This is a genomic window from Massilia orientalis (assembly GCF_030411975.2).
In the GTDB taxonomy this organism is placed as follows: Bacteria; Pseudomonadota; Gammaproteobacteria; order Burkholderiales; family Burkholderiaceae_D; genus Telluria; species Telluria orientalis.
Genome location: NZ_JASNRB020000006.1, coordinates 1 through 115,343, shown reverse-complemented (window position 1 = coordinate 115,343; position 115,343 = coordinate 1). Strand labels below are relative to the sequence as shown.

Below are 115,343 nucleotides of genomic sequence, written 5' to 3'. Positions count from 1 at the left end.
CATATGCCGACGTCGGGCTCGATGGTCAGCCGGACGTTCGGGTCATAGACGATCAGGCTGCGGCCACGCTGGCGCTCGACCAGCGCGCGCAAGGTGGACGCCACCGGCTCGACGACCATGCAGTACGAGCCCACGTGGATTGCCGCCGCGTCGGCGGGCACGCCGGCCAGGTCGGCCTGGGTGACCATGCGGTCGGCCGTGCCGCTGCCGTAGAACGTGTAGAGGGGCACGCCGCGGTCGTCGACGCTGACCATCACGAGCGCGGTGGGTGCGTCCGGACGCGGCGCGGCGGACAGGTCGACGCCCTCGGCCGCCAGCGCCGCGTGCAGCTTGCGGCCGAACAGGTCGCGCGACAGGCCGCCGAAGAACGACGCGGTGCCGCCCAGCCGCGCCACGCCGGTCGCCAGGTTGAACGGCGAACCGCCCTGGCAGGCCGACAGGCCGATGGCGGCCGCCCGCTGCTCTACCCCCTCCCCCGTCGCGAACACATCGAACAACGCTTCACCACACACTACGATCATGCTTCCTCCTGCTGGTTAAAATTGTTATCGATACGCTTGCCGTCCGGTCCGAACACGTGCAGCGCGCCGGCCGCGGGCGCGACGGACCAGGCGCTGCCGGGCAGCGGCGGCGCGTCCCTGATGGCCGCCACGAGGGGCCGGGACAGGCCCGCCACGTCCAGGTGCACGTGCGATTCCGCGCCGAGCCGCTCGACGAGCGCGACGACGCCGCGGATCGGCCCCGCGGCATCCGGCACGAGGTGTTCGGGCCGCACGCCGACCGTCACCAGGGTGCCGCTTGCGGCCGGGCCGCGCCAGTCCAGCGGCACGCCGCCCAGCGCGAGCCGGCCCTGCGCGTCGACGACGCCGTCGACGAGGTTCATTTTCGGCATGCCGATGAAGCCGGCGACGAACACGTTCGCGGGCCGCTCGTACAACGCCATCGGCGCCCCGACCTGCTGCACGCCCGCGGGCCCCAGCACGACGATGCGGTCGGCCAGGGTCATCGCCTCGACCTGGTCGTGCGTCACGTAGACCATCGTCGCGCCCAGCTGCTTGTGCAGCCGCGCGATCTCGACGCGCATGTCGGCGCGCAGGGCGGCGTCCAGGTTCGACAGCGGCTCGTCGAACAGGAAGGCGCGCGGCTTGCGCACGATGGCGCGGCCGATGGCCACGCGCTGGCGCTGCCCGCCCGACAGCTGCGGCGGCTTGCGGTCCAGCAGGTGCTCGAGCTGCAGCATGCACGCGACCGTACGCACGGATGCCTCGACCTCCTTCTTCGGCACGCGTGCGAGGCGCAGGCCGAAGGCGATGTTCTCGAACACGGTCATGTGCGCGTACAGCGCATAGCCCTGGAACACCATCGCCAGGCCGCGCCGGGCGGGCGGCGTCTCGTTGACGCGCGCGCCGTCGATGCGGATCTCGCCGCCGCTCGCCTCTTCCAGGCCCGCGATCATGCGCAGGACGGTCGATTTGCCGCAGCCCGAGGGACCGACCAGCACGACGAACTCGCCGTCCGCGATCGAGAACGAGATGTTCTCGAGGACGCGGTTGGCGCGCTTGCCGGCGTAGGTCTTGCCCACGCCGGTCAACGTGATGGATGCCATGCCGAGGCCTCCGCATCCAGCCCGCCCATGCGCCATACTTTCAGCCTGACGACGCGGTCGCCGGGCGCCGCGACCAGACCGAGCCCGGTCGCATCGGATCGCGACGGATACATCCGGCTCGTGATGCTCTTGCGTTCGTTGACATAGGCTTCCACCATCGACCGGTCCAGGAACACGCGCAGGCGCACGTGCTCGCCGCGCAGGTCGAACGCGCCGCCCTGCACGCCGCGCGAGCGGGCGCCAGCGTCCAGCGTCGTGTGCGTGCGGTCGATCTCGAAGCGCTTGCGCGCGGTATCCACGACGAGGTCCGTGTGCTCGGCATCGTCGGGCGTCCTGCGGACGACGAGCCCGCGCCGCGCGTGGCCGTCCGCCGCGAGTTCCAGTTCCACCTCCAGCGCGTCGCCCTTGATCGTTGCCAGCCGGGCCGCCGCCGCGGCGGGTGTGACGTCGGCCAGGTCCAGCAACAGGTCCTGGCGCAGGCTCCGGAGTTCGTCGATGGGGGCCAGGCGCAGGTCGTCGTCCGGGCCGATCGCGAGCGTGATGGGCAGGCCCGCGTTGTGGGCCCAGCCGCTCGCCCATTCGTCGCGCAGGCTGCGTTCGCCCTGGGCGATCGAAAACACGATGGTCCGTCCCGTCCTTGGATCGACGAAGCCGCTGGGACCGGAAAAATGGTGGTCGCCCAGGTCGAACACGCGCGGGGCCTCGCTGTCCGGCACGAAGCGCGCGGCGGCGGGGTCGAACACGCCGATCCAGTAGTACGCCTGCGCCCCCACGTCCGTGAGGAACACGTGACGGGGGCGGCCGTCCGTCCCCATCCCGATCGGCAGCAGCACGGGCAGCTCGAACGTCTTGTCGAAGCCGGGATAGCGTTTCGCATCGAGCGTGAACAGCGGCCCCCGATAACGCCAGTGGACCAGGTCGGACGATTCGTGGACGAACGCCGTGCCGCTGCCGCCCGCGATCCGCGAGCCCACGAGCTGGAACCAGCGGTCGCCGGCATCGTCGCGGAACACGAACGGGTCGCGGAAATCGCCCGTGTGCCCGGGGCCCGGCTGCTGCTCGGTCACCGGCACGGGATATTTCATCCACCGCACCAGGTCCGCATCCGCAGGCCGCGCGAGCCCGGTGCGCTCGTGGATGGGCGCCTTGTCGTTCCCCGCCGTGAAGAACAGCACCGGCGTGCCGTCGCGCGCATGCGTGGCGCTGCCGGACCAGATGCCGTCCGGCGCGAGCGTGTCGTCTTCCGGCGCCAGCGCGATGGGCAGCTCGCGCCAGTGCACCATGTCCGGGCTGGCCCAGTGCCCCCAATGGATCTGGTGCCAGAACGGGCCGAACGGGTTCTTCTGGAAAAACAGGTGATAGCGGCCGTCCTGGTAGAACGGCGCATGCGGTTCGTTCATCCAGCCGGAATCCGGCATCGCGTGGTACTGCGGACGATGACGGTCGCCGGCGAACGTGACCGGTGCGATGGTGACATCGGCCTGCGCCAGCGCGGGCGCCTTGCCGCCGTGGGCCGCCAGGTCGGCATGCACGCGGCGGGCGATGTCCGCTCCCGGCGCGGCGCCCGCCGCGATCCGGACCTCGTCCATCAGGCCGAGGAAGGTATTCAGCTGGAACACGCCCTCCACGGTGCGCGGCTGCGAATAGCGGCCGATCGTCAGCGCCCGCGCGGGCAACGCGAAGCTGCCCTGCGCCGGCGCCGAGCCGGCGGCCACCTGTTCGCCGTCGAGGAACAGCCGGACCACGCGGCCGCGCGGATCGTAGCTCGCCGCCACGTGCGACCACGCGTCCCTGGGCAGCTTGCGGTCGCTCACGCGCAGGTCGAATTCCGCGCTGCCGAATCCCAGCTTGATGCCCCATGTGCCGAAGCGATACATCCCGAACGCGAAGCCGGTCTTGCTGCCCTCGTCGAACTGGCTCAGGAACGCCGAGTACTGGCCGCCGTCGCCCCATTCGAACGCATGCGGCGCGACCCACGCACTGATCGTCCAGCCGGCGCCCAGCTGCGCCGCCGTGAGGCCGGGTGCCGTGATATCCGTCGAGTAGCCGTCGAACAGCAGGCAGCCGCCCCTGATGCATGCGCCGGCCGGGCGCCACAGCGGGTCGGAATCCGGCTTGAAGCGGGCATGGTTGAAGACGTACTCGACGGGGTCGTAGCGGCCCGAGACCGCTTCCATCGTCCTGCTGCCGCGCTGCTCGTCGAGCGGCCAGGCGGCGATGTCGGTGGCCGCCCCGGCACGGGCCGGCGCGAGCAGCGCCAGCAGCATTGCCGCCACGCCGCGCCGCCACGGCCGCCTTTCATGGTTGAAGGGAATCACGGTGTCTCCTCCATGATGGTTGTCCATCGTTGTCATTCCGGTGCCAAAATATCGTCCAGCCGGTAGCGGCCATGCTCGAAGCGCAGCGGGATCGGGTCGCTGATCTGGCCAACGAACCGGCCGTCCGGCCCCGCATCGAGAAAGGCCATCAGGCAGTCCTCGCCCGTCACCGGGTCGCGCAGGATCTTGCCCGCGTAGCGCCGGCACGGTACGTCGCCATCCAGGAAGCCTTCGGCCGGTTGCCACGGGCCGAGCGGATTCTCGGCCACGAGGTAGTGCGTGCCCGAGACGCCGCCGCCCTGCTGCGCGCGCTGCGCCTCGGCCCAGTGGTCGCGCACGTTGCAGAAGGTGCAGAACCACCGCCCGTCGCGCGCGAACACCTGCGGCACTTCCAGCTGGCCGTAATGGCCGCCCTCGTACACGGGGGCCGTCGCTTCCCAGTGCACGAGGTCGGGCGAGACGGCATGGCCGATGACGCCGCGCTCGAACCTGGGGCCGTCGTTGCGGCGCGCCGTGAAGAACATGTGGTACATGCCGTCGATCCGGTCCGGCAGCACCCACGGGTCGCGCAGGGCGCGGTCGTGCCAGCGGCCCTCCGCATGTTCTTCGTAAAAGCGTGCGTCGAGATCCAGCGCGAGGCCGTCGCCCACGCGCATCCACGGGCCGTCGATGCTGCTTGAGGTCGCGTGGCCGATGCGCTGGCGCAGGCCGTTCTCGGCGCGGCACGTGCCCGTGTAGAACAGGTGGTAGCGGCCTTCCGCATGGATCACGGAACCGGTCCACGTCGTGAAGTCGTCCCATGCGGGTCCGGCGGACGGCCCGAACACGGTGCCGCGGTAATCCCACTGTCTCAGGTCGCGCGACACGGCGTGGCCGATCGAGACGTTCCAGTGGCGCAGGTCCGGATCGCCGATGGCGCGGTCGGCCTGCAGCATGAACAGGTGCTGGGCGCCGCCTTCCGCGTAGTGCCAGAAATCCCAGATGTATTTGTCGTCGAGTTTGAGTGTCATGATGATTGAATCGATTCAGCCCTTGATGCCGGAACCCGCCACCGAGGCGACGAACTGGCGCTGGAACGCGAGGAATACGGCGAGCACGGGCAGCGTGACCACGGACGCATAGGCCATGATCTGGCCCCAGGAATTGGAACGCCCGAAGAATTGCTGGATGCCCGGCTGCACGGGGCGCGCCGCTTCGCCCTGCACGACCATGATCGGCCACAGGTACTGGTTCCACGCCGCGATGAAGAGCACGATCGCGGCCGTCGCGATCACCGGACGGCTGTTGGGCAGGATGATGCGGAAGAACAGGGTCCACGGTCCGGCGCCGTCCATCCTGGCGGCTTCGTCCAGCTCGCGCGGGATGTCGCGGAAAAACTGGTAGAACAGGAAGACGCAGAAGGCGTTGGCGAGGAACGGGATGATCTGCACGTGCAGGCTGTTGAACCAGCCGATGTGCCACGTCAGCGCGCCTTGTTCGATGCCGGGCCAGGGCAGGCGCGCGACCAGCGACAGCAAGGGAATCGCGATGACTTCGAACGGGACGATCATCAGCGCGACCACCACGGCGAGCACCGCGCGGCGGCCGCGCCAGCGCATGCGGCTCAGGGAAAACGCGAGCATGCTGTTGACCAGGACGCCGCCCACGACGACGCACGCGGCGATGATCGTGGAATTCAGCAGGAACAGCGGGAGGTTGCTGCGCTCGAAGATGGCCGCGTAGTTGGCCAGCGACCATCCCGCATCGGGGACGAAGGCGGACCAGCTGGCGAGGTTGGCGAAGATGGCGTCGTCGCGCTTGAACGACGACGCGAACATGAACAGCAGCGGCGCCGCGAACACGATCCCGAGCACGCCCATGACGGCGGCCAGCAAGGCGGTGCGGAGGAACGGCTTCATGCGTTCTCTCCCCGCGCGACGAGGACGCGCTGCAGCACCGCGACCAGCAGCACGATGCCGAAGAAGACCATGGCGATGGTCGAGCCGTAACCGATGTCCTGCTGGCGGAAGCCGGTGCGCACCGCGTGGTACACGACGGTCGTGGTCGAATCGAGCGGTCCGCCCTGCGTCATCACATCCACTTGCGTGAACAGGCCGAACGCCAGCAGCAGGGTCGACACGACGACGAAGACGATCGTGTTGCGCAGCCCCGGCAAGGTAACGTGCACGAAGCGCTGCCACGCGTTCGCGCCCATCAGGGTCGCGGCCTCGTACAGCTCCGGCGAGATCGACTGCAGGCCCGCGAGGAACACGAGCATCTGGAATCCCGCGCCCTGCCAGGCCGACATGATGGCGATGGCGGGCAGCGCATAGCGGGGCTCGCCCAGCCAGTCCGGCCCGACGTTCGGATCGCCCGTCACGGCGCGCAGCAGCTCGTTGATCATGCCGCGGTCGGTGTTCAGCATGAACGACCAGACGATAGCCGCGACCACCATCGACGTCACGACGGGCGCGAAATACACGGTGCGGAAAAAGACGCGCCCGGCGATGCGCTGGTTCACCAGCAGCGCCAGCCCCAGCGCCGTGCCGCATTGCAGCGGCAGCACCAGCAGCGCGAACAGGAAGGTGTTGATGAGGGAGCGGTAGAACAGCGGGTCCGTCGCGGCCAGCACGAACCGGCGCTCGCCGAACCGGACCTGCCACGCGGGGCGGTATTGCGCCAGGCCAGGGTGCGCGCGGCGCGTCTGGCGCCACGTCGGAAAGCGGATCCCCTCCTCGTCGCGCAACGCCGCGCCGGCCGCGTCGCGCAGCGGCTCCACCTCGACCACCTGCAGCGCCAGCAGGCGCCGGTAGTTCTCCAGGCCGACGTAGCGGGTCGGCTCCGGCGACACCAGCCGGTGATCGGTGAACGTGGCGCCGGCCGCGAACAGCAGCGGCAACAGCAGGAAGAGGCCGAGCAGCAGCAGCGCCGGACCGGTGAAGCCGGCGATCGCCAACGGATGGTCGCGGCCGGGCAATGTCTTCATTGGCGCGCCACCGCTTCGCGTCGGATGAATCCGTAGCCGCCGTTGCGGGCGATGTCGTGTTCGATCGTCTCGACCGCCTCGTCCATCGCCTCGGCCGCATCCTTCCCGGCACGGACATCCGCCATGGCTTTCTCGAACGCCGCCGAGATCGCGGGATAGCCCGGCGTCGCGGGCCGCGGCCGCGCATAGCGGGCGGCGAAGTCGAAATAGATGCGCCAGGCGCCGCCCGGGCGGTAGTGCGTCGTGAGCGCCGCGGCATCCGCCGTGACGGGGACCAGTCCGGTCATGTGCGAGAACTCGGCCATCTCCGGCGCGGACAGCACGTGCTCGAGAAACGCCGCGGCGCCCGCCGGATAAGGACAGCTGCTCGACACCGCCCATTGCCAGGACGCCGCGCCGATCCGGGGGCCATGGCCGAAATCGGGCGGCGGCATCACGACGAGATCGTCGCCGAAGCGTTCGCTGTAGTCGCGCGCCTTCCACGACCCGGTGTACTGGAGCAGCGAGCGGCCCTGTTCGAAGCTCTTGTCGTCGGCAGGATTGCGTTCGGCGAGACGGTCCCTGAACAGGCGGCCGTAGTAGCGGGCGACGCCCACGGCGGCGTCGCCGTTGAGCACACCGTCGACGCGCAGGTAGTTGCCGCGGTCGATCAGGTCCGCCCCGGCGCTCTCGAGCCAGGGAGAGAAGGCATAGCTGAACCACTCGCCTGTCGACTTGCCGTTCAGGTCGAGCGGATAGCGGTAATGACCGGCGCGCTTGACCTTCAGGAGGATGTCGTAGAGCTCGCGCGCCGAGTACGGCTGTTCGATGGTCGCCACGCGGATGCCCTCGGCGGCGAGGCGCGACCGGCGCGCGAACAGCGCCAGCACGACGTCGAACTGGCCCACGCTGTAGAGCCGTCCCCGGTACGTGCCGCGCCCGCCCGGCAGCAACGGTTGCACTACCGACGCCGGCAGCAGCCGGTCGAGCGGACGGATCGTGCCGGCCCACGCGAAGTTCGGCACGGCCGGCTGGTCGATCGCCATCACGCACGGCAGGTGCCCGACGAGGGACGCCGCCGTGATCGATTCCGTGTACGTGCCTTGCGGGATCGTCTCGACGACGACCTTCCACTTGTCCTGGGCGCGGTTGAACCGGTCGACCATGTTCCGGCTCGCGACCATTTCGGCGTCGCCGGTATCGTGGCGCCACACGGTAATGTCGATGGGCGCCGCCAGGGCGGGCGACGCCACCATGGCGAGTACCGGAAGCAGCGCCCGTTTCATCATTGTCCCGCCTTCCCGCCCGACGGCGCCGCCACGGTACCGCGCAGCACGGCGCGGCATGGCACGCGGACGATGCCCGGCTCCAGGTCCTTGGCGAGCGCCCGGCGCGCGGCGAGTGCACCGATCTCGCGATACGGCAGGGTGACGGTCGTCAGGCCGGGATCGGACGCCTCCGACAGAAGCCGGAAGTCGTCGAAGCCGACGACGGACACGTCTTCCGGCACCCGGAGGCCGCGCCGCTGCAGCAGGAAGATCACGCGGATCGCCATCTTGTCGTTCCCGCACAGGATGGCCGTGGGACGTTCGGCGCCCGCGAACAGGCCGTCGATCGTCGTCCGCAACTGCGCGAACTCGTCCTCGACACCGGGCGTGGCGCCATGCAGCAGCCAGGCGTCGTTCGGCCGTACGCCGTGGTCCCGCATGGCGCGGCGAAACCCCTGCAGGCGCAGGCGCGTCGCCACCATGCCCTCGATCAGCTGCAGGAACGCGATCTTGCGGTGACCGGCGCGCAGCACGGTCTCGGCCGCCGCATAGCCGCCGCCCTCGTCGTCCGGGATGACCTCCGCGAACCGCGATGCCGCTTCGAAGCAGTTCGCGAGCACGGCCGGCGTCTGGCCCAGCGTGTCGGTGACCGTCACGGGACGGTGGAACGTGGTGGCGAAGATGATCGCCTCGACGCGGCGGGTGCGCATGTCGGCCACCAGGCGGCTGGCGACGTGCGCCTGTCCGCCCGTCTCGCCGATGATGAGCATCTTGCCCAGGTCTTCGCACACGGACTGGATGCCCTTGATGATCTCGGACGAATCGGGGGTCGTGGTGAGCTGGTCCGCGATGACGGCCACGAGATCGGTCGGACGCCCGCGCAGCATGCGCGCGGCGGCGGACGGCGCGAAGTCGAGCGCCTGCATGGCGTGCTCGATCCGCTTGCGCGTCTTTTCCGACACGCTGCTCGCGTCGTTGAGCACGCGCGACACGGTCTTGATCGATACGCCGGCTTTTTCGGCGACATCGTGAATGGTCGACACCTCGTCTCCTCCGCCCCTTCGGGTCTTCGGGTCTTCGCACTGGGTCAGCGTCGGCGTCGCGGTCGTCTTTCGCCGCGATTTGTCCAACGTTGTCATTTGACCGAATGCTATCGGCTTTTCGGGCCGGGGTCAACAACTTCAGGTGGGGGAGCGGTGTGGAAGGAGAATGAAAGGCGAGGACGTGAGTCGAACACGTCTGAACGGCTTTGCAAGCCGTCGCATAACCGCTTTGCTACCTCGCCGTAAACAATGATAGGCGGGTATCCATGACGGGTATCTGTGCCATATCAAGCAAACGTACCGCCGTGGTGCGGCACTTACCTGCCGGATTCTGGTCAAACGTGTTTCCAGCCCTGCTTCGGAGGCATCGCATCATGAATATCCTGTCCGACATCCCGCCAAGCGAACAGCGGCGCGAGGCCAGCACGTGGCAGGGCGGCGCGCGGCCGCGCTATCCCGAGGCCAGCGTCGAACACGCGCACGTCGACCTCGCACTGAACGCCGCGCTGGGGCGCCTGACCGGCTACGTGTCGCCGGCGGCCCTGGCCGGCGCGTGGCACGACTGGGCCACCCACCTGCTCCTCTCGCCCGCCAAGCAGCTGGAGCTGGGCGTGCAGGCCATGAACAACATGCAGCGCTGGCTGCAGTACAGCACCAGCGCCATGTTCGGCACGCCGGCCGAGCCCGTGCAGCCGCTGGCCCAGGACAAGCGCTTCAACGATCCGCTCTGGCATGCGTGGCCGTGGAACCAGCTGAGCCAGGGCTTCCTGCTCACGCAGCAATGGTGGCACCGGGCCACGACCGACGTGCGGGGCGTGTCGTCGCACCATGGCGACGTGGTCACGTTCGTCGCGCGCCAGCTGCTCGACGGCGTCGCGCCGTCGAACTTCATCGCCACCAATCCGGTCGCGCAGCAGGTCACGCTCGCCAGCGGCGGGCAGAACCTCTTGCACGGCATGGCGCGCGCGGGCACGGATATGCGCCGCGCGCTGGCCGGCACGTCGGCGCCCGTCAGCCTCCGGCCCGGGCGCGACGTCGCCATCACGCCCGGCAAGGTCGTGATGGAAAACCACCTCGTCGAGCTGCTGCGCTACGATCCCGTCACGCCGCAGGTGCATACCGTGCCGCTGCTGATCGTGCCCGCGTGGATCATGAAGTACTACATCCTCGACCTCTCCCCGCACAACTCGCTCGTGCGCTACCTCGTCGAGCATGGCCACACCGTGTACATGATCTCGTGGAAGAATCCGCAGGCCGACGACCGCGACCTGTCGCTGGACGATTACCGGCGGCACGGCATCATGGAGTCGCTGGACATGGTCGTGCGCGAGAGCGGCGCCCCGCAGATCAATGCGTGCGGCTATTGCCTTGGCGGCACACTGCTCGCGATCGCGGCGGCGGCGATGGCGCGCGACGGCGACGAGCGCCTTGCCAGCATGACGCTGCTGGCGGCGCAGGTCGACTTCACGGAGCCGGGCGAGCTGTCGCTGTTCATCGACGAGAGCCAGGTCAGCTTCCTGGAAGCCGTGATGTGGCAGCAGGGCTACCTGGACACGCGCCAGATGGCGGGCGCCTTCCAGCTGCTGCGCTCGAACGACCTGATCTGGTCGCGCCGCCTGCGCCACTACCTGCTCGACATCCCCGACAAGGACAATGACCTCGCCTCGTGGAATGCGGACGCCACCCGCATGCCCTACCGCATGCATTCGCAATACCTGCGCAACCTGTTCCTGCAGAACAGCCTGGCCAGCTCACGCTACCTCGTGAACGGGCGGCCGGTGGCGCTGACCGACATCCACATCCCCATCCTCGCGGTCGGCACGATGACGGACCACGTGGCGCCGTGGCGCTCCGTCTATAAAATCATTCCGCTGAGCGATACGTCGGTGACATTCCTGCTGACGTCGGGCGGCCACAATGCGGGCGTCGTGTCGCCGCCGGGTACGCCGAACCGCAGCTACCAGATGAGCGCGCACGAGCACGACGCGCCGTACGTCGATCCCGATACCTGGCAGGCCGAGACGCGCGTGCGGGAAGGCAGTTGGTGGCCGGCGTGGGAACATTGGCTGGCCCGCCTGGCCGGTCCGTGGGTGGCGCCGCCTCCACAAGGACGCAGCGTGCGTGATGCGCCCGGCCACTACGTCCTGGAGCCGTGAGCCGTCAGCCCGGCAGCACGATGCCCGTGGTGCCGGGGCAGACAGGACGCGAGAATTCGCGCGAGACGTCGATGCAGCCGCCATCGGCATACACGCCGCGCGTGTCACGCAGGCGCGACATGCGCGCGACGACGGACGCCAGCGCGGCCGGGTTGGCGGCCGTCTCCGCCACGTGCGCAGCGACGATCGCCTCGTTCATCCGCAAGTCGCCGGCGGCGTCGACATACGTGCCGTGGCGCCAGTGGTAGATCTCCAGGCATTTCGCGACCAGGCTGTAGGGACGGTCGCGTTGCCAGAAATTGCTGAACAGGCCGTTGCCGAGATAGATGACCCACGACCCTTCGTAGCCGGACGCGTCCGACGAGCGCGCGTCCGGATTGCGGAACCACACGCGATCGCCCGGCACGTACCAGCGCGGCGGCAGCGGCGCGCCGAACGAGCCGTATTCGACGAGAAAGACGTCGTGGAAGGCGCCCGACTGGATCGCGGACGTCTCCCACTGGCGCTGCAAGGCTGCGAGCAACGGCGGGTTGGTCCGTTCGAGTTCGCGCGCGATCCCGAGCAGCATCACGTATTCGGTCGCGCGGTAGCAGGAGAACGCGTACATGCGCCCGTCGCCCGCGTCGGGCTGCGTCGCGAGCGTGAGGGCCTCGATCAGCGGCCGTCCGGGCAAGACCGTGAAGCCGCGGTCTTCGTCGTACGTCCAGTGGCTGGCCGGGCGGTCCGCTTCGGCCGTGCCGAACGCGAGCTGGGTGGCGCGCGCGGCCACGACAATGTTGCGCCGGATCGCGACCGCCGCCAGGAATTCGGCGGCACTCGCAAAGCGCAGCAGGCGCGGCGCGGCCAGCAGCGCCAGCACGATCTCGCGTTCGAGGTGGACCATGTTCGCGGCGGTGTCGAGGCCGAGATCGCGGCACAGGTTCAGCGTGTCGCCATCGTCCACGAGCCCATGCGCGGCGTCCGCCGACAGCGCGAAACCGCAGCCGTGTTCAAACGGCGCGAGATAGGGCCGCAAGCCGAGCTCGTCGAGCTTGTCGAGGACCTGGCGGTGCTGTACGGGATCGTCCCCGAGGATGGCCAGGCCGCCGGGTTGCGATGGCGCGAGTTCCTGCGGGGCGAGCTCTTGGTATGCGGCGAGTTTCACGGGCGACAGCCTTAAAAGGGACGAAGGACAGGGCAAGAAATGCTTCCGATATGCAATGAAAACGGTACGCCGCGAACCTGAAGCGAAAATTAAAAACAGGGTCGTCGAACATTACAGATTGGAAAGGCTGCCGTGTCTCGCGTGGCTGGCGTCAGGCTTGATGCGCCTCAAATGCGTCCAGGGCGTCGAGTACCGCGTGATCGGTATCCCGGTGTAACAGGCCACGCGCCTGCGTGGGCGTCACGAGGTGGACGGCCTGCGACTCCCACCCCATGTGCGCGGGATGGCCACCGATCCGGCGCGCGATGTAAAAGCGTGTAAAGGTCTGGGTGCGAGGGAAGTCGCCCAGCCAGGCCACCGGTTCCACGAGCAGCCCCGATTCTTCCCAGACCTCGCGGATGGCCGTCGCCTGCAGCGGCAGGCCCGGTTCGACGCGCCCTTTCGGAAAGGTCACCGCATAGCCGCCGAAGCCGTTCGACGGCGCCACGAGCCAGATGCGGCCGTCGGCTTCGCGCACGACGGCGCCGGCCGCCGCCTGCTTCCCCGGCGGGAGGAGGAACGGCGGTTCCACGAGCGTGGCGCCACCGATGCAAGCGGCATCGACCATGGCGCGCGTGCACGGCACGAGCGGCACGCCATCCAGCCTGCCCGCGCATGCGCTGCCCGGCACGAACGTCACCGCGGCCTGCGGGTCGGCCAGCGCGGCGAGATTCGCTTCGCACGACGGCGCGTGCAGCCGCACCTTGCGGCCGTGTTCGTCCAGTTGCGGATGCCAGGTGTCGTCCATGCCGGCGACTATACCAGCGCCGCGTAAACATGGTGTTCATCATCCAATCGTACGACAGCCTCATCCGCAAATTTGTGAGAATATCGGCCGGGCGACACGTTGATCAAACGCAAGGTCGCTCGCGATTCGTATTGACACATCGAGGAACGGATGAAGCCAACCCCATCGCTCCGCAACGGAGCCGGCACGTGAACACACGGGATCAAAGCGTACTGCACGAAGGCACGCAGGCGCCCGCCGAAGTACCGAAAGCCTGCGCCACCGAATTCGACAGCATCGCGCTCGTCCTGCAGGGCGGCGGCGCGCTCGGTGCGTACCAGGCCGGCGTGTACGAAAAGCTGCTGGAAGCGGGCGTCGAGCCCACGTGGGTGTCCGGCATTTCGATCGGCGCCATCAACAGCGCGATCATCGCCGGCAATCCGCGCGAGCAGCGGGTCGAGCGGCTGCGCGAATTCTGGGAACTGGTCAGCGCGTCCGGCGACGGCATCGTGGGTGACCGGTGGACCGGCGTGCCGCTCGTCGACACGCTGCACGCCTGGGTCAACCAGGTCGCGGCCGGACGCGTGCTCGTGCAGGGCGTGCCCGGCTTCTTCGAACCGCGCGTGCCGCCGCCGTACCTGTCGTGGCCCGGCCTGGGTGCGACGAGTTTCTACGACACGACACCCCTTCGGGCGACCCTGGAGCGCCTCGTCGACTTCGACCGCATCAACGCGCGCGAAATGCGTCTGTCGATCGGCGCCGTCAACGTCAGGACCGGCAACTTCGCCTACTTCGACAATGCGAAGGACCGCATCGGGCCGGAGCACGTCATGGCCAGCGGCGCACTGCCGCCGGGCTTCGACGCGGTGGAGATCGACGGCGAACGTTACTGGGACGGCGGCATGGTGTCGAATACGCCGCTCGACTGGGTACTGTCCGCGCGTTCGCGCCTGCATACGCTCGTGTTCCAGGTCGACCTGTGGAGCGCGCGCGGCGAAGTGCCGAAAGACCTCGCCGCGGTCGCGACGCGCATGAAGGAGATCCAGTATTCGAGCCGCACGCGCACCGCGACCGACGCATTCCGCCGCACGGAAAAGCTGCGCACGGCGTTCAACGAACTGCTGGCGATGATGCCGCCCGACCTGGCCGCGACGCCGCAGGCGCGAATGCTGGCGGAAGCGTCGGATCCCGCGCTGTACAACATCGTCGAACTGGTCTACCGCTCGCCGACCTACGAAGGCCAGTACAAGGATTTCGAATTCTCGCGCCGCACGATGAAGGAACACTGGCAGGCCGGATACGCCGATGCGACGAAGACGCTCGCGCATGAAGAGATCTTCCAGCTGCCGCGCTTCGAGTGCAACCCGGCCACCTACGATTTCCTGACGCCGCCCGCGCACCCGCTTCCCCTTCCCCCCTCCGCAGAAAAGGATCCACTATGAACATGCAGGATAAAGTCGCCGTCGTCACGGGCGCCGCCAGCGGCATCGGCAGAGAGATCGCGAAGACCTATTTCGACCATGGCGCGAAGGTCGCCATCGCGGACCTCAACCTGGAAGCCGCGCAGGCCGTCGCGCGCGAATTCGATCCGACCGGCGAACGCGCGCTGGCCGTCGCGATGGACGTGACGAACGAGGAACAGGTCGACGCGGGCATCGCGCAAGTGGCCGATCGATTCGGCGGCATCGACGTGCTCGTGTCGAACGCGGGCATCCAGATCGTCGCGCCGGTCGACGAATTCAAGTTCTCGGACTGGAAGAAGATGCTCGCGATTCACCTCGACGGCGCCTTCCTCACGACGCGCGCGTGCCTGAAGCGGATGTATGCGCAGGGCCGCGGCGGCAGCGTGATCTATATGGGGTCCGTGCACTCGAAGGAAGCCTCGGTGCTGAAGGCGCCGTACGTCGCGGCGAAGCATGGCCTCGTCGGCCTGGCCAAGGTCGTCGCCAAGGAAGGCGCGAAGCACGGCGTGCGGGCGAACGTGATCTGCCCGGGCTTCGTGCGCACGCCGCTCGTCGAAAAGCAGATCCCGGAACAGGCGAAGGAACTGGGGATCAGCGAGGAGGATGTCGTCAAGAAGGTGATGCTGAAGGAGACGGTCGACGGCGAATTCACGACCGTGGAAGACGTCGCGCACACGGCGCTGTTCCTCGCGACGTTCCCGTCGAACGCGCTGACGGGCCAGTCGATCGTCGTCAGCCACGGCTGGTTCATGCAGTAGGTCTTGCGGCCCGCGGGCGATCGTTACCTCGGACCTTCCAGGGGACGGTAGTTCACGTCCTGCACCTGCAGGCGGCCCAGCGCCGCCGGCATCCGCGCCTCGAACCGCGCATAGTCTTTCAGCGCCTTCGGCGTCCACAGGCCTTCGGCCAGCGCCACGAGGCGCGGCCAGGCCATGTATTCGACGTCGCGCGGGGTCGCCATGTATTCCGTCCATAACTGCGCCTGGCTGCCCAGCACGTGCCGCGCCTGGGACGCCGGCAGCGCGGCCGGCAACGGGTCGTACGCATACACGCGCGCGAGCGTCGTCACGTCGCGCACGCCCATCGGTTCGCGGAAGCCGGGGCTCTTCGGGTCGGCCTGGTAAAAATCGAAATAGGTCTCGCGCTCCGGCGTCATGACGACGTCGTGTCCGGCGCCGGCGGCCTTGATGCCGCCCGCCTCGCCGCGCCAGCTCATCACGGCGGCGCCCGGTGCGAGGCCGCCTTCCAGGATCTCGTCCCAGCCGATCAGGCGGCGGCCGTGCTGCGTCAGGTACGCATCCATGCGGCCGATGAACCAGCTCTGCAGGCCGTGCAGCGCGGGATGTTCGGCCGGCTTGCCCTGCGCATCGCGGTAGTCCTGGATGTCCTGCAGGGTGGCCGTGACCGGCACGAGGCCCAGCTGCTTCATGCGCGCCAGCGCGGCCGGCGACTGCGCCCATTCCGTCTTCGGGCACTCGTCGCCGCCCACGTGGATGGTCTGGCCCGGGAACAGGTCCATCACCTCGTCCAGCACATTCTGCAGGAAGGCGATCGTGCCGTCTTCCACGTTGAACACGTGCGGGATCACGCCCCAGTCGGTGCCGACCTGGAGTGTCCGATCCGGCCGGTTGCCCAGCTCGGGATACGCCGCGACGGCGGCCTGCGCATGGCCCGGCATCTCGATCTCCGGCACGATCGTCACGTGGCGCGCGGCCGCGAAGGCGACCACTTCGCGGATGTCGTCCTGCGTATAAAAGCCGCCGTGCGGCTTGCCGTCGTAGCGCGGCGGATCGTACGCGAGCATGCTGTCGCGGCGCCACGCCCCCACCTGCGTCAGGCGCGGATAGCGCTTGATCTCGATGCGCCAGCCCTGGTCGTCCGTCAGATGCCAGTGGAAGACGTTCATCTTGTGCTGGGCCAGCAGCTCGATGTGCTTCAGCACGAATTCCTTCGGCATGAAGTGGCGCGCGACATCCAGGTGGCTGCCGCGCCACGAGAACCGGGGCGCGTCCTCGATCGCCACGGCCGGCAGCGCCCACGTGCGTTTCACCCGCGCCCGGCGGTAAATGTCGGCCGGGAGCATCTGGCGCAAGGTCTGGATGCCGTAGTGGAGTCCCGCGGGCTGCGCCGCCGAGATGGTCACGCCGCGCGCATCGCTCACGACGCGGTAGCCCTCCTTGCCCAGGTCCGCCTTCGGGTCGAGGCGCAGGCGGATCGCGTCGGCGCCGTCGTGCGCGGTCACCGGCAGGTCGAAGCCCGTGGCCGGGCGCAGGTAGTCGCGCAGGGTCGACGCCTCGGGCAGCGCGGCGCCGCTGGCGACGATGCGGGTGGCTGCCGTCAGCATATAGTCGCCGGTCCCGCGCTCCAGTCGGGCCGGACGCGGCACGATGTCCTGCGCGTGGACCGCGCCGATCAGGCAGCTCAAGGACAGGACGGCGAACATGCGCATGACGACACCTCGATGATGAAAGAGTGGATTCACAGCCTTGCCCAGCTGCCCTTGTACAGCACGGGTCCCGTCGGCCCGTTCGGATCGGGCGAGCCGCCCTTCGGCTCCAGGCTGATCGCGAGCAGCGCCACGTCCGGCGCGGTCGCGCGCGCGTCCAGCGCCAGGTCCGTGCTGCGGTTATCGGGCAGGATGCCGAGCGAGCGGGGGTTGCCCGTGCGCGTGATCGCCCACAGTTGCAGGGTGCGGTCGGCGGGTACGTGGACGTCTTCCGCCACGCGCACCTGCAGGCGGCGGTGGCGCGTGTCGGCCGTGACGACCATGACGGTCTGCGACTGGGCGTCGGACAGCGCGGCGATCTGCTGCGTCCGCGGCGTGGCCGCCGGCGGCGCGGCGAGGCGCACGGCCAGCACGAGCGCGCCCGCGCCCGCGGCCAGCGCCAGCACGCCCCACGGGCGCGCGGCGGACGTGCGCCAGAACTGCCACCACGGCGGCTGTACCACAGGCCCCAGGCGGCGCTCGATGCCCTCCCACACGCGCGCCGGCGGCGTCACCGGCTGCTGCAGTTCGGCCAGCGCCGCGAGACGGCCCTGCCAGTCGGCGACGGCGGCGCGCAGCAGGCGGTCGTCGCGCAGCCACGCCTCGAAGCGGCGCCGCGCCCCGCCGCGCAAGGTGCCGAGCGCGTATTCGGCCGCGAGCCGGTCGCGCAGCGGCGCGTTGTCGCGGATATTCATGCGGCCTCCCGTCTGGACAGGCAATCGCGCAGGCGGTCGAGGCCGCGCCGGATCCACGTCTTGACCGTGCCGAGCGGCAGGCCGAGGCGCGCCGCCACGTCCGAATGCGACAGGTCGTGCAGGTAGGCCATGCCGATCGCCTGGCGCTGGCGGCCCGCGAGCGTGTCCATGCAGCGCGCCAGCGCCTGCGCGTCGCGCGAGAGCTGCGCCAGTTCGTGCGGACCCGCCGCCATGTCGGCCAGGCCATCGGCATCCTCGAGTTCGACGCGGACGTCGCCGCCGTCCGCCAGCGCGCGGCGGCGGACGTCCAGCGCCTTGTTGCGCACGATCGTCACCATCCACGTGAGCGGCGCCGCCAGGTGCATCTGGTAACTGGCGGCCGCGTGCCAGATCGCGACGTACGCATCCTGCACGGCCTCCTCCGCCAGTTCCTCCTTGTGCAGCACGCGCAGCGCGAAGCCGAACAGCTTCGCCGACGTGGCCTCGTACAACCTGCGGAACGCGGCGCGGTCCTGCAGGGCCACGGCCGCGAGCAGGTGGTACAGCTGGTCGTCCTGGTCGGTCTCCTGGCTCACGGCGCCCCTGTCATTGATTTAATGAAAACATTGTAACCGTACAGTGACAGGACTGGAAACGATTACATGCGTGCGGACAGGTATTGCTCGCGCACGGACAACCCGGTCTGCGGCAGGTGCGCGGCCGTCACGGTGGCCACGTAGTCCGCGTAGCGGTATTGCACGCGCGCCGTCTGGATCGGGCTTGCCGCCAGCACGTCCGGCGCGGGGTCGCCGACCGCGAGGCCGGGCGCACCCAGCGCCGCGCGCAGGCGGCCGGCCGCGTCCGACCACACCGCGCGCACGTCGTCCGGCCGCATGCCGCGCCGGTACACGTCGACGCCGACGAGGCGCCCCGCCGGTCCGAAGCTGAGCCACATCTCGCTGACGGGCGGCCCGGCCAGCCCGAGCGCGGCCGCATCCACGCCGCGGCAGCGCAGGTGGCGGTAGCCGCGTGCCTGCACCTCGCACGCCGCGTGCGCGCGGGCGAGGAGCGCCTGCGCTTGCGCTTCGGTGGTCATGTCCAGCAGAAGGCCCGCGACGGCCGGGCGGACCGGCGCGGGGGTATCGCCGCGCAGCCCGGCCAGGCCGGCCCGGCGTACGTGGTCGACCTGCGCCGCCGAGACCCGATCGGCCGGGCACGGCACACCCAGCGCCGCCAACGCACGCAGGCCGGCGCGCGTGTGCATCGCACCGCCCACGCCCAGCACGAGGAGCGCGGCGCCCGCCCCCGCCATCACCCACGCACGGGCACTCATGACTGGCAGTTGGCCGCGGTGGTCGGGCCAAGATAGACGGGCGTCTTCGACACGATGTCGCCCTTCAGGCCGACGAGCGTGGGCGCCACGCGGTTGATGTACGCATCCGGCACGCCGTCCTGCTTCATGACGGCCGCCAGGTCGACCATGAACTGGTCGAACACGCAGCCGGGAATGCCGAGGTCCTTGTGCGCCGCGACCATGTCTTCGCACTGGACCGTCGTGTTGTCGGCCGTGACCGGACCCGGATAGGTGTACGGTCCGCCCAGCACGGCGTTGAACTGCAGGCGCAGGCAGGCTTTCAGGCGGTCGACGGAATCGTGGCCGGGCGTGCCGACGACGGCGAAGTACGGCGCTTCCTTCGGATCGGCCAGCAGGCCGGCGGCCGCGTCGTCGACGACCTTCGCCACCGCCGCGGGCGCTTTCGCGTCCCCGCCGAGGGCCATCCAGATGTCCTGGTTCTGCGCGAACTGCGCCTTCGGCATGTCGTCGTCGCCGCCGCCGCACGCGGACAGAAAGGCGCACAGGGATGCTGCTGAAAGGATGAGGGCAGGCTTCATGTCGATCTCCGGGTTGAGGGTTGTAGCGGGGGAAATCTCCCCCACTCCTCTTGTACGCAGCCACCCGGCGATCGGATTCAAAATATTTTCTACCCTGCCGTCTTCAGCGACTTCACCAGCTTCACGCGCTTGATCTCGCCCACGATGAACACATAGCTGAAGATCGCGACGGCCGCGTTGGCGCCGACATACACGAGCGCCCCCGCGAACGAGCCGGTGCCCTGCAGGATGTAGCCGATGACGATCGGCGTCGTGATGCCGGCGATGTTGCCGAAGGTGTTGAACAGCGCGCCGGACAGGCCGCCCGCTTCCTTCGGCGACGTGTCCGCGACGACGGCCCAGCCCAGCGCGCCGACGCCCTTGCCGAAGAAGGCCAGCGCCATCACGGCGACGACGACGGCGTCGGCGTCGATGTAGTTACAGGCGATCATGCTCATCGACAGCAGCATGCCGCACACGATCGGCACCTTGCGCGACATCGACAGCGAGAAGCCGGCCTTGGCGAGGCGGTCCGAGATCGTGCCGCCCACGACGCCGCCGAGGAAACCGGCGATGGCGGGCAGCGACGCGACGAAGCCCGCCTTCAGGATCGTCATGTGGCGCTCCTGCACGAGGTACACGGGGAACCACGTGAGGAAGAAGTACGTCAGCGTGTTGATGCAGTACTGGCCGATGTACACGCCCAGCAGCATGCGGTTGCCCAGCAACTCCTTGACGCAGGCGAGCGTGTCCACGGCGGGCGCCTGCGCACTGCGTTTGGCGCCGTCGAGGTCGACGAGCGCCCCGCCCTCCTCGATGTATTCCAGTTCGCCGGCGCTGACGGACGGGTGGTCCTTCGGTCCGTGGATGACCTTCAGCCAGACGAAGGCCAGCGCGATCCCGAGGCCGCCCATCACGATGAACACGCTCTCCCAGCCGAACGCGTGGACGAGCCAGCCCATGATCGGTGCGAACAGCACGGTCGCGAAATACTGCGCGGAGTTGAACAGCGCGGACGCGAGGCCCCGTTCGTGCGTGGGGAACCACGCCGACGTGATGCGGCTGTTGCCCGGGAACGAAGGGGCTTCCGCCGCGCCGACGAGGAAACGCAGCACGAACAGCGTGCCGACGGCGACGGCGCCGGTGAGGAAGCCGACGCCGCCCGTCAGCAGCGTGAACAGCGACCAGAGAAAAATGCTGAAGAAATAGGTGATCTTCGAGCCGAAGCGGTCGAGCAGCCAGCCGCCGGGCAGCTGGGCCGCCACGTACGACCACGCGAACGCGGAAAAGACGAAGCCCATCTCGACGGGCGACAGGCCCAGGGCCTTGCGGATTTCCGGACCCGCGATCGAGATCGAGGCGCGGTCCGCGTAGTTGACCGTCGTGACGATGAACAGGATGGCGAGTATGCCCCAGCGCGTGCGCGACGCGAGTTTGGTGGTTGCGGCCGGCATGGCCGCGGTCGTTGTGTGCTCCATGGTCCCTCCAGAGATTGGTGTGGCCGCCGGACTCAGAACGTCTGGCGGATGCCCAGGTTGTAGCCGGTGTTGCCCGCCCCCGGCTCCGTGTTGTTGGCGACCGTGTAGCCGGCGCCGTTCTTGTTATGGATATGTGCGTACGCCGCGTACAGGCCCGTGCGCTTGGACAGCGCGTACAGATAGCCGATGCCCCACTCGTGGGCGTCCTGGTCGAGGTGCGTGCGGTCGTCCTTGCGCTGCGTGGAGAACATCAGCGTGCCCGGCCCGACGGGCGCGGAAAAGCCCAGCAGGATCTCGCGGCCGTCCGTCGACGGCGTCGGTTTCACCCCGCCGTACGGGTTGTTCGCATTGCCCAGGGTGGCGCTGTTGAAACCCTTGTCGACTTCGAATGCGCCGTACAGCTTGATCCATTTGAAGTCGTAGTTCGCACCGAGGAGCACGTTGCGGCCCAGGTCGTGGTTCACCCCCGTCGCCGCCACGTCCGTGTTCTTGTTGTTGTACGCGAGCCGTACCCGCAGTGCGCCCTGCGCATAATCGAGCGCGCCGCCGAACTGGCGACCCGCCGACAATTCGGTCTGCTCGCCGGCGCTGTACGCGAGTTCCGCGTGCATGCCGCTCACCTTGGGCGACGTGTACGTGATCGTGTTACTGGTGCGGACGTTGGTGCCGTTGTCCGGGAAGAGGTTCTTCGCCGTGCCCGCGTAGCCGGTGCCGAACGGGTCGGCGACGGACGTCAAGGTGAGGTGGTAAGGCGTGTACTGGCGGCCGAAGGCGATGGCGCCCGCGTTCGTCCTGATGCCCACGAAGGCCTGGCGATTGAAGATCGTGTTCGCGGCATCGAGTTCGCCCGTGTCGAGCTTCGCGCCCGTCTCCAGCGTGAAGAACGCGGACATGCCATTGCCCAGGTCCTCCGTGCCGCGAAAGCCGATGCGCGATGCGGACGCGGCGCCGCTCGTGATCTTCGTCTGGTGACCGGCGCTGGAACCGTTCTCGCTCACGAACGCCGCGTCGGCGATGCCGTAGATCGTGACATTCGTCTGGGCGTGCGCGCCCGCGCCCGCGGCCAGGCCGAGGGCGATGCATACTGCTTTCTTCACAATGTCTCCTTGCTGTTGTCTGTCTTGTGTGGTCGTCCGTGCGGTCAGGTCACGGGCGCCGGATTGAAGAGCGTGAGCGCGTTGTGGAGCTTCCAGTGCTCGGCCCACGTCTTCTTGCGGCCGCTCGCCACGTCGAGCAGGAAGTGGAACAACTCCCAGCCCACGTCCGCGATCGTCGCGTCGCCGGTCGCGATGCGTCCGGCGTTGATGTCCATGAGGTCATGCCAGCGGCGTGCCAGGTCGTCGCGCGTCGCGACTTTCACGACCGGCACGGCGGCCAGGCCGTAAGGCGTGCCGCGGCCCGTCGTGAACACGTGCATGTTCATGCCGGCGGCCAGTTGCAGGGTGCCGCAGATGAAATCGCTGGCCGGCGTGGCCGCGTAGATCAGGCCTTTCTGCTGCAGCTTGTCGCCCGGGGACAGCACGCCCGCGATGGGTGCCGTGCCGGACTTGATGATGGAGCCCATCGCCTTTTCGGTGATGTTGGCGAGGCCGCCCTTCTTGTTGCCCGGCGTCGTGTTCGCGCTGCGGTCCACGCCGCCCCGCTTCAGGTATTCGTCGTACCACGCCATCTCGCGGATCATCGCCTCGGCGACGCCGTCGTCGGCGGCGCGCGCGGTCAGCTGGTCGATGCCGTCGCGGACTTCCGTCGTTTCGGAGAACATGACGGCGGCGCCTGCCCGCACGAGCAGGTCGCTCGCGAAGCCGACGGCCGGATTCGCGGTCACGCCGGAAAACGCATCGCTGCCGCCGCACTGCACGCCGACGACCAGTTCCGACGCGGGCACGGTCTCGCGCCGGCGCTCGTTCAGCACCGCCAGGTGCTTCTCGGCCGTGCGCATGATGGATTCGATCATGTCGCCGAAGCCCACGTGAGCGGCATCCTGCAGGCAGACGGTGTCCGGCGCCTGGATCGGGATCGAGCCGGCCGGGAACATGCGCGCCGGCTGCAGCTTTTCGCAGCCCAGGCTCACGAGCATCACGCGGCCGCCGAAGTTCGGGTTCTTCGCGATGTTGCGCAGGGTCCGGATCGGGATCTCGGCGCCGGGCGCGTCGATGGCGACGCCGCAGCCGTACGTGTGCTCGATGGCGACGACGTCGTCCACGTGCGGGTAGTTCGGCAGCAGCTCCTTCTTGATGCGGTCGACGGCGAACGCGACGACACCCGACACGCACTGCACCGTCTCGCTGATGGCGAGGATGTTGCGCGTGCCGACCGAGCCGTCCGGATTGCGGAAACCTTCGAACGTATAGCCTTCCAGCGGCGCCAGCGGTGCGCGGTCGCGGACGGGCTTCGGCAGGTCGTCCAGGCCCCGCGCGGCCTGCATGCCGACCAGCGATTCCTCGATCCACGTGCCGCGGGCGATGGGTTGCAGCGCATGGCCGATCGTGACGTCGTAGCGGACGATGGGTGCGCCCTGGGCGATGTCGACGAGCGCCACCTTGTGCCCTTCCGGCACGCGGGTGGTCAGGGTCAGTCCGTCCGGGAAGATCGTGCCTTCCGGCAGGCCGCCGGCGTTGACGACGATGGCGACATTGTCGTTCTCGTGCATGCGGATGGTGCGGGGGATAGTCATCAGCGTCTCCATGATTGCGCAATCATTTGATAGCAAAGCACAACAGCCACGCGCTTTGCGCAAAAATGACACCGCAATCATTCTTGTCGTAAAAATATGGCCGGTAGGTCGGCCGAGGTGTTTGGTATGATACCGCAATCATCTTCGAACGCAAGCGTTTTGTGATCGGATGTCGTACAAGTGATAAAGAACACAACAACATGATAGCCCCCGCAGACGACACGCTCCCCACCAACGGAGACCGCCCGAAAAGCATCACGCTCAAGGATGTCGCGCGGCTCGCGGGCCTCTCTCCGATCACGGTATCGCGCGCGCTGCACAACCCCAGGCTCGTCAAGCCGGACACGATCGCGCGTGTGAAAGAAGCGGCGGCCGCGATGGGCTATATCCCGAACATGCTGGCCGGCAGCCTGACGACGAAGCGCAGCCAGCTGATCGCCGCCATCGTGCCGCAGCTGTCGAACTCGATGTTCGCCGAGACGGTGCAGGGCCTGAACGACGAATTGTCGGCGCACGGCTACCAGCTGCTGCTGTCGGTGTCGAACTACTCGCGGCAAAAGGAAGAAGACCTGCTGACGGCGATCCTGTCGCGCCAGCCCGACGGCATCGTCCTCACCGGCATCCATCACCACCCCGGTGTGCGCAAGAAACTGCTGGCGACCGGCGTGCCCGTCGTCGAAGCGTGGGACCTGACGCCCTCCCCCATCGACATCGCCATCGGCTTTTCGCAGGAACGCGTGGGCGAAAAGGTCGCGCAATACCTTCTATCCAAAGGCTATAAACGGTTCGCGTCGATCTGCGCACGCGACGAGCGCGCGAACCGGCGCCGCCTCGCGCTGGAGGCGGAACTGGAACGGCACGGCGTGGTGCCCGTCGCCACGCACCTGGCCACGCCGCCGACCGTGATGAATCTCGGCCGCGAAGGCCTGCGCGCGATCCTCGCGGAAGGCCACGCGCCCGACGTCGTCGTGTGCAGCTCGGACGTGCTGGCCCAGGGCGCCCTCGTCGAGGCGCAGGCGCAAGGCATCGCCGTGCCGGAGACGCTCGGCATCATGGGCTTCGGCGACTTCGACTTCGCCGCGTACACGCATCCTCCCATCTCGTCCGTCCACGTCGACAAGCGCGCCATCGGCGTGCAGGCGGCCCGGGCGCTCATCGCGAAGATCGAAGGCGAGGCGCCGGCGGGGAATGTCGTGGACGTGGGGTTCAACCTGGTCGAGCGCGGCACGACGCGGCAAATCGGTTAAGGCCTGACACGCAAAAACCGTCGTCCCCGCCTCCGCGGGGACGACGTTCATGGGCAGCGTGGCGCACCCGCCGCACATCAAAAGATTCTTCTTGCGACGTCGCGATCTTAGTTGTACGATGTCTGACAAGTCAAACCCACCGCCCTGGAGCACAAATGAATCCGCAAGAACTCAAGCAAGTGATGTCGTCCGGCCTGCTGTCCTTCCCCATCACCGACTTCGATGCCGAAGGCAACTTCCGCAAGAGCACCTACATCGAACGCCTGGAATGGCTCGCGCCGTACGGCGCCACCGCCCTGTTCGCGGCCGGCGGCACCGGCGAATTCTTTTCGCTGACGCACGACGAATACTCGCAAGTGATCAAGACTGCCGTCGACACGTGCGCCGGTAAAGTGCCCATCCTGGCCGGCGTCGGCGGCCCGACCCGCGCCGCGATCGCCTTTGCCCAGGAAGCCGAGCGCCTGGGCGCGAAAGGCGTGCTGCTGCTGCCGCACTACCTGACGGAAGCGAGCCAGGACGGCCTCGTCGCGCACGTGGAAGAAGTCTGCAAATCGGTGAACATCGGCGTCGTCGTGTACAACCGCGCGCAATGCCGCCTGACCGCGGACTCGCTGGAAAAGCTGGCCGACCGCTGCCCCAACCTGATCGGCTTCAAGGACGGCATCGGCGACATCGAACTGATGGTCTCGATCTGGCGCCGACTGGGCGACCGCTTCAGCTACCTGGGCGGCCTGCCGACCGCGGAAGTCTACGCCGCGGCGTATAAAGCGCTGGGCGTGCCCGTGTACTCGTCGGCCGTCTTCAACTTCATGCCGCAACTGGCGATGGATTTCTATCACGCGATCGCCAAGGACGACCACGCCACGACGAACCGCCTGCTGGACGAATTCTTCCTGCCCTACCTGGCGATCCGCAACCGCAAGGCCGGCTACGCCGTGTCGATCGTCAAGGCCGGGGCCCGCCTCGTCGGCCACGACGGCGGCCCGGTGCGCGCGCCGCTGACCGACCTGACGGAAGAAGAACACGCCATGCTGGATCAACTGATCAAGAAGCAGAACGTGCGCTGATCACCAGAAGGTCGCCGGCGTCCCCATGATGACGACGTCGGCGATGCGGCAGTTGGCGCTCGCTAGGCGCAGCCGCAGGCGCCGTCCCGTGACGGCGCGCACGGGCACGTCGAACGTGTCGGCCGCCGCCGGCACGTCGGCCAGCACCTGCCACACGCCCCCCGCATCCTGCGCTTGCGCCGTCACGCCGCAACGCCCGTCCGGCGCGAACCGCACGGCCAGCCGGCGGTAATTCACGATGCGCTCGGGGTCGATGGCGATCCACGGCGCGGCGTCGTCCGCCGCCGGGGCCCACCACGTGGCGGCGTCGCCGTCGTTGGCCAGCGACGGCGCATGGCCGGCCGCGCTCGAACTGGCCTGCGTCGGATTCTTCAGGCCGAACGCCTGCTCCGCCCCCACTTCCATCTTGCGCTGCAGGTACGGCCGGTCGGCCGCCAGCGGCGTCACGCCGTCCACGAAGGCCGGACCATCCACCGTCTCCACCGTCAGCACGCCGTCGGCGAGGCCGGGCGACGTCGCGCGGATGCGTGTCGTGCCGCGCTGCCAGCTGCGCATGGCGATGGCCGCCTGGCCGTCGCGGATCGGGATGTCGCCATCCGGCGTGAACGCGATGCCGCGCCCCGTCGGCAGCTCGCCCGGCCCCGCTTCCAGCGCCAGCCGCACGGGCGGGCTGTTGGACAGCGCCTTGCCGGCCGCGTCGACGACCGTCACGACCAGCTGCACGTCGTCCGTGCCGTCCGCGTGGCGGATCACGGGGCTGCTGGCCGTCACCCGCAGGGCGGCCGGCCGGCCCGGCTGCGGCCACGCGGGCGGCGCGATGCCGCGGTAGGCGTTGCGGTACCAGAACCAGCTGCGCTTCGGCAGCCGCGCATAATCGACGAGGCCCATCGAGCCGAACTTGCCCGCGATCGAGCCGTGGTCGAACCCGGCCCACACGGCCTCTCCCGCGCGCCACGGGAAGCGCCACGACGCCGGCTCGCCCGCCTTCGCGCCCGGCGTGTGTTCGATGTCGCCCCAGCCCGGGTCGTATTCGCCCGGCCGGTCCGAGATGGTCGAGCCGTACTCCGCGACGAAGTTGGCGATGCCGGGATTCGGGAACAGCACGGCGCCGTCGCCGTTGTAGCCGGCGATGTCGCCGATGCGGTCGATGTCGCCCCGCTGCGCGCCGTCGACGGCCGCGGGCCGCGTGGGATCGAGCCTGTGCGACAGCGCCACCTCGTCCGCCAGCAGCTTGCGCACGGCCGGCAGCGTGTCCTTGTCGGTGAAGAAGACCTCGTTGTCCATGCCCCACGCCACGACCGACGGATGGTTGCGGTTGATGCGGATGAGTTCCGCCAGCTGCTGCTTGACGCTGTCCTCGAACGCGGCATGGTGTTCGGCTTCGGGCGGATAGGCAGACCGGCTCCACGGACTCTTCATGCCGGCCGTGCCCCAGAACGGCGCCTCCGGCAGGAACAGCATGCCGATCCGATCGGTCGCTTCGGCGAAATGCGGGTCGTGCGGATAGTGCGAGCCGCGGATGAAATCGAAGCCGGCATCCTTCATCAGCTGCACGTCGCGGTCGATGGCGGCATTCGTCACGGCGTCGCCCCATCCGGCCTGGTCCTGGTGCACGTTGGCGCCGCGGAAGTAGCGGTGCTCGCCGTTGAGAAAAAAGCCCTGGTCGGCCGTCCACTCGATGGTGCGGAAGCCGAACGACGTCTCGAAGCGGTCGCGCGGGCGCCCCGCCACGGCGAGGGTCGTGACGGCGCGGTACAGCATGGGCGTCTCGGGACTCCACAGCTTGAGGCCCGACAGCCGCGCGGACTGCTGCGCGACGTCCAGCGTCCGCCCCGGCGGCACGCGGACGGCCGCATCGGGCAGCACGGCCACGGTGGCGCCGCGGGCGTCGGCGATGCGGGTGCGCACCCTCACCTTGACCGGGTTGCGGCCGTCGTTGCGCACCTCCGTCGCCACGCGCACGGCGCCGCTGCGGCCCGCCAGGCCCGGCGTCGTGACGGTGGTGCCGGTCCAGGGGACGTGCACGTCGTCCGTCGTCACGAGCCAGACGTCGCGGTAGATGCCGCCGCTGAAGATATGTTCGCCTGCGCGCGGGGCGAGCGTGGGGTCCCAGGTGTTGTCGACGCGGACGGCGATCACGTTGCGCCCCGGGTGCAAGGCGCTCGTGAGATCGACGGGAAAGCCGGTATAGCCGCCGCGGTGGCGCGCGATCTTGCGGCCGTTCGCGTACACCTCGGCCGTCTGGAACGCGGCTTCGAATTCGAGCGTCCAGCGGCGCCCGGCGGTCAACTGCGGCAGCACGATGTCCTTGCGGTACCAGCCGTAGCCGACGTACACCTCGGGCGCCTGGAAGTAAGGCGTGCTGAAACTGTGCGGCAGGCCCACGGCCTGCCAGTCGCCGTCGTCGAAGTCGGCCTTCTCGGCGCCGCCGATGTCGCCCAGGTGGAAGCGCCAGCCGGCGTTGAAATTCTGCCGCTGGCGCGCGGTGGGTGCTTCGGCCGGGGTCGCGGCATGGACCGCGCCGGTCAATATGGCAAGCGCGATGGCGGCGCGGGTCGCCAGGCGTGTCAGGGTCGCCGTCTGCGAACGCATTCGTGCTCCAGGTAGAAAATCGTCATTGTGCGGATGCCCGGCCCACGCGGGCAATGGTGAAATCCACCGGAGCGGCGAACGTTTTTTCAGCGCACGGGCGCGAGCCCTTCGGCGGACGCATCCAGTTGCAGGGCCACCACAGTGTCCATGTCGTCACGCGCGGCGGCCGGCACCGAAATCTCGATGCCGCGCGCGGATTGCGCGACCTTCGCCGCGCCGCCCCCCAGCACGGACGCGCGCACGACGCGGGCCGGGATCGCCGGCAGCGCGAGCTTGTCGCCCGGCCAGTTCAGCACGTGGACATAGACCGTGTTGCCGCGGCGCGTGGAGGCGCCCCAGTTGCCCGGCAGGAACGGCCCGCCGCGGGTGCCGTAGATGCTGTCGCCGTGCTTGCCCAGCCACGCGCCGATCTCGCGCAGGCGCTGGGCCTGCGCCGGGTCGATGCGGCCGTCGGGGTCGGGCCCCACGTTGAGCAGCAGGTTGCCGTCGCGGCCCGCCACGTTCGCCAGCAGCTGGATGTAGTGCTTCAGGGGCTTCGGCTGCATGTTCGGCTGGTAGCCCCAGGCGCCGGCGATCGTCGTGCACAGCTCCCACGGATGCTGGTCGTCGTAGTCGCCCAGCGCGCCGTCGCCCTCGCGCGAATGGAAGTCTTCCTTCATGTCCGCGCGGCCGTTGATGACGACGTTCGGCTGCAGGCGGCGCAGCATCGTGTGCACCTTGTCGTGCTGCCAGTCGAAGCCGCCGCCGTAATGCTTGCCGGGCGCGCGCTTCTGCCACTGCGCGGCGGACCAGTCGCCGCCGAAGCTCAGCCAGTCGGTCTCGCCGCCGTCGAACCACAGCACGTCGAGCTTGCCGTAGTTGGACAGCAGTTTTTCCATCTGGCGGTGGTACTGGGCCCGCATCGCTTCCGCGCTGTCCCGGTACAGGTCGGGGAAGAAGTAGCCCGGGTAGCGCCAGTCCAGCGGCGAGTAATACAGCCCCACGCCCATGCCGGCCTTGCGCGCGGCCTTCACGTAGTCCGCGACGAAATCGCGCTGCGCGGCCGTCTTCGTGCTCGAGAACGGATTGTCGCCGTCGTCGAACATCGCAAAGCCGTCGTGGTGGCGCGACGTGAACACCATGTATTTCATGCCCGCGGACTTCGCCAGCTGCGCCCACCCGTCGGGGTCGAAGTGGCGCGGCTTGAACTGGCCGGCGAGCTTCGCGTATTCGTTCACCGGGGTCTGTTCCATGAATTGCGCCCACTCGCCGCGGCCGGGGATGGCGTACAGGCCCCAGTGGATGAACATGCCGAAGCGGGCCTGGCGCCACCAGGCGATGCGGGCGGCCGCGTCGCCGTCGGCGGCCGGCGCCCCGGCGGGGGTCGTCCGTGCGGACGCCACGCCCGGCAGCGCGCATGCGGCGGCGGCCAGCAACAGGCCGGCCAGGGCGCGACGGCGGCGGCCGTGCGCGGGGATGAATGGCTTCACAGTGTCTCCGTTGGATTTTTCCGGATTGTCCGAGTTGCGGCGCATCTCCGCAATCATCAAATCACTTTTCGCCGTTATGAAAAATGTCGAACCGGCGCACGGCACGATGGTATCGTTAACAAATCGATTTCTGCAATACAATCTTGCGAATTCGACTAAATGTGTCCTGTTACCATGCCCAGTTCCACATTGTTTCCCGCCGCCGTCCGGGTCTCTGCCCTCCTCGCCACCCTGCTCGCCGCGCCGGCGGCCGTGGCCATCGTCCCCGCGCAGAACGACGATATCGCGGAACTGAGCCTGGAAGAACTGGCCAACATCCAGGTCACGTCCGTGTCGAAACGGTCGGAATCGCTGTCCGACGCGGCGGCCTCCATCTTCGTCATCACGGGCAACGACATCCGCCGCGCGGGCGCCGCGTCGCTGCCGGAAGCGCTGCGGCTCGCGCCGAACCTGCAGGTGGCGCGCGTCGATGCGCGTAATTACGCGGTCACGGCGCGCGGCTTTTCCAGCCCGTTCGAAAACAAGCTGCTCGTGCTGATCGACGGCCGCACCGTGTACTCTCCCTTGTTTTCCGGCGTGTTCTGGGACGTGCAGGACGTGGTGCTGGACGATGTCGAGCGCATCGAAGTGATCAGCGGCCCGGGCGCGACCTTGTGGGGTGCGAATGCCGTCAACGGCGTCATCAACATCATCACGAAATCGTCCGCCGCCACCCAGGGCGCGCTGCTGGCGACGACCCTCGGCAAGGATGCGCGCGACGGCGCCGTGCGCTACGGCGGCCGGATGAAAGGCGACGGCCACTACCGCGCCTACGCCAAGCACGCCGAAAACGACGACACGCACACGGCGACGGACGCCAGCTCGCAGACGGGCTGGCACCGCGACCAGGCCGGGTTCCGCACCGATTGGGGCGATGGGCTCACGGTCCAGGGTGACGTCTACGATGCCCGGCTGCGCCAGGCGAATACGCGCGACATCAGGGTCGCCGGCGCGAACCTGCTGGGGCGCGCGGCGCGCACGTTCGCGGACGGCTCGTCGGCCACCCTCCAGCTGTACTGGGACCACACGGAGCGCGACCAGCCGAACGCCTTCCACGAACGCCTCGACACGTTCGACCTGCAACTGCAGCACGCCGTGCACGTCGACGGCAACCACCACGTCGTGTGGGGCGGCGGCTACCGCCTGGGCCACGACCGCGTCGAGAACGGCCCCGCGTTCGGCTTCCTGCCCGGGACGCTGAACCTGCGCTGGGCGAACCTGTTCGCGCAGGACGAGATCACGCTGCGCGACAACCTGCGCCTCATGGCCGGCCTGAAAATCGAGGACAACAATTACACGGGCGCCGAAGTGCTGCCCACCTTGCGCCTCGCGTGGAATCCGCGGCCGGCTTCCCTCGTGTGGACGTCGCTCTCGCGCGCCGTGCGGGCGCCGTCGCGCATCGACCGCGATTTGTACAGCCCCATCCGGCCGCCCGTCGTGAACGGCGTGCCGCAGTATGGCGTGGCGGGCGGTCCCGGGTTCGAATCGGAGACGGCCAAGGTGTTCGAACTGGGCTACCGCGGCCGGCCCTCGGCGTCCCTGTCGTATTCGACCACGTTGTTCTTCAGCCGCTACGACCGGCTGCGCACGCTGGAGCCGAATCCGTCCGGCCCGGGTTCCGTGTTCGAGAACCGGGCCGACGGCCTCACGCGCGGCATCGAAGCGTGGGCCACGTGGCAGGCGGCGGATGCGTGGCGCCTGTCCGGCGGCGGCGTCGTGCAGCGCGTCGGCACGACCCTGGAACCCGGCAGCCGCGACCTGTCGGGAGCGACGGGCCTGTTCACGAGCGACCCGACGCATTACTGGCAGGTGCGCTCCTCGTACGACATCGGCGCCGGCCAGGAATTCGACGTCACGCTGCGCCACGTGGGCGCGCTGCCGCGCCCGAGCGTGCCCGCGTACACGGCCGTCGATGCGCGCTGGGGCTGGCGCATCCGCCGCGGCCTCGAACTGTCGATCATCGCCCAGAACGTCTTCGATCCGCGCCATGCGGAATTCGGGGCGCCGGCCACGCGCAGCGAATACGAGCGCGCGCTCGCCGTGCGGGTCGTGTGGACGCCCTGACGCCAGCCGGCGTCAGGACGGAAACCGCAGGCTGAACACGGTGCGCCCGCCCGGCACGCTGTCGACTTCCGCCGTGCCCCCGTGCAGGCGCATGATGGCGCGCACGATCGACAGCCCCAGGCCGACCGAACTCCCCGCGCCGCGCGCCGCGTCGGCCCGGTAATAGCGTTCGAACACGCGCTCGAGGTGCTCGGGCGCGATGCCGTCGCCGCTGTTTTCCACCGACAGCGTGACCCACTGGCCGTCGCTCGCCGCACCCAGGTTGACGGCGCCGCCCCGCGGCGTATGCGCGATCGCGTTCGACACGAGGTTGTTGACGGCGCGCCGCAGCAGCACCGGGTCCGCGTGAACCTGCAGGCCGGCGACGTCGCCGAGGCCGAACCGGATGCCCTTGTCCTCGGCCAGCATCTCGAAATATTCACGGATGTGCTCCAGTTCCGCGCGCACGTCGAGCGCGGTGCTCGCCAGCGCCAGCTGGGCGTTGTCGGCGCGCGCCAGGAACAGCGTGTTCTCGATCATGCGCGCCAGCCGCTCGTATTCCTCGAGGTTGGACGCCAACAGGGCCTCGTACTCGTCCGCCGTGCGCACGCGCGCGAGCGCGACCTGGGTCTGCATCATCAGCGCGTTGACGGGCGTGCGCAGGTCGTGCGCGAGGTCGGCCGCGAAGCCCGACAGGCGCTGGACGCCCTCTTCCAGCCGGTCGAGCATCGCATTGAACGCGACGGCCAGCGCGCGCAGCTCGGCCGGCAGCTCGGCGGCGGGCATGCGCACCGCGAGGCGCTGGGCGTGGATGGCGTCGGCGCGGGCGATCACGCCGTACAACGGACGCAGGCCCCGCTTCACGGCCGCGAACCCGAGGGCCGCCGCGACGAGCGTGCCCGCCACGAGGGCGCCCAGCAGGTCGAACGCATAACGGCGCAGGATCGCGAGCCGGTCGGAGCGCGTGCGCACGAGCGTCACCTGCAGCGGCGCCGCGGCAGCGCCGGCCAGCACGGTGACGACGCGCCGGGAGCCCCGCGCATCGTCGCGCGCGGCGATGTCCGCGAGGCCCGGATCGCGCCCCAGCGGCACGGCGGACACGCTGCCGTCCGCCGCGCTCACCTGCAGGGTGACGCCGTCCTGGCCGATGGCGCGCGCCAGCAGCGCGGGATCGCGCGTCGGCAATGCGCCCAGCAGCTGGCGCGCCAGCACTGCCTTGTTGAGCAGGTCCGCATCGTCGCGCCGGCCCATCTGGTGCGCCAGCGTCTGGTACAGATAGGCGCCGACCGCGACGAACACGGCGGCGGCGATCGCGGCGAACAGCAGGCCCAGACGCAGGGCGATGGACATCGGACGCGCCGTCACTCGCGCTCTTCCATCAGGTAGCCCATGCCGCGCACCGTGTGGATCAGTTTGACCGGGTACGGATCGTCGACCTTCGTGCGCAGGCGGCGGATGGCGACGTCGACGACGTTCGTGTCCGAATCGAAGTTCATGTCCCACACCTGCGACGAAATCAGCGAGCGTGACAGCACCTCGCCCTGGCGCCGCGCCAGCAGCACGAGCAGCGCGTGCTCCTTCGGCGTGAGGTCGATGCGCTTGCCGGCGCGCGTGACGCGGTGGCGGCGCAGGTCGATCTCGAGGTCGGCCACGGCCAGGATGTCGGGCTCGCGCGTGGGCGCGCGCCGCAGCAGCGTGCGCACGCGCGCCAGCAACTCGGCGAACGCGAACGGCTTCACGAGATAGTCGTCCGCGCCGAGCTCCAGGCCGCGCACGCGGTCGGCCACGTCGTCGCGCGCCGTCAGGTACAGCACCGGTGTTTCCTTGTGCTCGCGCAGCCTGGACAGCACCGTCCAGCCGTCCATCGCCGGCAGCATCACGTCGAGCACGACAAGGTCGTAGTCGTGCTCCAGCGCCAGGTGCAGGCCGTCCGGTCCGGTGCGCGCGAGGTCGGCGTTGAAGCCGGACTCGCGCAAGCCCTTGTGCAGGTAGTCGCCCGTCTTGGGCTCGTCTTCGACGATCAATATGCGCATGCGTCCTCCTGCGGACATTGTGCCGCATTTCCCGGCGCCGCTGGATGACAGGTGCACCATCGGACTGTCATCCAATTGTCATGTTGAAGTCACGCTCGCGTCAGCGGCCCTTTTGCACAATGCGTCCATCCCAACCACGAAGGAGAACCGCATGACCAAGCTGACCCGCACCCTCGCCCTGTCCATATTCGCCCTCGCCGCCGGCACGGCCGGCGCCATGCCGCGCCCGATGGATGCCGGCCGCGTCATCATGAGCGATACGGCCGACCGCGACGTCGCCATCGACACCTCGACCCGCTGGGTCAACGTCACCAACGGCCAGACGGTGCGCTTCGATGTCGGTGGCCAGCGCTTCACGTTCGTGTTCGACGCGTGGCCCAGCACGGATTCCGTGCCGCTGTCGGCCATCGCGCCGAAGGGCGTGACCGTGCCGGACGTGCGGGTCTACATCGCCCCCAACCCGCTGTACCAGGACTGATGCCATGAAAGCCCTCGCAGCCACATTGGCGCTGTGCGCCGCCACGGCCGCCAGCGCCCAGCACATGCACGGATCGCCGGCACCCGCATCGTTCGTCGCGTCCAGCGACAAGCCGTTCGCGGCGCTCATGAACGACGCGATGGCGATCATGGACCGCGACATGGCCGCCGCGCCGATGACCGGCGAGCCGGGCCACGACTTCGTCACGATGATGATGCCGCACCACCAGGGCGCCATCGACATGGCGAAGGCCGTCCTGCTGAATACGCGGGACCCGGAACTGCGCAACCTGGCGCTCGGCATCATCGCCGAGCAGCAGAACGAAATCAACGTGATGCGGGCGTGGCTGGCACGTCACCCCTCGCAGACAAGGAGTCAGCATGAACACCATTGAACGGCTCGCCATCGCCGCGGGCGCCCTCGCCGTCGCGCAGGCGGCAATGGCCCTCCCGGCAGCTTCGGACCGCGTGTACACGGCCGACCAGAACACGAACACCATCTCGGTCTTCGACCCGGCCGGCAACCGCCTGCTGGGCCAGATCGTGCTGGGCAACCAGCGTCCCGACGTGCTGTCGCCGCTGTACCGCGGCGAGATCAACGTGCACGGCCTCGGCTTCTCGCCCGACCACAAGACCCTGATCGCGGTCTCGAACGGTTCGAACTCCGTGACGTTCATCGACACCGCGACGAACAAGGTCAAGGGCAAGACCTATGTCGGCCGCTCGCCCCACGAAGGCTTCTTCACGGCCGACGGCAAGGAAGTGTGGGTGGCCGTGCGCGGCGAGGATTACATCTCCGTCATCGACCCGCACACGTTCAGGGAAACGCGCCGCATCCCGACGGCCGTCGGTCCCGGCATGGTGCAATTCCTGCCGGACGGGAAGCTCGCGTTCGCCGTCTCCAGCTTCACGCCCGAGGTCGACGTCATCGACGTGAAGGCCCACAAGGTCGTCAAGCGGATTCCCGTCGTCAGCCCGTTCTCGCCCTTCCTGCAGTTCACGCCGGACTATCGCGAGATGTGGATGACGCACAAGGACGTCGGCAAGGTCACGCGCATCGACACGCGCACGTTCCAGGTGACGGGCGTGATCGACACCGGCTTCATCACGAACCACCTCGCGTTCGCCCGCGTCGGCGGCAAGACGCTTGCGTACGTGACGGTGGGCGGCGAGAACGTCGTGAAGGTGTACACGACGGACAAGGACGCGACGCTCGTCGCCACGATCCCGACCGGCGCGCTGCCGCACGGGATCTGGACGTCGGACGACAGCAGCCGCGTCTACGTGGGCCTGGAAAACGGCGACGGGGTCGACGTCATCGACCCCGCCGTCAACAAGGTGGTCGCGCACATGCCCGGCGGGCAGGCGCCGCAGGCCCTCGTCTACCTGTCGCACGTGGCGGCGCCGGGCAGCGCGGACAACCTGAGTCCGAGGATCAACCAGGATGCCGTCAACATCCCGCTCGCGGCGCCCGACGGCGCGGCGGCACGCGGCTTCGTCGTCGCGCGCCAGCTGGGCGTCGTCGATGCGCTCGAGGTCAACGTGTTCAAGCTCAAGCCGGCGACGCAGTACAGCGTGGTCCTGGGCGGCCAGCCGGTCGGCACCGTGCGCACGGATGCGAAGGGCAATGCGAACGGCACGATGATCGGACCCGTGCGGTCCTTCACCCGGCCGGACGCGGCGCCCGCCGGCCAGGCCGCCGGGAAGATCCTGATCATGGAGGGGACGACAGCCCCCTCCCCGGCCGCGGCCGTGCTGGCGGGCTGACGCCGTCAGAACTTGTAGCGGGCACCCAGCATGTAGCGCGGACCGCCCGTCGTGACCGACAGGACCTGCATGTCGGTACGGCCGTGCTGGCGCTGGTGTTCGTCGGTCAGGTTGATCGCTTCCAGCGACAGGCTCAGGTTCTGGTTGACGTTGTACCCGATCGACAGGTCGACCTGCCCGTACGGCTCCACATAGCCCGGATTGGCGCGGTTGTTCTCCGCCACGGTCGACAGGAACCGCCCGCGCCAGTTGTACGCGAAGTTTCGCCTGGCAAATCACTTTTGTTAAAAGCGCAAACACTCACGCCGATTTCACACCGTGTTAAGCAAACAATCCGCAGCGGTGCGATCATTGCGTTCTCTGCATCCGACAACTCATAGAGGACCCATGACCACCTCCAGCTATCCCGACACCCGCCTCCTGATCGCCAACGAATGGGTCGACGCCACCGGCGGCAAGACGATCCCGGTCGTGAACCCGGCCACGGGCCAGGCGATCGGCACCGTCGCGCACGCGGCCATCGCCGACCTGGACCGCGCCCTCGCCGCCGCCCAGAAGGGCTTCGAAGCGTGGCGCTTCGTGCCCGCCGCCGAGCGCGCCGCCATCATGCGCCGCGCCGCCAGCCTGCTGCGCGAACGCGCCGGCGACATCGCCCGCCTACTGACCCAGGAACAGGGCAAGCCGCTTGCGGAAGCAAAAATGGAAGCGCTGGCCGGCGCCGAGATCATCGACTGGTTCGCGGCCGAGGGCATGCGCGTGTACGGGCGTATCGTGCCGGCCCGTAACCCGCAGGCGCAGCAACTCGTGCTGAAGGAACCGGTCGGCCCCGTCGCCGCCTTCACGCCGTGGAACTTCCCGATCAACCAGGTCGTGCGCAAGCTGGCCGCCGCGCTGGCCACCGGCTGCTCGTTCCTGTGCAAGGCGCCGGAAGAGACCCCGGCCTCCCCGGCCGCGCTGTTCCAGTGCTTCGTCGACGCGGGCGTACCGGCCGGCGTCGTGGGCCTCGTGTTCGGCGATCCGGCCGAGATCTCGGGCTATTTGATCCCGCACCCGGTCATCCGCAAGGTCACGTTCACGGGTTCCACCCCGGTCGGCAAGCAGCTCGCCGCGCTGGCCGGTGCGCACATGAAGCGCGTGACGATGGAACTGGGCGGCCATGCGCCGGTGATCGTCGCCGAAGACGCGGACGTGACCCTGGCCGTCAAGGCCGCCGGCGCCGCCAAGTTCCGCAACGCGGGCCAGGTCTGCATCTCCCCGACCCGCTTCCTCGTGCACAACGCGATCAAGGACGAGTTCACGCGCGCCTTCGTCGCGCATGCGGAAGGCCTGAAACTGGGCGACGGCCTGCTCGAGGGCACGACCCTCGGTCCCCTCGCCAATTCGCGCCGCGTGACGGCGATGGCGAAGATGGTCGAGGATGCGCAGGCCAAGGGCGCCATCGTCGCGACGGGCGGCAAGCGCGTGGGCGATGCGGGCAACTTCTTCGCGCCGACGATCCTCGCCGACGTGCCGCTGGAAGCGTCGATCTTCAACGACGAGCCGTTCGGCCCCGTCGCCGGCATTCGCGGCTTCGACAGCCTCGAAGATGCGATCGCGGAAGCGAACCGCCTGCCGTACGGCCTGGCCGGCTACGCGTTCACGCGCTCGATCAAGAACGCGCACCTGCTGATGAACCGCGTGGAAGTGGGCATGCTGTGGATTAACCAGCCGGCCACGCCGAGCGCCGAGCTGCCGTTCGGCGGCGTCAAGGATTCCGGCTACGGTTCCGAAGGCGGTCCGGAAGCGCTGGAAGCCTACCTCAACACGAAGGCCATCTCGATGGTGGGCGTCTAGGCGACGGCGACGCGGTTGCGGCCGGCGTGCTTGGCGCTGTAGAGCGCCGCGTCGGCCTGCGACAGCAACGTGCCGATGGGCGTGTCCGGGGCGTCCCGGCAGCCCAGGCCGATGCTGACGGTGGCGTGCAGGCGCACGCCGCCCTCCAGCACCGCGGGCTGCGCCGCGAACGCGTCGCAGATGCGCTGCGCGATCGCGCGCGCGTCCCCGGGCGCGCAGCCGGGCAGCAACACGGCGAACTCCTCGCCGCCCAGGCGCCCCAGCACGTCGCCCGCACGCAAGCATCCCGCCGCCACGCGCGCGAAATGGGCCAGCACGGCGTCGCCGGCCGCGTGGCCGTGGGTGTCGTTGACCTTCTTGAAAAAATCGATGTCCATCATCAGCACGGCGGCCGCCTGCACCGCGTCCGCGCGCGCCATGAAGCCGCCGCGGTTGAGCACCTGCGTCAGCGGATCGTGCGAGGCCGCATGCTGCAGCCGCGCCAGCAGCTCGTTGCGCGCCACCATCACGCTGGCGACGGCCAGCGGCGCCAGCGCCGTCAGCGTCACCCCGACGCGCAGCGACATGACGGCTTGCGGGGTATCGACCGCAGCGCCGATCGCGAGCATGCCGCTGGCGATCGCAAGCAGGGTCCACATCGAGAACAGCAAGGTGATGCCGGCCGTGGCGAACAGGCTGTACGTCAGCGCGCACCACAGCATCGCGGGAATCGGGAAGGAGATCACGCCCGGCCCGCCCAGCTGCGTCTCCAGCCACAGGCTGCCCGCGAACGCGGCCAGCGGCGCGAGATGGCCGATGCGCCAGGTGGACGCGTCGCCGCGGCGCCCGCGTCCGGCCAGCCGGCGCGCGAGGTCCGGCATCGTCAGCAGCACGGGCAGGATCGCGATGGTGTTGACGAGCTCCGTCGAAAACCAGAACAGGAAGCCGTAGGCGCGCGTGCCGCCGAACAGCGCCGGGTGGATCACGGTGCCGCCCACGCCGGCCGCCGCGGCGCCGCACAGCGCCACCAGCACGAAACGCAGCATCGAGCGCGGATGGCGCAGGCCGCGCATGTCGTCGCTCATCCGTTTCAGCAGCGCATAACACACCGACACGCCCATCAGGTTGGTCGTCGTGAGCATGACGGTCTTGGGCCAGCCGTGCCGCATGATCAGGTCGGCGACGATGTAGCCGGCGATGGCGGCCAGCCAGTGCGCCGCTGTCGGCGGATGGGCGCGCCGCAACAGCAGCCCGACGAGGACGGCGTTCGTGGGCCAGAACGCGGCCAGCACGCCCGGGGGCGCCGTGTAGATGCCGAAGATGGAACAGACGAAGACGAGCGCGCCGACGAGCAGCGCGTCTTTCAGGTCGAGGCCGGCAACCGGTCGATGGGGGGCATGGGAAAGTTGCACGGCTCGAAGGAATCGGTGGAACACGCTTCCGGCCAGATTAGCACAGTTCCGTACGGAAACAATCTGTTCTGACAAGAGGCGTGTTCACAACGCAACGCCGTCATCCCCGCGGAAGCGGGGATCCATACTGAACCAACCGAGGACACTCAGCATGGGTTCCCGCCTGCGCGGGAACGACGAGTTAACATGCTTACGGCTTGCCGACCACGATCCCCCGACCCGCCGTGCTCATGTAGACCACGCCGAACGTGTTCATGTCACCGACGACGAAATGGCCGTTGCCCGGACCGCCGTACTGGTGCGCATTGTCGTTGATGCGGGTCCAGCTCTGGCCCGCGTCGGTGGACCGGTACACGCCGGTCACGCCGCCGATGGTGCCCCAGATGAACACGGTCGGATACGACGCGCCCGCCGCGGCCTTGCCGAAGCCGACCGCGCCGCAATACGTGACGTTGGCGATATTGCTGAATTGCCAGCCCGAGCTGGTGGTCCGAGCGAGGCCGCCCCAGTTCAGCGGCACCCAGATATCGCCTTCGCGGCCCGGCGCGGCGCGGATCACGTCGCTGCCCCAGGTGGCCAGCGTGTTGAACTTCCAGAACGACGCGCCGCTGTCCGTGCTGATCATGAAGCTGCCGTCGGCCGGGTTGTACACGTAGAACTTGCTCGCATTGGCCGGATCGGCAACCGGGCGCGCGTTGTTGACGCTGAGGCCGCCCACCGTCGACCAGCTCGCCCCCATATTGGTGGAACGGTACATGGTCGACGAATTGGACGGGTTGTGCAGCAGGACCGTGCCGCTGGCCGACAGCGCCACCTGGCCGTACGTGCCGTTCATATTAGTCTGGTTCCAGTTCACGCCACCATTGGCCGACGTGTACATCTTGTTCCCGACCCGCACCGCCAGGCTCGTGTTGGCGTCGGCGACCGCCAGGCCGGTGGTCGTCCCCATCGTCGGGGAGAACTGCGGGTTCGTGTACGTGTCGACGTTGTAGTGCAGGAAGCCGTCGTAGTCGCCGATGGCGGACAGCACGGGGCCACCCGGGATGCTGTTGATATTCAGCGGCACCGTTTCTTCCAGACCCTTGACGGTGAACGTCCACGTGGTCGGCACGGCGTCGATATTCGCCGTTTTAAAGATACCGTTGCCCGAGGTCACCCACACGGCCTTGTTGTTGAACGGATCGAACACGGCCACGCCGGCCCAGTGGATCGCCTTGCCGTTGATCCAGGGCACGCCGCCATTGTCGCGGACGAAGCCGCGGTTGATCACGTCGGTCCAGCTGGCGCCGCCGTTGGTCGAGATGTACACGTGGTCGCCCCAGCTGTCGCCCTGCTGCATGTACTGGTTGATGGTCGAGGCGACCAGGCGCTGCGAATTGGACGGGTCCACGCTGATGCCGCTGAACGCCGCGTTGACGCCGGACGGGGTGACGTTGGTCCATGCGCCGTTCGAGATCGTGTAGCGCCAGATCTGGCCGCTGTTCATGGGTTCCGAGCCCGAGCCGTTGCCGTTCGGTCCGGCGCCGTTGGCATACGTGATGACCACGTTGCCGGCGCCGTCGAACGCGGCGCGCTGCGGCATCAGGCCGGACGGGCTGCCGGAGATGGCGCTGAACGACGCGCCCGCGTTATCGCTGCGGTACAGGTTCGCCCCCGCCGAGCCGTAGCGCGAGACGCCGACCAGCAGGCGCTGCGCCACGCCGCCCGACACGCTGGACGGATCGGCCAGGACGAGGCTGATGCCGTTGTCGTTGGGCGTCGTCGTCACGTTCAGCGCCGTCACCCTGGTCCAGCTCGCGCCATAGTTCGTGCTCTTGAACAGCCCGCTCTGGCGCGTGCCGGCATACAGCACATTGCTCGATCCCGGGTCGACGACGAGCCGCTCGCCGTTCTGGCGGCCCATGCCGTTGCCGTGCGCCTTGAACTGGCTCGTCACGTCGGCGACGGTGAACGTCCTACCGTAATCGGACGAGCGCAGCACCGCGGTCTTGCCGTTGTTGAAATAATTGATCCCGACGGTCATGTAGACATTGGCCGCGTTCTTCGGGTCGACCGCGAGCGCTTCGACGCCGAGGAAGCCGACCTGGTCTTCCGCCACCCAATCCAGCAGCGACACCCAGCGGCCGCTGGCATTGTCCCACCGGTACGCGCCGCCGACGTCGGTGCGCGCGTACACGACATTCGCTTCCGTCTTGCTGGGGATGACGGCCGACACGAACCCGCCGCCGCCGATGCCGACATTCCCCCACGAATACGCCATCGCCGGCTGCTGGACGGCCAACGCAGCCGCCGCGAGCAGTGTTGCATTGATCAACTTCATGTAATGCCTCCTAAGATTTGTTATGCATCTGAAGTAAGACAACGCCTGTTTCTGCACAGGCGTCGATTCCCGCACCGGCCTGTCTCCTCCAGGCCGAACCGCAAGAATCTTCGAAACATAGCCGACGGATTTGCGCGCACACGGTGATGTAACCGTGATTGGAATAAATTGTTCACGCACTTGGTCAGTTTCATAACGGCGTGGCGCCGCCGCGGGCCTCCAGCACCCGGTCGATGAGGCCATACTCGACACCCTCGGCGGCGGACATGTAACGGTCGCGGTCCGTGTCCTTCTCGATCCGCGCCAGCGTCTGCCCCGTGCGCTCCGCGAGCATCGTGTTCAGGCGGTGGCGCTGGTACAGCATCTCGCGCGCCTGGATGTCGATGTCGGCCGCCACGCCCTGCGATCCGCCGTGCGGCTGGTGGATCATGATGCGGGCATTCGGCAGCGCATACCGCTTGCCGCGCGCGCCCGCCGCCAGCAGGAACGAGCCCATGCTGGCGGCGAAGCCCGTGCACAGCGTCGACACGTCGGGCCGGATGAATTGCATCGTGTCGTACACCGCCATGCCCGCGTACACGGACCCGCCGGGCGAGTTGATGTACAGTGAGATGTCCTTGTCCGGATTGTCCGATTCGAGGAACAGCAGTTGCGCGACGATCAGGTTGGCCGACTGCTCCGTCACCTCGCCGACGAGGAAGATGACGCGTTCTTTCAGCAGGCAGGAATAGATGTCGAAGGCGCGTTCGCCGCGGCCGGTCTGTTCGATGACGGTGGGGAGGAAATTCATGGTGGTCCTTTCGATGGTGGAAGGTGCCCCATGACGCTTGCGGCCGGGCGCCGTGTGACGGCTTGGAAAATAATTCGCCCGCGTGTCACATCCGGACCGCGCCGGGCGTCAAGCGGTACCACCATCCAGCGAAGGAGATGCACGATGCCATGCGCCGCTACCAACCTGTTCGAACAACTGCGCCCGCGCCTGGTCGCGCTCAGCCTGCGCATCGTCGGCAGCGCGGCGGACGCCGAGGACGTCGTGCAGGATTGCTTCCTGAAATGGCAGGCCGCAGACCGGGACGCGCTGGCGACGCCCGCGGCCTGGTTGACGACCGTCGTGCAGCACCAGTCGATCGACCGCCTGCGCCGGCGCGCGCGCGAGGTACAAGCCGCGCACGCCGCCATGGAACTCGTGCCCGCCGCGCCGCCTGCCCTGCCCGACGAGGCGCTGCTGCGGCGCGCGGACGTGGGCGACGCGCTGGCCCGGATGTTCGCCCGGCTGACGCCATCGGAGCGGCTGGCGCTGGTCCTGTTCGACGTGTTCGAATGCGGCCACGCCGACATCGCGGCCGCGCTCGGTACGACACCCGCGAACGCGCGCCAACACCTGTCGCGCGCGCGGCGCCGCCTGCGCGCGCCGGATGGCGACACGCCGCCGGACGAAAAACTGTGCCGCGAGCTCATCCGCCGCTTCCATGCCGCGCTCGACGGCCTCGACGTGCCGGCGATGATCACCCTGCTCACCGAGACACAGCCGATGGCAGTGCGCGCGCAGGCGTGCGCCAACGATGCCGCGTACGGTTTCCTGATGGCGGCATAGGGACGGCGGCGACGCTATAATGGACTCATCCATTGCTGACGCGTCCCCCCATGCATTACGCCCTCGCGCCGCGCACGCTCTTCTTCAGTCACTACTTCTACACCGGCCTGCGCATCGCCACGGGCGTCGTCGGCCTGACGTTCCTGACCTACGCCGTCGCCGACCTGCCGACCGCGATGGCGGTGGCGATGGGCGCGCTGTGCACCAGCCTGATGGACCTGCCCAGCCCGCTGCGCCACAAGTTCAACGAGATGCTGGCCGGCGTGCTCACCTGCTCGGTGGTGGCGCTGCTCGTCAGCCTGAGTTCTCCCGTGCCATGGCTGTTGCGTACCGTCATCGTCCTCGTTTCCTTCCTCGCCAGCATGATGACCGTGTACGGCCGCAAGGCGATGCCCCTGCAGTTCGTGGCCCTGTTCGTGATGATGCTGTCGAGCGACGCCGCCGCCACGCCCGTGCAGGCGCTGCACCACGGCGCCCTGTTCTTCGCCGGCGGGGCCGGCTACATGGCGTATGCGATGATCGTCGTCTGGCGGCTGCGGCGCCGCCTCAAGCAGCAGGTGCTGGCCGAGGCGCTGTACGAACTGGCGGCCTACACCGGCATCAAGGCCGGCTGCTACGACATGGCCAATCCGCTGCCCGCGCAAATGGAAAAGCTCGTGCGCCAGCAAAGCACGCTGGCCGAGCGCCAGCAGGCGTCGCGCGACCTGGTCCTGCGCGGCAAGCCCAGGGAGGACGAGGCCGTCCTCGTGCGGGTGCATTATGCGATGTTCGACCTGTACGAACTCGTGCTGTCGACGCACACCGATTACGCGCTGCTGCGCCAGCATTTCGCCGCCGGCCCGGTGCTGCCGCTGCTCGGCGCCCTGATCGGCAAGGCGGCGCGCGACATCGAATCGGTGGCGTACGCCATGACGCGCAACCGGCCGTCGCGCGCCGCGATCGACTACCGCGACGAGCTGGCCGCGCTCGATGCCGCACTGCGCGCCCTGCCCCCGGCCGACAGCGCGGAAGTCAATGCGCAGGCCGTGCTGCGCGCCACGTCCAACAAGATCCGCGACATGATCGCGATGATCGCCGGCCTGCACGCCGCCAGCGCGACGACCGGCGGCACCCTGCCGACGGCGGGCAGCGACCTGACGCCGTTCCTCACCCAGCAACGCTACAACCTCGGCACCCTCGTCGCCAACCTGCGCTGGACGTCGCCGACGTTCCGGTTTTCGCTGCGGGTGGCGATGGCGATCTCGGTGGGCCTGCTGTCGTCCGAATGGCTGCCATACCAGTCGCACGGATACTGGACGGCGCTGACGATCGCCGTGATCCTCAAGCCGACCTTCAGCATGACGCGCCAGCGCCGCGCCGACCGCCTGATCGGCACCCTGATCGGCTGCGTGCTCACGGCCGTGATCCTCCGGTTCGTCCATTCTCCGGCCGCATTGATCGGCTTCCTGTTCGTCGCGACCGCCGCCGGGCCGACGTTCCTGTCCATCAAATACCGCTACACGGCAATCGCCGCCAGCGTGCAGGCCCTGCTGCTGATCGGGCTCACGGTGCCGCACTTCGCGGGCGCGATCGAGCAGCGCCTGCTGGACACGCTGCTCGGCACCCTGATCGCGTCGTTCTTCAGCTACGTGCTGCCGAACTGGGAACACCAGCACCTGCCGGAGCTGGTGGACGCGGTGACCGACGCCAACCGCGGCTACATCGACGCCGCCGCCGACCTGCTGCTCGGACGCGCGGTCGACGACGCCCGCTACCGGATCCAGCGCAAGCGCTTCATGGACGCCCTCGCGAACCTCAGCGCGGCGCTGGGCCGCATGCTCGACGAACCGCAGTCCCAGCAGCGCGCGCCCGCCGAGCTGAACCGCTTTACGGTGCAGAATTACCTGCTGATGTCGCACATGGCCGCGCTGCGCCTGCTGCTGCAGCGCTACGCGGACAACCTGCCGCGCGCGGAGGTCGAGGCCACGCTCGAGCACGCGTTCGCCCGGCTGCGCAGCACGCTCGGGGCGGCCGCGCAGGCGGAACCGGCGGCGCACGACGGCACGGTCCGGATCGCGGCCTGGCCCGGCTGGGCGCCGCTGCAGCGCCGCCTGCGCCTGCTGCAGCAGGATGCGGCGCAGGTGGCGCTGTGCCATGGCCCGATCGACGCCGCGCTGGGCCGGAACGCCGGCCAGCTTGCCGTCCCGCGCCGCCGCCATCCGTAATGGTTCCCCACGCGCCCGCACGGAACTAATCTCCCGCGGTTCAACTCTGTCGTTCATGGTCCTCGAGCGGAAACGCGATCATGAACACCTCCAAGCCACTCTCTGGTAAACGCATCGCGGTGCTTGCCGCCGACGGGTTCGAGCAGGCGGAGCTCAAGACCCCGGTCGCGGCCCTCGCCGACGACGGCGCCGACGTGACGGTCATCTCGCTGCGGCGCGGGCGGATCCGCGGCATGCACATGCACCAGCCCGGCGACCTCGTGCGGGTCGACCGCACCATCGACGACGCCCAGGCCGCCGACTACGACGGCCTGCTGGTCCCGGGCGGCTACATCAGCCCCGACATCCTGCGCCAGTCCGCCGCGGCGCGCGCCCTCCTCCGGCAGTTCGACGCGGCGGGAAAGCCCGTCGCCCTGATGTCGCAGGCGGCGTTGATCCTCGTGTCGGCCGGGCTCGCGCCGCGGCGCACGCTGACGTCGTGGCCCGGCATCCGCGACGACGTCGTCAACGCGGGCGCGACGTGGCTGAACCAGGACGTCGTGCGCGATGCCCACGTGCTGTCCTGCCGCGCCACGCAGGACCTGGGCGCGTTCGTGCAGGCCCTCGCGCCGTTCTTCGCGGGCGAACCGGCCGCGCAACACCTGCCGGACATCCAGTCGGACCCGGCGCAGGACAAGCCGCTGGAACAACCGAACCAGTCGCTGCGCTGGCTGGCGGCGCCGTCGTTCGGAGCGATGCTCAGCCTGGCGCTGCTGGGGGTGGGCGTCGTGGCGGCCCAGCGCGCCCGCCACCGGCCGGCGGCCGCCGGGGCGGCACCGGACACGTCCGCCGGCGACACGCCCCGCCTCGCGCACGACCCGGCCGGCCGCGGATGACGGTGCGCCGCCGCGGGACTACGGGATCGTTTCCGCCGCGAGTGCGGCGTCGAATTCTTCCGCCGGCATCGGTTTGCCGAAGAAATAGCCCTGGAAGCGGTGGCATCCGATCTCGCGCAGCATGTCGCGTTGTGCCGCCGTTTCCACGCCTTCGGCGATGATCGACAGGCCGAGCGCGCGCGCCAGTGCGACGACGCTGCGCGCGATCGATGCGTCGTTCGGGTCGACCAGGATGTCCCGCACGAACGAGCGGTCGATCTTCAGCTGCTCGAGCGGCAGGCGCTTCAGGTACGCCAGCGACGAATAGCCGGTGCCGAAGTCGTCCAGCGAAAAACGCACGCCATGGCGCTGCAACTGTTCCATCTTCGAGATCGTTTCCTCCACGCGCTCGATGACCATCGACTCCGTCACCTCGAGCTTGAGATGCGTTGGCCTGGCACCGGTGGCGGCAATGGCGTCCAGCGTATCGCGCACGAAGTTGTCTTCCATCAGTTGCCTGATGCTGATGTTGACGGCCATCGTCAGGTGCGCGCTGCGCGGGCACGCGGCCCAGCGCGCGAGCTGCTCGCAGGCGGCGCGCATGACCCATGCACCGATAGGCAGGATCAGTTCGGCGTGCTCGGCGACGCCGATGAACTCGCCCGGCCCCACGAGCCCGCGTTCGGGATGGCGCCAGCGCAGCAGGGCCTCCGCGCCCATCAAGTGCCCGTCCTCGACCTGGGGCTGGTAGTACAGCACGAACTGGCCGGCATCGAGCGCGCGGCGCAGTTCGGCGATGAGCCGGGTCCGGGCCGTGATGGCGTGCTGCATCCACGGTTCGAAGAAGCGCACCGTGTTGCGGCCGTCTTCCTTGGCCCGGTACATCGCCAGGTCGCCGCGCCGCATGAGGCTGTCGAGATCCTCGTCATGGTGGGCGCAGAGGGTGACGCCGATACTGCAGCTGGCATGATGCGGCATGCCGTCGATCTCGTACGGCGCGCTCACGGCCGCCAGCACCTTTTCCGCCAGGACTTCGGCATGCAGCCGCGCTTCGTCCTCGTCGACGCCGATGGCATCCAGCATGACGACGAACTCGTCGCCGCCGAGGCGTGCCACCGTATCGCTGGCGCGCACGCAGGCGACGATGCGCTGCGCCACCTGCAGCAGCAAGTGGTCGCCGGCGACGTGGCCGCGCGTATCGTTGAGATCCTTGAAGTTGTCGAGGTCGAGGAACAGCAAGGCGCCCAGCTGCGGTTCGTTGCGCGCGATGCCGAGGCAGGACTGGATCCGTTCGAACAGGAGCCTGCGGTTCGGCAGGCCGGTCAGTTCGTCGTAGTACGCCAGGCGCAGATTGCGCTCCTGCACCTGCTTGAGTTCGGTGAGGTCCGACACCGTGCACACATGGTTGACGATGGTCGCCCGCTCGTCCAGCACGGTGCTGACGGAGAGCAGCGCCGGATACAGGCTGCCGTCGCGGCGCCGTCCGTAGGCGTTGCCCTGCCACTTGTGCTGGGTCCCGACGCCTTCCCAGAACGCGTCGTCCAGCGCACCGCCGTCCTGCGCGAGCTGGAACGGCAAGGCCGTCGCCGCCGCCAGTTCCGCGGGCGTGTAGCCGCTCATCGCGCAGAAGGCGGCGTTGGCGTCGATCACCGCCCGGTCGGGGCCAAGCACCAGCATGCCCTCGGAAGACTGGAACACCGTCGCCGCGATGCGCGTGGACTCTTCCAACTGCTTCCTGGACGTGATGTCGCTCGAGATGCCGCACAGCGAACGCGCAGCGCCGTCCTCGAGGACGAGTGTCATCTTGGTCGATAGGTAGGTACGGTGGTCGCCGCGCAGCGCGATGGACTCTTCGAACTGCTGCGGGTGCGCGTCCGCCACCGCCTGCCGGTCGTGTGCGCGCAACACCGGGGCGAGTTCCGGTCCGAAGAGTTCGTAGTCGTCCCGGCCGAGAATGCCGGCTGGCGGCCGTCCCAGCATCCTGCACATCGCGCCGTTGGCATAGGTATAGCGGAAGTCCGCATCCTTGATGTAGACGAGCGAATCCATGCTGTCCAGGATGACCGCCAGCTTGTCCTCGGCCCGCCGCAATTCGCGTGCCCGTTGCGCCGCCTGGCGCCGGAACCGGAGGGCGGCGACGGACGCGGCCAGCACGATCGCGGCCGCGGCGCCGAGCAGCCAGGCCGTGCGCGCGTCACCCTTCTGCGCCGCCTGCAGTTGCCAGCGCTTCAGGATGGCGAAATACACCGACTCGGGATCCGCCTGCCACGTCCGCAGATGCCGGTCGATGGCCGCCGGCACCGCGTCCGGCAGGCCGGGACGATTGGCGTAGTACAGGCGCGACGGCTGGAACACGATGGGGGTATCGCGCAGGCCGAAGCGCGGTGCCTGCCGGTCGCCGTAGAAATTGCTGGCCGCGGCAAGGTCGGCCTGCCCGGCGGCCACGAGCCGGAACGCCTGCTCGAACGACGTCGTGGCGATGAAGTGCGGCGTCAACCCGTACGCCTTCAGCAGCGACGCGAGGAACTGGGCCTGCACCGACCCGTCCAGCACCGCCACGCGCTTGCCCTGCAAATCGAGGATGGACGCGATCTTCACGTCCTTGCCGCGGTAAAGCTGCGACCAGCTGAGCAAGGCGGGAACCTGGTGGAATCCGACGAGCCGGGCCCGTTCCTCGGTGTACGCGACGTCGGGCAGCAGATCGATGTCGCCGCGCTCGAGGCGGGCCAGGCAGTCGGTCCAGGTACACGGTACGAACCGCAGTTCCCACCCTTCGGCGTCGGCCATCCGGTCGAGCAGGTCGATCAGGATGCCCGCGGGGCGCCCGTCGTTGTCGACGAACAGTTTGGGGGCGTTGTCGTACACGCCGACACGCAGCGTTGCCGCCGGGGCTGCCCACGCCTGGAAGCCGAGCACGCCCGATAGCATCAAGCCCAGAAACAGGCGCCCGATGGGATGGCTGGATATCGGGCGGCGGTGCCGGCTGAGCATGCTCAACAGCGTCATGGAGAAACTGGTTCAGGGAGATGGGTGCATATTAACAAATGTCGGATTGCGGAAGCAAAATTTCAACCTACGGGTGCTCGCGCACGAGATTGAACTGCCGGGCCTGGCGCTTGTAGTCGGCGACGGCCTGGTGGATGTAGCGGGTCAGCGCGTCGCCCGTCAGCGCGAGCGGATACAGGCCGATCTGCGCGCGCATCTGCGCGAATTCGGGCGCGGACTCGATGCGGTCGAAGGCTTGCACCCAGCGGCGGTAATCCGCGTCGGGCACGTCCGGCCCCATCAGGATGCCGCGGATCAGCGGCCACACGATATCGTAGCCCTGCTCGCGCGCCGTGGGCACGCCCGCCATCGCGCCCGTCAGGCGTTTATCGGACAGCACGGCCAGCACGCGCACCTTGCCCGACGCCGTATAGAGGGCGGTTTCCGACACGTCGCTCGACACGACCTGCACGTAGCCGGCCTGCATCGCGACGAATTCCTCGCCGCCCCCTTCCAGCGCGACGAAGCGCAGCTGGCGCGGGTCGAGACCGGCCTGGCGGGCCAGCAGCGCCATCTTCATCCAGTCCTGGCTGCCGATCGTGCCCGACATGCCGATCACGATCTTCTCGGGGTCGCGCCGCAGCGCGTCCACCAGGTCGCGCAGCGAACGGTACGGCGAATCGGCCGGCACGGCGATCACGCCGTAGTCGACGCCGAGCGCCGCCACCCAGCGCACGTCGTCCGGACTGGCCTTGCCGAACTTGCCCTGCGCGAGGTTCAGCAGCGAGCCGCCGGAAAACGCGACGAGCGTATCCGGCTCGGCGCGCCGCTGCGACACCATCGTGTGCCACGCCACGGCGCCGATCCCGCCCGGCAGATAGCTCAGTTTCAGCTTCGGAACGCCGGGCTTGGCTTGCAGCGCCTTCTGGGCCAGCTTGCAGGTCAAGTCCATCGCCCCGCCCGGCTTGGACGGGACGACGCATTCCGCGGCCGAAGGTTGAGCGACAGCGGGGAGCGCGGCCAGCAGCGGCAGGCACAACAGGAAGGAACGCAGGGACTTCATGACGCTCATGATACTCGCGTTGGCGTCCGCTTCAGTGCAGTTGCGACATTGCCAACAAGGTCAGCGTGACCGTGATCGCGCCGCCGATGCGCGTCGCGATCTGGGCGAACGGCATCAGCTGCATGCGCTCGGCCGCCGTCAGGATCGCGACGTCGCCCGTGCCGCCCTGGCCGCTGTGGCAGGCGTTGATGATCGCGGTCTCGATCGGGTACATGTTCATGCGGCGGCCGACGAAGAAGCCGGTGGCGATCAGGCTGGCGACGGTCGAGACGATGACCGTCAGGTTGACCACGTTGAAGGCGGAGACGAGCTTGTCCCACGGCGTCATGGACGCGCCGATCGCGAACAGCAGCGGGTACGTGACGGCCGTCGAAAAGAATTTGTAGACGATATAGGAACTCTGCTGCAGCTGCGGCGACACGAGACGCGACAGCTTGAACATCACGGCCACGAACAGCATCGCGACGGGGGCCGGGAAATCGAACAGGCGGAAGCACATCATGCCGACCATGTACAGCGAGATCGAGGTGATGCCCGCGGCGGCGATGTTGGCGATGTCGAACTGGCCCGGCAGGCTTTCCGCCTGCGGCGCGATGGCTTCCTCGCCCGCCTGCAGGCGGCCCTGGCCGGTCAGGTGCGGACGCTTCTTGCCCAGCGAATTCAGCATGCCGGACAGCAGGATCGCCGTCAGGCTGCCCAGCATCACGGGCGGCAGGACTTCGGCGAAGATATGGCCCTGCTCCTGGCCCAGGATGCCCGCGTAGCCGATCGACAACGGGATCGCGCCCTCGCCCACGCCGCCCGCCATGATCGGTGCGACGAGGTAGAAGAACGTGTGGTACGGGCCCAGGCCCAGCAGCGTGCCGACCGCGGTGCCGACGGCGCCCGCCACGACGGACCCGATGGCCAGCGGCACGAAGATCTTCAGGAAGCCCTTGATCAGGACGTTACGGTCCATGCTCAGGATGCTGCCGACGATGATCGACGAGATGAACAGGTACAGGAAGTTGGTGGACTTGGTGAAGTCGACGACGTTCTTCAGCACGGGCGCCGGCAGCAGCTTGCTGAAGGCGAGATACGACGGGATGAACGTCGCGAAGATGGCGGCGGCGCCGATATTGCGGAAGTACGGCAGGCGCTTGCCCAGCTCGGCGCAGGAAAAGCCGCCGACGGTGAGGATGGCGATCGACACGCAGATATCGTTCGGCACCTTGCCGGTCGCGACGAAGCCGCCGATCAGCGCCAGCAGCAGCACGTAGACCGGCAGCGGCACGATGCCGATGCGGGTACGCGCAATCTTGAGGCAGAGCCGGGGGATGGATGAGCCGGCCGCCTGCTGTTCTGCGTTCGCCGGAGTGTAGGTTGTCGTGTTCATGTGTGCTCCTCGTTCTTGTCCAGGCAAGATATCGGAACCGTTGATACGGCCGATCAGCCTGGTGAATGGAGCCCACTATATCGACGCAACCCTTCAATTACCTTTCAGCGGCATAATGGCGGGTTTTCGCCGTCCTTGACGAGGTTTTCGTGTTTTCTCCCGTATCGCTCGACGTCAGCGCCGCCATCAAGACCCTCGTGCTCACCTTGGACCTGCTGGGCACGTTCGTGTTCGCCCTGAGCGGCGCCGTGGCCGGCGTGCGCCGCCGGCTCGACCTGTTCGGCGTGCTGGTGCTGTCGTTCGTCGCCGCCAACTCGGGCGGCATCGTGCGCGACGTCCTCATCGGCGCGACGCCGCCGTCCGCGATCCGCGACTGGCGCTACCTGGCCGTGTCGCTGCTCGCGGGCGTGCTGATCTTCTTCTGGTATCCGCGCATCAAGCGCCTGCAGAGCCCCGTGCTGATCTTCGACGCCGCCGGCCTCGCCCTGTTCTGCGTGGCCGGCGCCCAGAAAGCCCTCGTGTTCGGGCTGGACCCCGTGATGGCCGCGCTGCTCGGCATGCTGACGGGCGTCGGCGGCGGCGTCGCGCGCGACGTGCTGCTGTCCGAGATCCCGGCCGTGCTGCGCTCGGACATCTACGCCGTCGCCGCCCTGGCCGGCGCGGCCGTAATGGTGACGGGCGACGCGCTGGGCGTGCCGGGCACCGTGAGCGCCTGCGCCGGCGCCGCGCTGTGCTTCGGCCTGCGCCTGGCGGCCATCAAGCTGGACTGGCACCTGCCCGTCGCGCATGCGTCGCTGAAGGCGGCGGAGGATGCGGCGAAGGCGGAGGGGCGGAACGAGCGGTAGGAACGGCTTCGGGAGTCTGGGGCGACAGTACTGCCGACTCGCGCTGGTCCAGCGAGTCGGACGATACTCCCATCGAATCGTAAATTTCAGCTGACTTTTTTCGGACGGATTGTTGCGTCATGCGGTAAGGATCGCTGCTTGCAATCTCAGCAATTTTGCAAATACACTAGTTGTCCGACAACTTTCCGCCCGATCATGATAACCGACTTCAAGAAGCGACTTGCCGTTCTCGGATTTGCCGCGCTTGCCGGCTGCGCAACGCAACCGGCAGCCGTTCCCCCTGCCCTGGCCGACGCGCTTGCCCGCCAGGGCGTCGGTCCCGTGGACAACTTCAATTACGTGGATGAGCATGGCAAGCCGATGACCGAGCGCGACTTCGTGGCGCAGGTCAGGCAGTCACGCCAGTTTGCGGTCACCAGGGCACACGACGACCGCGAGCGGGACGTGACCTTGCGCTTGCGTCCGGTTGGCTACGATGCCGGTCAGACGGGCAACGCGCTGCCGTCGGCATCGCTGAATCCGGCCGAGCTGCCTGCCATGATCGATTTCAAGACGTGCCCGAGGCCGGCCTATCCGCCGGACGAGGTGCGGGCGAAGCACATGGGCCTGGTCAAGCTGAACTTCCTGATCGGCGCCGATGGGGCCATCCGGAAGGCGGAGATCGGCACGTCGTCGGGCTACCCCGCACTCGACCAGGCCGCGCTGGCCGCCCTCTCCCGCTGCAGCTTCACGCCGGGCACGTCGGCCGGCGCGCCGGTGGAAAAGGTGTCCATCGTGCAGTACAAGTGGAGCATCGAATGACGCCGGGTCAGCCCACGCGCCGGTAGTGCATGGCGACCGCGCCGTTGCGCAGCGGCGTCGCGGAGAGCAGTTCGAGCCGGCGCGTGGCCGGCAGTCCGCTGTCGTACAGCGTCGGACCGTGCCCGGCGATCCTGGGATGGACGAGGAACCGGTATTCGTCGATCAGGTCCAGCCGTTCCAGCGCGGCGGCGAGCTTGCCGCTGCCGAGGAGCACGCCGTTCGGGGTCGCGTCCTTGAGCTGCTGCACGCTCGAACGCAGGTCGGCCGTGACATGGTGGCTGTTCGTCCAGCGGAAGTCGGACCGGGTCGAGGACACCACGTACTTCGGTTTGACCTCCAGCTTGTCCGCCCATGCGCGCAGCGCCGGCGGCGCGTCGACGGCGCCGCGCGCGACCGCCGGCCAGTAGGCCTCCATCATTTCGTAAGTGACGCGGCCCCACAGCATCGCCCCGGCCTCGTCCATGAGGTCGGTGAAAAAGGCATGCGTCTCGTCGTCGGCGATGCCTTCCCGGTGGTCGACGCAGCCGTCGAGGGTCAGGTTGATACTGAAGGTCAAAAGTCCCATCGTGTCTCCGTTCGCTTGGTCGCTCTAACAATACCTTTCGACGTACCGCCATCAGCGACGAACGCGATAGCGGATGTGCGTGGCATCCTGTGTGTCGATTACCCGGACGATCTCCAGCTCGATCCGTGAAGGCAACACCTCGAACAGCCGCCGGCCGCCACCGAAGAGCACTGGTATCTGATGGATCTGCAGCTCGTCCAGCACACCAGCCTCAAGTGCCCGTCGTGCCGTGTACGCGCCGAGCACCAGCACGTTCAGGTTGCCGGCGGCGGCCTTCGCCCGAGCCATCGCGTTCTCGATGCCGTCCCGCACATACGTCACCAACGGATAGTTTGCGACGGATGGGCCGGCCGGCCGGTGGCTGGGTACGAAGATAGGGACACCGTGATTGTCACCGCCCCAGTGATCGATTTGCTCCACGGTCCGCCGACCCGCCAATATCGAACCAGGCGTATTCCACTCGTCCCACAATTCTCCGACGGCCCCGGACGGCCGGGAAAAGTCCCCATACCACTCATGCAGCCGATCGAAGGCATCGCCGCCAGGATTGCCGACTTCGTCGTTCGGACCGGCAATATATCCATCGAGCGACATTGACATGAATAGTACCGATGAGGCCATGTGAATCTCCTGCGCTCATTAGAAATGGTGTTGTCTCTGAACGACGTACGAGGAGCGGCAGGATCGACATGATTGCTTCAGATTTTTTTACGACGTGCATGCGACGAGCGCCGGCCGCCCCCGAGCGGACACTCTGCGATATCCAACTCAAGAACGCTTCGCGTCATCGCCGCCACGCCGAAGTTCAGCTTGTAATTGCGACACGATATTGTTGTAGCGTGGTTTCTTGGGTTCGAGCTGAATGCTGCTCTGAAAATCATCATAGGTGATCCAGAATTCGCCATCAGCTACAGCGACCTCTGCTATGCATTCATCGAATGTGATAACCGCTTTCGACAGGGACATTGCGCCCAAGCGTCGTTTCCACTTCTCGACATGAGCTGGAAACTCACCCCATGTTGACGACGGCTCAAGAACAAGTGCTAGTCCACCGCTAGCCATTTTGAGGGTGTCGAACTGGTCCATAACTGTTTCCAATGCTGTTGCTTCTTGAAGTCTGACGGTCCGCTTCTGGCCGATTGCGGAAGACCGTAAAGGGCCAGGCACGGCGAATGTTGCTTCAACTGAAATATTGGGTTTGCCAGGAGGACTAGGTAGGATTGATGCTGTTCAGTCCCAGGTAACGCCCTTCCTGGTCGACGTGCGCCGGGTCTACATCCATCTCGCTGTCCGGCACTGCAGTCAGTTTGTTGAGGATGATGAATTCCATCGTTGCGTAACCATGCGACAACGTCACGTCATTGCCGACTGGGTACTGCGCGAAGCGGTAGACTTTTACGGTCATCGATATCTCCAGTTCGGGCTTCACTTAGGTTGCGCTTCTTTCGGGTAAAGAACCACCTGAAAACAGGCAGAAATTTCGTTCTTACACAACCTGGACCAAAGTGGACTGTCGCCTCCGCTCTGTTCGCCAGCGAGATGCTCGCAGTATCGATATCGCCGCGGCGGATCGGTTCCAAATTTCAGCCAGAGGGCCAACGTTAAGCCAAAGCGCATATGACAGATAATATCTTCATCATAGGTCTTTAAGTCAGTATTCTCTAGGCGGCATTGCGGACGTCCGCTCCTGGCCGAACCCGGCCGTTCGTAACGGCTCAGCGCACGGCCCGTATTGCTCTCCCGGCAAGTCCGTTTTTTGGTCGACGTACTTAGTCTCCCGGCCCGTCGCAGGGCAGCTTGTCCATGTCCGCCAGCGTCCACTGGTCGCGCCACCGCACGACCGGCTTGCCGCCTTCCCACTCGATGGGCAGCCACACGTAGCGCCCGTCGATCGCATCCTCCTTGCGCCAGACGTCCAGCATCAGGATATGCCGCGTGCAGCCGTTGCGCTGCAGTGTCAGCGCATAGGTCGACTGGCCGCCGAACGTGATCTTCTGCTGCTCCGGCGTGCCGCGCACCGGGTTGCCCAGCGCCCGCCACGGGCCCGATATCGCGTCCGCGACGTACGACTTGGCCGCGTTCGGCGCCCAGCCCGTCAGGCCCGACGTCACGAGGTAGTACTTGCCGCCATGCTTGAAGACGGCAGGCGCCTCGTCGTCGCCGTTCTGCTTCACGCGCGCATACTGCCCCGCCGAACGCAGGTAGTCGTCCGTCAGGCGCGATGCGTGCATCGTATGGTTTTCCTCCGACGCGTAGAACTGCCAGGCCTTGCCGTCGTCGTCCACGAACAGGGTCATGTCGCGCGCCATCTGCCCGCCCGCGTGGTCGCGCGCGAGGAAGGACGTGGCGGGGTCCTTGTCTTCGGGCTTGACGTCGACCGGCCACGCGCCCGCGTCCGGCCGGAACGAGCCCTGGTAAACGTACGGCCCCGTCACCTTGTCGGCGACGGCCACGCCCGAGCGCGCCGCGTCGTAGCGCTTGCCCTTCAGCTCCAGGTGGAACCACATCACGAACTTCCCTGTCTGCGGATTGCGGATCACCTTCGGCCGCTCGATGATCGCGCCCTTGACGATGTCGCTGGCCGGGTCGTTGCTGACCGCGAGCGCGATGCCTTCGTCCTTCCAGTCGGTCAGGTTGCGCGAGCTGTACACGTGCACGCCGACCTGGGCAACGTTGCCCGCCGTGCCGGACACCTTGTGCTCGCCGAACCAGTAATACACGCCGTCATGCTGCAGGATGCCGCCGCCGTGCGCGTTGATGTGCACGCCCTTGTCATCCGGCCACAGCGCGCCGGGCCGGAACACGCCGTCCGCCTGTGCCGCCGTCGCCGTCGCCGCGCCCAGCAGCGCTGCTGCCGCCAGGAAGAGCTTCATCTTGTGCTTCATACGTTCGTCTCCATGAGTGGACGTGCAATGTTATCGATATCCCCACCTTTTGTCGCGGACTTTTTATTACACTGGCCGCCGCGATCAATGAAAGGAAGACAATGAGACCGGTGCTTGCCCTGCTTGCGGTATTCAGTGCGACGTCCTGCTTCGCCCAGCCGGCACCGGCGCAAGAGCAGCTGGCGTTCTGGATGGACGCCGGCGACCACGGTATCGTACAGTGCACGCTCGCGACGATGCCGGCCGGGGGCGACATCCGGCAATTCCTGCACTTGACCCTCGGCGTGGGCGTCGACCCCAGAAAGCTCGAACTGGTCGGCAAGGTCAGGCTGCGCGAGGACGACCCGCCGGCCCGCCCCCACCTGCTGGAAATCGGCGCGGGCGCGCAAACGGCACTCAGCGTCGCGCTACACCCGGACAAGGCTGACCGTGCGTCCGCGCAGATCCCCGCCCCGGCCATGATGGACGTGTTGCGGACGTTCCTGCGCCAGCGGACGCTGTGGATGCGCGTCGACGGCGCCGCCGCGCGGACGGTCGCCGTCGCCGGCAAGGAGGCGGACCTGGCGTCCTGCGTCGCCACCCTCGAGCGCGACCTCGCCGACGAACGCGCCGCCCGCGCCCGCGGCGATGTCAGCGACGCCTTCCCGAGCCTGCAGAGCTATTAGGCACCGATTGCATCCGGCAGCGGATATCTGCTACCATGTGATCGATAACAAATATGGGAGACCTCATGCGCCAATTTTTCGCCGCCGTGTGGCTGTGCGCCGCGACCGTGCACGCCGCCGCCGCGGACATGATCGAACGCGTCGCCTCGCCCGACGGCCACATCGTGCTCGAACTGGCACAGAAGCTGGACGCGGCCGGCAAGCGCGCCCTGTCCTACAACGTGCGCTACGACGGCGAGACCGTCATCCGCGACTCGCTGCTGGAACTGCGCCTCGACAACCACCTGTCCGAGAACGCGATGGCCCTGCCCGTCGACCATCACGCGCGCTGGTTCGAGAACCTGCGCGTGACGGGCGTGCACCGCGCGCGCCACGACAGCACGTGGACGCCCGTCACGGGCGAGCGCACGCACATCCGCGACCATTACGAAGCCCTCACGGTCGACCTGGTCAAGGACGACAACCCGACCTATAAACTGTCCGTCGAAGTGCGCGCTTACGACGCCGGCGTGGCACTGCGCTTCGCGTTCCCCGAGAACGAAAAAGGCACGTACTACCGCATCATCGGCGAAGACACGGAATTCGCCCTGCCCGCCGGCACGCGGGCGTGGTTCCACGGCTGGGCCCAGGGTCCGTACCAGCTGATGCCCCTGTCGAACTGGCCGGACCAGGCCGAGCGCCCGCTCACGCTGCAGCTGCCGAACGGCCTGTCCGTCGCCCTGCTCGAAGGCCAGATGGTCGATTACGCGCGCACCAAGTTCAAGCTGAGCCCCGACAAGCCGGACACCATCGTGACGGCCATGCACGACCCGGCCGACCTGGTCTCGCCGTTCGCCACGCCCTGGCGCGGCATCATGATCGCGCGCCGTCCCGGCCAGCTGATCGAGAACAACGACTTCATCCTGAACCTGAACGCCCCGTCGCGCATCGCCGACACGTCGTGGATCAAGCCGGGCAAGATCATGCGCGTGATGTCGCTGACGACGAAGGACGCGAAGGCCAACATCGACTTCGCCGCGCGCCACAAGCTGCAATACGTCCTGTTCGACTTCAAGTGGTACGGCAACGCGTTCTCGTTCGACGCGGACGCGACGAAGGTGGCGATTCCCGACTTCGACCTCCCGGGCATCATCGCCTACGCGAAAAGCAAGGGCATCGGCGTGTGGCTGTACGTGAACCAGCAGGGCCTGATGGCGCAGGGCGACACGCTGTTCCAGACCTACCGCGACTGGGGCGTCGCAGGTGTGAAATTCGGCTTCGTGCAGGTCGGTTCGCACCGCTGGACGACGTGGCTCGAGAAGACGATCCAGCAGGCGGCCGCCGCCAACATCATGGTCAACATCCACGATGACTGGCGCCCCACCGGCGAGCAGCGCACCTGGCCCAACCTCCTGACGGCGGAAGGCATCCGCGGCAACGAGGAAATGCCGGACGCCACGCACAACACGGTGTTGCCGTTCGTGCGCTACCTCGCCGGCGCGGCCGACTACACGATCTGCTACTACGACCCGCGCATCCGCACGACGCATGCGCACCAGCTGGCGCTGGCGGTCGTCTATTACAGCCCGCTGCAGACGCTGTACTGGTACGACACGCCGGACCGCTCGCACGACGAGCCGGAACTGGCGTTCTGGGACCGCATCCCGACCACGTGGGACGAGACGCGCGTGCTGGACGGCGCGCCGGGCCGCGACGTGACGATCGCGCGGCGCAAGGGCGACGAGTGGTTCGTCGGCAGCATCACGAACAACGACGCGCGCCGCATCCCGCTGCGCTTCGACTTCCTCCCGAAAGGCAAGCGCTACGAAGCGACGATCTACGCGGACGACCCGGCCGCGCCGACGCGCACGAAAGTCGGCATCCACACGCGCACGGTGGACGCGGCCACCGTGCTGCAGCTCGACCTGCCCGCTTCCGGCGGCCAGGCGCTGTGGCTGCGCCCTCTCTAGGCCTCGTACCAGCGGTCCTTCGCCAGCAGGATCTCGTGATGCCCCCGCCCCGCGGCGATCATCGGAAAGCAGTTCTCGGCCTGCTCGACGCGCACGTCGAGCAGGTACGGCCCCTCCGCATCCATGCACGCCGCCACCGCGCCATCGAGTTGGGCGGGATCCTCGACGCGGCGCGCCTGCCAGCCGAAGGCGCGCGCCAGCGCCACGAAGTCCGGCAGCGCTTCCGAATAACTGTGGCTGTAGCGCCCTTCGTAATGCAGCTCCTGCCACTGCCGCACCATGCCCATGCAGCCGTTGTTCGACAGGACCAGCTTCACGGGACACCGGTGCTGCACCGCCGTCGCCAGTTCCTGGATGTTCATCAGCACGGACGCGTCACCCGAGATGCACACGACGAGGTCCTCCGGATGCGCGACCTGGGCGCCGATCGCCGCCGGCAGGCCATAGCCCATCGTGCCCGCGCCGCCCGACGTGAGCCAGCGCCGCGGACGCTCGAACCCGAGATACTGCGCGGCCCACATCTGGTGCTGGCCCACGTCGGTCGACACGATCGCGCCGCGCCGCGCAACGTGATCCGCCAGCGTGCGCATCAGCCGTTGCGGCAGGATGCCCGCGCTGGACGCCGGCACGTCGAGGCAGCGCGCGGCGCGCCATGACGCGATCCTGTCCCACCACGCCGCGACGGGCGCGGGATCGACAGCGTCCAGCATCCCGAGCAGTCCATCGAGAATGGCGGCGCAATCGCCCGCCAGGCCGACGTCCGTGCGCACGACCTTGCCGATCGACGCGGGATCGACGTCGACGTGGACGATGCGCGCGTCCGGACAGAAATGCGCCAGCTTGCCCGTGACGCGGTCGTCGAAGCGCGCGCCCACGCATACGACGAGATCCGCCTCGTGCATCGCGAGGTTCGCTTCCAGCGTGCCGTGCATGCCCAGCATGCCGAGCCAGCGCGGGTCCGACGCGGGAAACGCGCCCAGCCCCATCAACGTCAGCGTGCACGGCGCATCCTTCCAGCGCACGAGCCGGCCGAATGCGGCGCAGGCGGCGTCGCCCGCGTTGACCAGGCCGCCGCCGCCGTAGAACACGGGCCGGCGCGCGTGCCGGATCAGGTGCGCGGCCTGCTCGAGCGCGGCTTGCGGCACGCTTGAAGGGACAGCGTCGGCGGACGAACCGGACCGCGCCGCCGCCACATGGCTCGCCTGGATATCCTTCGGCACGTCGACCAGCACGGGCCCCGGCCGGCCGCCCAGCGCCGTCGCGACGGCGGTGCGGATCGTGGCCGCGACGGCCGCGGCGTCGCGCACCTGCGTATTCCATTTCGTGACCGTGCGCGTGATGCCGAGCGCGTCGCACTCCTGGAATGCGTTGGTGCCGATCGCACCGGTCGCGACCTGGCCGCTGACGCACAGCACGGGAATCGAATCGCTCAGCGCGTCGAGCAGGCCGGACGTCGTGTTCGCGACACCGGGGCCGGACGTCACGAACACGACGCCGAGCCGGCCGGTCGACCGCGCATACCCCTGCGCCGCGTGGACGGCCGCCTGTTCGTGGCGGACGAGGATGTGGCGGATGCGCCGGTCGAGGGCGAGCGCATCGTACAGCGGCAGGACCGCGCCGCCGGGATAGCCGAACACGGTGTCGACGCCGCAGTCCACCAGCGTGTCGACCAGCACGCGCGCGGCGGTCAAGGGAGGAAGTGTTTTCATCCCTGAATTTTATCGACCTTATCGCCGAAAGTGCTTCACGGTTTTCGCTATAATCTGGCAATTTCCTGAAAGATTTTCACCCATCATGGACGATCAGAGAAAAATTTACGATGCAGCCGATCTGCAGATCCTGGCTATCCTCCTGAAGGACTCGCGCACGCCGCTGCAGGAGATCAGCGGCGCCGTGAACCTGTCGACGACGTCGTGCTGGAACCGCATCAAGCGGATGACGGACAGCGGCCTGCTGGAGGCGTACACGGTGAAAGTCGACCTGGCGAGCCTCGGCTACCACGACACCGTGATCGTCCAGGTGACGCTCGACAGCCACAGCGAGGAGACGCTGTACAAATTCGGCCAGGCGCTCGAATCGATCCCGGAAGTGCTGGAAGCCGCGCTGATCTCCGGCGACTACGACTACTTCATCCGCATCGCCGTGAAGGACACGCGCGACTACGAACGGCTGCTGCGCGAGCGCATCTACAACATCCCGGGCATCCGCCACAGCAAGTCCAGCTTCGTGCTGCGCACGCTGAAGAAGGTCGATACGCCCCTCACCTGAGGGGCCGGCGCCACACTTTCGGGCAGCTTTCACCGTTAACCGAGTTGCGTCTTATGTCTTATAGAAGACTTGAGATACAATATCGGCAGTACCGGGCCAGCAACCGCTGTCCTGCTTTTCAAAACGACTGAAAGAGCTTCCCATGTTAGCCGCATACCGCACCCATGTCGCCGAACGCGCCGCCCTCGGCGTGCCCCCGCTGCCCCTGTCCGCAGCCCAGACCACGGACCTGGTCGAACTCCTGAAGAATCCGCCGGCTGGCGAAGAAGACTTCCTGGTCGACCTGGTCACGAACCGCGTCCCGGCGGGCGTGGACGACGCGGCCAAGGTCAAGGCCGCGTTCCTGAACAAGATCGCCCGCGGCGAAGACACCAGCCCGCTGATCTCGCGCGAACTTGCGACGCGCCTGCTGGGCACGATGCTCGGCGGCTTCAACATCAAGCCGATGATCGACCTGCTGGACGACGCCGTCGTCGGCAAGGTCGCCGCCGAGGGCCTGAAAAAGACCCTGCTGATGTTCGACTACTTCCACGACGTCAAGGAACTGGCCGACCAGGGCAGCGCCAACGCCAAGGAAGTGATCCAGTCATGGGCCGACGCCGAATGGTTCACGTCGCGTCCGGCCGTCCCGGAAAGCATGACCCTCACCGTCTTCAAGGTGTCCGGCGAGACCAACACCGACGACCTGTCGCCCGCCCCGGACGCGACCACCCGTCCCGACATCCCGCTGCACGCGCTGGCCATGCTGAAGAACCCGCGTCCGGGCATCAACCCGGAAGAGCCGGGCAAGATCGGCCCGATCAAGCAGATCGAGGCACTGAAGGCCAAGGGCCACCTGGTCGCCTACGTCGGCGACGTGGTCGGCACGGGCTCCTCGCGTAAATCCGCCACCAACTCGGTGCTGTGGTTCACCGGCGAAGACATCCCGTTCATCCCGAACAAGCGCTTCGGCGGCGTGTGCCTCGGCACCAAGATCGCCCCGATCTTCTACAACACGATGGAAGACGCCGGCGCCCTGCCGATCGAAGTCGACGTGTCGAACATGGAAATGGGCGACGTCATCGAACTGCGTCCGTACGACGGCAAGGCCCTGAAGAACGGCGAAACGATCGCCGAGTTCAAGGTCAAGTCCGACGTGCTGTTCGACGAAGTGCGCGCCGGCGGCCGTATTCCGCTGATCATCGGCCGCGGCCTGACCTCCAAGGCCCGTGAAGCGCTGGGCCTCGCCCCGTCGACGCTGTTCCGCCTGCCGCAGAATCCGGCCGACTCGGGCCGCGGCTTCTCGCTGGCGCAGAAGATGGTCGGCCGCGCGTGCGGCCTGCCGGAAGGCCAGGGCATCCGCCCGGGCACATACTGCGAACCGAAGATGACCACCGTCGGCTCCCAGGACACCACCGGCCCGATGACCCGCGACGAGCTGAAGGACCTGGCCTGCCTGGGCTTCTCGGCCGACCTCGTGATGCAGTCGTTCTGCCACACGGCCGCGTATCCGAAGCTGGTCGACGTCAAGATGCACAAGGAACTGCCGACCTTCATCGAGAACCGCGGCGGCGTGGCGCTGCGTCCGGGCGACGGCGTGATCCACTCGTGGCTGAACCGCCTGCTGCTGCCGGACACCGTCGGCACCGGCGGCGACTCGCACACCCGCTTCCCGATCGGTATCTCCTTCCCGGCCGGCTCGGGCCTGGTCGCCTTCGCCGCCGCCACCGGCGTCATGCCGCTGGACATGCCGGAATCGGTGCTGGTCCGCTTCAAGGGCGAGATGAAGCCGGGCGTCACCCTGCGTGACCTCGTCAACGCGATCCCGCTGTACGCGATCCAGCAAGGCCTGCTGACCGTCGACAAGAAGGGCAAGAAGAACATCTTCTCCGGCCGCATCCTGGAAATCGAAGGCCTGCCGAACCTGAAGGTCGAACAGGCGTTCGAACTGTCCGACGCGTCGGCCGAGCGCTCCGCCGCCGGCTGCACGGTTCACCTGGACAAGGCACCGATCATCGAGTACATGAACTCGAACATCACGCTGATGAAGTGGATGATCGCGAACGGCTACCTGGACCGCCGCACGCTGGAACGCCGCATCAAGGCGATGGAAGCCTGGCTCGCGAAGCCGGACCTGCTGGCACCGGACGCGGATGCCGAGTACGCCGCCGTCATCGAGATCGACCTGGCCGACATCCATGAACCGATCGTCGCCTGCCCGAACGATCCGGACGACGTCAAGACGCTGTCCGACGTCGCCGGCGACAAGATCGACGACGTGTTCGTCGGCTCGTGCATGACCAACATCGGCCACTTCCGCGCCGCTTCGAAACTCCTGGAAGGCAAGACCGACATCCCGGTCCGCCTGTGGGTCGCCCCGCCGACCAAGATGGACCAGCAGGTGCTGACGGCCGAAGGCCACTACGGCACGCTGGGCCGCACCGGCGCGCGCATGGAAATGCCGGGCTGCTCGCTGTGCATGGGTAACCAGGCGCAGATCCGCAAGGGTGCGACCGTGATGTCGACGTCGACGCGTAACTTCCCGAACCGCCTCGGCATCGACACCCGCGTGTACCTGGGTTCGGCCGAACTGGCCGCGGTCTGCTCCACGCTGGGCAAGATCCCGACCCGCGAAGAGTACATGGCGCACACCGGCGTGCTCACCGAGAACGCCGACCAGATCTACCGCTACATGAACTTCGACCAGATCAGCGAGTTCCGCGACGTGGCGGATACCGTCGCCGTCTGAGGCGCGGGTTGACACAAAAGAAAGGCTCCCGACGGGAGCCTTTTTTCTTGGGCGGCGTGTATGATATTTACAGGCTGTGCTTTCCCACGGGGAGGGACGACGATGGCCTTGAACTCGATCCGCAAGCTGCGGCGCGGCCTGGTGCTGTTCGCGCTGATCCTGCCATTGCTCTACATCCTGTCGGCCGGGACCGCGATCGTCATGGACCGCCGCTCCACGCTGGCGCAGGCCGGATCGGACATGCGCAACATCGCCGCAACGCTCGACGAACATGCCCTGCGTACCTTCGGCGAAGCGGACACCCGCCTGCGCTGGGCGCTCGACGAGATCGACCGGCGCGGCCTCGTGCTCGCCCCGGCCGACGAGCGCGACCTCCACGACATCCTGGCCGCCGCGATGGACGGGGCGCCGCAGGCCGCCAGCCTGAACCTGATCGGTGCGGACGGCTGGCTGCGCGCCAGCAGCACCACGTATCCGCTGCAGCCCATCGACAGCCGCGACCGCGAATACTACATCTACCTATCCTCGCACCCTGCCCGCGGCATGCATGTCGCCCGCTCGATCCGCTCCCGCACGAGCGGCAAATGGACGATCCCCGTCGCGCGCCGGGTCGACCATCCGGACGGCACGCTGAAGATGATCGGCGGCTTCGGCGTCGACATGGCCTATTTCGACCGCTTTTACCGGACGCTGCGGCTGGGCGACAGCAGCCGCCTCATGCTGCTGCGGCGCGACGGCTGGGTGATCATGGAGACACCGCTCGGGGCCGACGTCATGGACCGCAACGTGGCCACGACGGGCCTGTTCCACAGACTGGCCGAGGCACCGTCCGGCGTGTACGAAACGGAACGCAGCATGATCGACGGCCGGCCGCGCCTGATCGGCTATGCGAGCCTGCCCGAAGCGGATATCGTCGCCGTGGCGAGCGTCGCCCTCGCCGAGGTGCTGCGCCCGTGGGTCGTGCGCAGTTGTGAAGTGGCCGCCATCGGCGCCGTGTCCACCCTGTTGCTGCTGGGATTGCTGCGCTTCCTGTGGCTGCGCCTGGCCGACCTCGAGGAAACACAACACAACCTCACCCGCCGCAACGCCCAGTTGGACGCGGCGCATCGCCGGTTCCAGGAACTGGTCGACGGCATCGACGGCGTCGTCTGGGAGGCGGAACTGCCGGCGTTCCACTTCACCTACGTCAGCGGCAACGCCGAAGCCATCTCGGGCTACAAGGCCGGCGAGTGGATCCGCGACCCCGCGTTCTGGCGCGACCGCCTCTGCACGACGCCGGACGGGAAGACCGTCGAGCCCGTGCTGGACATGGACGGGCCGGGCCTGCTCAAGCCGGTCGAGCATCACCTCATGACGCCGGACGGCAGGGAGATCTGGCTGCTCAGCAACGTCATGCTGGCCGGGTCGGGGACGGGACACCTGCAGGTGCGCGGCGTCACGGTCGACGTCACGCGCCAGAAACAGTCGGAGCTGCAACTATTCCAGGCGGTCCACGTCGACCCGCTGACCCGGCTGCCGAACCGGCGTGCCTTCGTCGACCACGTCAACCACGCGCTGGCGCTGGCGGAGCGCAACGGGACGATGGTCGCGCTCGTCCTGATCGACCTCGACAACTTCAAGACGCTCAACGACACGCTCGGCCACGGGCGCGGCGACCAGGTGCTCGTGCGGATCGGCGAGCGGCTGCGCGACTGCATCGGCCCGACCGATGTTCTGGCGCGGATGGGCGGCGACGAATTCGCCATCGCCGTCGAGGGCGGCCACCGGCTGGCGCTGCGGGCGGAGCACCTCGCCGAACGCATCCACGCGGCCTGCGCCGACAAGGTCGCGTTCGACGACCGCGAGCTGTATCTCACCCTCAGCATGGGCATCGCGCTGTATCCCCAGGACGGGCTGGATTGCCAGGCCCTCGTGCGCAGCGCCGATACCGCGCTGTACCGCGCCAAGGCCTCCGGCCGCAACGGCTGGCAGTTCTTCGACAGCTCGATGGCGCGCCAGGTCGAGCACCGGATGGACCTGGAAACGGGCCTGCGCCATGCGATCGAAGGCGGCGAGTTCCAGCTGTTCTACCAGCCGCAGCGCTCGCTGGCGGACGGCCGCATCGTCGGTGCCGAAGCCCTCGTGCGCTGGGACCGCCCCGGCCGGGGCATGGTGCCCACGCAGGAGTTCATCAACGTCGCCGAGGAAAGCGGCTTCATCGTCGCGCTCGGCAACTGGGTGCTGCGCGCGGCCTGCTGCCAGGCGGTCGACTGGGGCCGGACCGGCCTGCCGCTGCGCATCGCCGTCAACGTGTCCGTCGTTCAGCTGCGCCAGGCCGATTTCGTCGACCAGGTGCGGTCTGCGCTGGTCCTGTCCGGCCTGCCGCCGCACCGGCTGGAACTGGAGATCACGGAAGGCGCGTTCGTCGCCGACACCCTCGACGCGATCGGTAAGCTGCACCTGATCAAGACCATGGGCGTGGAACTGGCGGTCGACGATTTCGGCACGGGCTACTCGTCGCTGTCCTACTTGAAGCAGCTGCCCGTCGACCGCCTCAAGGTCGACCAGAGCTTCGTGCGCGACCTGCCCCGGAACGCGGGCGACCGCGCGATCGTGCGCGCGATCATGGCGATGGCCGCCAACCTGAACCTGCAAGTCATCGCCGAAGGCGTCGAGTCGGAAGAGCAGCTCGAGTTCCTGCGCGCCGAGGGCTGCCACGAGATCCAGGGCTTCGTCGTGTCGCCGCCCCTCAGCGCGGCCAGCTTCGCCGAACGGTTCCTCGCCATCGACCATGTCTGAGGTCGGGTCCTGTACCATACGTCCTTCCGCCACTTCCCTCTGCCTTCGCCCTTGGACAGCATCCCTCTTTTCGGCTGGCGCCGCGACCTGCCCCGCTGGCGTCATCTCGTCACGCCCTCATGGGTGACGACGCTCGCAGGCGGTAGAGCCCGGGTGTTCGAAGCGGGATGCGACGCACAGGATACCTACGCGGCCGGCCATATCCCCGGCGCCGGCTACCTCGACACGACGTGGTTCGAACACGGACCGCTGTGGAACAAGGTCCCCGACGCGGCACTCCAGCGGGTACTGCTCGCCCACGGCATCCGCCACGATGTCACCGTCATCCTGTACGGCCGCAACGTCCTCGCGGCGGCGCGCGTCGCGCACCTGCTGCTGTACGCGGGCGTCGAGGACGTCCGCCTGCTCGACGGCGGGTTCGCGGCCTGGCAGCGGGCCGGCCTGCCGCTCGAATCCGGGCCGCCGCGTCCCGGTCCCGCGGCGGACGATTTCGGCGCGCCCTTCCCCGCGCGGCCGGACTACCTGTTCGACATGGACCAGGTGCGCGGCCTGCTGCGGCATGGACAGGGCACGCTGGCCAGCATACGCACGTGGAACGAATACATCGGCCGGACGTCCGGCTACAGCTACATCGAAGCGCGCGGGGACATCCCCGGCGCGCTGTGGGGCCGCGTCGGCGAGGACGGCGACGTGAACAGCATGGCCGCGTTCCACCACGCCGACGGGCGCATGAAACCCGCGGCGGACATCGTGCGCATGTGGGCGGCGAGCGGCATCCATGCGGGCCGGCCGACGGTGTTTTATTGCGGCACCGGCTGGCGCGCGTCGCTGGCGTTCTTCTACGCGTGGCTGATGGGCTGGGAGCGCATTGGCGTCTATGACGGCGGCTGGTGCGAATGGAGCCGCGACGAGGCTAACCCGGTCGTGTGCCGGGCGGAGCGGGAGGCCATCGATGTGCGGCGCCATTGTCGATGACCGGAAAATCGCATACACTCCGCAAAGTTATCGATAACTAATTCACGCACATGACCGAGACACTCTCCCGCCGCCTGCTCGCCATCGACGAAGGCCGCCAACAGCTGTCGCTCGTCGACACCGCCACCGACACCTTCCACTGGACGCTGGACCTGTCCCCCTACCCGCTCGCGCGCGACCTGCAGCGGATCGACGCGGCCCGCGCGCTGGTCGGCTTCGACCGCGGTTTCTTCGAGCTGGACATCGAATCGGGCCGCGTACTGCACGCGTGCGCGCGCTGGACCGACGTCACGGCCGTGCACCGCCGGCCCGACGGCCACACGCTCGTGACGGGCTGGAACCTGGACGGCACGGGTGGCGTCAACGTGCTGACGCTGGACCGCGACTGGAGCGTCGTCGCCAGCGCGCGCCGCGACGGCGACTACGTCCGCCTGATGCGCCCGACGCCAGACGGCACGTACCTGCTGTGCACCAACGACCACATCCTCGAAACGGCGCCGGACCTGACGGAGCGGCGCCGCTTCGCGGTGCCGGAGTTCGAGCATGCGTGGAAGGCCGAACGGAACGCGGACGGCACCACCCTCGTGTCGGGCGGCTATGGCGCCGTGATGGTGCTGTTCGACGCGGCCGGGAACGTGCAGCAGCGCTGCGGCGCCGCGGCCGACCTGCCCGCGGAGGTGGCGCCGTTCTTCTACGCGAGCTTCCAGCAGCTGGACAACGGCCGGCTGCTCGTCGCGAACTGGCAGGGACACGGTCCGGACAACGGGCACAAGGGACGGCAGTTGCTGGAGTTCGACGCGCAGCGCCGGCTGGCCGGCACGTGGTCGGCCCCCGGGCGGATCTCGTCGCTGCAGGGTATCCTGGTGCTCGACTAACCTTCCAGCGGCTCGGCCTGCGTGGCGGACGATGCGCCGCGCGCGCCGACCCGTTTCACGAGCAGCTGGTCGATGCGGTAGTGGTCCACGTCGAGCACCTCGAACCGCATGCCCTCGTATTCGACGCTGTCCGTCGGCTTGGGCACCTTGCGCAGCATGTACATCATGAATCCGGCCGCCGTTTCGTAGTGCTCTTCCTCGGGCAGCGCGTCCAGCTCCAGCACCCGCTTCATGTCCGCCACCGGCGTGCTGCCGTCGATCAGCCAGGAACCGTCCTCGCGCTGCAAGGCCTGCTGGTCGGCCTCCAGCGGCGCGCCCCATTTGCCCATGACGGTCACCATGATGTCGCTGAGCGTGACGACGCCGACGACGAGCGCGTACTCGTTGATCACGACGGCGAACGTCTCCTTGGTGGCGCGGAAGCGGTCGAGCAGTTCGGACAGCGTCAGCGAATCGGGAATGATCAGGACCTTGCGGATGCTCGATTCGTTCAGCTGGAACCGGGACTGCCGGTTGAACAGCTGCACGAGGATGTCGCGCGTGTCCACGTAGCCGATCACGCGGTCGATCACGCCGTCGCACACCGGGAATTTCGACAGCGCGTGGGTGGCGATCTTCTGGCGGATGCTGTCCTCGGCTTCGTTCAGCGTGAAGAACACGACGTTTTCCCGCGTCGTCATCGTCGACGTGACGGCGCGCGATTCCAGTTCGAACACGTTCTCGATGAAGTGCTGCTCCTGCTTCTGCAGCACGCCGGCCTGCGCGCCCGCTTCCACGACGGCCGAGATCTCGTCGAACGTGATGCGGTCCTCGCGCGTCGTGTCGACGCCGAATACGCGGAACAGCATGTTCGCCACCTTGTTCAGCGCCCAGGACAGCGGCTTGAACACGCGGATGACGACCATGACCGGCCGCACGACGGCCATCGCCGTGCTCTCCGGCGCGATCATCGCGAGGCGCTTGGGCATCAGGTCGGCGAACAGCACGAACAGCGTCGTGACGAACACGAACGACAGCGCGAACGCGACATTGTCGCGGCCCGGCCCGTCGTAGAAGAGCGTCAGCCATTCCAGGAAAAACGGCCGCAGCGCGCCCTCCCCGAGGATACCGCCCAGGATGGCGATCGCATTCAGGCCGATCTGCGACGCGGCGAAGAAGTCGGCCGACTGCGCCTGCAGCGCGATCACCTTGTGCGCGCGCTCGTCGCCCGCCTCGGCCAGCAGTTTCAGCTTGATCTTGCGTGCGCCCGCCAGCGCGATTTCGCTCAGGGACAGGAAGCCGGCGGCCAGCACGAGGACGGCCAGCAAGGCCAGATGTTCGAACAGATTCATGGGACACCCGGAATAATGATGTCACTTTAACATATGCCCCAACCCTGCCGAAATTGATATACCGGATGACACATTTAATAATTGTCGAACGCTCCGGCGCTTTGCATAATCTGCTATTACGTCCACATCTCACACTGGAAATCCCGATGCAAAAGCCTCGCCTCGCCCTGATTCCCCTGTTGTTCGCCGCAGCCTTGTCTCATGCCGCCACCGATCCGCTCGCGCCGACCGCGCGCTGGAGCGCCTACACCGCCGGCCATGCGGGCACGCCGCCGATGGGCTGGAGCAGCTGGAACGCGTTCGGCACCGACATCGACGAGGCGAAGGTCCTGGGCGCGGCCCAGCGCCTCGTGGACAGCGGCCTGGCAGCCAAGGGCTACCGCTACGTCAACATCGACGACGGCTGGGCGCTGCGCCGCAACCAGCCGGACGGCCACTTGATCCCGCGCCCGGACCGGTTCCCGTCCGCCGTCGACGGCGGGTTCCGTCCGTTCACCGACAAGATCCACGCGATGGGCCTGAAAGCCGGCATCTACTCGGACCTGGGCCGCAATACGTGCTCGCAGGCGTACGGCGGCGACGACCCGAACCTGCCGAAGGGCAGCGTGCTCGAACGCGAAGTGGGCCTGTACGGCCACATCGACCAGGACATCGGCCTGTTCTTCCGCGACTGGGGCTTCGACTTCATCAAGGTCGACGGCTGCGGCCTGCGCGCGTACGGCGCGGACAGCCCGAAAGTCAAGACGGGCAACTACCGCGCGCTGAAGCCCGTGCTGGACCTGGAATCGGTCGCCCGCTCGGACATCCCGGCCGTGCAGGCGGAATTCACGCAGATCAACGAGGCGCTGAAGCGCAGCAATCCGGACGGCGACTACCTGCTGTCGCTGTGCGTGTGGGGCTCGGCCGACGTGCGCGCCTGGGGCAAGAACTTCGGCAACCTCTCGCGCACGAGCGACGACATCCGCCCGAACTGGCCGCGCCTGCTCAGTAATTACGACAGCGCCGCGCGGCGCGAACTGTACGGCCATCCGGGCAGCTGGAACGATCCCGACATGCTGTACATCGGCGCCGGCGATTTCGACGCGAACCACCTGACCGAGGCGAAATCGCACTTCGCGCTGTGGGCCATGCTGAATTCGCCGCTGATGACGGGCGCCGACCTGCGCACGACGCCGCAGGCGCTGATGGACATCTTCGGCAACGCCGACATCATCGCGCTGAACCAGGACCCGGCCGGCAACCAGGCCGTGCTCGCGTACGACGCGGACGACGTGCAAATCCTCGTCAAGACGCTCGCGTCGGGCGACAAGGCCGTCGCCATCTTCAACCGCGGCCTCGCGGCCATCGACGCCGACCTGACGGCCGAGCACCTCAAGCTGCGCAAGGACGGCAAGATCACGCTGACCGACCTGTGGTCGAAGGAAGCTTCTTCGTTCACGAACGAGACCAAAGTGAAAGTGGCGCCGCGCGAGACGCGCATCTTCCGCGTCCAGGGCGCACGCGCGCTGGCGGACGGCCTGTACCTGTCGGAGCAGCCGGGCAGCGTGAATCCGGCCGTCGACGGCGTGACCAAGCCCACGGCCGATCCGACCGTGTTCCGCTCGTCGTTCGGCTGGAGCGGCACCAAGGGCGGCGGCGAACGCCCGATGTACGCCGGCTTCGGCGGCGCGCGCGCGGACAGCACGCCGTACGGCCAGTGGCTGCAGATCGGGGGCAAGCGCTACGACGCCGGCATCGGCATCCTGGCCAATTCGCGCCTGGAAGTGCGCAACCACGATTACCGCCGCCTGGAGACGAAGGTCGGCGTCGACGATTCCGCGCAGGACCGCAAGAACGGCGTGACGTTCCTGGTCTACGGCGACGGCAAGCTGCTGGCGAAGAGCCGTGCGCTGCGCTGGGGCCAGCCGGCGCAGGCGCTGAGCGTGGACGTCGGCGGCGTCAAGCTGATCGAACTCGTGGCGAAGAGCACGGGCGGCGCCAACGAGCAGCTGCCGGTTACCTGGGGTGACGCGGCGCTGACGTCGGCGCGCTGATGTTCGAGGACTGGCGGCGTGCCGCCAGTTCCTGTTCCAGCTTGACGTCGCGGCCGTAGATGTCCGCGGCGAAGCGCGCACCGCCCTCGCTGTCGACGATGGCGGTCGCGTAGAACAGCACCACGGGAATCGAACGAGCCAGGTCGACGTGCTTCGTCGGCCCCGGCTGCAGCGCTTCCTGGATCGCATCCGCCGTCCACTGGCGCTGCCCGCCGAGCACGTACTGCGCCAGCGCGGCCGGATGCTCGACGCGGATGCAGCCGTGCGACAGGTCGCGCCGGCTGCGTTCGAACAGTTCGCGCGCCGATGTCGAGTGCAGATAGATGTCCATCGGGTTCGGCATCGCGAACTTGATCGGTCCCAGCGAATTCTTCGCCCCCGGGCGCTGGCGCACGCGCGCCCGCCCTGCCTTCAGGTCCGCCACGCTCGCGTCGGGCGGCACCGTCTCCATGTCATGCTGCTTCAGGTACGCCCGATTGCGCGCGAGCTTCGGCAGGATCTCTTTTTCCAGGATGCTGCGCGGGACATTCCAGTACGGGTTGAATTCGAGGTAGCGCATCTGCCCGACGAACAGCGGCGTTTCCGTCCTGACGGCGGAGCCGACGACGACGCGCATCTCCAGCGGCGCCTCCGTGCTGCCGTTCTGCAGCGCCCACAGCCGGTAGGCCGGCAGGTCGACGATGATCAGCGGGCCGGGACCGAAATCCGGCAGCCAGCGCAAACGCTCCAGCGTCAGTTCGAGCTGGCGCACGCGCTGCGCCGGCGGCACGTTGAGCGCATTGACCGTGCCGCGGCCCAGCACACCGTCTTCCTCCAGCCCATGGCGGGCCTGGAAGTGGCGCACGCCCTCTTCCAGCTTGTCGCCGTAGATGCCCTCGGCCGGCGGCGCCGCGTCGGCCGGCAGGTCGCCCAGCAGCACGAGGCGCTCGAACAGCGCCTGCGTATCCGCGTACGCCCCGCCCGGCTTGACCTTCGCCTGCGGCACCGGCAGCGCCGGATACGGCTGCTGCGCCAGCTCGCGGTAATGCGCCAGCGCCGCCTTGACCTGCGCGTACAGCGGCAGCTGCGGCTCGGCCGCCTGCACCGCGTCGCGCAGCTTGCCGGCCGCGAGTCCCGTGCGCAGGCGCTCGACCGGATCGTAGCGCTTGAGGCGCGCGTCCGACTTGCCGGTGTGGTACTCGGAGCGCACGCGCCCCACGCGCAGGTCGGCCAGGTAGTGCAGCATCGCCGTCGTCAGCGCGACGTCGAACCGGGCCGGATCGGCATGGCCGGATCGCAGCTGCTGCTGCAGGTCGTCGGCGCCGTAATCCTGCGGATCGAGGCCCTGTACGGGAGCCTGGCGCAGCACCCACAGCGCGGCGGCGGCGGTCTGCGGATTCCACGCGGGCGCGTACTTGCGCGGCGCGTAGAACCGGTCGAGCCAGCCGCGTTCGTCGTAGGGGCCGGGCAGTGGCGCGGCCTGCGCATGGATGGCCGCGGGGATGGACTGGGCGAAGGAGAAACGGGGAACGAGGGCCGCGGCACAGAGCACGAGCGCGGTGGCGATTTTCTGGCTGGACTTCATGGATGCTTTCGGACTTCGGCAACGATACGTTACCGATGAGCATCATACCCGCAACGCGTGATATCAGCGTGTACGATTGGTGCGCGTGGCGAGCCAGCACAGGATGGCGCCGCCGCAGACCATGGCCGCGCCCTGCCAGAACGCGAGCGACAGCGGCGCGCGCAGCAGGAGGGCCGAGAGCGCCGCGGACAGCACGGGGATGAAGTACGACGCGCCGGCCAGGACCGTCACGTTCCCGTGCAGGATGCCGACGTTCCACGCGCCGTAGCCGAAGCCCATGGCGCCCGCGGCCAGCAGCAGGTAGACGACAGCCTCGAGACTGAAATCCATGGGGCCGCCGCCCTCCAGCAGGTACTTGCCCCACAACGTCGCGGCCACGAGGATGAAGAACAGCGTGACGCCATTCTTCCCTTCCGCGATGCGCGCCGTCACCGTGCAGTACGCGGCCCAGATCACGGCGCCGGCGAACGCCAGCCCATAGCTGAGCGGGTTGGCGCGCACGTTGCGCAGCATGCCGGCCGGGTCGACGCCTTGCGCGCCGCCCAGCACCCAGCAAATGCCGACGATGGACAGCGCGAACCCCGGCACGATCAGGAAGTTTGTCTTCTGCCGGTTGAACAGGATGCTTGCCACGATCGTGAACGTGGGCCACAGGTAGTTGACCATCCCGACCTCGATGGCCTGGCGCGCCGTGTCCGCATAGCCGATCGACAGCGACAGGCACAGCTCATAGGTCACGAACAGCAGGCTGCCCCAGGCCAGGTAGCGGCGCGGCAGCCGCGCGTGGCCCACCGACAGCAGCAGGAATACCGACGCCACGCTGTACATCAGCGCGGCCCCGCCCGTGGGGCCGAGGTGGACGCTGACCTGGCGGACCAGGCCCACGATGGCGCTCCACAGCAGCACGGCCGTCAGCCCGATCAGGGTCGCCTTGTTCCTGTCTTTCACAAGGCTTCCCTGACGTGCGGGATGCTTAGATCGTCGTAGACCGAATACACGGCGGCCAGCATGTTTTCCAGCTCGGGCGCGCGGTCCATGTGGCGCACGCTGAAGAAGATCGGCGACACCGCGTGCTTGTCCTCGATGCGCCGGTACACGACGTTCCGGTGATGCATGCCCTGCACGCTCTCCGGCACGACCGCGATGCCCTGCCCGGCCGCCACGAGGCCCATCGCGATCTGCAGTTCGCGCACTTCCGTCACATGGTCCGGCGTCAGGTTCGCTTCGCGGAAGGCGGCCAGCACCTGGTCGGCGAAGCTGGGCCGCGGCGCCTTCGGATACACGAGCAGCGCTTCATGGATCAGGTCCGTCAGGCGCAGCTTGCCCTCTTTCTCCGCGAGGCGGTGGCCGGGGAACAGCGCCACCACCATCGGCTCCTCGCGCAGCAGGATGCGGCGGATGCTCGTGTCCTCGCTCTTCAGGCGCCCGAAGCCCACGTCGATGCGCCCTTCCTTCAAGGCCTTGAGCTGCTCCACCGTCGTCATCTCGTGCAGGGTCACCTCCACCTCCGGGTGGTTCTCGCGGTAGCGGCGGATGATGTCCGGCAGCAGGCCGTACAAGGTCGATGCGACGAAGCCGACCGACAGCGTCCGTTCCAGCTTGCCCACGCGCTGCGTCATCGTGCGCAGGTCGCGCACCTGGTCGAGCAGCGGCTTCGCATGCGCCAGGAAAAAGGCGCCGGCTTCCGTCAGGCGCAGCGGCCTTACCCCTTTTTCGATCAGGGTCACGCCCAGGTCTTCCTCCAGTTGCTGGATCTGCCGGCTCAGCGGCGGTTGGGCGATGTGCAGGCGCTCGGCGGCGCGCGTGAAGTTGCGTTCTTCCGCGACCGCGACGAAGTAGCGCAGGTGCCTTAATTCCATATTCGATACCTATAGGGTATTGAAACCATACCAAAACGGTGTTGGACGCCCGTCATTTGCAGGAATATCGTGTCCTCACCTCAGCGAATTATACGCAAATAATATGATTCAATATATCGAAACCTTCCTGCTCGACGTGCCGACAATCCGGCCGCACAAGCTGTCCGTCGCGACGATGAACACGCAGACCCTGGTGCTCGTGCGCGTCCGCTGTGCCGACGGCATCCAGGGCTGGGGCGAGGCCACCACCATCGGCGGCCTGGCCTACGGCGAAGAGAGCCCGGAAAGCATCAAGGCCAATATCGACACCCATATCGCCCCGTTGCTGATCGGCATGGACGCCGCCCAGCCGGCAAAAACGATGGCGAAGGTGCGCAAGGCCATCCAGGGCAACCGCTTCGCCAAGTGCGCGCTGGAGACGGCGCTGCTGGATGCGCATGCGCGCCGCCTGGGCGTGCCGCTGTCCGACCTGCTGGGCGGCCGCGTGCGCGACACGCTTCCGGTCGCGTGGACGCTGGCCAGCGGCGACACGGCCAAGGACATCGCGGAAGCGGAACACATGCTGGAGATCCGCCGCCACCGCATCTTCAAGCTGAAGATCGGCCTGCGCAGCGTGGACGCCGACGTCGCCCACGTGCTGGCGATCAAGCGTGCGCTGGGCGACCGCGCCAGCGTGCGCGTCGACGTCAACCAGGCCTGGAGCGAAGCGCAAGCCGTGCGCGGCATCGCGCAGCTGGAAGCCGGCGGCGTCGACCTGGTCGAGCAGCCCGTGAAAGCCCATCACACGGCGATGCTGGGCCGCCTCGCGCGCCGCTTCGACGTCGCGATCATGGCCGACGAGGCCCTGCACGGCCCGGTCGATGCGCTGGCGCTGGCCCGCGCGGACGCCGCCGACGTCTATGCCGTCAAGATCGCGCAGTCCGGCGGCCTGTTCGCGGCGCTGGAAGTGGCGGCGGTCGCGCGGCTGGCCGGCATCGGCCTGTACGGCGGGACGATGCTCGAAGGCGGCATCGGCACCGCGGCCACGGCGCACGTCTGCGCGACGTTCGCCGACCTGGAGTGGGACACGGAATTGTTCGGCCCCCTGCTGCTGACCGAGGAAGTGCTGCGCGAACCGCTCGTGTACCGCGACTTCGAACTGCAGGTGCCGACCGGGCCCGGTCTCGGTGTCGACATCGATACCGACAAGCTGCGCAGCCTGCAACGCAAGTAAAGACACTGGAGACCACCATGCTGTTCCACGTCCGAATGAACGTCGACCTGCCCGCGACGATGCCGCCCGCCGAAGCCGCGGCGCTCAAGCAGGCCGAAAAGGACCTCGCCCAGCGCCTGCAGCGCGAGGGCAAATGGCGCCACCTGTGGCGCATCGCCGGGCAGTACGCCAACGTCAGCATCTTCGACGTCGACAGCGTCGACGAGCTGCACACGCTGCTGACGTCCCTGCCCCTGTTCCCCTACATGCACATCGACGTCATGCCGCTGTGCCGCCATCCCTCGTCCGTCCGCGACGGCGACATTTGACCCAACCTAAAAAAGGAGACCTGAAATGAACCACGCAGACATCGAACGACTGGCCCACAGCTGGGTCGTGGACGCCGCCGACCGCCCCGCCGACCCGCGCGTGCAGCAGGTGGTGCTGCGCCTGCTGGGCGACCTGTGCAAGGCGATCGAGGACCTCGACATCACGCCGACCGAATTCTGGCACGGCGTGGCCTACATGTCGGCCGCGGGCGCCGCCAATGAACTGGGCCTGCTGGCCGCGGGCCTGGGACTGGAACGCTTCCTCGACATCCGCGCCGACGAAGCGGAGCAGAAGGCCGGCCTGGAAGGCGGCACGCCGCGCACCATCGAAGGCCCGCTGTACGTGGCCGGCGCGCCGGAAAGCGTGGGCTTCGCCCGCCTGGACGACGGCACGGAAGCGGACAAGGGCGAGGTCCTGTTCATGCAGGGCACCGTATTCGACCAGCAGGGCAAGCCGCTGCCGGGCGCGAAGGTCGAGGTGTGGCACGCGAACCTGACGGGCAACTACTCGTTCTTCGACCAGACGCAGGCGCCGTTCAACCTGCGCCGCACGATCGTCACGGACGACCAGGGCCGCTACCAGTTCCGCAGCATCATCCCGGTCGGCTACGGCTGCCCGCCGGACGGCACGACGCAGCAGCTCCTGAACCTGCTGGGCCGCCACGGCCAGCGCCCGGCGCACATCCACTTCTTCGTAAGCAGCAAGGACCATCGCAAGCTGACCACGCAGATCAACATCGACGGCGACGAATACCTGTGGGACGACTTCGCGTTCGCGAGCCGCCCGGGCCTCGTGCCGCCCGTGAACCGGATCGACGACCCGGCGCAGCTGGACGCCAAACGTGTCGACAAGCCGTTCGCGTCGATCGACTTCGACTTCCACCTGTACCACGACACCGCCGCCGCGCCGACCACGCAGGTCGACCGTCCGCGCGCCGCCGCCTGAGGACACCGCCATGATCCCGATCGTTCCTGTCGACGCGTTCAAGCCCAAACGGCTGGACGACTACATGATCGAAGACGCGCAAACGGGCGACCACCGCCTGCACCGCAGCGCCTTCACCGACGAGGCCCTGTTCGAGCTCGAGATGAAGCACATCTTCGAGGGCAACTGGATCTACCTGGCGCACGAGAGCCAGGTCGCCAACGTCAACGATTACTACACGACGCACATCGGCCGCCAGCCGGTGTTCATCGCCCGCAACAAGAGCGGCGAGCTGAATGCGTTCATCAACGCGTGCAGCCACCGCGGCGCCCAGCTGTGCCGCCACAAGCGGGGCAACAAGGCGACGTACACCTGCCCGTTCCACGGCTGGACCTTCAACAATAGCGGCAAGCTGCTGAAGGTGAAGGATCCGGAATCGGCCGGCTATCCGGAATGCTTCAACAAGGAAGGCTCGCACGACCTCAAGAAACTGGCGCGCTTCGCCAACTACAAGGGCTTCCTGTTCGGCAGCCTGAATCCGGACGTCGAACCGCTGGAAGCCTTCCTCGGCGAGGCCGGCAAGATCATCGACATGATCGTCAACCAGTCGCCGGAAGGGCTGGAAGTGCTGCGCGGCTCGTCGACCTACACGTTCGAGGGCAACTGGAAACTGCAGGCCGAGAACGGCGCCGACGGCTACCACGTGACGGCCGTGCACTGGAACTACGCGGCCACCACGAACCACCGCAAACAGGAGCAGGCCGCGGGCGAAGACAAGATCCGCGCCATGGACGCCGGCAACTGGGGCCGCCAGGGCGGCGGCTTCTACGCCTTCGAGCATGGCCACATGCTCCTGTGGTCGCAGTGGGCGAATCCGGAAGACCGCCCGAACTTCGCGCACCACGCCGAGTACACGGAAAAATACGGCAAGGCGACCGCGGACTGGATGGTCGGACGCTCGCGCAACCTGTGCCTGTACCCGAACGTGTACCTGATGGACCAGTTCAGTTCCCAGATCCGCGTGCTGCGCCCGATCGCCGTCGACAAGACCGAGGTGACGATCTACTGCATCGCGCCGAAGGGCGAATCGCTTGATGCGCGCGCGCACCGCATCCGCCAGTACGAGGACTTCTTCAACGTCAGCGGCATGGCGACGCCGGACGACCTGGAGGAATTCCGCGCTTGCCAGCAGGGCTACAACGGCGCCGCGATGCAGTGGAACGACATGTGCCGCGGCGCCAGGCACTGGATTCACGGCGCGGACGACGCGGCGCAGGACATCGGCCTCGCGCCCGTCATGAGCGGCGTGCGCACGGAGGACGAAGGCCTTTACACGATCCAGCACCGTTACTGGCTCGACGTGATGAAGAAGGCGTTCGAAGCAAAAGGAGAGGCGAAATGAGCGCATTCACCAAACCCGCGATCGAGGATATTCAATCCTTCCTCTACCGCGAAGCGCGCCTGCTCGACGACGAGCAATGGGACGACTGGCTCCAGTGCTACGACGCGAACGCGCGCTTCTGGATGCCGTCGTGGGACGACGACGGCACGCTGGTCCAGGACCCGGAGCGGGAAATCTCGCTGATCTTCTACCCGAACCGCCAGGGGCTGGAGGACCGCGTCTTCCGCATCAAGACGGAACGCTCCAGCGCGACGATTCCCGATACGCGCACGAGCCACAACATCGCCAACGTGGAACTGGAACAGGTCGACGGCAGCCGCCACACGGTGCGCTTCAACTGGCACACGCTGAGCCACCGCTACCACACCAACTACAGCTATTTCGGCATGTCGCGCTACGTGATCGACTTTTCCGGTCCGGCGCCGAAGATCCTGGACAAGTACGTCGTGCTGAAGAACGACTACATCAGCCAGGTGATCGACATCTATCACATCTAAGCAGGAGACGGTCATGAGCCACACGATCGCACTGCAGTTCGAGGACGGCGTCACGCGCTTCATCAGCTGCAACCCCAACGAAAAACTGTCCGACGCGGCCTACCGCCAGAAGGTCAACATCCCCCTCGACTGCCGCGACGGCGCCTGCGGCACGTGCCGCGGGCTGTGCGAATCCGGCAGCTACGACATGCCGCCGGACAGCTACATCGAGGATGCCCTCGAAGAGAAGGATGCACAAGCCGGCTACGTGCTGGCGTGCCAGATGCGTCCGACGTCGGACTGCGTCGTGCGCATTCCGGCCACGTCGGCCGCGTGCAAGACGGGCGTCGGCGACTTCCCCGGCACCGTCACCGCCGTGGAACAGCTGTCGCCGTCGACGATCCGTTTCTCGATTGCGCCGGACCATCCCGACCAGCTGGACTTCCTGCCCGGCCAATACGTGAACGTGACGGTGCCGGGCACGGACCAGACGCGCTCGTATTCATTCGCTTCCGCGCCGGGCGCGGAACAAGCCAGCTTCGTGGTGCGCAACGTACCAAATGGCCTGATGAGCACCTGGCTGACCGGCCAGGCGCAATCGGGTCAGCCGGTCTCGTTCTCCGGTCCGTACGGCAGCTTTTATTTGCGGCCCGTGCACCGTCCCGTGCTGATGCTGGCCGGCGGCACCGGCATCGCGCCGTTCCTGTCCATGCTCGATGTGCTGGCGGCCAAAGGGTTCCCGCATCCGGTACGCCTGGTCTACGCCGTGACCAACGACCACGACCTGGTCGGCTTGGCGCAACTGGACTGCATCGCGGCCGCGCACCCGCAGTTCCAGTACGTGACCTGCGTCGCGGCGGCGTCCAGCACGCATGCGCGCAAGGGTTATGCCACGGCGCATGTGGAACCGGACTGGATGAATGGCGGCGACGTCGACGTCTACCTGTGCGGCCCCGTGCCCATGGTCGACGCGGTGCGCGGCTGGCTGGACGGCATCGGCGTGAAACCGAACTCGTTCCACTTCGAGAAGTTCTCGGCCACGAGCACGGCGGGGGTGACGGCATGATGCATCCGGACCGTTTCAGGGACAAGGTCATGATCGTCACCGGCGCCGCCCAGGGCATCGGCCGCGGCGTGGCGCTGGCGGCGGCCGCGGAAGGCGCGCGGCTCGTGCTGGCCGACCGTTCGCCGCTCGTGCACGAGGTAGCCCGGGAGACCGGGACGCAACCCCTCGTCGTCGAGGCCGACCTCGAGACGTGGGCCGGCGCGGCCACGCTGGCGGCACGCGCGCTGGAGGCCTGCGGCCGCATCGACATCCTCGTCAACAACGTGGGCGGCACGATCTGGGCCAAGCCCTACCAGGAATACGATCCGGACCAGATCGAGGCCGAGATCCGCCGCTCGCTGTTCCCGACGCTGTGGTGCTGCCGCGCGGTGCTGCCGGCGATGATGGCCGCGCAGGCCGGCGCGATCGTCAACGTGTCGTCGGTGGCCACGCGCGGCATCTACCGCATCCCCTACTCGGCCGCGAAAGGCGGCATCAACGCGCTGACGGCCAGCCTCGCGATGGAGCACGCGCAGGACGGCATCCGCGTCAACGCCGTCGCCACCGGCGGCACGGAAGCCCCGCCGCGCAAGGTGCCGCGCAATCCGAAGGCGCTGAGCGAGCAGGAGCAAACGTGGTACCAGGACATCGTCGACCAGACGATCGCGACGAGCCTGATGCACCGCTACGGCACCATAGCCGAGCAGGTCGCCGCCATCCTGTTCCTCGCCTCGGGCGAAGCGTCGTACATCACGGGCACCGTCCTGCCCGTGGGCGGCGGCGACCAGGGGTAAACGATGAGGTACGTTGACATAGACGACGTCCGCCTGCACGTGCGGACCGACGGCGATCCCGCGCGACCGTGCATCGTGCTGTCGAACTCCCTCGGCACGGACCTGTCGATGTGGGATCCGCAGGCCGCGGTCCTGGCCCGCGATTATTTCGTGCTGCGCTACGACACGCGCGGCCACGGCCTGTCCCGGCGCGGCACGATGCCTGTGACGCTCGAACGCCTCGGCCGCGACGTCGTCGGCCTGCTCGACGCGCTGGCGATTCCGCGCGCGCACTTCTGCGGCATCTCGATGGGCGGCATGACGGGCCAGTGGCTCGGCATCCACGCGCCGCGGCGGCTGGACAGGCTCGTGCTGGCCAACACCGCGGCGCGCATCGGCACGCACGAGGGCTGGACCGCGCGCGCCGCCCAGGTGCGGGACGGCGGCATGGATGGCGTGGCCGACGGCGCCGCGGCGCGCTGGTTCACGCCCGCCTTCCTTGCACGCGAACCGCACGTGGTCGCGCGCATGATCGCCCGGCTGCGCGAGCAGGATGCGGAAGGCTACGCGGCCTGCTGCGATGCGCTGGCGGACGCCGACCTGCGCAGCGCGATCGGCACCATCGCCGTTCCCACGTTGATCATCGCCGGCGCCGCGGACCCGGTCACCACCGTCGCCGACGCCGGCTGGATGCGCGACCGGATTCCCGGCGCGTGCCTCGCCGCGCTGGCGGCGTCCCACATCTCCAGCATCGAAGCGGCACCGCAGTTCGCCGGGGCCCTCGTGTCCTTCCTCGCCGGCTGACCGGGGCAAGGCGGCAGCAACCCTGCCGCCTTGCCGCCATCAAAACGCGTGCCGCAACCCCGCCATCACCCCGCTCTGCGCCTTGCCCGGCGCCGTCGTGCCGCCGGCATCGAGCGCGATCGCGGCCGCGCCGTGGTTGTCCATGCGGCCGACGCCCGCATATACGGCGCTGCGCACCGACAGCGCATACGTCAGGCGCGCGACCGCCAGGTTCGTGTCATCGGGCGAGCCCTTGACGTTCTTGCGCGCCACCTGGGCATCCAGCGTCAGGCGCGGCGCGACCGGGATGCTCGCGCCGAGGTAGAACAGGTCGGATTCGGCGATGCCCGACGCGGCATCCGTCTTGCGGTCGATGACGCCGGCGCCGATCTTCGTCTTGCCCGCCATGATCCAGCCGTTGGCCGTGATGCGGCGGTCGTAGTGCGCGCTGTCCGTCAGCCCACCCGCCGCGCCCGTGTTCCCGTACAGCTTGTCGTACGTGGCATTGATGCCGTAGGCCGTCGTGTCATAGCCCAGCAGGGCCGTGTATTGGCGGCAGGCGCGCGCATTGCCCGGCACCTCGCCCGCGCAGCCGGTGGCGGACGGGCCGCCGGCCGCCGACGCGTCGCGCCCGAAGCTCCACGTGGCGCCGACCGTCACCCCGTCGAACGTGCCGAGATAGCCGATCGCGTTGTCGCTGCGCGCGTTCGGTAGATATAAATCGATGCTGTTGATCGAGAAGAGGTTCGGTCCCAGCACGTCGCTCTTCATCGTGGCGAGATACGTCATGTTGAGGATGCGGCCCAGCTGCAACATGCCCCAGCGGCCGCGCAGGCCCACCCACGCCTGGCGTCCGAACAGGCGGCTGCCCTGCCCGAGCGCGCCGACGTCCGGATTGAAGCCGCTCTCCAGGTTGAACACGGCGGAGAGACCGCCGCCGAGGTCCTCGCTGCCGCGCAAGCCGATGCGCGACGGCAGGCTGCCCGTCAGCGACGGTTCGCGCGTTACGCCGTGGCCCGCCGCGTCCGCGTTGTTCATGTGCGCCAGCGCCACGTCGACGATGCCGTACACCGTCACCTGGCTTTGCGCCTGCGCGCCGCCCGCTCCCAGACCCGCCGCGAGGGCGATCGCTACTGCCTTTTTCATCATGTCTCCTGTTGGTTGTTGTTCGGGCGGAGGCAAGGCTCCGCCCTGGATGCTGCGCACCCATGAAAAACGTGTGTGAGGGAATCCGGTCAGGCTTCGGCGACGGCGCCGGTGTGCTGCGGCACGGCGGACGCCGAGCGCCCGTGGCGGATCAGTGCGACCGATACGGCGGCGATGACGGCCGGGATGGCGATCGCCTGGAAGTTCTGCTGCAGCGGCAGCGCCATGCCGACGAGCGTGCCGATGACGATCGGTGCGAGGATGGCGCCGCCGCGGCCCACGCCGGAGGCCCAGCCGATGCCGGTCGAACGGATCGCGGTCGGATAGAACTGGCCGGCATAGGCGTAGGTGACGATCTGCGTGCCGATCGTCGACGCCCCGGCGAGGCCGACGAGCACGAACAGCGCCGGCGTGGATACCGGATAACCCAGCAGCGTGATCGAGACGGCGGCCAGCGCATACATCGCCACCAGCACGTACTTGATGTGGAAGCGGTCGGCGAGCCAGCCGCCGCCGACGGCGCCGACGACGGCGCCGAAATTCAGCACGAGCACGAAGGTCAGCGCCGACCCGAGGCTGTAGCCCGCCCCGGCCATCAGCTTGGCGAGCCAGGAGCTCAGCGCGTACACCATGAACAGGCACATGAAGAAGGCGATCCAGAACATCGCGGTGGAGAATCCGCGGCCGTCCTGGAACAGCTGTCCGATCGGGGCGCCCTGCGCGCGGTCCGCGACGGGCAGGTCGAAGCGGTCGCCGGCTTGCGCGCGGTACGACGGCTCCATGCGCGCGAGCGTGCGCTGCAATTCGGCCAGGCGCTTGCGCTGCACGAGGAAAGTCATCGATTCCGGCAGGCTTTTCAGGATGAACGGAATCAGCAGGACCGGCACGCCGGCCGCGAGGAACACGGACTGCCAGCCGTGCTGCTCGATCAATCCCTTGCCCAGCAGCGCGGCCAGCATGCCGCCCACCGCGTAGCCGCTGAACATCAGCGTGACCATGGTCGCGCGGATGCGCCTGGGCGAATATTCCGTCATCTGGGCGACCACGTTCGGCATCACGCCGCCGATGCCGAGGCCCGCGAGGAAGCGCATCGCGCTGAACACGTACGGATCGCTGCTCATGCCCGCGGCGGCCGTAAACACGCTGAACAGCGCGAGGCAGATGACGATGGCGTGGCGCCGGCCGATGCGGTCGGCGATCGTGCCGAGGAAGATCGCGCCGAACATCATGCCGAACAACGCGGAACTGACCATGAAGCCAGCATTCTGCGCCGTCACGCCCATCTGCTTCATGATCGAGGGCAGCGCGATGCCGGCCACGGCGAGATCGTAGCCGTCGCAGATGATGATGAGGGCGCACCACGCGAGGATGCCGGCGTGGAAGCGGTTGAACCTGGCCCCGTCGGCCAGTGCGTGGATGTCGATGTGCCGCATGCGATTGTCTCCTTATGGATGTGTTGTCGTGGGGTGATGCAGGATGCGGTGCGCCGCCATGCCGATGACGACGCCCCAGAACGCGGCGCCGAGGCCGAGGAAGGTCATGCCGGACGCGGTGGCGAGGAAGGCGATCACCGAGGCTTCGCGGTGGTCCTCGGCCGCCATCACGCCGGCGAGGTTCGAACCGATGGCGCCCAGCAGCGCCAGTCCCGCCAGGCAGACGATCAGTTCCTTCGGCAGCGCGGCGAACAGCATGACGATGGAACCGCCACACAGGCCCGCGAGCAGGTAGAACACGCCGTTGGCGATGCCGGCCACGTAGCGGCGGCGCGGGTCCTCGTGCGCGTCGCGGCTCGTGCACATCGCGGCCGTGATGGCGGCGAGCGCGATCGTGATGCCGCCTGTGCACGCGATCGCCAGCGACACGAGGCTGCACGTGACGATCACCGGCCGCGCCGGCGTGGCGTAGCCGGACGTCTTCAGCACCGCGATGCCGGGCAGGTACTGGCCGGTGAGCGTCACCAGCACGAGCGGCAGCGCGAGGCTGAACGTGCTGGTCCAGCTCCACGCGGGCGCGATCACCGCAGGCACGACGAACCCGAAGCGGACGGCGGCAAGATGCGTCGCGCCGGACAGCCACGCGATGCCGGTGCCGGCGACGAGCAGCAGCACGACGCCGTAGCGCGGCACCGCGCGGCGGAACACGAGGTACGCGGCGATCATGCCGAACGCCAGCAGCGGCAGCGTGCCGGCCGTCCTGAACGCGTTCATCCCGAACGGCACGAGGATCCCGGCCATCATGCCGCTGGCGATCCCTGTCGGCACGTGGGCCATGATGCGTTCGAGTGAGCCGGACAGGCCGATGGCGAGCAGGATGGCGGCCGCGGTGAGATAGGCCCCGACGGCCTCGCCCAGCGGCAGCTGCGGAAACAGCGTGATGAGGAGCGCGCTGCCCGGTGCCGACCACGCCGTGATGACGGGTGCGCGAAGGCGCCAGCTCAGGACGATGCCGGCGATGCCCGCGCCGACGGAGATGCCCCACACCCACGATGCGAACATGGCGTCCGGCATGCGGCCCGCCTGCGCGGCCTGGTAGAAGATCGCCAGCGGTCCGGAAAACGAGACCAGCACGGCCAGGAAGCCCGCGGCCACGGCCGACAGCGATCCGTCGGACCAGCGCCGGCCGCGCACGGCGGCGCACTCCACCTGTCCTGTGCCCATGGTGTCTCCTTGTCTTATCGTTATCGGGACCAAGGGTAGAGAGATTGCACAGGCGCGTCCAAGACCGATTTGGTATCCATTCGATACCTGATGGGTATGGCGTGCGGCGGCAGGTCAGCGCCGATGCCGGCCGAAGAAGTCGAGCACCATACGGCTGGCATCCGGCCCTGCCTTCGCGTTGAAGGCGTGGGCCGGGTCGCCGCCGCTCCAGGCATGGCCCAGGCCGAGGATGCGCACCACGCGCAGCACGACCTTGCGCCCCATGAGGTAGTCGTGGATTTCATGCGCATTGCGGCTGCCGCCGCGGCCCGCTGGCTTCACCGCGACCCGCGTCGCCGGTCCTGCCGGCAACCCGTTCCATTGCAGCCACTGGCGTGCCAGCTGCCGCTGGTTCACCGGATCCACCACCTGGTCGTCCTCGCCCTGGATCAGCAGCGCCGGCATCGGCGGCAGCGGTGCGGCCGCGCGGCGCATCAGCAGGCCGGAGATCGCGGCGTCGGCGTGTGCCGCGGCGCCATGTCGCATCACGTGCAGCGCACCTATCGGACCGTGCCCGGCGCCGAACACGGGGCCCGAATGCAGCGCGACCGCGGCAATGAGTTCTGGATGGTTGAGTGCCAATATCGCCGCCATGCCCGCGCCGGCGGAAAGCCCGCATGCATAGATCCGGCGCCGGTCGATGGGATGCCGTTCGCACACGGTCCCGATCAACGACGCCAGCGCCCCGGTTTCTCCACCGCCCTCCTGCGTGGCCCGGTCGTACCAGCGCCAGCAGCGCTGCGCCTGCACGGTCACCGACTGCTGCGGGTACAGCACGGCAAACCCCTTGGCTTCCGCCAGGTGATTCATGCGCGTGCCCTGCGCGAACTGGGTGGCGCTCTGGTGGCAGCCGTGCAGCATCACGACGAGCGGCCAGCCGTCACGCGGCTGCGCGTCCCGCACACGGTCGGGTACGTACAGCCAGTATTGCATGTCCCGCGCGACCGCCTGGCCCTGCGTCGCGGGCAACGGGAAGCGGCCGGCGAGCCACCTGCCGGTCGCCGGCGCCAGGCCGGGCCGTGCCGCCGGCTTGCGCGGTACGGCCTTGCGCGCCGGCCTGACGGGCGCCGGCGCGTACACGTCCAGCAGCGTGGCCAGCATCGACTGCTGCGCCTTCGCGGCACGGGTCAGGCTGCGCAGCAATCGCGTCTTTCGGGCGGGTTTGGCCATGGTGCCTCGGCATGGATGTTGCACCGCAATATATCGACTCTGCAGGCCGTGCTCCGTGCGCTGGCGTACCTTGCCAGGCTGCGCGCCTGGCACGCGCGATCGCCGATGCAGGCGGTAACGCGTGGCACTGCCGCCGGCCTGGCGCCGGCGGGAGGCGGGAAGTGACGCCTGTCAGGCACGAGCACGGTCAACAGGACGGCTCGGGGCAGGAAGAAAACGCTGTGCACATTTGCACGCGTAATCGATAGCAGATGCGCTGCTGTCGGACAGGCACGAAACGGGCGGCGAGCGGGGATGCGCGGCGCCGACTGTACCAGTTGCACCACGTATCGTTGCAACGGCTGCCACGAATCTGCCCGCTCGTTCCAGATTTCATCCTGTCCGTCACCCGACTGCGGTACTCTGGGTGACTTCACCATTCGAGCCTGGATACGTCGATCATGAGAAACCAGATGAACATGCCAGACAGCGCTGTCGCGCTCATGAACTACGTCGACGGTGCCGGCTGGACCGAGCATGCGGAGGTCGTCGTGCAGATCATGATGTCGAGCGTGCATCCGGACATCGAGTCATCGATCGCGACGGTGGCATGCCTTCCGAATCACCTGCGTACGAACGTTGCCCATTACCTGACCGAGATCCTCACGGGCGCCGTCGACAACGAGCAGCGGCACGCCATTTTTTCGTGGACGCAGTGCTGGGCGCTGGCGAGCCTCGACCAATAACCGCCGCCGCATCGCACGACCGGCTTTGCCGGCGGTTGACAGCCTACCTACTAGAAGGTAATCTCACTGTCATGAACAAATCGCTCTCCACTGCCGACGATATCCTGGCCTGCGCACGTTCCCTGATCGTCGCCGGCGGTTACAACGGATTCAGCTATGCAGACATTGCCGAGGTCGTGGGCATCCGCAAGCCGAGCATCCACCACCACTTCCCGAGCAAACTCGACCTGGTGAAAACCCTCGTCATCCGGTACCGGGAAGCCGCCGAAGAAGGCATCGCCAATCTCGAGCGCGCCGTGCCGGGACCGCTCGATCAACTGCGCGCCTACATCGGCTACTGGAAAACCTGTATCGGCGACGCGAGCGCGCCGTTTTGCGTATGCGCCCTGCTGGCCAACGAATTACCGGTATTGCCGGAAGAGATCGCGCTCGAGATCCGTGCATATTTCCGCTTCCTGTCGGGCTGGCTCACGGCTGTCCTCGAGCGCGGCGCCGCGCTCGGCGTCGTGGCCCTGACCGACACGCCGCGCGTGGAAGCGGAAGCCTTCATGGCGACCGTGCACGGCGCCATGTTGTCGGCGCGCGCCTATGGCGATACCACCATCTTCGGGACCATCATGGACCCGCAACTGGCGCGCCTGTCGGCCGGAGCCTGATCGTACCGTATGTCCGGGTCCGGTGCGCCGGGCCCATTTTTTGCCATCATCATCTACCAACTAGTAGGTCGGATTTCATTAAAGGAGTTTTAGCATGCCTCATCCCCTCTCGAACGTCGGCGCCATTCACACGGTATTGAGCCTGATCCCCATCGTCGCGGGCCTGCTCGCTTTCGTTCGCCAAGGCCGCATCGATCCAGCCAGCGGCCTGGGCAGGATTTACTGGGTGGGAATGATCCTGTCCGTCGTCACCGCCTTCGGCCTGTCGAGCACGGGCGGGTTCAATCCGGGGCATGCGCTCGGCCTGCTGACCTTGCTGGTGATGGCGTGCGCCACGGCCGCGCCCCGCATCGCCTTCCTGGGCCGTGCAGCCGGGTACCTGCAGGTCGGGCTGATGTCGTTCAGCTTCCTGCTGCTGCTGGTGCCGGGGACGAACGAGACGCTGAGCCGTCTCCCTGTCGGCCATCCGATCGGGCATGGCCCGGACTCGCCGCCCGTCAAGCTGGCGCTGGCCTGCGTGTTCGTGCTGTTCTTGCTCGGCACCGGTTACCAGATGTTGCGCCTGCGCCAGCGGCATGGAAAGCCAGCAACACTTCGGTAATTTTTACAGTCCAGGATGAGTCTGGCGGCGGCGCTATGCCAAGCCATTGAAACCAAAGCATATTTTTTCCTTGGCATGGACATTGCTGGTTACCCGGCAAAACAAAGCGCGACCAGCTGTTGCCCAGGAGACCATCATGAACTCGTCCGCGAACAACCCACCGATACCCCTTTGGAGAATCAACCGGTCCGTACTGTTGGGCATGTGCCTGATTGCACTAACTGCCGTGCTGTTTTACGGACCGGTCCTGCTGCTACTGTGGCGCGAGCTGGGGTGAGGTTGAGCCTGCTTACAGCCGTCCACGCAGTTCGAGCGCGATCGCACGCGGCTTGCTCACATAGCTGTAAGGCGAGCCGACGACCGCACCGAGCGTGCTGATCGCGATAGTTTGCCGGTTGGTGAGGTTCGTCACGACCGCGCCCACGCCCCAGTTGCCCGAAGGCGCCGTCCAGCCGAGGCGCACGTCGACTTTCTCGCGCGCCGCTCCTGTATCGACGCTGCCGTCGGGGTTGCACGTTCCCTGCGCCCGCGTGTCGGCATTGCAGCGCCGTTCACCGATGTAGCCGAGCATCACGTTGAAGTCAGCCGTCCCGTTCCACAGCGGCCAGCGCGCGGTGGCGCCGGCACTGGCGCTCAGGCGCGGCGCGCCGGGCGGCTGGCCGTCCAGCCGGACACCGGACGGCGACACGTAGTGCGCATAGGTCTGGTCGAGGTAGGCCAGCGCGCCGTTCAGGCGCCAGATCCGGTTGAGCGTCCACTGCGCGCTCAGCTCGGCGCCCGTCGCGCGCTGGTCGCTGTTGACGACCTGGTAGCTGGGCACGCCGGCGCCGGCATTGGCCGCCACCAGGGTCAGGCTTTGCAGGTTGGTGTAGTCGTAATGGAAGATCGACGCTTCGTAGGACAGGCCCAGCGCACGCACCCGCCCCTTGATGCCGATCTCGGTATTCGTCACCAGCTCCTCGTCGTAATAGCCATTCACGCCGAGGGCATCGAAACCGCCGGCCAGATAGCCCTTGCTCCACGAGCCGTACACCATGTGGTCCCGCGTCAGGTGGCGGTCCAGCACGATGCGCGGGCTGAAGTTGTTCCAGCTCCTCGATGCCGGGAACGGGCTGGTGCTCGATACGGTGTTGTTGAACTCGACGTTGCGTGCCACCACGGCCTGCAGCGATGCCGCCTGTTGCGGGGTCAGCAGTTTCAGGGCGACCGCGGTCGGAAAAAGCTGTGCTTGCTGCATCACGGCGAGACGAGCGTCGAGCTCGCTGGCGATACGCGGCGGGTTATACCAGCTGAAGCGCTTGTCGTCGTGCGTGAAGCGGCCGCCGACCGTCAGGTTGGTGACCGGGCTCACATGCCAGAGCAGGTCGCCATACACGGCGTACGCGCGGTATTCACCCTTGTCGTGGATGCTCTCGCGCCACGGCAAACCGGCGAGGCTCAGCCCTTGCAGCGCCGCGTTGCCGGTGGCACGGCCGATGCCCTGGGCCAGGCCGGTCAGCGTGGCATAGGGCGCGCTGCCGGCGGCATGGCGAATCAGCGTGTCCAGCGACAGCGTCGTCAAGTCCACGTGCTGCGCCTGGGTGGCGCGCTCGCGATAGGCACTGACGCCGCCAACCCAGTCGAGCGCGCCGTTCTGTCCGCTCAGCTTGAATTCCTGCTGCCAGGTCGAGTTCGATTCGACGTTGCCGATGCCGATATACGCCGCCGGATTCACCGACCCGTCGTTGTCCTGCCAGTTCTGCGTGTTGAAGTGGCGGTAGGCGGTGATGCTGCTGAGTGTCGCATGGCGCAGCGGTGTCGTCACACGCAGCGTGAGGCCGTCGAAGGTGCGCGCCTGCGCATCGGGCTCGGCGTCGTTGGCCAGCGGCTGCCTGCGCGGATCGACCCATGTTGCGGGCCCGCCAAAGTCGATTTTCCCGCCCGTGAGGGAAAACACCGGCGGGCCGGACACACGCATCACCCCATGTTCCCAGCCGAGAATGGCATCGGTGTCGTCGCGCCGCCAGCGCACGGTGGCGCGCAGGCCCCGCTCGCCATCGTCGCCCATGCGCTGGCCATTGAAAGTGTTGCGGACCCATCCATTGTCGCGCTGGTCGACCGCAGAGATGCGCAGTGCCAGCCCCTCGGCCAGCGGGGTGTTGTAGAGCAGCTCGGTATGGACCGCCCCACGCGTGCCGACCCGGACCAGTCCACCCGCTTCGGTCCGCTCGACGGGATCGTTGGTGACAATGGAGATGACGCCGGCAGCCGCATTGCGTCCGAACAGCGTGCCTTGCGGACCTTTCAGCACTTCGATCCGCTTGACGTCATTGAAGTTCAGCAGCGATCCGCCGGTCTTGCCGGCATACACGGAGTCGGTGAAGATGCCGACCGGCGAGTCCGTGCCGATGCCGTAGTCCTCGGTGCCGACGCCACGCAGGAAAATGATCGGACGGGTGGATTGCAGCGGCTCGACCGACAGGCCGGGGACGAACGCGTCCATGCCGGCCAGGTTGACCACGCCGACATCCCTGAGCGCGCTCCCGGCCAGCGTCTGCACGGCGATCGGCACGTTCTGGATGTCCTGGCTGCGGCTCTGCGCGGTGACCGTGACCACCGGCATGACATCCTGCGCGCGACAGGCGTCCGGCACGCCCGCTGCCGCGACGGCCGTGGTCAGTGCAAGCCTGACGGCATGCCGGTTCATCCCCCGACGCAACTTCCGCTGACTCGATTTCATTATTGCCCCGTGAAACATTCGATCAATGCGCTATCCTGATCACAACGGCACACCTTGGCAAGACCCATCAAGCGCTTTGCTGCATGTTTTTCTCTGGCAGGACCCGCCCTCGCCCGGCCTTCTTCGCTTCATACATCCAATAGTCGGCTTCCTTGACGAGATCGGCCCCCGACATGTTGCTTTCAGGCGCGAAGATGGCGATACCGATACTCGCGCCGACGGTCGCGCCCTGCCCGCACAGGTCGATCGGGGCCGAGATCCGCTCGACGAGCTTGTGCGCCACCGCATGCGCGTCCGGATACGTATCCGTCATGTCTTCCAGGAGCACCGTGAATTCGTCGCCCGCCAGGCGAAAAACGCTGTCGGTCTTGCGCACCGTGTCCTGCAGGCGCGCGGCAATCTCGCACAGCAGCTTGTCGCCCGCCTCATGGCCGTGGGTGTCGTTGACGGCCTTGAATCCGTCCAGGTCGATGAACAGTACGCCCAGCATCCTGCCAGTGCGTCGCGAGCGCGCCTGTGCGATGGGAAGGTTTTCGGTCAGGGCGCGCCGGTTCAGGAGGCCGGTCAACGCGTCGTGGCGGGAGTCGTACTCCCGCTGGGCCTCGCGGGCCTTGCGTGCCGTGATGTCGTGCAGGAAGGCGCTGAAGATCGTCGTACCGTTCACTTCCAGCGCCGTGATCCGCACTTCGACCGTGAGCCGCGAACCATCCTTGCATACGGCGGGGAGTTCGAGGCGCTGGTTCAGGGCCGACCCCGCGCCCGTGGTCAGATAACGCGCCATGCCGCGCCGATGCATCGCGCCCATCTCGGCCGGAATGACCAACGCGTCCAGCGGCCGCCCGATCGCTTCCCCGGCATTCCATCCGAAGGTCGTCTCGGCCTGCCGGTTCCACTCGCGCACGATGCCGTCCCGGTCCAGGCCGATGTAGGCATCGTTGGCGTTCTCGATCACGCTGCGCAGCTCGGCTTCGCGGTCCTTGAGTAATTGCTCCGCTTGCCGCTGGTGGGCCATGGCACTCTCCAGCATGGCCACCGCGTCGTTCAATTCCCGGGTGCGGGTCGCGACACGCGTTTCCAGATCGGCGTGCAGCGCCTGCAACTTCGCTTCGGTCTCTTTCTGCGCCTGGATATCCTTGACGGCCGCGACGTAGTACAGCGGTGCGCCATCCGGTCCTGCTTTCTTCGTGACGTTCAGGTTGATCCAGACAGGGCTGCCATCCTTCCTGACGTAGCGTTTCTCCAGTTGGTATTGGTCGATCGTGCCGGCTTCGAGTTGCCGCAGCAACGCGAGATCCGTGTCCAGGTCCTGCGGATAGGTAATGTCGCGGAAGGTCGTCCGGTACAGTTCCTCGGGCGCGTAGCCGACGATCCGGCACAACGCCTCGTTGACGCTCAGCCAGCCGCCATCCGGTGCCACCATCGCCATGCCGATGCTGGCAAGGTCGAAGACGGACCGGAACCTTGCCTCGCTATGCGCGATCGCGACGCCGGACCGCTCGACGCTTTCTCGCGCGACCGCCAGTGCCTCGCGGTGCTGGATTTCTTTGGTCACGATGTCGGCAAGGTCCCGCAACGCCTGCAGGTCGTCGGCGGACAACTGGCGCGGCCTCGAGTCCATGGCGCACAATGTCCCCAGCGCATGACCGCCTGCGCTGCGGATCGGAATGCCGGCGTAAAACCGGATGTTCGGGTCGCCGTGCACGAGGGCGTTGCCCTCGAACCGCGGATCGGCGGTGGCATCGGGAACGACCAGCGGGGCGCTCTGCAGGATGGCGTGCGCGCAGAAGGCGACCTCGCGGGATGTCTGCTGAACGTCCAGTCCAACGCGCGACTTGAACCATTGGCGGTCCTTGTCGACCAGCGAAAACACGGCAATGGGCACACCAAGGAGGCGCGTCGCCAGGCGGGTCACCTGGTCGAAGACCGGTTCCGGGGCGGTATCCAGGATGTCGAGGAACTCGAGCAGTTCCTGGCGCTCCGATTCGTCGGGAGGAAGAGAGGCTGCTGGCATACGGCAACTCGCTATGTGGACCGAGTCTCAACGCTCGTGCCCGGCACTTTACCAGACAAGCACGGTCGAGCTCGAAAGACTTCTCACGCGGCCATCCGAGGACGGGCCGCCGATGAACGCCGTCATTGCCCTTCGAGCGTGCCGAATACGAACTCCAGCTTGCGCCCGTTCACGCCGACGCCATACCAGTCCGGCCGCTCGACATGATGAATTCTGACGTATTGCCCACCACGTCGAGTGCCGTTTCCACACCCGTGGCGGAGTTGATCCACACTATTCCACGCTTCCCGTTCGAACCGGCACACGACTGGCGGATCGCCAGCAAGCCACGTCCCGCAGGCGCGCAGGCATCCACCTTGCAAAAGGCGCTTTGTTACGTGACCGCAGGGGCGAACCTGCCGCTCGCATCGACTGGGAGAGCGAGTCGCTAGTGCCCGGCTTGATAATTTCCATGGCGCACGGTTTAGCACGTGGGCGCCCTGACGCCACTACCGCCTACGCCCAAATGACGTCATTCCTCCAGGCCTCGCTCGCAATGAGCGATTGCAGCTTCTCCTGCAGCATCGTCGACCATGCCTCGACCAGCCTGGATGGCCGGTTCTCGCGCAGCGTCGTAATGGCCACGGTCGACCGGATCGAAGGGCGTTCGATGGCGTGGGCGACGACATCGCCCCGCGCCACCTCGTCCTTGATCGCGACTTGCGTCAGGATCGAATAGCCCACTCCCGCCTTCACCAACTGCTTGGTCAGGGCCACGCTGTCGACTTCGATCTCGACCCGCAGCCGCACGCCATGCTGGATCGCGGCCTGCTCCACAAGGCGGCGATTGCTGTGGGGTAGCCCAGGGAGAATGAGAGGTATGTCCGCGAGATCCCGGATGTGGTAACTGGGCTTTCGTCCCGCGTCGCCAGCCGGACCGATCAATATCATGGGCTCGCTGAACAATGGACGGACATTGAACGCATCGAGAAGCGGCTGGTTGTACACGACCGCCAGGTCGACCCGCTTGTCGAGCACCCACTCCTGCAATGAACTGCTGAGCCCTTCGCGCAGGTGCAACGTCACGCGCGGCCAGCGGGCGCGGAAGTCCTTGATCAGGTCGGCCCCGATCAGTGCCCCGATCGTCGGCGGCAGCCCCACTGCGAGATGCCCACCCTCCTCGTCCGCGCTGGCACGGACCTGCTCGCCGGTCTCGTTCACCATGTGCGTGATCATCTCGGCCCGTTCCAGCAGCCTGGCACCGGCGGCGGTCAGGCGCACGCCGCGGCCATGGCGGATCAGCAACGGTACGCCGATTTCGCCTTCCAGCTTGGCGATCTGCCGGCTCAACGCAGGCTGGGCAATGTAGAGCTCGGACGCCGCACGGCTGAAGCTCCCCGACCGCGCCACGTGAATGAAGCTCCTGAGTTCTCGTATATCCATATCCAACGCCAGCCATGCCGAAGAAGCATAGGATCATATATTCATACGGTCTTTGTCAAAGTTTTTACATGGACCTATGCTTCATACAAATAGCAAGCCACTCAAAACAAGCCGCCATCGGCGACCTTAGGAGACGTGATGAAACAACTGAAGAAACTGCATGTGCAGGTATTGATCGGGCTGGCGTGCGCCGTCGTGCTCGGTCTTTTGGCGCCCGCCACCGCCATGGCGATGAAACCGCTGGGCCAGGGCTTCATCGCACTGTTGAAGATGATGCTGGCACCGATTATCTTCTGCACCCTGGTCCAGGGCCTCGCCCACGTCAAGGACATGCGCAAGCTGGGACGGCTGGGATTGAAATCCCTGGTCTACTTCGAAGTCGTCAGCACGGTCGCGATGATCATCGGTTTCGTGTTCGTGAACGTCTTCGAACCCGGCGCGGGACTGCATGCGACGAACATGGTCGAAAGCGCCGACGCCCTGAAGGCGACGGCCGGCGCCGGCCAGATCTCCGCGGTCAACTACCTGCTGGGCCTGATTCCGCACACGCTCGTGGACGCATTCGCCAAGGGCGACATCGTGCAGGTCCTCATCATTTCTATCCTCGCCGGACTGGCCCTGAACGTCTCGGTCGGCGCCGACTCTACCCTCTTGCGCGGCATCGACGAAGCGCAGGCCGTCCTGTTCAAGATGCTGGCGTTCATCATGAAGCTGGCGCCGCTGGGGGCGTTCGGCGCCATGGCGGCCGCGATCGGCAGCTACGGCGGCATGACGCTCGTGTACCTGTTGAAAGTCATCGTCGTCTACTACGGTGCATCGCTGGTGTTCGTGTTCGGCGTGCTGAGCTCGATCAGCTGGATGATCGGCCTGCCGTTCTTCGGCGTGCTGAAACTGATCCGCGACGAGATCCTGCTGATCTTCGGCACCGCGTCCAGCGAAGTCGCCTTCCCGCGCCTGCTCGAAAAACTGCAGCGCGCCGGTTGCGACGAGGTCGTCGTCGGCTTTGTCCTGCCGGCCGGCTACAGCTTCAACCTGGACGGCACGTCCATCTACATGGCGATCGCGATCGGCTTCATCGCCCAGGCGACGGACACGCCGTTCTCGCTCTGGCAGCAGCTGGGCCTGCTCGCCATCCTGAGCCTGACCTCGAAGGGCGGCACCACGGTGGCCGGCGGCGCGTTCGTGAAACTCGCGGCGACCCTGCAATCCGTACGCACGCTGCCGCTCGGCGGCCTCGGCCTGCTGTTCGGCATCGACCGCGTGATGGCGACCGCCACCGCCCTCGTCAACGTCGTCGGCAACACGATCGCGGTCTTCGCCATCTCGCGCTGGGAGAACGGCTTCGATGCGGATGCGTTTGCCCGCGAGACGGGAACGCGTGCGCGCCGCACCCGCCTGCAGCCGGACAAGGCCGCGGCGCAATCCCAGCCGGCCCAATCGAACATCTGACACCAAGGAACCACCATGCCACGCATTTCGCCTATCGATCCCGAGCGTCTCGACGCCGCGCAGCGCGCCGTCCACGACGCCATCGCCAGCGGCCCGCGCAAGGGCGTCCGCGGCCCGCTCGCGGTGTGGCTGCACCGCCCGCAGCTTGCCGACCGCGCCCAGGCGCTGGGCCGCTACTGCCGCTACGACAGCAGCCTGCCGCCGCGCCTGTCCGAACTCGCCATCATGCTGATGGGCCGCCACTGGCTCGCCGAATACGAGTGGGCCGCGCACAAGCCGTTCGCGCTGGAAGCCGGCCTGTCGTTGGAGGTGCTCGATGCGATCCGCGACGGCCGCGCGCCGGCCTTCACGAAGCGTGACGAAGCCTTGATCCACGCGTTCATGCAGCAGCTCCATGAACGCCGCGCCATCGACGACGCGCTGTATGCCGACCTCGAACGCGAAATCGGCCGCGACGCCCTGGTGGACCTGGTCGGCGTGGCCGGCTACTACACGCTGATCTCGATGACGATCAAGGTCTTCGAGGTGCCGCCGCCCGCCGGCGTTGCACCGGAACTCCCTACCTCCACGAATTAAGGAAAGCAGCATGGAAACTTCAACCGCACACCCGTCCACGGCGCCGGGACGCCTGAACAACAAGGTCGCCATCGTCACCGGTGCCGGCTGCGTCGGCCCGGGCTGGGGCAACGGCCGCGCCGTCGCCGTGCTGTTCGCCCAGGCGGGCGCAAAGATCTTCGCCGTCGACAAGAGTATGGAAGCGATGGAGGAGACGATCCGGCGCGTCCGTGAAGCCGGCGGCACGATCACGGCGCACACGTGCGACGTCACCGACAGCGCCGCCGTCGAGGCCATGGTCGCCGCGTGCCAGGCCGAATACGGCCGCGTCGACATCCTGGTCAACAACGTGGGCGGCTCGGCGGCCGGCGGTCCGGTCGCGCTGTCCGAAGACAAATGGGATGCGCAGGTCGCCTTCAACCTGAAGAGCGTATTCCTGACCTGCAAGCACGTGCTGCCGGTGATGGAAGCGCAGGGCCGCGGCGCCATCGTCAACACGGCGTCGACTTCCGGGATCCGCTGGACCGGCTCCGCGCAGGTTGCGTATGCCGCGTGCAAGGCCGGCGTGATCCAGCTGGGCAAGGTCGTCGCCGTCGAGTATGCAAAAAAAGGCATCCGCGTGAACACGGTCGTGCCGGGCCAGTTGCATACGCCGATGGTCGAAGTCCGCCTGGCCGGCCAGCGCAGCGGCGGCGACGTCGACAAGCTGCTGGACAGCCGGCTCGCGCGCATCCCCCTCGGCTTCATGGGCGACGGCCGGGATACCGCCAACGCGGCGCTGTTCCTCGCGTCCGACGAAGCGCAATTTATCACCGGCACCGAAATCATCGTCGATGGCGGCATGACCGCAAGGTGCGACTGATGGTCCGGCTCGCGCTCACCGGCGGCCCGTGGGACTGCCACACCCATATCTACGGACCGTGGGACGCGTTTCCCCTGCCCGCCACGGCCGCGTACCGGCCGGCAGCGGCGCCCATGACCGAGCTGCTGGCGATGCACGAACGGCTCGGGATCGGCCACGGCGTGCTGGTGCAGGCGGCCTGCTACCAGTCGGACCACAGCGCGCTGCTGGCGGCGCTCGCGGCGACGGATGGACGCTACCGCGGCGTGGCGCTCATCGACGAGACCATGGATGACGCCGACCTGCGCTCGCTGCACGACGGCGGGGTGCGCGGCGTGCGCTTCAATTTCATGGGACACCTGCCCGGCGAACGCGACCTCGACCGGTTGCGCAGCGTCGCCGAACGGGTGCGCCCCCTGGGCTGGCATGCGCTGCTGCACGGACAGCTGGCGCAAGTCCTGCCGGTCCTCGACGCCTGGCGCGACCTCGACATGCCGCTCGTGATCGACCACATGGCGCGCCAGGATGCGACGCGCGAATGGGACGAGCCCGCCCTGAAGCGGCTGGAACGCCATCTTGCGCATCCGCAGCGGTGGCTCAAGCTGTCCGGCGTCGACCGCGCGATGCAGGGCGCGCCGGCGCCGTGGCCCGCCGCGCTGCCGCTCGCCCGACGCCTGCTCGCCGCCGCGCGGCAGCGCGCGATCTGGGGCACGGACTGGCCGCACCCGAACATCCAGGGCCCCGTGCCCGACGACGGCCAGCTGCTCGACTTCCTGGTAGAGGTCTGCGGCGACGCGGCGACCGCACAGGCCGTACTGGTGGATAACCCGAAGCGGCTGTATTTCTGACCACACGATTGCATCAATCAAATAGCGACAAGGAGACGATGGAATGAACAAATCAAGTAACCGTGCTTGTGCGACAGCCCTGCTTGCCCTCGGCTGTTCGGGATTGTTGTCGACCACGGCGCAGGCCGCCGACATCCATGTCCTCGCCACGGGCGCGCTGTCGGCGGCGTTCAGGCAACTCGGCCCCGACTTCGAGAAGAAGTCCGGCCACCATCTGGTGGTGTCGTGGGGCCCGTCCTACGGTAGCTCGCCCGATGCGCTGCCCATGCGCATCCAGGCCGGCGAAGCGATGGACGCGTGCTTCATGATCAAGGCGGCGATGGCCGATCAAATCAAGCAAGGCAAGCTGCTGCCCGCGACCGCCGTCGACCTGGCCGAGTCGCGCGTCGGCGTCGCCGTACGCGCGGGCCTGCCCCGGCCGGACATTGCGTCGGTCGACAGCCTGCGCGCCACGCTGCTCGCGGCGAAGTCGGTCGCGTTTTCCGAGGGCGCGAGCGGCAAGTACATCGTCGGCACCCTGTTCCCCGAGCTCGGCATTGCCGACGCGATGAAGGCGAAAAGCGTACCCATCCACGGACGCGAACTGGTCGGCACGGCCATCGAACGCGGCGACGCCGACCTCGGCCTGCAGCAGATCAGCGAGCTGCGCGCCATTCCCGGCATCCAGTACGTCGGTCCGCTCCCGGAAGCCGTGCAAAAGGTCAGCGTCATCGCCGCGGCGATCGGCAAGGACGCCAGGGAGCGCAAGGCCGCCGAAGCCTTCCTCGCCTACCTGAAGACGCCGGAGGCCGCAGCGACGTTCGTGAAGACGGGACTCGACCCGATCGGCGCGAAATAAAACGAATAACCACGACAGACAGGAGACTCACATGAAACTTCGCAAGCTCAACTACGCATTCGTCCTCGCCGCAACCTTGTCGGCATGCGCGTTCGCCGGCACCGCCGGCACGGCGGATCATCAACTCGTCAAGTACGGCAACGTGCAGATCGACGTGATGCGCCAGGGACAAGGCCCCGTCATCGTGATGCTGCCGTCGCTCGGTCGCTCGGTGCGGGACTACGACCAGGTCGCCGAGCGACTGGTGGCGGACGGGTTCCGCGTGCTGCGTCCCGAACCGCGCGGGATCGGACTCAGCAAAGGTCCGATGGAGAATCTCAGCGTGCACGATTTCGCGAAGGACGTCGCCGCCGTGATCGAGCACGAGAACAAGGGACCGGTCGTGGTGGTCGGCCATGCCTGGGGCAACTTCGCGGCGCGCCAGCTGGCGGCCGACCGGCCCGACCTCGTGCGCGGCGTCGTCGTCGCGGCCGCGTCGGCCGGCAAGGTGCCGCCCGGGTCCAACGAAAAACCGATCGGCCCGGAGATGCGCAAGGCCATCGACGGCCCCTCCGACATGAAGCTGCCGGAAGCCCAGCGCATCGAATACTTGCGCAAGGCCTTCTTCGCGCCCGGTCACGACCCGCGCGTGTGGCTGACCGGCTGGCACTCGGAAACGCACGAGGCCGAATCGCACGCGCGCAACACGACGCCGGTCGACGATTACTTCGCGGCCGGCACGGCCCCCATCCTCGACCTCCAGGCCGAAAACGACGCCGTGGCGCCGCGGCGCTTTTCCCAGGTCCTGAAGAACATGCTGGGCGACCGGGTCACCGTCGTCGTCATTCCGAATGCCGGCCATGCGCTGGCGCCCGAACAGCCGCAAGCCATGGCCGACGCGATCGCCGCGTTCGCGCACCGGGTCTTCGCAAACAAATAAACGCTACCCGCTCGCATGCGGCATCGGATCGCCCGGCGTGCAAGCCGGGCGAACGGCACTCCTTTACCTGTTCGGTCAATACCAAATGAAAAAGCAGATCATCGCATCGGGACTGCTCGTCCTGGTGGGCGGCACGTCGTCCGCGCAAAGCAATGTCACGCTGTACGGGATCGTCGACGTCGGTCTACGTTACGGAAACGCCGCTACGTCGAACGCCAACACGCCTTCAGTTGGATCGGGGCAGCAACGGGCGTCGCGCTTCGGCTTTCGCGGCACCGAGGAGCTGGGCGGCGGACTTTCGGCCAGCTTCCAACTGGAAAGCGGCTTCAACGCCGACGACGGCACACTGGGCTACGGCAACCGTCTCTTCGGCAGGCAATCGTGGGTCGGGCTGAACGGCGGATTCGGATCGATCCGCTTCGGCAGGCAGACGACCGCGGTCTACGACGTGCTGTTCACGGTCGATCCGTTCGTCATCAACGGCACCGGCAACGCGCAACGGGTGTTCGCCTACGGCCTCGGAAAAGCCGATCCACTGTCCCGGGCAGACAATGCGGTCACGTACAGCATCCGACTGCACAACGGCATCGGGTTCGACGCCGGCCACGCGTTCGGCGAAAAGGCTGGGAGCTTCGCCAGCAACAGCAGCGACTTCGCTTCGGTATCGTACGTGGCGGGCGCGTGGAATGTACGCGCGGCGTACCAGCATGCCGACGGCGTCGACCTCGGCGCGGCATCGACGCCGCTGGGTGCCCTGGTCGGCCCAGCACATCTGGGATCCGCGAACGTCAACGTGAAAAGCGCGGTCGTCGGCGCCGTCTACGATCTCAGGCCGGTCAAGTTCCACGGCATTTATGGCGATACGCGCATCGGCAATGGCGGCGCGCTGGCGATGCGCAGCTACATGACCGGGGTGACCGTCGGCGCCGGGCGCGGCACGATGTGCGCATCGTGGAATCGCAACGACATCCGGGAGTTCCGCAACGGGGTCTCCGACCAGTACGCTCTGGACTACACCTACCCGCTCAGCAAACGGACATTTCTCTATGCGGCGTCCGGCTATACGAAGAACGGTGGCGGTGTGCGCCTGAACTCGGCAAGAAACGGCTTCAGCGGACGTGAGGTAGAGACTGGAGTACGTCACACGTTCTGATATGGGCTATCGGAGCTGAAGTGGCACATCGATGACCGACGTACGCATGCCTGAAGGCTGCGATGCGTAAACGAGCGAAGTTCACTGGTGACGTAGATCAGCGCCAATGCGCTGATCTGACAGAATGCTGGAGGCGAGGACGGGAGTCGAACCCGTCCAGACGGCTTTGCGGGCCGTTTTGGGTCGAGCCGTAATTGCTGCGTGAATATCGCGTTGGCGGTGTCGAAGCAGGGATCGTAGACGCTTGCAGTTAAAGCCGCCATGTAGCTTGCCAAGCAAGTCGCGAACGAAGCGCAGGCCGAAGCCACGCCTGGGGATGTCAAGTAAAAGTCGATGGTAGACGGCACTCTGCACCTCGAATGCGACGAACTCATGTGGTGCAAAGTGCGGTGCAGAGCTAACCCGTTGATTCCTAAAAGCTATTACTCTAGACCAGAGCAGGGACGATCGGATCGCGCCGGTAAAACGTAAGGTCCCGGCAAGGCATCCATACCTAATCCCTACCTCGATCAGTGTCTGTAGTCTTAGAGAGCCGACCTCTGCCATCTCGTTCAGCACGATTCTAAGCTCCACCGCGACTGGTCCAGTCTGTCACATCATGAGTTCGGCCGGCGAACGGAGTTAGGGGCCAAGCGGCTCAGCGATGGGCAAGCTGCCGCCCGGTCGAGCATCTTGATCATCGTTCCGCGTACCCGCAGCACAGCCGTATTTAATTGCGGAGGCATCGGCCTTCCTAATCTAGCGCGCCAGGCCCAGTTCGCCATTCGTCGCCCGCGCCTGGCGCCCCGTTTTGTCGGCCCGCCGCGCCATGCTCTGCAGGTCGAGCGGGCGTGTGAGCCGGTGGCGCGCCAGCGCCGCGCCGCCTACCGCGACCACGTCCGCACCGAAGCGCGAAGTGCGGATTTCCGGCGCGGTCAGCATCGCGGCATCCGCGTACTCGCCCAGCACCCGCCGTGCCGGCCCGATCAGCGTGTCGCCCAGCCGCACTGCCGGTCCGCCGATGACGATCGCCATCGGGTCGAAGCTGGCCCAGAGGTTGTTGAGCAGGACGCCGAGCTGGCGGCCGGCTGCGTCCACTGCGGCGCAGGTGGCCGGGTCGCCGTCGACTACGCGGCGGAACAGCCGGTCCAGCGCGGGATGGCTGGGCAGTTCGGCGCCTAGCAGCGCGCCGAGGCCGATCAGGGCATCGGCGCAGCCGCGCCTGCCACACGAGCACAGCGGCCCGCCGGCCTGCAGGATCGCGTGGCCCGCTTCGCCGGCAAAGCCGTGCAGGCCGGTCAGCAGGCGGTCGTTGACGATCACGCCGGCGCCCACGCCATAGCCGATTGACAGATAAATCAAGGGATCGGTGCTGGCCTGGTCGGCGAATTCGAACTCGCCCAGCGCGGCGACGTTCGCCTCGTTCTGCACGTACAGCGGCAGGCCGTCCAGCGGCGAGCCCTTGGCGTGGGCCTGGACGATCCCGGCCACGTCCACGTCACGCCAGCCGAGGTGGGGCGCGTGGTGCAGCAGGCCCAGCGCCTCGTCGACGGCGCCGTGCAGGCCGATGCCCACGCCGAGAACGGGGCGCCCGAGCCGTTTCGCCAGCTTCGCGAGCGCGAGCGCGGCGAGCCGGATGCACGACGTGGGGTCGCCCGAATCCTCGTACGTGAGGATGCGCGTGTCGAGGACTTCGCCCAGCAGGTTCGTCGCGACGACGCGGGCTTCGTCCACGCCCAGTTCGGCGCCGAGCAGGGCCAGGCGCGACGGATCGAGATGCAACGGCGTGGCACGCCGGCCGACTTCGCCCGTCACGAGCAGCTCGCTTTCGGTGAGCCAGCCTTCGTCGACCAGTGCGCGCACGAGCAGGCTGATGCCGGCCTTGGTCAGGCCCAGCACGTCGGCCAGCGCCGCGCGCGACAGCCCGGGCTGGGTGCTCACCTGGCGTACGACGGCCATGCGGTTCAGTTGTTTGAGGAGTTGCTGGTCACCGGTAACTTGCATGGGGTAAGAAAATCAAGTGGTTGTGATGATTATGCAACGGGTTGGAAAAAATTGTTGATCATGCAAACTGCATATTTGCAACATCTTTCCCGTCTCGCAACGCGAAGGCTCACGGCCCGGTCATCCTCATCGTATTGGATGAAGTGATTGATTTAATTATGAAATCGATTTCTCGCGCACGTACCGACATCAATGTACGTATGTTACGTAATCCCTGCTTTCACAATCAAAACTGAGTCCCGCCGCGGTGCACCGACGCTCATTGTTGGGGCAAACGTTTGGTTTGATCGATTGACCAAAATATTTAGTGTCATTAATCTACGGGAAATGATGTCCGCTATCAATGATAAATGAGGCAACAAAGCGACGGCTGCCGCAGCCGCTGCAGCGGACAACAGACCCGCCGGCAATGACCCGATGCGGGCCGCCAGGTTGTAGCACCACCAGCACGGACGCCGCCGCCCGTCGGGTCCGGCGTTTTTTCGAGAGACGAGAGGAGACACAGTGCAACACACCAAGAGGGTTTTTTCCCATCACCTGAACACCAGGCATCGCCTGATCAGCCTCGCCGTTGCGAGCGCCTGTGCCGGCCTGGTTGCGCCGGCCCATGCGCAGGATACGGGCGCCGCCAACGGCATCGCCGCGCCGACCGACCAGACGGGGTCCACGCCCGCGCAGGGCGTCGCGACGAATACCGTCGTGGTGACCGGTATCCGGGCCAGTATGCAGTCGACGCTGAACCTGAAGAAGAACTCCGATGGTATCGTCGACGGTATCGTCGCTGAAGACATCGGTAAATTCCCGGACACGAACCTGGCCGAGTCGCTGCAGCGCATCACCGGCGTGTCTATCGACCGTCAAAATGGCGAAGGCCAGAAGATCACGGTGCGCGGCATGGGCCCCGACTTCAACCTGGTGCTGTTGAATGGCCGTCAAATGCCGACGGCTGACCTGAACGACGCGAACGGCCGCTCGTTCTCCTTCGACAACCTGGCGTCGGATGCCATTTCGCAGCTGCAGGTCTACAAGACCAGCCGCGCCCAGGATCCGTCCGGCGGCATCGGCGCCACGGTCAACATCATGACCGCGCGTCCTTTCGACCAAAAGGGCACCGTGGCGAGCGTTGGCGTCAAGGGCGTGGTGGACCAGTCGAGCCAGAACCTGCCCGACTTGCTGAAGGGTAAGCGCGTTACGCCTGAAGTTTCCGGTATCTTCAGCACCGTCACCAAAGATGGCATGTGGGGCTTTGGCGGCAACGCCAGCTACTCGAAGCGCGACTCGGGCTTGAATCGTGCCCAGATCGCCAATGGCTGGATCGGCCCCTACAAAGGTTCGGATGTGATTGACGGCTCGACCTTGCCGCAGCCCGGTGCGCCCGTCGGCAGCGTAACGAACCGTCCAGGTCCGAACGATCTGTATGAGCGCCCACAAAACTTTGGTTACCAGGTCAACGGTCTCGAGCGCGAGCGTGTCAATGGCCAGGCCGTGCTGCAATTCCGTCCGGTCAAAGAACTGACCGCAACCCTCGACTACACCTTCGCGCAGAACAAGCTGCACACCCGCCGTGCCGAGATGAGCGTCTGGTTTGCCCAGACCCCAACCTCGACCAGCTCCTGGCCGGGTGGCAGCAACCAGGCGCCGTTGACTTACTCGGAAGTGTACAACGCGCCGCAGGATATCTCGGTCATCTCCGCCGACTATGCCACCAAGAACACCCTGAATTCGGTCGGCTTCAACACTGTCTGGAAACCGCGGTCCGGCCTGAGGTTCACGCTCGACGCCCATTCGTCGAGCGCCGAATCGAAAGCCGACAGCCCATGGGGCAGCAGCAACCAGCTGAGCAACGCCAGCTTCAGCCGCGGCCGAACCTCGATCGACTTCACCCACGAGCTGCCGATCCTGGGCATTGACGGCGCCAACGTGGCCGCCGAGCCGATCCAGGCAACCGGTTCGCAGTTCACCAACACCTACGTCAAGTCGACCGTCAAGCAGTTGCAGTTGAGCGGCGAGTGGAAAGTGGCCGACGCGTCGAACCTGAACTTCGGTGTAGGCTATACCGACGTGAAAAACCGCTCGACCTCATCGCTCGTGCAGAACAACGGATGGTCGGGCTTGACGAGCAAGAACGACTATCCCGCCAGCCTGTTCCAGAAGAGTGACACCGCCAGCTACTTCGACCAGTTCGGTGGCGACGGCGCGGCCGGCATGTTCAGGGACTTCTACACGGCCGACTTCGGCGCGCTGCGCGCGGCAACCGCTGCCGCCGCGACCAAGCCTGGCTATGTCAGTAACGACGGCCTGAAAACGCAGGCAAGCTTCCTGCCGAATTTCGCCACGACCGACAGCGACCAGCGTCTGGAGGAAAAAACGACGACGGCCTACGTGGCCTTGAGTCAGGACTGGGAGCTGGCCATTCCGGTCCATACCTCGGTCGGCCTGCACTTTGAAAAAACCAAGGTCACTTCGGTGGCCCAGGTGCTCCCGGCGACGGGCGTGACCTGGATTTCGCAGAATGAGCTGCCGCTGACCTTTGCCGGTACCGCCTACTCGACCACGCATGGCTCCTACAGCAACGTGTTGCCAAACGTGAATGCCGACTTCGACGTGACCTCGAACTTCAAGGTGCGCGCCGGCGCCGGCGTCACCATCAGCCGCGCCCGTTATAACGAGCTGCAGGGCGGCCTGAACATCGGCACCGGTTCCGACTACTATCTGGGTGGCACTGCTGCGACGGGTAATCCGAGCCTGAAACCGGTGAAGTCGAAGAACCTGGACTTGTCTTTCGAATGGTACTTCACCCAGCACAGCGTCGCCTCGCTGGGTCTGTTCAACAAGAAGTTGACTGACTACACTGCCCAGAGCCAGGTCCTGGAAAACCAGTACGGCATCCATACCCCCATCGGCGGCGGGTACTATAAATCCGCCCTGGCGAGTGGTTGCACCGTTGCGGACACCAACTGCATCCGTAACTACATTCTCAACAACTACAACGGCCAGCCTGGCGTCACGAAGACCGGTGTAAACTCCGTTGGCAATGCCACGGGTGTGATCACGGGCATCCCGAGCGATCCGCTGATGCAGTTCAGGACGTCCAGCTACGTGAACTCGCAACCGGCCAGCTTGCATGGCGCAGAATTGGCCGTTCAGCATATGTTCGGCGAGACGGGCTTTGGCGTTCAGGCGAACTACACCTACGTGACCTCGCCGTTGAAATACAAGAACGACCAAACCACCGATCAGTTCGCAATCCTGGGTCTGAGCAATTCGGCCAACCTGGTGGGTATTTATGAAAACTTCGGTTGGACGGTACGGCTTGCCTACAACTGGCGCGACTCGTTCCTGGCCTCGAAGACCGACGGCGGCGGCCACCTGGATCCGGTGTACACCAAGGCGTATGGCCAGACCGACCTGAGCGTGGGCTACGCCTTGACCAAGAACCTGAACGTGCTGTTCGAAGGGATCAATCTGACCAATTCGACGCAACGTCAGTACGGCCGCACCAAGAGCCACTTCCTGAACGCAACCCAGACCGGCCCACGTTACATGGTTGGCGCTCGTTACACGTTCTGATTGCTGACGTCAGCACCTGGTATGTGAGCAGGTCCTGAAGCAGGCCGTGGTGACGACCATGGCCTGCTTTTTTCTTGCTACACTGAATCGCTATAACTACTTACTACGATGGAAGATTCGCGTGCGTAGTCAACCCCTGGAACAGGTCGTGATTGTCGGTGGCGGCTCGGCCGGCTGGCTGACCGCCGCGCTGGTCGCGGCAGCGCATCAGACCAGTGCCGGCCCGGCCCTGAAGGTGACCCTGATCGAATCGCCCGAGGTGGCGCCGGTGGGTGTCGGCGAGGGAACCTGGCCCGGCATGCGTGAGACCTTGCACCGCATTGGCGTTTCCGAGAACGATTTCTTCCGCGCCTGCGACGCCTCGTTCAAACAGGGTTCGCTGTTTGTCGGCTGGGTCGACGGCAGCGATGACGACGCTTATTACCACCCGTTCGAACTCCCCTACGGCTATGGCGAGACCCATCTGGCCGCGAGCTGGCAGCGCCAGCACGGCGCCGTGCCGTTTGCCGATCTGGTCAGCGTCCAGCCGCACCTGTGCCGCGCCGGCAGGGCGCCCAAGCAGGCGACGACGCCGGAGTTCGCCGCCGTGGCCAACTATGGCTACCACCTCGACGCCGCCAGGTTCGGTCAGTTCTTGCGGCGCCACTGCACCGGGAAACTCGGCGTGGTCCACGTGCCGGACCATGTGGTGGCCGTCCATGCGCACGATGACGGCGACATCGCCTCGGTGCAGACCAAGCTGAGCGGCGCCATCGAGGGCGATCTGTTCATCGATTGCAGCGGCTCGCAAGCGCTATTGCTGGGCAAGCATTATGGCGTACCCCTGCTGCCGCAACAGCATATCCTGTTCAATGACCGCGCTTGCGTGGTCCAGCTGGGCTATCCGGAGCCGACCAGTCCGATCGCATCGCAGACCAGGTCGACGGCGCAGGAAGCCGGCTGGATCTGGGATATCGGCTTGCCGACCAGGCGCGGCATCGGCCATGTGTATTCGAGCGCCCACACCAGCGACGCGCAGGCCGAGCAGGCCTTGCTGGCCTACGTCGAACGCAGCGGCGGTGGCGCACCCATGCTCACCGCGCCGCGCAAGCTCGGCTTCGAGCCCGGCTACCGCGACCATTTCTGGCACCGCAACTGCGTGGCGATCGGCCAATCGGCCGGGTTCATCGAGCCGCTCGAGGCGTCGGCATTGGCGATGGTGGAGTTGTCCGCCACCATGCTCAGCGACGGCATGCCGGCCAACCGCGCCGTGATGGACATCGTCGCCAAACGCTTCAACGATGCCTTCACCTACCGCTGGGAACGGGTAATCGATTTTCTCAAGCTGCATTATGTGCTCAGCCAGCGCAACGCCAGCCAGTACTGGCGCGATCACCGGGCGCCGGAATCCATCCCCGCGCGCCTGAACGAGTCGCTCGCGCTCTGGCGCACGCAGCCGCCGTCGCGCTACGACCTGCACCGGATCGAAGAGCTGTTTCCCGCCGCCAGTTATCAATACGTGATGTACGGCATGGGCCTGGTGCCAGAAGTGGACCGGCGGATCCGCCACTGCGAGCACGCCGATCTGGCCGACGGCTACTTCCGCCAGGCGGCCGCAATGACCCGCAAGATGCTGGCGGGGCTGCCCGGCAACCGCGAACTGATCGGGCATATCGTGCATCACGGCATGCCGACCAGGTAGTCAATGACATTTGAATGAAGAGGCAAGCAATGACCCACCGTGTTTTGTTGAACAACGTCGAACACAAAGACCTGAAAATCATTCTTGGCCGCGGCACCCGGTTCGGTGACGGCGAGACGATCTGCCCGACCTTCCCGGCCGAGTTTCGCAATGTGCTGGCCCACTATCCGATCGTGTTCCGCGAGACCGGCAACGAACAGCGCTACGAGCCGGTGGCGCTGTTCGGTTTTGTCGAGGGCGAAAACTTGTTTGCCGGCGCCGATGCCTGGGATGCGCTGTACGTGCCGATGGCCGTGGCGCGCCAGCCCTTCTCGATGGGACTGTCCGGCGACGGCCTGCTGGTGCATGTCGACCTCGATCATCCAAAAGTGAGCACGGCCATCGGCTATCCGCTGTTTCTCGAATACGGCGGCCAGAGTGAGCTTCTGGAACAAGTCAACAGCCTGCTGCTGGCCTTGCACGAGGGGCTGCAGAGCAACGCCGGCTTTGTCGCTGCGCTGCTCGACCATGACCTGATCGAGCCGCTCACGCTCGACATCGAATTGAACAACGGCTCGCACAACCAGCTGCTTGGTTTTTCGACGATCAACGAGGAAAAGCTCGCCGCGCTCGACGGTGCGGCGCTTGCGCACCTGCATCGGCACGGCTACCTGATGGCTGCCCATCAGATGGGTGCATCGCTCGTCCAGCTGCGCGAGCTCATCGAGCGCAAAAACCAGCGCGTTGCGGTCGATGGCTAAACCGATGCGCGAGATCAGCGGCGCGCTACCTTCCGCGCTGACTGACGCCATTCTCACTGCGACCGAGCCGCTGGTGCTGCGCGGCCTGGTCGCAAGCTGGCCGCTGGTCAAGGCCAGCCTGCGCTCGCAGCGCGAGGGCATCGCCTATCTGCGCCGCTTCTACCGGGGCGAGGTGGTCCGTGCACTGATCGGTCCGCCCGAGATCGCGGGGCGCTATTTTTATAACGACGACATCAGCGGATTTAACTTCGACGCCGTCAACGCCAGGCTCGACGCGATCCTCGATCAAGTGCTCGAACACCTCGATGACCCGTGTGCGCCAACTTTTTATGTCGGCTCGACGACAGTGGACACCTGCCTGCCAGGCTTCCGGGACGAAAACGATCTCGACCTGGGCGATCGCGATCCGCTCGTCAGCGTGTGGACTGGCAACCGTTCGCGCATTCCCGCGCACCAGGATCTGCCCGATAACCTGGCCTGTGTGGCCGCCGGGCGTCGCCGCTTCACCTTGTTCCCGCCCGAGCAGTTGAGCAACCTGTACATCGGGCCGCTCGATTTTGCGCCGGCCAATCAGCCCATCAGCCTGGTCGATTTTCATCGGCCGGACCTGGTGAAATTCCCCAGGTTTGCCGAGGCCATGGCGCATGCGCAGGTGGCCGAATTGCTGCCGGGCGACGCCATCTTCATGCCCAGCATGTGGTGGCACCATATCGAGGGGCTCGACAGTTTTAACGTCCTGATCAACTACTGGTGGCGCCAGTCGCCAGGCTATATGGATGCCCCGGTCAATACGCTGATGCATGCCATCCTGACGCTGCGCGAACTGCCGCCGCCCCAGCGACTGGCATGGCAAGAGGTGTTCCGCCACTACATATTTGAAGCGGACGGCAGTGAAGCGGCGCATATCCCGGAACCGGCGCGCGGGGTCCTCGGTCCGCTCGATCTCGACAAGGCGCGGTCCATGCGGGCCGCAATCATGCAGAAACTAAAACGGTAGCAGGAGACACCCCATGCAACAGAACAATCCGGAAAATATCGGCAGGAAGCCCGTGCGGCGCGTCGTCATCGCCGGCGGCGGCACAGCCGGCTGGATGGCCGCTGCCGTCATCTCCAGGATCTTGGGCAAGACACTGGACATCACGCTGGTCGAATCCGACGAGATCGGTACCGTCGGGGTCGGCGAGGCGACCATACCCAGCTTGATTCAGTTTCACCAGTTGCTGGAACTGAACGAAGCCGACGTCATGCGGGCAACCCAGGCGACCTTCAAGCTGGGCATCAGCTTCGAGAACTGGCGCGCGCCCGGCGAGGACTATATCCACTCGTTCGGCTTGACCGGCGTCGACCACTGGACTGCGGGCTTCCAGCATTTCTGGCACAAGGGCCGCCAGCGCGGCCTGGCCAGTGACTTCGGCGACTATTGCCTGGAATTGAAGTCGGCCCAGCTTGGCCGCTTCGCGCATCTGCCGAACGACGTCATGAATTACGCTTACCATCTCGACGCGACCTTGTACGCCAGGTTCCTGCGCAAGTACAGCGAAGGTTTCGGCGCCAAGCGGGTGGAAGGCAAGATCGACCAGGTGATGCTTGACGCCGCCAGCGGCCACGTGACCGGGCTCAAGCTCGGAAACGGCGCCTTGATCGAAGGCGATTTGTTCATCGACTGCACCGGCTTTCGCTCGCTGTTGCTGGGCCAGACCATGGGGGTGGAATACGACGACTGGTCGCAATGGCTGTTTAACGACACCGCCATCGCGGTACAGACTGAATTGATGGGCGAACCGGTGCCGATGACACGCGCGATTGCGCACGGCGCCGGCTGGCAGTGGCGGATCCCGCTGCAGCACCGGGTTGGCAATGGCCACGTATTCTCCAGCAAGTATATGGACGGCGAGGAAGCCATGCAGATCTTGCTCGACAATCTGCAAGGCGAGCCGCTGACGCAGCCGCGCATGATCAAGTTCAAGCCAGGCCAGCGCAAGCAATCGTGGAAAGGCAACGTCGTCGCCATCGGCCTGTCGAGCGGCTTTCTGGAACCGATCGAGTCGACCAGCATCCACCTGATCCAGCGTAATCTGATCCGTTTGATGCAGATGTTCCCGGCCGACGGCATCTGCCGCTCCGACATCGACGAGTTCAACACCCAAGTGCAAAGGGAGATCGCCCACATCCGCGATTTCATCATCCTGCATTACAAGGTGACCAGTCGCGCCGATACCCCATACTGGGAAGCTGCCAGGAACATGGAAGTGCCGGCATCGCTGCAACACCGCATCGACCTGTTCCGCGAAACCGGACGGGTGTTCCGCACCGAGGGTGAGTTGTTTACCGAGTCGTCGTGGCTGCAAGTCATGCTGGGCCAGGGATTGACGCCCGAGCAGCATCACCAGTCGGCCGACCTGATGGGCGATGCCGAGCTGTCGCAGTTCCTGGGCTCGATTCGCCAGAAGATCGAAAGGACGGTCCAGCAGTTGCCATCGCATCAGGCTTACGTCCAGCGGTTCTGCCGCGCAGAGCGGCCGAGCTGATCCATTTAATTCAGAGCCGCCCATGTTCAACCCAAATCCCTCGATGAGTAAAGTCGCGCTGAGCGATGGCCGTTCTTATGTAGTCGTTGACAATATCCTGCGCGATCCCATGCAATTCATCGCCCATGCCGTCGCGCGGCGCGCGGATTTTTCGCCGGAAGATTCTCACTACTATCCCGGGCCGGAACTGCGGCTGCCCCCAGCCGCGCACCAGGCATTCGAAGCGTTTTTTTCACAATATATCCGGGGCCAGCTTGGCGCCCGGCGCACCCGCAGCGCCTTGTGCAGGATGTCGATGGTCACGCGCAAGCCGGAAAATCTCGAGCCATTCCAGAGAATCCCGCATGTCGATGGCGGTCCCTTCCAGCCGGGCGAAGGCAATTTCGCCATGGTCCTGTATTTGTTCAAGGATGAACGGCTGGGTGGCACGAGTTTTTTTCGACCGCGGGTCGACACCGCGACATTGTCGGCCATGATGGCCCGCGGGCAGCACATGGACCGTGACGCGTTTTCGGCCTTGATCGACAGCTCCCCCGCGTATCCGACCAAGACCAACACGTATTTTGAAAAGATGGCTACCGTCCCGGCGGCGTTCAACCGCGCGTTGTTCTATGATGGCACGATCTACCACAGCGGCGACATCCGCCATCCGGAGCTGCTCAGCGCCGATCCGGAACAAGGACGGCTGACCGTCAACGCGTTCTTCGGGGTGCGCCTGAACGCCTGCTGAAGCGCGGCTTCGAAAAGCTAGCGCGCTTTCGCGTGGTCGATGTTAAACGCGATGGCGATGCGATCCTCATCGGTCAGGTTGGGGCCGACGTGGTGTTCGACCCAGCTTGGGAACATGATCAGCTTGCCCACTTCGGGCACCACGGATGCCGCCTCGGCCTGCACATTGCGGTAAAAGCTGCGGGTAAAGGTGCGCGCCAGGATCGGATCACGGAAGCAGAGCGAACCCGCACGTTCTTTCGCGGCCGGCACCTGCGGGTAATACACGCCGCTGATCCAACTGCCCGGGTGATTGTGGGGGCTGTTGGCGTGCCCTTTGCCATTGATAACCCCCCACATCGCGCCGAACTGCGCTTCCGTGACCTCCGGTTCCGCAAACCATGCGCCATTGACCATGCATTCGTTGAGCACCCGCAGCACCAGTTGCTTGAGCTGTGCAAACCCCGGAAGCGGCAACAGGTCATAGCTACGAAAGCCACCATAGTTGGACAGGCCAGTCTTGTCGGCGATGCCGGCCGCGACTTCCTCGTCGCGAATGGCATAGATCTGGCGCGCCAGTTCCTCGTTGTCTACCCCTTGGGTCTGCACAACGAAAACCGGCGTCGGAAATAACTCCAACACCTGCATGGACGCTTTCATGTTACTCATGGACCTGCTCAGGTTACGCCCTCGCTAGCGAATCCGAGGACTGGAATTGTCGAGATCCAAATTATGGCATTAATGTCGAAGGTCCGCCAATGCACCGGTGTGATCGAGCCGTATGTAGTGTCGCAAACGTAATCCGTCGATTTGAAGGGACAAGCTACATCGCTGACTTAGATCAGCGCGAAAGCGCTGATCTACAGATATGCTGGAGGCGAGGACGGGAGTCGAACCCGTCTAGACGGCTTTGCAGGCCGCTGCATAACCGCTTTGCTACCTCGCCGGAGGAGACTTGACTATGCCACAGCGACCGGTTATCTGTCGCAGCGACACGAGAAGGCTGGCTTCTCTGTAACTGGAGCGGGAGAAGAGTCTCGAACTCTCGACCTCAACCTTGGCAAGGTTGCGCTCTACCAACTGAGCTACTCCCG

Annotated in this window: 95 protein-coding genes and 2 tRNA genes (1 of these 97 running past the window's edge); 47 read left to right on the top strand and 50 right to left on the bottom strand. The window is 67.0% G+C overall.

Annotated elements, in window-relative coordinates; genetic code table 11:
* The 9 genes from QPK29_RS11055 to QPK29_RS11015 all read right to left on the bottom strand — a co-directional run.
* Positions 1 to 521, bottom strand: partial view of a carbohydrate kinase family protein gene (locus QPK29_RS11055; RefSeq protein ID WP_371768289.1) — the 5' portion only. Its footprint begins 445 nt before the window's first position; 521 of the gene's 966 nt are visible here — the first part of the coding sequence; its start codon is at positions 519 to 521; its stop codon lies beyond the left edge, outside the window.
* A complete protein-coding gene (locus QPK29_RS11050) occupies positions 518 to 1,606 on the bottom strand; it encodes an ABC transporter ATP-binding protein (protein WP_371768288.1) in 1,089 nt (362 codons plus the stop codon). The genes QPK29_RS11055 and QPK29_RS11050 overlap by 4 nt, the downstream gene beginning before the upstream one ends.
* Positions 1,588 to 3,924: a GH32 C-terminal domain-containing protein gene (locus QPK29_RS11045; RefSeq protein ID WP_371768287.1), complete on the bottom strand. Its 2,337-nt coding sequence runs from the start codon at positions 3,922 to 3,924 to the stop codon at positions 1,588 to 1,590. Before QPK29_RS11045 ends, QPK29_RS11050 begins: the two co-directional genes overlap by 19 nt.
* Before the next feature lie 32 nt (positions 3,925 to 3,956).
* Positions 3,957 to 4,934 (bottom strand): family 43 glycosylhydrolase, encoded by a 978-nt coding sequence (locus QPK29_RS11040; RefSeq protein ID WP_371768286.1) that lies wholly within the window; start codon positions 4,932 to 4,934, stop codon positions 3,957 to 3,959.
* A 15-nt stretch (positions 4,935 to 4,949) separates the two neighbouring features.
* A complete protein-coding gene (locus QPK29_RS11035; RefSeq protein WP_056135792.1) occupies positions 4,950 to 5,822 on the bottom strand; it encodes a carbohydrate ABC transporter permease in 873 nt (290 codons plus the stop codon).
* On the bottom strand, positions 5,819 to 6,889 hold the full coding sequence (locus QPK29_RS11030; protein WP_371768285.1) for a carbohydrate ABC transporter permease: 1,071 nt from the start codon (positions 6,887 to 6,889) through the stop codon (positions 5,819 to 5,821). Before QPK29_RS11030 ends, QPK29_RS11035 begins: the two co-directional genes overlap by 4 nt.
* Positions 6,886 to 8,157 (bottom strand): sugar ABC transporter substrate-binding protein, encoded by a 1,272-nt coding sequence (locus tag QPK29_RS11025; RefSeq protein WP_371768284.1) that lies wholly within the window; start codon positions 8,155 to 8,157, stop codon positions 6,886 to 6,888. Before QPK29_RS11025 ends, QPK29_RS11030 begins: the two co-directional genes overlap by 4 nt.
* Positions 8,154 to 9,179 carry a LacI family DNA-binding transcriptional regulator gene (locus tag QPK29_RS11020; protein ID WP_371768283.1) on the bottom strand — a complete coding sequence of 342 codons (1,026 nt, stop codon included), beginning with the start codon at positions 9,177 to 9,179 and terminating at the stop codon, positions 8,154 to 8,156. The genes QPK29_RS11025 and QPK29_RS11020 overlap by 4 nt, the downstream gene beginning before the upstream one ends.
* A gap of 171 nt (positions 9,180 to 9,350) precedes the next feature.
* Positions 9,351 to 9,421 (bottom strand) — tRNA-Cys (locus tag QPK29_RS11015).
* A 132-nt stretch (positions 9,422 to 9,553) separates the two neighbouring features.
* Here QPK29_RS11015 and QPK29_RS11010 point away from each other — a divergent pair.
* Positions 9,554 to 11,335 (top strand): PHA/PHB synthase family protein, encoded by a 1,782-nt coding sequence (locus QPK29_RS11010; RefSeq protein ID WP_371768282.1) that lies wholly within the window; start codon positions 9,554 to 9,556, stop codon positions 11,333 to 11,335.
* A 4-nt stretch (positions 11,336 to 11,339) separates the two neighbouring features.
* On the opposite strand, the gene QPK29_RS11005 is transcribed toward QPK29_RS11010, so the two are convergent.
* Positions 11,340 to 12,479 carry a hypothetical protein gene (locus QPK29_RS11005; protein WP_371768281.1) on the bottom strand — a complete coding sequence of 380 codons (1,140 nt, stop codon included), beginning with the start codon at positions 12,477 to 12,479 and terminating at the stop codon, positions 11,340 to 11,342.
* Positions 12,480 to 12,630: 151 nt separating this feature from the next.
* Positions 12,631 to 13,266 carry an NUDIX hydrolase gene (locus QPK29_RS11000; protein ID WP_229501887.1) on the bottom strand — a complete coding sequence of 212 codons (636 nt, stop codon included), beginning with the start codon at positions 13,264 to 13,266 and terminating at the stop codon, positions 12,631 to 12,633.
* A 188-nt stretch (positions 13,267 to 13,454) separates the two neighbouring features.
* Here QPK29_RS11000 and QPK29_RS10995 point away from each other — a divergent pair, with 188 nt between their 5' ends.
* Together QPK29_RS10995 and QPK29_RS10990 are read left to right on the top strand one after the other, a co-directional pair.
* Entirely contained in the window at positions 13,455 to 14,687 is a 1,233-nt protein-coding gene (locus tag QPK29_RS10995; protein WP_371768280.1) for a patatin-like phospholipase family protein, read from the top strand.
* Entirely contained in the window at positions 14,684 to 15,466 is a 783-nt protein-coding gene (locus QPK29_RS10990; protein ID WP_371768279.1) for a 3-hydroxybutyrate dehydrogenase, read from the top strand. Before QPK29_RS10995 ends, QPK29_RS10990 begins: the two co-directional genes overlap by 4 nt.
* A 23-nt stretch (positions 15,467 to 15,489) precedes the next feature.
* Here the strand turns inward: QPK29_RS10990 and QPK29_RS10985 are convergent, their stop codons facing one another.
* From QPK29_RS10985 to garD, 8 genes are all read right to left on the bottom strand, one after another.
* On the bottom strand, positions 15,490 to 17,157 hold the full coding sequence (locus QPK29_RS10985; RefSeq protein ID WP_371768278.1) for a beta-N-acetylhexosaminidase: 1,668 nt from the start codon (positions 17,155 to 17,157) through the stop codon (positions 15,490 to 15,492).
* Positions 17,158 to 17,186: 29 nt separating this feature from the next.
* Positions 17,187 to 17,888 (bottom strand): anti-sigma factor, encoded by a 702-nt coding sequence (locus QPK29_RS10980; protein ID WP_371768277.1) that lies wholly within the window; start codon positions 17,886 to 17,888, stop codon positions 17,187 to 17,189.
* Complete coding sequence (locus QPK29_RS10975) at positions 17,885 to 18,463, bottom strand: sigma-70 family RNA polymerase sigma factor (RefSeq protein ID WP_056135818.1); 579 nt, start codon at positions 18,461 to 18,463, stop codon at positions 17,885 to 17,887. Before QPK29_RS10975 ends, QPK29_RS10980 begins: the two co-directional genes overlap by 4 nt.
* Positions 18,464 to 18,525: 62 nt before the next feature.
* Positions 18,526 to 19,200 carry a hypothetical protein gene (locus QPK29_RS10970; RefSeq protein ID WP_371768276.1) on the bottom strand — a complete coding sequence of 225 codons (675 nt, stop codon included), beginning with the start codon at positions 19,198 to 19,200 and terminating at the stop codon, positions 18,526 to 18,528.
* The gene (locus tag QPK29_RS10965) at positions 19,197 to 19,760 is read right to left on the bottom strand and encodes a globin family protein (protein WP_056135822.1); all 564 of its coding nucleotides are present in this window, start codon (positions 19,758 to 19,760) and stop codon (positions 19,197 to 19,199) included. Before QPK29_RS10965 ends, QPK29_RS10970 begins: the two co-directional genes overlap by 4 nt.
* 89 nt (positions 19,761 to 19,849) lie before the next feature.
* Positions 19,850 to 21,217 (bottom strand): MFS transporter, encoded by a 1,368-nt coding sequence (locus QPK29_RS10960; RefSeq protein ID WP_371768275.1) that lies wholly within the window; start codon positions 21,215 to 21,217, stop codon positions 19,850 to 19,852.
* 32 nt (positions 21,218 to 21,249) lie between these two features.
* Positions 21,250 to 22,314, bottom strand: a complete 1,065-nt coding sequence (locus QPK29_RS10955) for a porin (protein WP_371768274.1) — start codon at positions 22,312 to 22,314, stop codon at positions 21,250 to 21,252.
* Positions 22,315 to 22,358: 44 nt separating this feature from the next.
* The gene (garD, locus tag QPK29_RS10950) at positions 22,359 to 23,891 is read right to left on the bottom strand and encodes a galactarate dehydratase (RefSeq protein WP_371768273.1); all 1,533 of its coding nucleotides are present in this window, start codon (positions 23,889 to 23,891) and stop codon (positions 22,359 to 22,361) included.
* Between the two features lie 200 nt (positions 23,892 to 24,091).
* Here garD and QPK29_RS10945 point away from each other — a divergent pair, with 200 nt between their 5' ends.
* A complete protein-coding gene (locus QPK29_RS10945) occupies positions 24,092 to 25,138 on the top strand; it encodes a LacI family DNA-binding transcriptional regulator (protein ID WP_371768272.1) in 1,047 nt (348 codons plus the stop codon).
* Between the two features lie 155 nt (positions 25,139 to 25,293).
* On the top strand, positions 25,294 to 26,205 hold the full coding sequence (gene kdgD / locus QPK29_RS10940; protein ID WP_160407481.1) for a 5-dehydro-4-deoxyglucarate dehydratase: 912 nt from the start codon (positions 25,294 to 25,296) through the stop codon (positions 26,203 to 26,205).
* Here kdgD and QPK29_RS10935 read toward each other — a convergent pair whose 3' ends face one another.
* Together QPK29_RS10935 and QPK29_RS10930 are read right to left on the bottom strand one after the other, a co-directional pair.
* Positions 26,206 to 28,797: a glycoside hydrolase family 2 protein gene (locus QPK29_RS10935; protein WP_371768271.1), complete on the bottom strand. Its 2,592-nt coding sequence runs from the start codon at positions 28,795 to 28,797 to the stop codon at positions 26,206 to 26,208.
* A gap of 86 nt (positions 28,798 to 28,883) precedes the next feature.
* On the bottom strand, positions 28,884 to 30,266 hold the full coding sequence (locus QPK29_RS10930; protein ID WP_371768270.1) for an alpha-L-fucosidase: 1,383 nt from the start codon (positions 30,264 to 30,266) through the stop codon (positions 28,884 to 28,886).
* A 174-nt stretch (positions 30,267 to 30,440) separates the two neighbouring features.
* Between QPK29_RS10930 and QPK29_RS10925 the strand changes: the two genes are divergently transcribed.
* Positions 30,441 to 32,369: a TonB-dependent receptor plug domain-containing protein gene (locus QPK29_RS10925; RefSeq protein WP_371768269.1), complete on the top strand. Its 1,929-nt coding sequence runs from the start codon at positions 30,441 to 30,443 to the stop codon at positions 32,367 to 32,369.
* Positions 32,370 to 32,381: 12 nt separating this feature from the next.
* Here the strand turns inward: QPK29_RS10925 and QPK29_RS10920 are convergent, their stop codons facing one another.
* Both QPK29_RS10920 and QPK29_RS10915 read right to left on the bottom strand, forming a co-directional pair.
* A complete protein-coding gene (locus QPK29_RS10920) occupies positions 32,382 to 33,698 on the bottom strand; it encodes a heavy metal sensor histidine kinase (protein ID WP_371768268.1) in 1,317 nt (438 codons plus the stop codon).
* 11 nt (positions 33,699 to 33,709) lie between these two features.
* Positions 33,710 to 34,381, bottom strand: a complete 672-nt coding sequence (locus tag QPK29_RS10915; RefSeq protein ID WP_056135848.1) for a heavy metal response regulator transcription factor — start codon at positions 34,379 to 34,381, stop codon at positions 33,710 to 33,712.
* Between the two features lie 151 nt (positions 34,382 to 34,532).
* Between QPK29_RS10915 and QPK29_RS10910 the strand changes: the two genes are divergently transcribed.
* The 3 genes from QPK29_RS10910 to QPK29_RS10900 all read left to right on the top strand — a co-directional run bounded on the left by QPK29_RS10910 (position 34,533) and on the right by QPK29_RS10900 (position 36,625).
* Positions 34,533 to 34,859, top strand: coding sequence for a CzcE family metal-binding protein (locus tag QPK29_RS10910; protein ID WP_371768267.1), 327 nt, complete (start codon positions 34,533 to 34,535; stop codon positions 34,857 to 34,859).
* Positions 34,860 to 34,923: 64 nt separating this feature from the next.
* Positions 34,924 to 35,253: a DUF305 domain-containing protein gene (locus tag QPK29_RS10905; RefSeq protein ID WP_371768434.1), complete on the top strand. Its 330-nt coding sequence runs from the start codon at positions 34,924 to 34,926 to the stop codon at positions 35,251 to 35,253.
* Positions 35,240 to 36,625, top strand: a complete 1,386-nt coding sequence (locus tag QPK29_RS10900) for a YncE family protein (protein WP_371768266.1) — start codon at positions 35,240 to 35,242, stop codon at positions 36,623 to 36,625. The genes QPK29_RS10905 and QPK29_RS10900 overlap by 14 nt, the downstream gene beginning before the upstream one ends.
* Positions 36,626 to 36,630: 5 nt before the next feature.
* Here the strand turns inward: QPK29_RS10900 and QPK29_RS10895 are convergent, their stop codons facing one another.
* The gene (locus QPK29_RS10895; protein ID WP_371768265.1) at positions 36,631 to 36,849 is read right to left on the bottom strand and encodes a hypothetical protein; all 219 of its coding nucleotides are present in this window, start codon (positions 36,847 to 36,849) and stop codon (positions 36,631 to 36,633) included.
* A 163-nt stretch (positions 36,850 to 37,012) separates the two neighbouring features.
* Between QPK29_RS10895 and QPK29_RS10890 the strand changes: the two genes are divergently transcribed.
* A complete protein-coding gene (locus QPK29_RS10890) occupies positions 37,013 to 38,458 on the top strand; it encodes an NAD-dependent succinate-semialdehyde dehydrogenase (RefSeq protein WP_160407469.1) in 1,446 nt (481 codons plus the stop codon).
* Here the strand turns inward: QPK29_RS10890 and QPK29_RS10885 are convergent.
* The 3 genes from QPK29_RS10885 to clpP all read right to left on the bottom strand — a co-directional run bounded on the left by QPK29_RS10885 (position 38,455) and on the right by clpP (position 42,959).
* A complete protein-coding gene (locus tag QPK29_RS10885; RefSeq protein WP_371768264.1) occupies positions 38,455 to 39,849 on the bottom strand; it encodes a GGDEF domain-containing protein in 1,395 nt (464 codons plus the stop codon). The two genes, QPK29_RS10890 and QPK29_RS10885, sit on opposite strands and share 4 nt — an antisense overlap.
* Before the next feature lie 190 nt (positions 39,850 to 40,039).
* Entirely contained in the window at positions 40,040 to 42,169 is a 2,130-nt protein-coding gene (locus tag QPK29_RS10880) for an exo-alpha-sialidase (protein WP_371768263.1), read from the bottom strand.
* Positions 42,170 to 42,359: 190 nt separating this feature from the next.
* On the bottom strand, positions 42,360 to 42,959 hold the full coding sequence (clpP, locus tag QPK29_RS10875; protein WP_371768262.1) for an ATP-dependent Clp endopeptidase proteolytic subunit ClpP: 600 nt from the start codon (positions 42,957 to 42,959) through the stop codon (positions 42,360 to 42,362).
* Between the two features lie 144 nt (positions 42,960 to 43,103).
* Between clpP and QPK29_RS10870 the strand changes: the two genes are divergently transcribed.
* The 3 genes from QPK29_RS10870 to QPK29_RS10860 all read left to right on the top strand — a co-directional run bounded on the left by QPK29_RS10870 (position 43,104) and on the right by QPK29_RS10860 (position 46,842).
* Entirely contained in the window at positions 43,104 to 43,763 is a 660-nt protein-coding gene (locus tag QPK29_RS10870) for a sigma-70 family RNA polymerase sigma factor (protein ID WP_371768261.1), read from the top strand.
* Positions 43,764 to 43,813: 50 nt separating this feature from the next.
* On the top strand, positions 43,814 to 45,967 hold the full coding sequence (locus QPK29_RS10865; RefSeq protein WP_371768260.1) for an FUSC family protein: 2,154 nt from the start codon (positions 43,814 to 43,816) through the stop codon (positions 45,965 to 45,967).
* 80 nt (positions 45,968 to 46,047) lie between these two features.
* Complete coding sequence (locus QPK29_RS10860) at positions 46,048 to 46,842, top strand: DJ-1/PfpI family protein (protein ID WP_371768259.1); 795 nt, start codon at positions 46,048 to 46,050, stop codon at positions 46,840 to 46,842.
* A gap of 18 nt (positions 46,843 to 46,860) precedes the next feature.
* Here QPK29_RS10860 and QPK29_RS10855 read toward each other — a convergent pair whose 3' ends face one another.
* From QPK29_RS10855 to QPK29_RS10845, 3 genes are all read right to left on the bottom strand, one after another.
* Positions 46,861 to 49,827, bottom strand: coding sequence for an EAL domain-containing protein (locus QPK29_RS10855; protein ID WP_371768258.1), 2,967 nt, complete (start codon positions 49,825 to 49,827; stop codon positions 46,861 to 46,863).
* Positions 49,828 to 49,894: 67 nt separating this feature from the next.
* Entirely contained in the window at positions 49,895 to 50,869 is a 975-nt protein-coding gene (locus QPK29_RS10850; RefSeq protein ID WP_371768433.1) for a tripartite tricarboxylate transporter substrate binding protein, read from the bottom strand.
* Between the two features lie 31 nt (positions 50,870 to 50,900).
* Entirely contained in the window at positions 50,901 to 52,244 is a 1,344-nt protein-coding gene (locus QPK29_RS10845) for a 2-hydroxycarboxylate transporter family protein (protein ID WP_371768257.1), read from the bottom strand.
* A 149-nt stretch (positions 52,245 to 52,393) separates the two neighbouring features.
* Here QPK29_RS10845 and QPK29_RS10840 point away from each other — a divergent pair, with 149 nt between their 5' ends.
* Positions 52,394 to 53,089 carry a trimeric intracellular cation channel family protein gene (locus QPK29_RS10840; protein WP_371768256.1) on the top strand — a complete coding sequence of 232 codons (696 nt, stop codon included), beginning with the start codon at positions 52,394 to 52,396 and terminating at the stop codon, positions 53,087 to 53,089.
* Positions 53,090 to 53,284: 195 nt separating this feature from the next.
* Positions 53,285 to 53,890, top strand: a complete 606-nt coding sequence (locus tag QPK29_RS10835) for a TonB family protein (RefSeq protein ID WP_371768255.1) — start codon at positions 53,285 to 53,287, stop codon at positions 53,888 to 53,890.
* A 7-nt stretch (positions 53,891 to 53,897) separates the two neighbouring features.
* Here QPK29_RS10835 and QPK29_RS10830 read toward each other — a convergent pair whose 3' ends face one another.
* The 5 genes from QPK29_RS10830 to QPK29_RS10810 form a co-directional block, all read right to left on the bottom strand.
* On the bottom strand, positions 53,898 to 54,455 hold the full coding sequence (locus tag QPK29_RS10830) for a dihydrofolate reductase family protein (RefSeq protein ID WP_371768254.1): 558 nt from the start codon (positions 54,453 to 54,455) through the stop codon (positions 53,898 to 53,900).
* Between the two features lie 51 nt (positions 54,456 to 54,506).
* The gene (locus tag QPK29_RS10825) at positions 54,507 to 55,076 is read right to left on the bottom strand and encodes a dihydrofolate reductase family protein (protein WP_371763794.1); all 570 of its coding nucleotides are present in this window, start codon (positions 55,074 to 55,076) and stop codon (positions 54,507 to 54,509) included.
* A 147-nt stretch (positions 55,077 to 55,223) separates the two neighbouring features.
* Positions 55,224 to 55,541 carry a hypothetical protein gene (locus QPK29_RS10820; protein WP_371768253.1) on the bottom strand — a complete coding sequence of 106 codons (318 nt, stop codon included), beginning with the start codon at positions 55,539 to 55,541 and terminating at the stop codon, positions 55,224 to 55,226.
* Between the two features lie 124 nt (positions 55,542 to 55,665).
* The gene (locus tag QPK29_RS10815; RefSeq protein ID WP_371763338.1) at positions 55,666 to 55,860 is read right to left on the bottom strand and encodes a hypothetical protein; all 195 of its coding nucleotides are present in this window, start codon (positions 55,858 to 55,860) and stop codon (positions 55,666 to 55,668) included.
* 364 nt (positions 55,861 to 56,224) lie between these two features.
* Positions 56,225 to 57,340 carry a glycoside hydrolase family 43 protein gene (locus tag QPK29_RS10810; RefSeq protein ID WP_371768252.1) on the bottom strand — a complete coding sequence of 372 codons (1,116 nt, stop codon included), beginning with the start codon at positions 57,338 to 57,340 and terminating at the stop codon, positions 56,225 to 56,227.
* A gap of 101 nt (positions 57,341 to 57,441) precedes the next feature.
* Here QPK29_RS10810 and QPK29_RS10805 point away from each other — a divergent pair, with 101 nt between their 5' ends.
* Both QPK29_RS10805 and QPK29_RS10800 read left to right on the top strand, forming a co-directional pair.
* Positions 57,442 to 58,005: a hypothetical protein gene (locus tag QPK29_RS10805; protein WP_371768251.1), complete on the top strand. Its 564-nt coding sequence runs from the start codon at positions 57,442 to 57,444 to the stop codon at positions 58,003 to 58,005.
* Positions 58,006 to 58,070: 65 nt separating this feature from the next.
* Positions 58,071 to 59,954: a glycoside hydrolase family 97 protein gene (locus QPK29_RS10800; RefSeq protein WP_371768250.1), complete on the top strand. Its 1,884-nt coding sequence runs from the start codon at positions 58,071 to 58,073 to the stop codon at positions 59,952 to 59,954.
* Here the strand turns inward: QPK29_RS10800 and ilvB are convergent.
* The gene (gene ilvB / locus QPK29_RS10795) at positions 59,951 to 61,663 is read right to left on the bottom strand and encodes a biosynthetic-type acetolactate synthase large subunit (protein ID WP_371768249.1); all 1,713 of its coding nucleotides are present in this window, start codon (positions 61,661 to 61,663) and stop codon (positions 59,951 to 59,953) included. The two genes, QPK29_RS10800 and ilvB, sit on opposite strands and share 4 nt — an antisense overlap.
* A gap of 85 nt (positions 61,664 to 61,748) precedes the next feature.
* On the opposite strand from ilvB, the gene QPK29_RS10790 reads away from it, so the two are divergent.
* The 5 genes from QPK29_RS10790 to QPK29_RS10770 all read left to right on the top strand — a co-directional run bounded on the left by QPK29_RS10790 (position 61,749) and on the right by QPK29_RS10770 (position 69,578).
* Positions 61,749 to 62,222, top strand: a complete 474-nt coding sequence (locus tag QPK29_RS10790) for an Lrp/AsnC family transcriptional regulator (protein WP_056135907.1) — start codon at positions 61,749 to 61,751, stop codon at positions 62,220 to 62,222.
* A gap of 142 nt (positions 62,223 to 62,364) precedes the next feature.
* Positions 62,365 to 64,950 carry a bifunctional aconitate hydratase 2/2-methylisocitrate dehydratase gene (acnB, locus tag QPK29_RS10785; protein WP_371768248.1) on the top strand — a complete coding sequence of 862 codons (2,586 nt, stop codon included), beginning with the start codon at positions 62,365 to 62,367 and terminating at the stop codon, positions 64,948 to 64,950.
* Between the two features lie 102 nt (positions 64,951 to 65,052).
* Positions 65,053 to 67,728, top strand: a complete 2,676-nt coding sequence (locus tag QPK29_RS10780) for a bifunctional diguanylate cyclase/phosphodiesterase (protein WP_371768247.1) — start codon at positions 65,053 to 65,055, stop codon at positions 67,726 to 67,728.
* Positions 67,729 to 67,779: 51 nt separating this feature from the next.
* Positions 67,780 to 68,703 (top strand): sulfurtransferase, encoded by a 924-nt coding sequence (locus QPK29_RS10775; protein WP_371768246.1) that lies wholly within the window; start codon positions 67,780 to 67,782, stop codon positions 68,701 to 68,703.
* A 50-nt stretch (positions 68,704 to 68,753) separates the two neighbouring features.
* On the top strand, positions 68,754 to 69,578 hold the full coding sequence (locus QPK29_RS10770; RefSeq protein WP_371768245.1) for a hypothetical protein: 825 nt from the start codon (positions 68,754 to 68,756) through the stop codon (positions 69,576 to 69,578).
* Here QPK29_RS10770 and QPK29_RS10765 read toward each other — a convergent pair.
* Positions 69,575 to 70,909, bottom strand: coding sequence for a hemolysin family protein (locus QPK29_RS10765; RefSeq protein WP_371768244.1), 1,335 nt, complete (start codon positions 70,907 to 70,909; stop codon positions 69,575 to 69,577). The genes QPK29_RS10770 and QPK29_RS10765 overlap by 4 nt on opposite strands.
* A 146-nt stretch (positions 70,910 to 71,055) precedes the next feature.
* Between QPK29_RS10765 and QPK29_RS10760 the strand changes: the two genes are divergently transcribed.
* Positions 71,056 to 72,942 carry an NPCBM/NEW2 domain-containing protein gene (locus tag QPK29_RS10760; protein ID WP_371768243.1) on the top strand — a complete coding sequence of 629 codons (1,887 nt, stop codon included), beginning with the start codon at positions 71,056 to 71,058 and terminating at the stop codon, positions 72,940 to 72,942.
* On the opposite strand, the gene QPK29_RS10755 is transcribed toward QPK29_RS10760, so the two are convergent.
* From QPK29_RS10755 to QPK29_RS10745, 3 genes are all read right to left on the bottom strand, one after another.
* Positions 72,905 to 74,506, bottom strand: coding sequence for a L,D-transpeptidase family protein (locus QPK29_RS10755; protein WP_371768242.1), 1,602 nt, complete (start codon positions 74,504 to 74,506; stop codon positions 72,905 to 72,907). The two genes, QPK29_RS10760 and QPK29_RS10755, sit on opposite strands and share 38 nt — an antisense overlap.
* A 63-nt stretch (positions 74,507 to 74,569) precedes the next feature.
* The gene (gene yddG / locus QPK29_RS10750) at positions 74,570 to 75,454 is read right to left on the bottom strand and encodes an aromatic amino acid DMT transporter YddG (RefSeq protein WP_371768241.1); all 885 of its coding nucleotides are present in this window, start codon (positions 75,452 to 75,454) and stop codon (positions 74,570 to 74,572) included.
* Positions 75,451 to 76,365 (bottom strand): LysR family transcriptional regulator, encoded by a 915-nt coding sequence (locus tag QPK29_RS10745; protein WP_056137395.1) that lies wholly within the window; start codon positions 76,363 to 76,365, stop codon positions 75,451 to 75,453. Before QPK29_RS10745 ends, yddG begins: the two co-directional genes overlap by 4 nt.
* 103 nt (positions 76,366 to 76,468) lie before the next feature.
* On the opposite strand from QPK29_RS10745, the gene QPK29_RS10740 reads away from it, so the two are divergent.
* From QPK29_RS10740 to pcaD, 8 genes are read left to right on the top strand one after another with little or no spacing between them, the layout of a single operon-like run.
* Positions 76,469 to 77,578 carry a muconate/chloromuconate family cycloisomerase gene (locus tag QPK29_RS10740; RefSeq protein WP_371768240.1) on the top strand — a complete coding sequence of 370 codons (1,110 nt, stop codon included), beginning with the start codon at positions 76,469 to 76,471 and terminating at the stop codon, positions 77,576 to 77,578.
* A 17-nt stretch (positions 77,579 to 77,595) separates the two neighbouring features.
* Complete coding sequence (gene catC, locus QPK29_RS10735; RefSeq protein WP_371763317.1) at positions 77,596 to 77,886, top strand: muconolactone Delta-isomerase; 291 nt, start codon at positions 77,596 to 77,598, stop codon at positions 77,884 to 77,886.
* A gap of 25 nt (positions 77,887 to 77,911) precedes the next feature.
* Positions 77,912 to 78,832 carry a catechol 1,2-dioxygenase gene (gene catA / locus QPK29_RS10730; RefSeq protein WP_371768239.1) on the top strand — a complete coding sequence of 307 codons (921 nt, stop codon included), beginning with the start codon at positions 77,912 to 77,914 and terminating at the stop codon, positions 78,830 to 78,832.
* 10 nt (positions 78,833 to 78,842) lie between these two features.
* Positions 78,843 to 80,213, top strand: coding sequence for a benzoate 1,2-dioxygenase large subunit (gene benA / locus QPK29_RS10725; protein WP_371768238.1), 1,371 nt, complete (start codon positions 78,843 to 78,845; stop codon positions 80,211 to 80,213).
* A complete protein-coding gene (benB, locus tag QPK29_RS10720; protein ID WP_371768237.1) occupies positions 80,210 to 80,710 on the top strand; it encodes a benzoate 1,2-dioxygenase small subunit in 501 nt (166 codons plus the stop codon). The genes benA and benB overlap by 4 nt, the downstream gene beginning before the upstream one ends.
* A gap of 13 nt (positions 80,711 to 80,723) precedes the next feature.
* A complete protein-coding gene (gene benC, locus QPK29_RS10715; protein WP_371768236.1) occupies positions 80,724 to 81,755 on the top strand; it encodes a benzoate 1,2-dioxygenase electron transfer component BenC in 1,032 nt (343 codons plus the stop codon).
* Positions 81,755 to 82,528, top strand: coding sequence for a 1,6-dihydroxycyclohexa-2,4-diene-1-carboxylate dehydrogenase (locus QPK29_RS10710; protein WP_371768432.1), 774 nt, complete (start codon positions 81,755 to 81,757; stop codon positions 82,526 to 82,528). The genes benC and QPK29_RS10710 overlap by 1 nt, the downstream gene beginning before the upstream one ends.
* A gap of 3 nt (positions 82,529 to 82,531) precedes the next feature.
* Positions 82,532 to 83,311, top strand: a complete 780-nt coding sequence (gene pcaD / locus QPK29_RS10705) for a 3-oxoadipate enol-lactonase (RefSeq protein ID WP_371768235.1) — start codon at positions 82,532 to 82,534, stop codon at positions 83,309 to 83,311.
* A gap of 39 nt (positions 83,312 to 83,350) precedes the next feature.
* Here the strand turns inward: pcaD and QPK29_RS10700 are convergent, their stop codons facing one another.
* The 4 genes from QPK29_RS10700 to QPK29_RS10685 form a co-directional block, all read right to left on the bottom strand.
* Positions 83,351 to 84,436 (bottom strand): porin, encoded by a 1,086-nt coding sequence (locus QPK29_RS10700; protein ID WP_056137378.1) that lies wholly within the window; start codon positions 84,434 to 84,436, stop codon positions 83,351 to 83,353.
* Between the two features lie 89 nt (positions 84,437 to 84,525).
* Positions 84,526 to 85,869 carry an MFS transporter gene (locus tag QPK29_RS10695; RefSeq protein ID WP_056137376.1) on the bottom strand — a complete coding sequence of 448 codons (1,344 nt, stop codon included), beginning with the start codon at positions 85,867 to 85,869 and terminating at the stop codon, positions 84,526 to 84,528.
* A gap of 12 nt (positions 85,870 to 85,881) precedes the next feature.
* The gene (locus QPK29_RS10690; RefSeq protein WP_371768234.1) at positions 85,882 to 87,093 is read right to left on the bottom strand and encodes a benzoate/H(+) symporter BenE family transporter; all 1,212 of its coding nucleotides are present in this window, start codon (positions 87,091 to 87,093) and stop codon (positions 85,882 to 85,884) included.
* Between the two features lie 114 nt (positions 87,094 to 87,207).
* The gene (locus QPK29_RS10685; protein ID WP_371768233.1) at positions 87,208 to 88,302 is read right to left on the bottom strand and encodes an extracellular catalytic domain type 1 short-chain-length polyhydroxyalkanoate depolymerase; all 1,095 of its coding nucleotides are present in this window, start codon (positions 88,300 to 88,302) and stop codon (positions 87,208 to 87,210) included.
* A 452-nt stretch (positions 88,303 to 88,754) separates the two neighbouring features.
* Between QPK29_RS10685 and QPK29_RS10680 the strand changes: the two genes are divergently transcribed.
* The 3 genes from QPK29_RS10680 (at position 88,755) to QPK29_RS10670 (ending at position 90,284) form a co-directional block, all read left to right on the top strand.
* Positions 88,755 to 89,027, top strand: a complete 273-nt coding sequence (locus QPK29_RS10680) for a hypothetical protein (RefSeq protein ID WP_371768232.1) — start codon at positions 88,755 to 88,757, stop codon at positions 89,025 to 89,027.
* A gap of 71 nt (positions 89,028 to 89,098) precedes the next feature.
* Positions 89,099 to 89,683 (top strand): TetR/AcrR family transcriptional regulator, encoded by a 585-nt coding sequence (locus tag QPK29_RS10675; RefSeq protein WP_056137359.1) that lies wholly within the window; start codon positions 89,099 to 89,101, stop codon positions 89,681 to 89,683.
* Between the two features lie 94 nt (positions 89,684 to 89,777).
* The gene (locus QPK29_RS10670) at positions 89,778 to 90,284 is read left to right on the top strand and encodes a hypothetical protein (protein WP_056137357.1); all 507 of its coding nucleotides are present in this window, start codon (positions 89,778 to 89,780) and stop codon (positions 90,282 to 90,284) included.
* Positions 90,285 to 90,573: 289 nt separating this feature from the next.
* Here the strand turns inward: QPK29_RS10670 and QPK29_RS10665 are convergent, their stop codons facing one another.
* The 3 genes from QPK29_RS10665 to QPK29_RS10655 form a co-directional block, all read right to left on the bottom strand.
* Positions 90,574 to 92,970, bottom strand: coding sequence for a TonB-dependent receptor (locus QPK29_RS10665; protein ID WP_371768231.1), 2,397 nt, complete (start codon positions 92,968 to 92,970; stop codon positions 90,574 to 90,576).
* A 100-nt stretch (positions 92,971 to 93,070) separates the two neighbouring features.
* Positions 93,071 to 95,014 carry a PAS domain S-box protein gene (locus tag QPK29_RS10660; protein WP_371768230.1) on the bottom strand — a complete coding sequence of 648 codons (1,944 nt, stop codon included), beginning with the start codon at positions 95,012 to 95,014 and terminating at the stop codon, positions 93,071 to 93,073.
* Between the two features lie 495 nt (positions 95,015 to 95,509).
* On the bottom strand, positions 95,510 to 96,436 hold the full coding sequence (locus QPK29_RS10655) for a LysR family transcriptional regulator (protein WP_056137354.1): 927 nt from the start codon (positions 96,434 to 96,436) through the stop codon (positions 95,510 to 95,512).
* A gap of 138 nt (positions 96,437 to 96,574) precedes the next feature.
* On the opposite strand from QPK29_RS10655, the gene QPK29_RS10650 reads away from it, so the two are divergent.
* The 7 genes from QPK29_RS10650 (at position 96,575) to QPK29_RS10620 (ending at position 103,039) form a co-directional block, all read left to right on the top strand.
* Positions 96,575 to 97,885, top strand: coding sequence for a cation:dicarboxylate symporter family transporter (locus QPK29_RS10650; protein ID WP_371768229.1), 1,311 nt, complete (start codon positions 96,575 to 96,577; stop codon positions 97,883 to 97,885).
* A gap of 15 nt (positions 97,886 to 97,900) precedes the next feature.
* On the top strand, positions 97,901 to 98,461 hold the full coding sequence (locus tag QPK29_RS10645) for a carboxymuconolactone decarboxylase family protein (RefSeq protein ID WP_371768228.1): 561 nt from the start codon (positions 97,901 to 97,903) through the stop codon (positions 98,459 to 98,461).
* Between the two features lie 10 nt (positions 98,462 to 98,471).
* Positions 98,472 to 99,302 (top strand): SDR family NAD(P)-dependent oxidoreductase, encoded by an 831-nt coding sequence (locus QPK29_RS10640; protein ID WP_371768227.1) that lies wholly within the window; start codon positions 98,472 to 98,474, stop codon positions 99,300 to 99,302.
* The gene (locus QPK29_RS10635; protein WP_056137345.1) at positions 99,302 to 100,129 is read left to right on the top strand and encodes an amidohydrolase family protein; all 828 of its coding nucleotides are present in this window, start codon (positions 99,302 to 99,304) and stop codon (positions 100,127 to 100,129) included. The genes QPK29_RS10640 and QPK29_RS10635 overlap by 1 nt, the downstream gene beginning before the upstream one ends.
* A gap of 43 nt (positions 100,130 to 100,172) precedes the next feature.
* A complete protein-coding gene (locus QPK29_RS10630; protein ID WP_056137344.1) occupies positions 100,173 to 100,967 on the top strand; it encodes a substrate-binding domain-containing protein in 795 nt (264 codons plus the stop codon).
* A gap of 31 nt (positions 100,968 to 100,998) precedes the next feature.
* The gene (locus tag QPK29_RS10625; protein WP_371768226.1) at positions 100,999 to 101,886 is read left to right on the top strand and encodes an alpha/beta fold hydrolase; all 888 of its coding nucleotides are present in this window, start codon (positions 100,999 to 101,001) and stop codon (positions 101,884 to 101,886) included.
* An 85-nt stretch (positions 101,887 to 101,971) separates the two neighbouring features.
* Positions 101,972 to 103,039: a porin gene (locus QPK29_RS10620; protein WP_371768225.1), complete on the top strand. Its 1,068-nt coding sequence runs from the start codon at positions 101,972 to 101,974 to the stop codon at positions 103,037 to 103,039.
* Positions 103,040 to 103,777: 738 nt separating this feature from the next.
* Here the strand turns inward: QPK29_RS10620 and QPK29_RS10615 are convergent.
* Positions 103,778 to 105,022 (bottom strand): ROK family protein, encoded by a 1,245-nt coding sequence (locus tag QPK29_RS10615; protein WP_371768224.1) that lies wholly within the window; start codon positions 105,020 to 105,022, stop codon positions 103,778 to 103,780.
* 504 nt (positions 105,023 to 105,526) lie between these two features.
* On the opposite strand from QPK29_RS10615, the gene QPK29_RS10610 reads away from it, so the two are divergent.
* The 6 genes from QPK29_RS10610 to QPK29_RS10585 all read left to right on the top strand — a co-directional run bounded on the left by QPK29_RS10610 (position 105,527) and on the right by QPK29_RS10585 (position 114,271).
* Complete coding sequence (locus QPK29_RS10610; RefSeq protein ID WP_371768223.1) at positions 105,527 to 108,592, top strand: TonB-dependent receptor; 3,066 nt, start codon at positions 105,527 to 105,529, stop codon at positions 108,590 to 108,592.
* A gap of 121 nt (positions 108,593 to 108,713) precedes the next feature.
* A complete protein-coding gene (locus QPK29_RS10605; RefSeq protein WP_371768222.1) occupies positions 108,714 to 110,273 on the top strand; it encodes a tryptophan halogenase family protein in 1,560 nt (519 codons plus the stop codon).
* 47 nt (positions 110,274 to 110,320) lie between these two features.
* Positions 110,321 to 111,013, top strand: coding sequence for a SapC family protein (locus QPK29_RS10600; protein ID WP_400189757.1), 693 nt, complete (start codon positions 110,321 to 110,323; stop codon positions 111,011 to 111,013).
* A gap of 4 nt (positions 111,014 to 111,017) precedes the next feature.
* Positions 111,018 to 112,010 (top strand): cupin-like domain-containing protein, encoded by a 993-nt coding sequence (locus QPK29_RS10595; protein WP_229502101.1) that lies wholly within the window; start codon positions 111,018 to 111,020, stop codon positions 112,008 to 112,010.
* Between the two features lie 13 nt (positions 112,011 to 112,023).
* On the top strand, positions 112,024 to 113,541 hold the full coding sequence (locus QPK29_RS10590) for a tryptophan halogenase family protein (RefSeq protein WP_371768220.1): 1,518 nt from the start codon (positions 112,024 to 112,026) through the stop codon (positions 113,539 to 113,541).
* Between the two features lie 22 nt (positions 113,542 to 113,563).
* Complete coding sequence (locus QPK29_RS10585; RefSeq protein ID WP_371768219.1) at positions 113,564 to 114,271, top strand: DUF6445 family protein; 708 nt, start codon at positions 113,564 to 113,566, stop codon at positions 114,269 to 114,271.
* A 17-nt stretch (positions 114,272 to 114,288) separates the two neighbouring features.
* Here QPK29_RS10585 and QPK29_RS10580 read toward each other — a convergent pair whose 3' ends face one another.
* Positions 114,289 to 114,909 carry a TIGR02466 family protein gene (locus QPK29_RS10580; protein ID WP_371768218.1) on the bottom strand — a complete coding sequence of 207 codons (621 nt, stop codon included), beginning with the start codon at positions 114,907 to 114,909 and terminating at the stop codon, positions 114,289 to 114,291.
* A 212-nt stretch (positions 114,910 to 115,121) separates the two neighbouring features.
* Positions 115,122 to 115,195 (bottom strand) — tRNA-Cys (locus QPK29_RS10575).
* Between the last annotated feature and the right edge of the window lie 148 nt (positions 115,196 to 115,343).

Bases quoted from the DNA above. Each gene is read 5' to 3' on its own strand.
- QPK29_RS10640 (WP_371768227.1), top strand. From the start codon at position 98,472: ATGGAAACTTCAACCGCACACCCGTCCACGGCGCCGGGACGCCTGAAC.
- QPK29_RS10860 (WP_371768259.1), top strand. From the start codon at position 46,048: ATGAACACCTCCAAGCCACTCTCTGGTAAACGCATCGCGGTGCTTGCC.
- benC (WP_371768236.1), top strand. From the start codon at position 80,724: ATGAGCCACACGATCGCACTGCAGTTCGAGGACGGCGTCACGCGCTTC.
- QPK29_RS10910 (WP_371768267.1), top strand. From the start codon at position 34,533: ATGACCAAGCTGACCCGCACCCTCGCCCTGTCCATATTCGCCCTCGCC.
- QPK29_RS10645 (WP_371768228.1), top strand. From the start codon at position 97,901: ATGCCACGCATTTCGCCTATCGATCCCGAGCGTCTCGACGCCGCGCAG.
- garD (WP_371768273.1), bottom strand. From the start codon at position 23,891: ATGACTATCCCCCGCACCATCCGCATGCACGAGAACGACAATGTCGCC.
- QPK29_RS10710 (WP_371768432.1), top strand. From the start codon at position 81,755: ATGCATCCGGACCGTTTCAGGGACAAGGTCATGATCGTCACCGGCGCC.
- QPK29_RS10770 (WP_371768245.1), top strand. From the start codon at position 68,754: ATGACCGAGACACTCTCCCGCCGCCTGCTCGCCATCGACGAAGGCCGC.
- QPK29_RS10830 (WP_371768254.1), bottom strand. From the start codon at position 54,455: ATGGGACTTTTGACCTTCAGTATCAACCTGACCCTCGACGGCTGCGTC.
- QPK29_RS10670 (WP_056137357.1), top strand. From the start codon at position 89,778: ATGCCTCATCCCCTCTCGAACGTCGGCGCCATTCACACGGTATTGAGC.
- QPK29_RS10920 (WP_371768268.1), bottom strand. From the start codon at position 33,698: ATGTCCATCGCCCTGCGTCTGGGCCTGCTGTTCGCCGCGATCGCCGCC.
- QPK29_RS11010 (WP_371768282.1), top strand. From the start codon at position 9,554: ATGAATATCCTGTCCGACATCCCGCCAAGCGAACAGCGGCGCGAGGCC.
- QPK29_RS10680 (WP_371768232.1), top strand. From the start codon at position 88,755: ATGAACATGCCAGACAGCGCTGTCGCGCTCATGAACTACGTCGACGGT.
- pcaD (WP_371768235.1), top strand. From the start codon at position 82,532: ATGAGGTACGTTGACATAGACGACGTCCGCCTGCACGTGCGGACCGAC.
- QPK29_RS11000 (WP_229501887.1), bottom strand. From the start codon at position 13,266: ATGGACGACACCTGGCATCCGCAACTGGACGAACACGGCCGCAAGGTG.
- QPK29_RS10630 (WP_056137344.1), top strand. From the start codon at position 100,173: ATGAACAAATCAAGTAACCGTGCTTGTGCGACAGCCCTGCTTGCCCTC.
- catA (WP_371768239.1), top strand. From the start codon at position 77,912: ATGAACCACGCAGACATCGAACGACTGGCCCACAGCTGGGTCGTGGAC.
- QPK29_RS10585 (WP_371768219.1), top strand. From the start codon at position 113,564: ATGTTCAACCCAAATCCCTCGATGAGTAAAGTCGCGCTGAGCGATGGC.
- QPK29_RS10620 (WP_371768225.1), top strand. From the start codon at position 101,972: ATGAAAAAGCAGATCATCGCATCGGGACTGCTCGTCCTGGTGGGCGGC.
- QPK29_RS11050 (WP_371768288.1), bottom strand. From the start codon at position 1,606: ATGGCATCCATCACGTTGACCGGCGTGGGCAAGACCTACGCCGGCAAG.
- QPK29_RS10935 (WP_371768271.1), bottom strand. From the start codon at position 28,797: ATGCGTTCGCAGACGGCGACCCTGACACGCCTGGCGACCCGCGCCGCC.
- QPK29_RS10820 (WP_371768253.1), bottom strand. From the start codon at position 55,541: ATGGACCAGTTCGACACCCTCAAAATGGCTAGCGGTGGACTAGCACTT.
- QPK29_RS10700 (WP_056137378.1), bottom strand. From the start codon at position 84,436: ATGAAAAAGGCAGTAGCGATCGCCCTCGCGGCGGGTCTGGGAGCGGGC.
- QPK29_RS10845 (WP_371768257.1), bottom strand. From the start codon at position 52,244: ATGAACACGACAACCTACACTCCGGCGAACGCAGAACAGCAGGCGGCC.
- QPK29_RS10965 (WP_056135822.1), bottom strand. From the start codon at position 19,760: ATGAAGCCTGCCCTCATCCTTTCAGCAGCATCCCTGTGCGCCTTTCTG.
- QPK29_RS10685 (WP_371768233.1), bottom strand. From the start codon at position 88,302: ATGGCCAAACCCGCCCGAAAGACGCGATTGCTGCGCAGCCTGACCCGT.
- QPK29_RS11025 (WP_371768284.1), bottom strand. From the start codon at position 8,157: ATGATGAAACGGGCGCTGCTTCCGGTACTCGCCATGGTGGCGTCGCCC.
- QPK29_RS10855 (WP_371768258.1), bottom strand. From the start codon at position 49,827: ATGACGCTGTTGAGCATGCTCAGCCGGCACCGCCGCCCGATATCCAGC.
- QPK29_RS10780 (WP_371768247.1), top strand. From the start codon at position 65,053: ATGGCCTTGAACTCGATCCGCAAGCTGCGGCGCGGCCTGGTGCTGTTC.
- QPK29_RS10810 (WP_371768252.1), bottom strand. From the start codon at position 57,340: ATGAAGCACAAGATGAAGCTCTTCCTGGCGGCAGCAGCGCTGCTGGGC.
- QPK29_RS10945 (WP_371768272.1), top strand. From the start codon at position 24,092: ATGATAGCCCCCGCAGACGACACGCTCCCCACCAACGGAGACCGCCCG.
- QPK29_RS10635 (WP_056137345.1), top strand. From the start codon at position 99,302: ATGGTCCGGCTCGCGCTCACCGGCGGCCCGTGGGACTGCCACACCCAT.
- ilvB (WP_371768249.1), bottom strand. From the start codon at position 61,663: ATGAAAACACTTCCTCCCTTGACCGCCGCGCGCGTGCTGGTCGACACG.
- QPK29_RS10790 (WP_056135907.1), top strand. From the start codon at position 61,749: ATGGACGATCAGAGAAAAATTTACGATGCAGCCGATCTGCAGATCCTG.
- QPK29_RS10985 (WP_371768278.1), bottom strand. From the start codon at position 17,157: ATGCGCATGTTCGCCGTCCTGTCCTTGAGCTGCCTGATCGGCGCGGTC.
- QPK29_RS10900 (WP_371768266.1), top strand. From the start codon at position 35,240: ATGAACACCATTGAACGGCTCGCCATCGCCGCGGGCGCCCTCGCCGTC.
- QPK29_RS10590 (WP_371768220.1), top strand. From the start codon at position 112,024: ATGCAACAGAACAATCCGGAAAATATCGGCAGGAAGCCCGTGCGGCGC.
- benB (WP_371768237.1), top strand. From the start codon at position 80,210: ATGAGCGCATTCACCAAACCCGCGATCGAGGATATTCAATCCTTCCTC.
- QPK29_RS11035 (WP_056135792.1), bottom strand. From the start codon at position 5,822: ATGAAGCCGTTCCTCCGCACCGCCTTGCTGGCCGCCGTCATGGGCGTG.
- catC (WP_371763317.1), top strand. From the start codon at position 77,596: ATGCTGTTCCACGTCCGAATGAACGTCGACCTGCCCGCGACGATGCCG.
- QPK29_RS10580 (WP_371768218.1), bottom strand. From the start codon at position 114,909: ATGAAAGCGTCCATGCAGGTGTTGGAGTTATTTCCGACGCCGGTTTTC.
- QPK29_RS11040 (WP_371768286.1), bottom strand. From the start codon at position 4,934: ATGACACTCAAACTCGACGACAAATACATCTGGGATTTCTGGCACTAC.
- QPK29_RS10870 (WP_371768261.1), top strand. From the start codon at position 43,104: ATGCCATGCGCCGCTACCAACCTGTTCGAACAACTGCGCCCGCGCCTG.
- QPK29_RS10745 (WP_056137395.1), bottom strand. From the start codon at position 76,365: ATGGAATTAAGGCACCTGCGCTACTTCGTCGCGGTCGCGGAAGAACGC.
- QPK29_RS11030 (WP_371768285.1), bottom strand. From the start codon at position 6,889: ATGAAGACATTGCCCGGCCGCGACCATCCGTTGGCGATCGCCGGCTTC.
- QPK29_RS10655 (WP_056137354.1), bottom strand. From the start codon at position 96,436: ATGGATATACGAGAACTCAGGAGCTTCATTCACGTGGCGCGGTCGGGG.
- QPK29_RS10865 (WP_371768260.1), top strand. From the start codon at position 43,814: ATGCATTACGCCCTCGCGCCGCGCACGCTCTTCTTCAGTCACTACTTC.
- QPK29_RS10835 (WP_371768255.1), top strand. From the start codon at position 53,285: ATGATAACCGACTTCAAGAAGCGACTTGCCGTTCTCGGATTTGCCGCG.
- benA (WP_371768238.1), top strand. From the start codon at position 78,843: ATGATCCCGATCGTTCCTGTCGACGCGTTCAAGCCCAAACGGCTGGAC.
- QPK29_RS10850 (WP_371768433.1), bottom strand. From the start codon at position 50,869: ATGAAGTCCCTGCGTTCCTTCCTGTTGTGCCTGCCGCTGCTGGCCGCG.
- QPK29_RS10690 (WP_371768234.1), bottom strand. From the start codon at position 87,093: ATGGGCACAGGACAGGTGGAGTGCGCCGCCGTGCGCGGCCGGCGCTGG.
- QPK29_RS10650 (WP_371768229.1), top strand. From the start codon at position 96,575: ATGAAACAACTGAAGAAACTGCATGTGCAGGTATTGATCGGGCTGGCG.
- QPK29_RS10890 (WP_160407469.1), top strand. From the start codon at position 37,013: ATGACCACCTCCAGCTATCCCGACACCCGCCTCCTGATCGCCAACGAA.
- QPK29_RS10665 (WP_371768231.1), bottom strand. From the start codon at position 92,970: ATGAACCGGCATGCCGTCAGGCTTGCACTGACCACGGCCGTCGCGGCA.
- QPK29_RS10765 (WP_371768244.1), bottom strand. From the start codon at position 70,909: ATGAATCTGTTCGAACATCTGGCCTTGCTGGCCGTCCTCGTGCTGGCC.
- QPK29_RS10740 (WP_371768240.1), top strand. From the start codon at position 76,469: ATGATTCAATATATCGAAACCTTCCTGCTCGACGTGCCGACAATCCGG.
- clpP (WP_371768262.1), bottom strand. From the start codon at position 42,959: ATGAATTTCCTCCCCACCGTCATCGAACAGACCGGCCGCGGCGAACGC.
- kdgD (WP_160407481.1), top strand. From the start codon at position 25,294: ATGAATCCGCAAGAACTCAAGCAAGTGATGTCGTCCGGCCTGCTGTCC.
- QPK29_RS10915 (WP_056135848.1), bottom strand. From the start codon at position 34,381: ATGCGCATATTGATCGTCGAAGACGAGCCCAAGACGGGCGACTACCTG.
- QPK29_RS10905 (WP_371768434.1), top strand. From the start codon at position 34,924: ATGCACGGATCGCCGGCACCCGCATCGTTCGTCGCGTCCAGCGACAAG.
- QPK29_RS10880 (WP_371768263.1), bottom strand. From the start codon at position 42,169: ATGAAGTTGATCAATGCAACACTGCTCGCGGCGGCTGCGTTGGCCGTC.
- QPK29_RS10660 (WP_371768230.1), bottom strand. From the start codon at position 95,014: ATGCCAGCAGCCTCTCTTCCTCCCGACGAATCGGAGCGCCAGGAACTG.
- QPK29_RS10755 (WP_371768242.1), bottom strand. From the start codon at position 74,506: ATGAAGTCCAGCCAGAAAATCGCCACCGCGCTCGTGCTCTGTGCCGCG.
- QPK29_RS10695 (WP_056137376.1), bottom strand. From the start codon at position 85,869: ATGCGGCACATCGACATCCACGCACTGGCCGACGGGGCCAGGTTCAAC.
- QPK29_RS10825 (WP_371763794.1), bottom strand. From the start codon at position 55,076: ATGGCCTCATCGGTACTATTCATGTCAATGTCGCTCGATGGATATATT.
- acnB (WP_371768248.1), top strand. From the start codon at position 62,365: ATGTTAGCCGCATACCGCACCCATGTCGCCGAACGCGCCGCCCTCGGC.
- QPK29_RS10625 (WP_371768226.1), top strand. From the start codon at position 100,999: ATGAAACTTCGCAAGCTCAACTACGCATTCGTCCTCGCCGCAACCTTG.
- QPK29_RS10925 (WP_371768269.1), top strand. From the start codon at position 30,441: ATGCCCAGTTCCACATTGTTTCCCGCCGCCGTCCGGGTCTCTGCCCTC.
- QPK29_RS10615 (WP_371768224.1), bottom strand. From the start codon at position 105,022: ATGCAAGTTACCGGTGACCAGCAACTCCTCAAACAACTGAACCGCATG.
- QPK29_RS10760 (WP_371768243.1), top strand. From the start codon at position 71,056: ATGCAAAAGCCTCGCCTCGCCCTGATTCCCCTGTTGTTCGCCGCAGCC.
- QPK29_RS10960 (WP_371768275.1), bottom strand. From the start codon at position 21,217: ATGGAGCACACAACGACCGCGGCCATGCCGGCCGCAACCACCAAACTC.
- QPK29_RS10800 (WP_371768250.1), top strand. From the start codon at position 58,071: ATGCGCCAATTTTTCGCCGCCGTGTGGCTGTGCGCCGCGACCGTGCAC.
- QPK29_RS10980 (WP_371768277.1), bottom strand. From the start codon at position 17,888: ATGAATATCCGCGACAACGCGCCGCTGCGCGACCGGCTCGCGGCCGAA.
- QPK29_RS10990 (WP_371768279.1), top strand. From the start codon at position 14,684: ATGAACATGCAGGATAAAGTCGCCGTCGTCACGGGCGCCGCCAGCGGC.
- QPK29_RS10815 (WP_371763338.1), bottom strand. From the start codon at position 55,860: ATGACCGTAAAAGTCTACCGCTTCGCGCAGTACCCAGTCGGCAATGAC.
- QPK29_RS10595 (WP_229502101.1), top strand. From the start codon at position 111,018: ATGCGCGAGATCAGCGGCGCGCTACCTTCCGCGCTGACTGACGCCATT.
- QPK29_RS10675 (WP_056137359.1), top strand. From the start codon at position 89,099: ATGAACAAATCGCTCTCCACTGCCGACGATATCCTGGCCTGCGCACGT.
- QPK29_RS10970 (WP_371768276.1), bottom strand. From the start codon at position 19,200: ATGAGTGCCCGTGCGTGGGTGATGGCGGGGGCGGGCGCCGCGCTCCTC.
- QPK29_RS10805 (WP_371768251.1), top strand. From the start codon at position 57,442: ATGAGACCGGTGCTTGCCCTGCTTGCGGTATTCAGTGCGACGTCCTGC.